This window comes from Qipengyuania aestuarii, assembly GCF_019711535.1.
Classification (GTDB): domain Bacteria; phylum Pseudomonadota; class Alphaproteobacteria; order Sphingomonadales; family Sphingomonadaceae; genus Qipengyuania; species Qipengyuania aestuarii.
On the sequence record NZ_JAIGNP010000001.1, the window covers coordinates 905220 to 1020562 of the forward strand.

86 protein-coding genes and 1 riboswitch (2 of these 87 cut by a window edge) are annotated in these 115343 nt (G+C 61.7%); of the genes, 57 read left to right on the plus strand and 29 right to left on the minus strand.

All coding sequences use genetic code 11. From position 1 onward, the window contains the following. The 10 genes from leuC to K3175_RS04655 form a co-directional block, all read left to right on the plus strand. Positions 1–295 carry the 3' end of a 3-isopropylmalate dehydratase large subunit gene (gene leuC, locus K3175_RS04610; protein ID WP_221542156.1) on the plus strand. 1142 nt of this gene lie to the left of the window's left edge, so the window shows 295 of its 1437 coding nt (coding positions 1143–1437); the start codon falls outside the window, past its left edge; the stop codon is at positions 293–295. Positions 296–334: 39 nt separating this feature from the next. Next, on the plus strand, positions 335–493 hold the full coding sequence (locus K3175_RS04615; protein WP_221542157.1) for an isopropylmalate isomerase: 159 nt from the start codon (positions 335–337) through the stop codon (positions 491–493). After that, complete coding sequence (gene leuD / locus K3175_RS04620; protein WP_221542158.1) at positions 493–1104, plus strand: 3-isopropylmalate dehydratase small subunit; 612 nt, start codon at positions 493–495, stop codon at positions 1102–1104. The genes K3175_RS04615 and leuD overlap by 1 nt, the downstream gene beginning before the upstream one ends. Further along, complete coding sequence (locus K3175_RS04625; RefSeq protein WP_221542159.1) at positions 1101–2099, plus strand: NADPH:quinone oxidoreductase family protein; 999 nt, start codon at positions 1101–1103, stop codon at positions 2097–2099. Before leuD ends, K3175_RS04625 begins: the two co-directional genes overlap by 4 nt. A gap of 70 nt (positions 2100–2169) precedes the next feature. Beyond that, positions 2170–2496 (plus strand): DUF1476 domain-containing protein, encoded by a 327-nt coding sequence (locus tag K3175_RS04630; RefSeq protein ID WP_221542160.1) that lies wholly within the window; start codon positions 2170–2172, stop codon positions 2494–2496. A gap of 4 nt (positions 2497–2500) precedes the next feature. After that, complete coding sequence (locus K3175_RS04635) at positions 2501–2734, plus strand: BolA/IbaG family iron-sulfur metabolism protein (protein ID WP_221542161.1); 234 nt, start codon at positions 2501–2503, stop codon at positions 2732–2734. Positions 2735–2773: 39 nt separating this feature from the next. Beyond that, a complete protein-coding gene (gene grxD, locus K3175_RS04640; RefSeq protein ID WP_221542162.1) occupies positions 2774–3106 on the plus strand; it encodes a Grx4 family monothiol glutaredoxin in 333 nt (110 codons plus the stop codon). 275 nt (positions 3107–3381) lie between these two features. Then, positions 3382–4164 carry an NUDIX hydrolase gene (locus tag K3175_RS04645; protein ID WP_221542163.1) on the plus strand — a complete coding sequence of 261 codons (783 nt, stop codon included), beginning with the start codon at positions 3382–3384 and terminating at the stop codon, positions 4162–4164. A 198-nt stretch (positions 4165–4362) separates the two neighbouring features. Continuing rightward, complete coding sequence (locus K3175_RS04650; RefSeq protein WP_221542164.1) at positions 4363–6894, plus strand: glycoside hydrolase family 3 protein; 2532 nt, start codon at positions 4363–4365, stop codon at positions 6892–6894. Positions 6895–6994: 100 nt separating this feature from the next. Continuing rightward, the gene (locus K3175_RS04655) at positions 6995–8062 is read left to right on the plus strand and encodes a glycoside hydrolase family 5 protein (RefSeq protein WP_221542165.1); all 1068 of its coding nucleotides are present in this window, start codon (positions 6995–6997) and stop codon (positions 8060–8062) included. Positions 8063–8146: 84 nt separating this feature from the next. Here the strand turns inward: K3175_RS04655 and K3175_RS04660 are convergent, their stop codons facing one another. Further along, positions 8147–9829, minus strand: a complete 1683-nt coding sequence (locus K3175_RS04660) for a glycoside hydrolase family 43 protein (RefSeq protein WP_221542166.1) — start codon at positions 9827–9829, stop codon at positions 8147–8149. Positions 9830–9920: 91 nt separating this feature from the next. On the opposite strand from K3175_RS04660, the gene K3175_RS04665 reads away from it, so the two are divergent. From K3175_RS04665 to K3175_RS04685, 5 genes are read left to right on the plus strand one after another with little or no spacing between them, the layout of a single operon-like run. Next, positions 9921–11045, plus strand: coding sequence for a fumarylacetoacetate hydrolase family protein (locus tag K3175_RS04665; RefSeq protein ID WP_221542167.1), 1125 nt, complete (start codon positions 9921–9923; stop codon positions 11043–11045). A gap of 57 nt (positions 11046–11102) precedes the next feature. Further along, positions 11103–11888, plus strand: a complete 786-nt coding sequence (gene xylB / locus K3175_RS04670) for a D-xylose 1-dehydrogenase (RefSeq protein WP_221542168.1) — start codon at positions 11103–11105, stop codon at positions 11886–11888. Next, positions 11888–12763, plus strand: a complete 876-nt coding sequence (locus K3175_RS04675) for an SMP-30/gluconolactonase/LRE family protein (RefSeq protein ID WP_247710648.1) — start codon at positions 11888–11890, stop codon at positions 12761–12763. The genes xylB and K3175_RS04675 overlap by 1 nt, the downstream gene beginning before the upstream one ends. After that, on the plus strand, positions 12760–14667 hold the full coding sequence (locus K3175_RS04680) for a sialate O-acetylesterase (protein ID WP_221542170.1): 1908 nt from the start codon (positions 12760–12762) through the stop codon (positions 14665–14667). Before K3175_RS04675 ends, K3175_RS04680 begins: the two co-directional genes overlap by 4 nt. Before the next feature lie 42 nt (positions 14668–14709). Continuing rightward, positions 14710–15558 carry an aldose 1-epimerase gene (locus tag K3175_RS04685; RefSeq protein WP_221542171.1) on the plus strand — a complete coding sequence of 283 codons (849 nt, stop codon included), beginning with the start codon at positions 14710–14712 and terminating at the stop codon, positions 15556–15558. Positions 15559–15585: 27 nt separating this feature from the next. Here K3175_RS04685 and K3175_RS04690 read toward each other — a convergent pair whose 3' ends face one another. From K3175_RS04690 to K3175_RS04700, 3 genes are read right to left on the minus strand one after another with little or no spacing between them, the layout of a single operon-like run. Beyond that, a complete protein-coding gene (locus K3175_RS04690; RefSeq protein ID WP_221542172.1) occupies positions 15586–17367 on the minus strand; it encodes an IlvD/Edd family dehydratase in 1782 nt (593 codons plus the stop codon). Beyond that, complete coding sequence (locus tag K3175_RS04695; protein WP_221542173.1) at positions 17364–18476, minus strand: LacI family DNA-binding transcriptional regulator; 1113 nt, start codon at positions 18474–18476, stop codon at positions 17364–17366. The genes K3175_RS04690 and K3175_RS04695 overlap by 4 nt, the downstream gene beginning before the upstream one ends. Before the next feature lie 43 nt (positions 18477–18519). Then, complete coding sequence (locus K3175_RS04700; protein ID WP_221542174.1) at positions 18520–20580, minus strand: alpha-glucuronidase family glycosyl hydrolase; 2061 nt, start codon at positions 20578–20580, stop codon at positions 18520–18522. Positions 20581–20690: 110 nt separating this feature from the next. Here K3175_RS04700 and K3175_RS04705 point away from each other — a divergent pair, with 110 nt between their 5' ends. Genes K3175_RS04705 through K3175_RS04715 form a run of 3 tightly spaced genes read left to right on the plus strand, consistent with a single transcriptional unit; the run spans position 20691 to position 26679 of the window. After that, on the plus strand, positions 20691–23096 hold the full coding sequence (locus K3175_RS04705) for a glycoside hydrolase family 3 N-terminal domain-containing protein (RefSeq protein ID WP_425594824.1): 2406 nt from the start codon (positions 20691–20693) through the stop codon (positions 23094–23096). 20 nt (positions 23097–23116) lie between these two features. Continuing rightward, positions 23117–25480, plus strand: a complete 2364-nt coding sequence (locus K3175_RS04710; RefSeq protein ID WP_221542175.1) for a glycoside hydrolase family 3 N-terminal domain-containing protein — start codon at positions 23117–23119, stop codon at positions 25478–25480. 2 nt (positions 25481–25482) lie between these two features. Continuing rightward, positions 25483–26679, plus strand: coding sequence for an endo-1,4-beta-xylanase (locus tag K3175_RS04715; protein ID WP_221542176.1), 1197 nt, complete (start codon positions 25483–25485; stop codon positions 26677–26679). A 346-nt stretch (positions 26680–27025) separates the two neighbouring features. Here the strand turns inward: K3175_RS04715 and K3175_RS04720 are convergent, their stop codons facing one another. After that, complete coding sequence (locus K3175_RS04720; RefSeq protein ID WP_282098239.1) at positions 27026–28429, minus strand: sugar porter family MFS transporter; 1404 nt, start codon at positions 28427–28429, stop codon at positions 27026–27028. 126 nt (positions 28430–28555) lie between these two features. Here K3175_RS04720 and K3175_RS04725 point away from each other — a divergent pair, with 126 nt between their 5' ends. Beyond that, positions 28556–30127: an aldehyde dehydrogenase (NADP(+)) gene (locus K3175_RS04725; protein WP_221542359.1), complete on the plus strand. Its 1572-nt coding sequence runs from the start codon at positions 28556–28558 to the stop codon at positions 30125–30127. A gap of 175 nt (positions 30128–30302) precedes the next feature. Then, a complete protein-coding gene (gene cobU / locus K3175_RS04730; protein WP_221542178.1) occupies positions 30303–30818 on the plus strand; it encodes a bifunctional adenosylcobinamide kinase/adenosylcobinamide-phosphate guanylyltransferase in 516 nt (171 codons plus the stop codon). Here the strand turns inward: cobU and cobD are convergent. From cobD to cobT, 11 genes are all read right to left on the minus strand, one after another. Further along, the gene (gene cobD, locus K3175_RS04735) at positions 30793–31800 is read right to left on the minus strand and encodes a threonine-phosphate decarboxylase CobD (RefSeq protein WP_221542179.1); all 1008 of its coding nucleotides are present in this window, start codon (positions 31798–31800) and stop codon (positions 30793–30795) included. The two genes, cobU and cobD, sit on opposite strands and share 26 nt — an antisense overlap. Further along, complete coding sequence (gene cbiB / locus K3175_RS04740; protein ID WP_221542180.1) at positions 31797–32744, minus strand: adenosylcobinamide-phosphate synthase CbiB; 948 nt, start codon at positions 32742–32744, stop codon at positions 31797–31799. Before cbiB ends, cobD begins: the two co-directional genes overlap by 4 nt. Further along, positions 32741–34201, minus strand: coding sequence for a cobyric acid synthase (locus K3175_RS04745; RefSeq protein ID WP_221542181.1), 1461 nt, complete (start codon positions 34199–34201; stop codon positions 32741–32743). The genes cbiB and K3175_RS04745 overlap by 4 nt, the downstream gene beginning before the upstream one ends. A 6-nt stretch (positions 34202–34207) precedes the next feature. After that, on the minus strand, positions 34208–34981 hold the full coding sequence (locus K3175_RS04750) for an ABC transporter ATP-binding protein (RefSeq protein ID WP_221542182.1): 774 nt from the start codon (positions 34979–34981) through the stop codon (positions 34208–34210). Then, positions 34978–35955 (minus strand): FecCD family ABC transporter permease, encoded by a 978-nt coding sequence (locus K3175_RS04755; RefSeq protein ID WP_221542183.1) that lies wholly within the window; start codon positions 35953–35955, stop codon positions 34978–34980. Before K3175_RS04755 ends, K3175_RS04750 begins: the two co-directional genes overlap by 4 nt. Then, positions 35952–36785 (minus strand): ABC transporter substrate-binding protein, encoded by an 834-nt coding sequence (locus tag K3175_RS04760; protein WP_221542184.1) that lies wholly within the window; start codon positions 36783–36785, stop codon positions 35952–35954. Before K3175_RS04760 ends, K3175_RS04755 begins: the two co-directional genes overlap by 4 nt. Further along, positions 36785–38677: a TonB-dependent receptor plug domain-containing protein gene (locus K3175_RS04765; protein ID WP_221542185.1), complete on the minus strand. Its 1893-nt coding sequence runs from the start codon at positions 38675–38677 to the stop codon at positions 36785–36787. Before K3175_RS04765 ends, K3175_RS04760 begins: the two co-directional genes overlap by 1 nt. Before the next feature lie 159 nt (positions 38678–38836). Next, positions 38837–39055: riboswitch (cobalamin riboswitch) on the minus strand. 33 nt (positions 39056–39088) lie between these two features. Further along, a complete protein-coding gene (cobO, locus tag K3175_RS04770) occupies positions 39089–39694 on the minus strand; it encodes a cob(I)yrinic acid a,c-diamide adenosyltransferase (RefSeq protein WP_221542186.1) in 606 nt (201 codons plus the stop codon). Then, the gene (locus K3175_RS04775; protein ID WP_221542187.1) at positions 39691–40224 is read right to left on the minus strand and encodes a histidine phosphatase family protein; all 534 of its coding nucleotides are present in this window, start codon (positions 40222–40224) and stop codon (positions 39691–39693) included. Before K3175_RS04775 ends, cobO begins: the two co-directional genes overlap by 4 nt. After that, entirely contained in the window at positions 40215–40967 is a 753-nt protein-coding gene (locus tag K3175_RS04780) for an adenosylcobinamide-GDP ribazoletransferase (protein WP_221542188.1), read from the minus strand. Before K3175_RS04780 ends, K3175_RS04775 begins: the two co-directional genes overlap by 10 nt. Continuing rightward, positions 40964–41965, minus strand: a complete 1002-nt coding sequence (cobT, locus tag K3175_RS04785; RefSeq protein WP_221542189.1) for a nicotinate-nucleotide--dimethylbenzimidazole phosphoribosyltransferase — start codon at positions 41963–41965, stop codon at positions 40964–40966. Before cobT ends, K3175_RS04780 begins: the two co-directional genes overlap by 4 nt. A gap of 234 nt (positions 41966–42199) precedes the next feature. Here cobT and K3175_RS04790 point away from each other — a divergent pair, with 234 nt between their 5' ends. The 4 genes from K3175_RS04790 to K3175_RS04805 are packed head-to-tail and all read left to right on the plus strand — an operon-like array spanning position 42200 to position 47878. Continuing rightward, positions 42200–44362, plus strand: a complete 2163-nt coding sequence (locus K3175_RS04790) for a TonB-dependent siderophore receptor (RefSeq protein WP_221542190.1) — start codon at positions 42200–42202, stop codon at positions 44360–44362. A 2-nt stretch (positions 44363–44364) separates the two neighbouring features. Further along, positions 44365–45105, plus strand: a complete 741-nt coding sequence (locus tag K3175_RS04795; RefSeq protein WP_221542360.1) for an ABC transporter ATP-binding protein — start codon at positions 44365–44367, stop codon at positions 45103–45105. After that, entirely contained in the window at positions 45102–46520 is a 1419-nt protein-coding gene (locus K3175_RS04800; RefSeq protein WP_221542191.1) for an ABC transporter permease, read from the plus strand. Before K3175_RS04795 ends, K3175_RS04800 begins: the two co-directional genes overlap by 4 nt. Beyond that, entirely contained in the window at positions 46517–47878 is a 1362-nt protein-coding gene (locus K3175_RS04805; RefSeq protein WP_221542192.1) for an ABC transporter permease, read from the plus strand. Before K3175_RS04800 ends, K3175_RS04805 begins: the two co-directional genes overlap by 4 nt. A gap of 111 nt (positions 47879–47989) precedes the next feature. On the opposite strand, the gene K3175_RS04810 is transcribed toward K3175_RS04805, so the two are convergent. The 3 genes from K3175_RS04810 to K3175_RS04820 are packed head-to-tail and all read right to left on the minus strand — an operon-like array spanning position 47990 to position 51305. Then, complete coding sequence (locus K3175_RS04810; protein ID WP_221542193.1) at positions 47990–48823, minus strand: pirin family protein; 834 nt, start codon at positions 48821–48823, stop codon at positions 47990–47992. Next, the gene (locus K3175_RS04815) at positions 48820–49812 is read right to left on the minus strand and encodes a glutathione S-transferase family protein (protein WP_221542194.1); all 993 of its coding nucleotides are present in this window, start codon (positions 49810–49812) and stop codon (positions 48820–48822) included. Before K3175_RS04815 ends, K3175_RS04810 begins: the two co-directional genes overlap by 4 nt. Positions 49813–49823: 11 nt before the next feature. Beyond that, complete coding sequence (locus K3175_RS04820; protein WP_221542195.1) at positions 49824–51305, minus strand: aldehyde dehydrogenase family protein; 1482 nt, start codon at positions 51303–51305, stop codon at positions 49824–49826. A 138-nt stretch (positions 51306–51443) separates the two neighbouring features. On the opposite strand from K3175_RS04820, the gene K3175_RS04825 reads away from it, so the two are divergent. The 12 genes from K3175_RS04825 to K3175_RS04880 all read left to right on the plus strand — a co-directional run bounded on the left by K3175_RS04825 (position 51444) and on the right by K3175_RS04880 (position 73428). Further along, positions 51444–52610, plus strand: a complete 1167-nt coding sequence (locus tag K3175_RS04825) for a Gfo/Idh/MocA family protein (protein WP_221542196.1) — start codon at positions 51444–51446, stop codon at positions 52608–52610. Positions 52611–52776: 166 nt separating this feature from the next. Beyond that, entirely contained in the window at positions 52777–54240 is a 1464-nt protein-coding gene (locus K3175_RS04830) for an efflux transporter outer membrane subunit (RefSeq protein ID WP_247710650.1), read from the plus strand. Then, positions 54237–55538 carry an efflux RND transporter periplasmic adaptor subunit gene (locus tag K3175_RS04835; RefSeq protein ID WP_221542197.1) on the plus strand — a complete coding sequence of 434 codons (1302 nt, stop codon included), beginning with the start codon at positions 54237–54239 and terminating at the stop codon, positions 55536–55538. The genes K3175_RS04830 and K3175_RS04835 overlap by 4 nt, the downstream gene beginning before the upstream one ends. Before the next feature lie 7 nt (positions 55539–55545). After that, entirely contained in the window at positions 55546–56256 is a 711-nt protein-coding gene (locus tag K3175_RS04840; RefSeq protein ID WP_221542198.1) for an ABC transporter ATP-binding protein, read from the plus strand. An 8-nt stretch (positions 56257–56264) separates the two neighbouring features. Then, complete coding sequence (locus K3175_RS04845; RefSeq protein WP_221542362.1) at positions 56265–57461, plus strand: ABC transporter permease; 1197 nt, start codon at positions 56265–56267, stop codon at positions 57459–57461. A 203-nt stretch (positions 57462–57664) separates the two neighbouring features. Next, positions 57665–59341 (plus strand): BCCT family transporter, encoded by a 1677-nt coding sequence (locus tag K3175_RS04850; protein ID WP_221542199.1) that lies wholly within the window; start codon positions 57665–57667, stop codon positions 59339–59341. A 207-nt stretch (positions 59342–59548) separates the two neighbouring features. Continuing rightward, a complete protein-coding gene (locus tag K3175_RS04855) occupies positions 59549–62260 on the plus strand; it encodes a TonB-dependent receptor (protein ID WP_221542363.1) in 2712 nt (903 codons plus the stop codon). A gap of 83 nt (positions 62261–62343) precedes the next feature. After that, positions 62344–64305: a tetratricopeptide repeat-containing sulfotransferase family protein gene (locus tag K3175_RS04860; protein ID WP_345719309.1), complete on the plus strand. Its 1962-nt coding sequence runs from the start codon at positions 62344–62346 to the stop codon at positions 64303–64305. Positions 64306–64545: 240 nt separating this feature from the next. Then, positions 64546–68025, plus strand: a complete 3480-nt coding sequence (locus tag K3175_RS04865; RefSeq protein WP_221542201.1) for an autotransporter domain-containing protein — start codon at positions 64546–64548, stop codon at positions 68023–68025. A 138-nt stretch (positions 68026–68163) separates the two neighbouring features. Next, complete coding sequence (locus tag K3175_RS04870; protein ID WP_221542202.1) at positions 68164–68550, plus strand: hypothetical protein; 387 nt, start codon at positions 68164–68166, stop codon at positions 68548–68550. 167 nt (positions 68551–68717) lie between these two features. Beyond that, complete coding sequence (locus K3175_RS04875; protein WP_221542203.1) at positions 68718–71774, plus strand: ATP-binding protein; 3057 nt, start codon at positions 68718–68720, stop codon at positions 71772–71774. Further along, positions 71767–73428, plus strand: coding sequence for a response regulator (locus K3175_RS04880; protein ID WP_221542204.1), 1662 nt, complete (start codon positions 71767–71769; stop codon positions 73426–73428). Before K3175_RS04875 ends, K3175_RS04880 begins: the two co-directional genes overlap by 8 nt. Here K3175_RS04880 and K3175_RS04885 read toward each other — a convergent pair. After that, entirely contained in the window at positions 73422–74855 is a 1434-nt protein-coding gene (locus K3175_RS04885) for a WecB/TagA/CpsF family glycosyltransferase (RefSeq protein ID WP_221542205.1), read from the minus strand. The two genes, K3175_RS04880 and K3175_RS04885, sit on opposite strands and share 7 nt — an antisense overlap. Before the next feature lie 280 nt (positions 74856–75135). Between K3175_RS04885 and K3175_RS04890 the strand changes: the two genes are divergently transcribed. From K3175_RS04890 to K3175_RS04905, 4 genes are read left to right on the plus strand one after another with little or no spacing between them, the layout of a single operon-like run. Further along, positions 75136–76401, plus strand: a complete 1266-nt coding sequence (locus K3175_RS04890; RefSeq protein WP_221542206.1) for an oligosaccharide flippase family protein — start codon at positions 75136–75138, stop codon at positions 76399–76401. 5 nt (positions 76402–76406) lie between these two features. Further along, entirely contained in the window at positions 76407–77336 is a 930-nt protein-coding gene (locus tag K3175_RS04895) for a glycosyltransferase family 2 protein (protein WP_221542207.1), read from the plus strand. A 23-nt stretch (positions 77337–77359) separates the two neighbouring features. Further along, positions 77360–78346: a glycosyltransferase family 2 protein gene (locus K3175_RS04900; RefSeq protein WP_221542208.1), complete on the plus strand. Its 987-nt coding sequence runs from the start codon at positions 77360–77362 to the stop codon at positions 78344–78346. Then, positions 78343–79377 (plus strand): glycosyltransferase family 4 protein, encoded by a 1035-nt coding sequence (locus K3175_RS04905; protein ID WP_221542209.1) that lies wholly within the window; start codon positions 78343–78345, stop codon positions 79375–79377. The genes K3175_RS04900 and K3175_RS04905 overlap by 4 nt, the downstream gene beginning before the upstream one ends. Before the next feature lie 63 nt (positions 79378–79440). On the opposite strand, the gene K3175_RS04910 is transcribed toward K3175_RS04905, so the two are convergent. The 3 genes from K3175_RS04910 to K3175_RS04920 form a co-directional block, all read right to left on the minus strand. Beyond that, positions 79441–80733: an O-antigen ligase domain-containing protein gene (locus K3175_RS04910; protein ID WP_221542210.1), complete on the minus strand. Its 1293-nt coding sequence runs from the start codon at positions 80731–80733 to the stop codon at positions 79441–79443. Further along, positions 80688–82001, minus strand: a complete 1314-nt coding sequence (locus K3175_RS04915) for a GumC family protein (protein WP_345719310.1) — start codon at positions 81999–82001, stop codon at positions 80688–80690. Before K3175_RS04915 ends, K3175_RS04910 begins: the two co-directional genes overlap by 46 nt. A gap of 110 nt (positions 82002–82111) precedes the next feature. After that, positions 82112–83575, minus strand: a complete 1464-nt coding sequence (locus K3175_RS04920) for a polysaccharide biosynthesis/export family protein (RefSeq protein WP_345719311.1) — start codon at positions 83573–83575, stop codon at positions 82112–82114. Between K3175_RS04920 and K3175_RS04925 the strand changes: the two genes are divergently transcribed. The 5 genes from K3175_RS04925 (at position 83546) to K3175_RS04945 (ending at position 89944) form a co-directional block, all read left to right on the plus strand. Continuing rightward, entirely contained in the window at positions 83546–84139 is a 594-nt protein-coding gene (locus tag K3175_RS04925) for a heme NO-binding domain-containing protein (RefSeq protein ID WP_345719312.1), read from the plus strand. The genes K3175_RS04920 and K3175_RS04925 overlap by 30 nt on opposite strands. Before the next feature lie 3 nt (positions 84140–84142). Continuing rightward, the gene (locus K3175_RS04930) at positions 84143–85549 is read left to right on the plus strand and encodes a sigma-54-dependent transcriptional regulator (protein ID WP_221542212.1); all 1407 of its coding nucleotides are present in this window, start codon (positions 84143–84145) and stop codon (positions 85547–85549) included. Positions 85550–85679: 130 nt separating this feature from the next. After that, the gene (locus K3175_RS04935) at positions 85680–86180 is read left to right on the plus strand and encodes a hypothetical protein (protein ID WP_221542213.1); all 501 of its coding nucleotides are present in this window, start codon (positions 85680–85682) and stop codon (positions 86178–86180) included. 57 nt (positions 86181–86237) lie between these two features. After that, positions 86238–88532: a TonB-dependent receptor gene (locus K3175_RS04940; protein ID WP_221542214.1), complete on the plus strand. Its 2295-nt coding sequence runs from the start codon at positions 86238–86240 to the stop codon at positions 88530–88532. Continuing rightward, positions 88532–89944: a PepSY-associated TM helix domain-containing protein gene (locus K3175_RS04945; protein WP_221542215.1), complete on the plus strand. Its 1413-nt coding sequence runs from the start codon at positions 88532–88534 to the stop codon at positions 89942–89944. Before K3175_RS04940 ends, K3175_RS04945 begins: the two co-directional genes overlap by 1 nt. A gap of 37 nt (positions 89945–89981) precedes the next feature. Here K3175_RS04945 and K3175_RS04950 read toward each other — a convergent pair whose 3' ends face one another. Together K3175_RS04950 and K3175_RS04955 are read right to left on the minus strand one after the other, a co-directional pair. Further along, positions 89982–91277: an Nramp family divalent metal transporter gene (locus tag K3175_RS04950; RefSeq protein WP_247710651.1), complete on the minus strand. Its 1296-nt coding sequence runs from the start codon at positions 91275–91277 to the stop codon at positions 89982–89984. 170 nt (positions 91278–91447) lie between these two features. After that, positions 91448–93331 carry an ABC-F family ATP-binding cassette domain-containing protein gene (locus tag K3175_RS04955; RefSeq protein ID WP_221542216.1) on the minus strand — a complete coding sequence of 628 codons (1884 nt, stop codon included), beginning with the start codon at positions 93329–93331 and terminating at the stop codon, positions 91448–91450. Positions 93332–93929: 598 nt separating this feature from the next. On the opposite strand from K3175_RS04955, the gene K3175_RS04960 reads away from it, so the two are divergent. The 6 genes from K3175_RS04960 to K3175_RS04985 all read left to right on the plus strand — a co-directional run bounded on the left by K3175_RS04960 (position 93930) and on the right by K3175_RS04985 (position 104270). Beyond that, positions 93930–97067, plus strand: a complete 3138-nt coding sequence (locus K3175_RS04960) for a beta strand repeat-containing protein (protein WP_221542217.1) — start codon at positions 93930–93932, stop codon at positions 97065–97067. Between the two features lie 11 nt (positions 97068–97078). Continuing rightward, positions 97079–97492 (plus strand): curli assembly protein CsgF, encoded by a 414-nt coding sequence (locus K3175_RS04965; protein WP_221542218.1) that lies wholly within the window; start codon positions 97079–97081, stop codon positions 97490–97492. 35 nt (positions 97493–97527) lie between these two features. Continuing rightward, positions 97528–98595, plus strand: a complete 1068-nt coding sequence (locus K3175_RS04970; protein WP_221542219.1) for a CsgG/HfaB family protein — start codon at positions 97528–97530, stop codon at positions 98593–98595. A gap of 119 nt (positions 98596–98714) precedes the next feature. After that, complete coding sequence (locus K3175_RS04975) at positions 98715–99815, plus strand: efflux RND transporter periplasmic adaptor subunit (protein WP_345719313.1); 1101 nt, start codon at positions 98715–98717, stop codon at positions 99813–99815. Beyond that, on the plus strand, positions 99805–102930 hold the full coding sequence (locus K3175_RS04980) for an efflux RND transporter permease subunit (RefSeq protein ID WP_221542220.1): 3126 nt from the start codon (positions 99805–99807) through the stop codon (positions 102928–102930). Before K3175_RS04975 ends, K3175_RS04980 begins: the two co-directional genes overlap by 11 nt. Further along, on the plus strand, positions 102927–104270 hold the full coding sequence (locus K3175_RS04985; RefSeq protein WP_221542221.1) for an efflux transporter outer membrane subunit: 1344 nt from the start codon (positions 102927–102929) through the stop codon (positions 104268–104270). The genes K3175_RS04980 and K3175_RS04985 overlap by 4 nt, the downstream gene beginning before the upstream one ends. 177 nt (positions 104271–104447) lie before the next feature. Here K3175_RS04985 and K3175_RS04990 read toward each other — a convergent pair whose 3' ends face one another. The 3 genes from K3175_RS04990 to manD form a co-directional block, all read right to left on the minus strand. Continuing rightward, positions 104448–104672 carry a hypothetical protein gene (locus K3175_RS04990; RefSeq protein WP_221542222.1) on the minus strand — a complete coding sequence of 75 codons (225 nt, stop codon included), beginning with the start codon at positions 104670–104672 and terminating at the stop codon, positions 104448–104450. A 116-nt stretch (positions 104673–104788) separates the two neighbouring features. Continuing rightward, complete coding sequence (locus K3175_RS04995; protein ID WP_345719314.1) at positions 104789–105712, minus strand: sugar kinase; 924 nt, start codon at positions 105710–105712, stop codon at positions 104789–104791. Between the two features lies 1 nt (position 105713). After that, on the minus strand, positions 105714–106922 hold the full coding sequence (gene manD, locus K3175_RS05000; RefSeq protein ID WP_221542223.1) for a D-mannonate dehydratase ManD: 1209 nt from the start codon (positions 106920–106922) through the stop codon (positions 105714–105716). A 111-nt stretch (positions 106923–107033) separates the two neighbouring features. Here manD and K3175_RS05005 point away from each other — a divergent pair, with 111 nt between their 5' ends. From K3175_RS05005 to K3175_RS05030, 6 genes are read left to right on the plus strand one after another with little or no spacing between them, the layout of a single operon-like run. After that, positions 107034–107777 (plus strand): FadR/GntR family transcriptional regulator, encoded by a 744-nt coding sequence (locus K3175_RS05005; protein WP_221542224.1) that lies wholly within the window; start codon positions 107034–107036, stop codon positions 107775–107777. A 24-nt stretch (positions 107778–107801) separates the two neighbouring features. Beyond that, the gene (gene uxaC, locus K3175_RS05010) at positions 107802–109211 is read left to right on the plus strand and encodes a glucuronate isomerase (RefSeq protein ID WP_221542225.1); all 1410 of its coding nucleotides are present in this window, start codon (positions 107802–107804) and stop codon (positions 109209–109211) included. Further along, a complete protein-coding gene (locus K3175_RS05015; protein ID WP_221542226.1) occupies positions 109208–110581 on the plus strand; it encodes a mannitol dehydrogenase family protein in 1374 nt (457 codons plus the stop codon). Before uxaC ends, K3175_RS05015 begins: the two co-directional genes overlap by 4 nt. 4 nt (positions 110582–110585) lie before the next feature. Beyond that, positions 110586–111590 (plus strand): TRAP transporter substrate-binding protein, encoded by a 1005-nt coding sequence (locus tag K3175_RS05020; RefSeq protein ID WP_221542227.1) that lies wholly within the window; start codon positions 110586–110588, stop codon positions 111588–111590. After that, the gene (locus tag K3175_RS05025; RefSeq protein ID WP_221542228.1) at positions 111583–112068 is read left to right on the plus strand and encodes a TRAP transporter small permease; all 486 of its coding nucleotides are present in this window, start codon (positions 111583–111585) and stop codon (positions 112066–112068) included. The genes K3175_RS05020 and K3175_RS05025 overlap by 8 nt, the downstream gene beginning before the upstream one ends. After that, the gene (locus tag K3175_RS05030; RefSeq protein WP_221542229.1) at positions 112065–113348 is read left to right on the plus strand and encodes a TRAP transporter large permease; all 1284 of its coding nucleotides are present in this window, start codon (positions 112065–112067) and stop codon (positions 113346–113348) included. Before K3175_RS05025 ends, K3175_RS05030 begins: the two co-directional genes overlap by 4 nt. 240 nt (positions 113349–113588) lie before the next feature. Here K3175_RS05030 and bglX read toward each other — a convergent pair whose 3' ends face one another. Further along, a protein-coding gene (bglX, locus tag K3175_RS05035) for a beta-glucosidase BglX (protein ID WP_221542230.1) crosses the window boundary here: on the minus strand, positions 113589–115343 show its 3' portion. The gene runs 594 nt beyond the window's last position; the window shows 1755 of its 2349 coding nt (coding positions 595–2349); its start codon lies off the right edge, out of view — the gene reads right to left on this strand; the stop codon is at positions 113589–113591.

Here is a 115343-nt window from a genome sequence, read left to right on the forward strand (position 1 = left end):
CTGGGCGATTGCCGTGCCCGGATCAGGCTTGGTCAAGCGCCAGGCCGAAGAGGAAGGGCTCGATCGCATTTTCACGGACGCCGGTTTCGAATGGCGCGAGCCGGGTTGTTCGGCCTGCCTCGCGATGAATCCGGACAAGGTGCCCGCCGGCGAAAGATGCGCATCGACGTCGAACCGCAATTTTGTGGGGCGGCAGGGTCCCGGAGCGCGCACCCATCTGCTCAGTCCGGCGATGGCTGCGGCGGCGGCGGTGACAGGTCATTTGACCGATGTGCGCAAGCTGATGGGCACGTGACCCCTTGCCCTCATCCGCGCCAAATACCATGAGGGAAGCATGACGAAACTTCCCAACGGCAAGGCCGCAATCGCTGGGGCCATCGGCTCCGCCGCCATCGCTGCAGCGCTGCTTTACGCAAACAAGCGCCGCGAACGTAAGAACAAGCCCGATCAGGCGGGAAAAATTCCCTCGGGCGAGAATCCGGAGACCGATTGATGAAGCAGGTATCGACAATCCACGGCCGCGCCATTCCGCTTGGCCTCAAGAACGTCGATACCGATGTCATCATTCCCGCCCACTGGCTGAAAACGGTAAGCCGCGAAGGACTTGGCCGAGGCGCTTTCGAAACTATTCGGCAAGCGCCCGGCAACCCCTTCGATGTCGAAGACTTTGCCAACGCCCCCATTCTCATCGCGGGCGACAATTTCGGCTGCGGCTCCAGCCGGGAACATGCCGCCTGGGCCATGTTGGACATGGGGCTCACTGCGGTGATCGCGCCCAGCTTTTCCGACATTTTTTCCGGCAATGCGTTCAAGAACGGCATCCTTGCGGTCGAATTGCCGCAGGATCAGGTCGACCGCCTTCTCGAAGTGGCGAAGGATCACGCAATCACCATCGATCTGGAAAACCAGGTCGTGACCACCCCCTTTCAGGACCGCTTCGCTTTCGACATCGATCCCTTTCGCAAGCATTGCCTCACCAACGGGCTTGATGAAATCGGACTGACGTTGGAGCGTGATGCGGTCATCGAAGAACACGAAACAGAGCGTGCAGCCGGATTACCCTGGCTAGACGCGTCCCGAAAAAACCGGAGAGAACACGCATGAAATCAGTCCTGTCGAAAGAAACCGGCGGCCCCGAAACGCTCGTCGTCGAAGAGATCGAAATTCCTGCTCCCGGAAAGGGCGAAGTTCTGATCGATGTCGCCGCCTGCGCCATCAACTTCCCCGACACGCTGATTATCCGCGACATGTATCAGTTCAAGCCGCCCCGCCCCTTCGCGCCGGGCGGCGAGATATCCGGCACGATCGAACAACTGGGTGAGGGCGTCGAGGGGTTTGCCGTCGGCGACCGGGTCATATGCGGACTGGGCAATGGCGGCTTGCAGGAAAAGGTCGTCGCACCCGCGGCCAAGCTTTTCAAAGTTCCCGATGGCATCGACCTGGTGCAGGCCTCTGCACTCCTGATGACCTACGGGACGACGATCCACGGCCTAAAGGATCGCGGCAATATCAAGGAAGGCGAAACCGTGCTGATCCTTGGCGCTGCGGGCGGTGTGGGGCTCTCGGCAATCGAATTAGCGAAGGCCTATGGTTGCCGCGTGGTCGCCGCCGTGTCGACCGAAGAAAAGGCCGAGGTCGCACGCAATGCGGGCGCCGATGAAGTGGTGATCTATCCGCGCGCGCCGTTCGACAAGGATACGTCGAAAAAGCTGGCCAGCGATTTCAAGGAAGCGGTTGGGCCCAATGGCGCCGATATCGTGTACGACATCGTCGGCGGCGATTATTCAGAGCCCGCGCTCCGTTCGATCGCTTGGGAAGGCCGCTTCCTGGTTGTCGGTTTCCCGGCCGGTATCGCCAAGATGCCGCTAAACCTCACCCTCTTGAAAAGCTGCGACATTCGCGGCGTATTCTGGGGCGCATTCACAGCGCGCGAACCGGAGCGCAATAACGCCAACATCGCCGAATTGTTCGACCTTTGGAAGGCTGGCAAGATCAGTCCCTTGATCAGCGAAACCTATCCGATCGAACGCGCTCACGAAGCGATCACCAAGCTTGAGAACCGCGGCGCGATCGGAAAGCTCGTGGTCACGATGGAATAATCGCGCCTACATCCTTGCCGCTCGCGCGGAGCGTCCCTATTCGGATGGCAAATGCTTCAAGGGAAATGACATGACCGATTTCAAGGACCGCGAACGCGGCGAGGAAACCAAATTCGCCTTCGATCAGGAAAACGAATTCAAGATCGCCGCCCGCCGCAACCGGCTTCTCGGGGAATGGGCCGCCGAGAAGATGGGGCTCACTGCCGAGGAAACCGACGCTTACAAGAAAGCGGTCGTACAAGCCGATTTCGAAGAAGCGGGCGACGAAGATGTAGTGCGCAAACTGCTGGGCGATCTGACCGCTGCCGAATGCGATGTGAGCGAAGCCGATATCCGTGCCAAGCTGGATGACTGCACCATTGAGGCGCGTCGCCAGTTCATGAGCGATCAGAAGTAATCCCATGCCGATGCCAGCCGAAGACATCGTCGCGTTGATTGAGGCCGCGCTTCCGGGCGCGACAGTCGAGATGCGCGATCTAGCAGGCGATAATGATCATTGGGCAGCCAAGGTCATCGCCCCGCAATTCGCGGGAAAGACCAGGGTAGCGCAGCACAAGCTGGTTTACGAGGCGCTAGGTGAACGGATGGGCGGCGAACTCCACGCCTTGCAACTCACCACGCAAGCCCCCAACTGATCTTCAGACAAATTCAGCAATTCCAAAGGCAGGGCTCATATGTCCGACGTAAATTCGCGCATCTCTGACATCGTAAAGGAAAACGACGTCGTGCTCTTCATGAAGGGCACGCCGCTTTTTCCGCAATGCGGCTTCTCCAGCCGCGCGGTGGCAATTCTTGATCATTGCGGCGTCGCTTACGAGAGCGTCGATGTTCTGCAGGACATGGAAATCCGCCAGGGCATCAAGTCCTATTCCGACTGGCCGACCATTCCCCAGCTCTACGTCAAAGGTGAATTCCTCGGCGGCAGCGACATCATGATGGAAATGTTCGAAGCTGGCGAACTTAAGCAGCTTATGGATGAAAAGAACGTCGCCAAAGCCGAAAGCTGATGTCCCTTCACCGAGTAAAAACAAAACCCGCCCGGGGGACTACCGGGCGGGTTTTTTATTGGGGAGGCGAGCGCTGAAAGCTTGCTCGCCTCGAAGACTATCAGGGACGGATTTCACTATGCAGAGCCCGTGCCAGCTTGCGCTCATCCCCCGCCTGCCTGGCATCACGATGGTTAACATGGATGCCGGCACACGCTGACCTGTAAAATATACCGACAGGATGCGTCACTCTCCCCGCTTGGCAAGCGTCTCTGTTGGCGGCAGACTGGCAGACGATGACCAGTTCAAGAACCGATGATGCCGAAGGAATACCCGCCGCCACAGTGATCGTGTTTCGCGATGCGCCCAGCGCTGGGCCGCCGGAAATCCTGATGACGATCCGGTCCAGAGAGCTTGTCTTCGCCGGGGGGATGGCCGTTTTTCCGGGCGGGCGCGTCGATCCGAGCGATTATGAACTCGGCGCCATGATCGGCGGTCCGCTCGACCCGGAAGAGGCCGCTCATCAGATCGCCGTGGTCCGCGAAACGCTGGAGGAGACGGGCCTCGTCATCGGCCTGTCTGGCGAAATAGACTCCGACAAGGCCCGCCGCGCACGGTCCTACCTGCTCCAGACGGGAGATCTGGCAACCGTCCTGGATCATTTCGGCTGGGAACTCGACCTTGATCAGCTTACCCCCTTCGCGCGCTGGTTTCCGAAGAACGAGCGCCTGACGCGCCTGTTCGACACCCGTTTCTACATCGCCGATCTCGGGACGGGCGCAGTCGAGATCGAGGCGGATCTGGCGGAGAACACCCACCTTTTCTGGACCAGCGCCCAAGCCGCGCTGGACGCTGCGGAACGCGGCGACATCAAGGTCATCTTCCCTACCCGCCGCAATCTCGAACGCCTCGCCCAGTTCGACAGTTTCTCGGCTGCGAAAGATCAGGCGGAGCGGATTCCCGTACGCACCATCATGCCTTTCACCGAAGAACGTGAGGGGACGAAGTGGCTGCGGATCGACGAAGACCTTGGCTATCCGGTAACGGCAGAGGCGCTCGAAACGGTGATGAGGGGCTAGCGGAAGGAATCACTGGAAACTTTTGGTACCGCTATCATTATCGTCTGGCAGCGAGATCAGAGCAGCTTATCGTCTGCACGGTAGCTTTGCGAAATTAACCGCAATTGACAGCGCTGTTCTCGTTCAATAGCTAATGATAGCGCTCACATAATTCGCGCGGGGCCGAGCCAAAAGGCAGGCTGCTCTAGGGGAGGGAAAATGTCCGTGAAATCCGTCGGTATCGTCGCGCTTTTTGGCGCCAGCGCGTTCCTTGCAGGATGTTCGACCTACTCGGTCGGCAGCGCTCCGGTCGCTAGCCAGCCTGCAGATTCGGTCACGGCGCCTTCAGGTGCCGGCGTAGCTCATCCCGAAATCTGGCCTGCGTACGAATATCCGGTTGCCGTCCAGCCAGACGATGAAGAGCGCATTGCCTCGCTTCTGGCGCGCATGACGCTGGAAGAGAAGATCGGGCAGTTGGTTCAGGCTGACCTTTGTTGCGTCACCCCCGAAGACGTTCGCAAGTACAACCTCGGGTCAATCCTTGTCGGGGGCAATAGCGGCCCCGGCGGCAACGATCTGGCCCCGGCCCCCGAGTGGCTGGCGGCGGCTGACGATTTCTACCTTGCCTCTGTCGACAAGAGCGATGGCGGTGTGGGCATTCCCCTCATCTGGGGCACCGATGCCGTCCACGGGCACTCCAACATAATCGGCGCCACGATTTTTCCGCATAATATCGGCCTTGGCGCCATGCGCGACGTAGATCTGATCCAGAAGATCGGTGCCGCAACGGCCAAGGAAATCCGCGTCACGGGCCAGGAATGGACCTTTGCCCCCACCGTCGCAGTACCGCAGGATTTCCGTTGGGGCCGCGCTTATGAAGGCTATTCCTCCGATCCCGATCTCGTGGCGTCCTATGTTGGCGCGATGGTCCGCGGATTGCAGGGTCCGCCGTCCAGCGACGATCTGCTGGCAGGGCCCTATGTTATCGCTTCGACCAAGCATTTCCTCGCCGATGGCGGGACCGATGACGGTGTCGATCAGGGTGACAGTTCGATCAGTGAAGAAGAACTGCGCGATATCCACGGCAAACCTTACGGCCCCGCGATTGCTGAGGGTGTCTCTACGGTCATGGTCAGTTTCTCCAGCTGGCAAGGTAAGAAGATGACTGGCAACCGGTCGCTGGTGACAGGTGTACTGAAGGACCGGATGGATTTCGGCGGGTTCGTGGTGTCCGACTGGAATGCTCACGGGCAGGTCGAAGGCTGCAGCAATGAAAGCTGCCCTCAGGCCCTGATGGCCGGTATCGACATGTATATGGCACCCGACACGTGGAAGCCGATCTACGAGGATCTGCTGGCCCGCGCCAAGGCGGGCACCCTGCCGATGGACCGGATCGATGATGCAGTGGCGCGAATTCTCCGAGTTAAGGGTCGTGTCGGCCTGTTTGACGCAGGCAAGCCGTCCGATCGCCCCTATTCAGGCGATTACGAGGAGCTGGGCTCGCCGGAGCATCGCGCTATTGCCCGTGAAGCGGTGCGCAAGAGCCTGGTATTGCTGAAGAACCAGGGCGTTCTGCCGCTCGAACCGGGCGGGCGCCTGCTGGTGGCCGGTGACGGTGCCGACGATCTCGCCCGTCAGTCGGGTGGCTGGACGCTCAGCTGGCAGGGCACGGGAGTGAACAACAGCCATTTCCCGGGCGCCACCTCGATCTGGTCGGGGCTAGAACAGGCCGTGCAGGCAGCCGGGGGCAGCGCGGAACTGTCGCCCGACGGGACCTTCGAAACGCGGCCCGATGCGGCGGTGGTGGTGTTCGGCGAAACGCCCTATGCGGAGTTTCAGGGCGACCGCGAAGCACTGGCGCTCGATCCCGAATTGACTGCTCCCTTCGAAACCATGCGCAAGCTGAAAGCGCAGGGAATTCCGGTGGTTGCGCTGATGATCACCGGGCGCCCGCTTTATGTGAATCCCGCCCTCAACGATGCCGACGCTTTCGTTGTGGCGTGGCTTCCGGGTAGCGAGGGCGGCGGGATCGCGGATGTCCTGATGGCGCAGGAAGACGGCACGCCGCGCTTCGATTTCACCGGCAAATTGCCCGCAGCATGGCCGCGGACGACGCAGATCGCCGATGGCGCCCTGTTCGATTACGGATATGGTCTGAGCTATGCCAGCGAAGCTTCGGAATGGGCCGAATTGCCCGAGCTGGATACCACTCAGCTGGCGGGAGACAGCCGGTTGTGGTTCAGCGCAGGGGCTCCGGCGGCGCGCTGGTCGCTGCTGGTGAGCGGCGGCGAGGAGAGTGACCAGATCCGGATCACCAATGTTCCTGCGGAAATTCTCTCGGGAAAAGCGACGGTTACGGCTGAAAACTACCTGGTCCAGGAAGGCGCGCGGCGCTTTGCGATAACCTCCGGCATGGCTCGCACAGAGCTGCGCAATTTCGACGCGTTGGATATCGACCGCGAGACGAATGCGGACGTTATGTTGTTGGTAACATTGAAGGTTTGGGATTCTCCGGACAGTGCCCGCCTCGGTGCGATCGGGCCCGACAGCGAGGGCTTCGTCGATATCGACCTGCCCGTGACGAGCGACTATGTCCGCTACGGTATCCCCTTGAAATGCCTGCGGGAAAACGGCGCGGACGTGACCAATCTGACGCAGCCTTTCGTGCTGGAAACGCAAGGCCAGACCGATTACGCCATCGGCGAAGTGCGGCTTGGCAGCGATGCGGAGACCGTCCTGCGTTGCGGATAATGGCCCGAACACCCTCTTGATCGGTGCCAATATGCCCGAACAGGAGGGTTTTGCGTCCGAAATGACGGAAAGGGGCCAAGACAGAGTGGGAGAGAAAAACATGAAGCGATTTTTGCTGCGATCTTCGCTGATCCTGTGCGCCACCTCGCTGGCGACCCAGTCCGTGGCGCAGAGCGCCGCCAACGCCCCCGCCGCCAACGCCCCCGCCGCCAGCGAAGCGGCTGCCACCGATCCGCTGCCGGTGGGCACCTGCGTCAATCTCGGCAACACGCTGGAGCCGGAAACCGAGGGCGCCTGGGGCGGCGCGCCCGTGACCAAGGCAGATATGGAGCGGATCGCCGCGGCCGGGTTCGACACGGTCCGCATCCCGGTACGCTGGCACAACAAATCGCTGAGCGAGGCACCCTATACGGTCGACGAGGCCTGGATGGACCGGGTGCAGCAAGTGGTCGACTGGGCGCTGGAAGCCGATCTCAACGTGATCCTCAACAGTCACCATTTCGATCCGATCTACGAGCGCCCGCTGGAAGTGGCGCCATGGCACGGCGGCGTGTGGAAACAGATCGCCGAGCGGTTCGAAGGCTATCCCGAGGAGACGCTGTGGTTCGAACTGGAAAACGAACCGCACAACAAATTCGACCATTCGAACCTGCTGGCCACGCTGACCCCGGCGCTGGAAGAAGTGCGCGCGCTTCACCCCACGCGGGCGGTCATCATCGGCGGGGAAAACTGGAGCGGGATCAAATCGCTCGAGACGCTGCCGCTGCCCGAAGATCCCAACGTCCACCCGACCTTCCATTATTACGAACCCTTTGCCTACACCCATCAGGGCGCGGAATGGGCCGGGCCGGACGTGCCGCCGGTCGGCCGGAGCTTCCCCACCGCCGAGGACAAGGCGATGCTGAAACGCGATGCCGCCGCGATCGAGGCCTATAAGGCGCGCACCGGCAAGACGCCCTTCATGGGCGAAACCGGGGCCTTCGACCGGCATATCCCGCTGGAAGACCGGGTGACCTATCACCGCACCATCCACGATACCTTCGCCCCCACCGGGATCGGCATGTGCATGTGGGCCTATGCCAACACCTTCCCCTTCTACGATCATCAGGAAGGCCGCTGGCTGCCCGGCCTGCTGGAAGCGATCGGGCTGAAACCCGAAGAAGACTGATCCGCAAAAGAACGGGGCGCCCGGCCCAGCAGCCGGACGCCCCCGATCGGGCGCGCTTCGCAGCGCGCCCTTTTTTGTGTCCGCTCAGGGCTTCGAATAGGCATAGGGCCCGACGACCAGCCCGGTGAACAGCCCGGCATGGACCGAGGCGAGCGGTTCGACATTCACCCCCTCACCCACGGCCAGCCACTGCGAGGCGCCCTTCGCGCGCCAGAAGGCCTGCGCCGTGCCTTCGCGGATCGCGAGCTTCAGTTCGAGCGGCCCGTCCGTGCTCAAGTCCTGCGAGGCTGCCAGCGCCCCCTGCTCTTCCTGCCCGGCATCGGTCCGCAGCCGCACCACCAGCCGGTCTCCTTCCTGTCCGAAGGCGAGGAAATGGTTTTCATCCATGAAGGCAAGCAGCCCGGCAAAATCGCCTGACGAAGCGGGATCGAAATCCACGCTGGTGGTGAAATCGGCCGAAGGGTGCCGCATCCGGCGGCCCATGAAAGCGGGCTTGCCCAGGCTGCCCGCGGCATCATGGCCCGAAAGCACATGCAGCCGGCCATCGCCCACCAGCAGCGCCTGCTGGTCTTGGGGATTGCGGATGCCGATCCATTCATCGGACAGCGGCGCGGAAAAATCATCGCGCCAGTGCGACCAGTCGGTGCCCTTGCCCGGCGGCAGATTGGGCCGCTTGCCGACGAAAGGCACGGCTTCGCCCCGGTCGAGGAAGCGCGGCCAGCCATCTTTCCATTCCAGCGGCAGCAGGAACGTCTCGCGCCCGAGCAGGGTCGACTGGCCTTCGAAGGGACGCGTGGCGAGGAAGACGCCCCACCAGCTGCCATCGTCCAGCTGCACGATATCGGCATGACCCGTGGCCTCGACCCGGTCGGGCCGGTCCGCGGGCAGATCGCGCTGGGTCAGGATCGGATTGAAATCGCCGGGGGTGTAAGGCCCCTGCAATTCGCGCGAGCGGTAGATGGTCTGCGAATGCTGTTCCGCCGTGCCGCCTTCCGCAGTGAGCAGGTAGTACCAGCCATCGACATGATAGATGTGCGGCCCTTCGGCCCAGATCGGATTGGTGGAGGGATCGACCCCGCCATCGACCAGCAGCGTGCGTTCGGGCAGCACCTGCATAGTCTCCGCGTCGAATTGCTGCATCCAGATCGCGCGATGCCCTTCGTAGCGCGGCTCTGTCGGCGGGGCGTCGTTATAGACGATCCAGGCGGTGCCATCCTCCGCGAAATAGAGCGAAGGGTCGATCCCGCCGAAATCGAGCCAGGTCGGATCGCTCCACGGACCGGCCGGATCATCGGCGGTGATCAGGAAATTGTCCCCGCATTCGATGCAGGTGTTGACGATCCAGAACTTGCCATCGTGATGCGTGATCGCCGGGGCGAACAGGCCGCGATTGGTGCCCAGCCCGCTGAAATCCATCTGGCCGGGCCGGTCGATCGCATTGCCGATCAGGGTCCAGTTCACCAGATCGGTGCTGTGGAGAATCGGCAGGCCGGGAAACCAGCTGAAAGTGGATGTGACGGCATAGAAATCGTCCCCCACCCGCACGATGGAGGGATCGGGATGGAAGCCAGGGATCACCGGATTCCGATAGCTGCCCGCAGGGGCATCGGCGGCTTCATTCACCGCTTGGTATTCCATGTAATCGAAGCTGGCGGTGGAATTCGCCTGTCCCTGCCCCGGCCCTTGCTCTTGGGCCATCACCGGCATTCCAGCGGGCAGCAGGGCTGCTGCGCAGCCGAGCAAAGCGGTTTTGCTGATAATCGTCATATCTCTCCCTCCATTGACCGCGATGGGGCTTGTTACCGCGCGGTCTCCTGCTTATGGTAGCGCTATCACAAGGGAGGGCAAGAGCCAGAACATGGCCGACAATATTTCCGACAGCCTGCCAGCCGATTACGAGCGCGGGCGTTTCCTGGGCAGGGCCGATACGCCCGATGGACCCTGCGTCATCCTGATCGAACAGGGCAAGCTTTACGATCTCACCGCCCGGGTCGCCACCACTTCGGGCGCCATTGCCCGGCGTGCATTCGATGGCGGCATGCTGATCGGCCCGGTGAGCGATGGCCTGCCCGAAGGCTGGAGCCTGCTTTCTCCCGTCGACCTGCAATGCATCAAGGCCGCGGGCGTCACCTTCGCCCTGTCCGCCATCGAACGCGTGATCGAGGAACAGGCGCGCGGCGATGCGGCGGCGGCATCCGAAATCCGCGCCCAGCTGGAAGGCAAGGTCGGTTCGGGCATCCGCTCGGTCGTCCCCGGCAGCGAGGAGGCGATGCAGCTTAAAGCCGCGCTGATCGAAGAGGGCATGTGGTCCCAATATCTCGAAGTGGCGATCGGGCCGGATGCGGAAATCTTTTCCAAATCGCCTGTGCTGTCCACCGTGGGCCATGGCGCCGAAATCGGCGTGCGCTCCGATTCCAGCTGGAACAATCCCGAACCCGAGGTGGTGCTGGCCTGCGATGCGCTCGGCGAAGTGGTCGGCGCCGCGCTGGGCAATGACGTCAATCTGCGCGATTTCGAAGGCCGTTCGGCGCTGCTGCTGTCGAAGGCCAAGGACAATACGGCCAGCTGTTCGATCGGCCCCTTCATCCGCCTGTTCGACGAGAATTTCACTATCGACGATGTGCGTTCGGCCAATGTCGATCTGACCATCGAAGGGCCGGACGGCTACCGCCTCGAAGGCACCAATATCATGGCCCAGATCAGCCGCGATCCGCTCGATCTCGTCAGCCAGTGCCTGTCCGAACATCATTATCCCGATGGCTTTGTCCTGTTCTGCGGCACGCTGTTCGCGCCGACGCAGGACCGCGACGAGGAAGGCGCGGGCTTTACCCACAAGATCGGTGACAAGGTGACCATCCAGTCCGACCGGATCGGCACGCTGCAAAACACGGTCACCACTTCGCGCGATGCCGCGCCGTGGGAGATGGGCTTTGCCGCCTTCGCGCGGAATCTGGCCGGACGCGGATTGATCGACAAAATTTAAAGCGCCGCGTGCCGGAAAGAATTGCACGCCGCCGCTCGGGACGAGGATAGAATTACCATGAATGCAGAGCCCCGCAACACTGCGCAAAGCGCCGTATACCCGAGCCTTCGCGGGCGAAAAGTCATCGTCAGCGGCGGCGCTTCGGGCATTGGCGAAGGGATCGTGGAAGGTTTCGTGCGCCAGGGCGCGGCGGTCGCTTTCGTCGATATCATGGAAGAACCGGGCCGCGAGCTGGTGGAACGTCTTGCCCCCGATGCCGAGATCGCGCCCCATTTCGTGCAGTGCGACATTACCGATTGCGACGGGTATGCAGCCAAGATCGAGGATATCGTCGCCCATCTGGGCGGGTGCGATGTGCTGGTAAACAACGCCGCCAATGACGATCGCCATTCGGTGGAGGAAGTCAGCTCGGCCTATTGGGACCAGAGCATGGCAGTGAACCTCAAGCACCAGTTTTTCGCTGCCAAGGCAGTCGTGCCGCATCTGAGGAAGAACGGCGGCGGGTCGATCGTGAACATGGGGTCGATCAGCTGGCATCTGGGCCTGCCCGATCTCACCATCTACCAGACCGCCAAGGCGGCGATCGAAGGGCTGACGCGCAGCCTCGCGCGCGAGCTGGGCCGGGACAATATCCGGGTCAACACCGTGATCCCCGGCAATGTCCAGACGCCGCGCCAGATGAAATGGTATACGCCTGAAGGCGAGGCGGAAATCGTGGCGGCGCAATGCCTCGACGGGCGGCTGCAGCCGGTCGACATCGCGGCCATGATCCTGTTCCTGGCTTCGGACGACGCGCGTTATTGCACCGCGCATAATTACTGGGTTGATGGAGGATGGCGCTGATGGCCGATGTGAAGGCAGTACTTCCCGCAGAAACGAAGCTGGGCGAAGGGGTCCTGTGGGATGCCCAGCGCCAGGTGGTGTGGTTCGTCGACATCAAGCGGCACCGGCTGTGGCATTTCGATCCGGCAAACGGCAGCAATTCCTATGCCGAGGCGCCCGAACAGATCGGCTGGGCGATCCCTGCGGAAACCGGCAAATTGCTGTGCGGGTTGAAGGATGGCCTCTACCTGTTCGATCCCGAAACCGCCTCGTTCGAAAAACTGGGCAGTGTGCCCGGCGAACCGGCGACCAACCGCCTCAACGATGCCTGCACCGACCCGTGGGGCCGCGTGTGGTTCGGATCGATGGATGACGGGGAAGCCAATGCGTCGGGCCGGTTCTATATCTTCGACCGCGGCGATATCCGCGCGGCGGGGCCGCAGGGCATCACCATCACCAACGGCCCGGCGGTCAATGCGACCGGGGACCGGATCTATTTCACCAATACCAGCGAACAGAAAATCATGGTCGCCGACCTGTCGCCGCGCGGCGTGGGCGAAGCGCGGCCCTTCGCCGATACGGGCGCGCTGTTCCCCGCTGCCTATCCCGACGGCCCGGTGGTCGATGCGGAAGGCTATGTGTGGACCGGGCTCTATCTCGGCAGCAAGGTCGCCCGCTTCGATCTCGATGGCAAGCTCGATACCACTATCGACATCCCCGCGCGCGACGTGACCAAGATGGCCTTCGGCGGCGCCGATCTCAGCACCGCCTATGTCACCAGCGCGACGAAGAACATGGAGCCCGCCGATATGGAGAAATATCCCGCGGCGGGCAGCCTGTTCGCCTTCGCCGCGCCGGTCGCCGGGTTTGCGCAGACGCGGGCGAAGCTGGGATGAAGCGCCTACTGATCGGCAGCGCCCTCGCCGCCCTTTCCGCCGCGGCCAGCGCCGCGCCAGTCCTGGGCCCGGCCTATGGCGACGGCATGGTCCTCCAGCGGGGGGAACCCATCGCGATTGCCGGGACTGCCAGGCCGGGGGTGACAGTCACCGCCGTGCTCGGAGACATGAGCGCCAGCGCCCGCGCCGATGCCGACGGGGACTTCACCGTCACCCTGCCCGCCCGCGCGGCCAGCACCCGCCCGGTAACGCTCACGCTGACAGATGCGGACGGCACGGCGCAGGTCGGCAATATCCTGATCGGCGACGTGATATTGTGTTCGGGTCAGTCGAACATGGAACTGCCCGTCACCCGCGCGCTCGATGCGGGCAACCAGCTCGGCCGTGCCGCCGATGACGGCATCCGCCTCTTGAAAATTCCGCAGAGCACTGCCGCAGTGCCGCAGGACCGTTTCTCCACCCCCGTCGCCTGGCATGCCGCCGAACGCGAGACGGTCGCGGGCTTCTCCGCCGCCTGTTTCTACATGGGCAAGACCCTGCGCACCGAGCGTCCCGACATTCCCGTGGGTCTGATCCATTCCAACTGGGGCGGCAGCGCGGCCCGCGCCTGGCTGTCTCCCGCGGCGGTGGAAGACCTTTACGGCGAGGACACGCTTTCCCTGCTCCATGCCTATGCCGACGATCCCTATCGGGCCACGCAGAGCTTCGCGCCGCGCTGGATGGACTGGTGGCGCGAGCAGGACAATGGCCGCGAACCGTGGCGCGACAGCGCGCAGCTCGACTGGGCGCCGATCCCCGCCTTTTCCTTCTGGAACGAATGGACGGGTACCGGGCTCGACACCGAACCGCGCGCCAATGTTTGGCTGCGCCAGACGCTGACGCTGACCGAGGACCAGGCCGCCCGGGGCGGCCAGCTGTCCATTGGCGCGATCGACGATCTCGACCTCACCTTCGTCAATGGCCAGCCGGTCGGTTACACCTTCGGCTGGGGCGTCGAGCGCAGCTATCGCGTGCCCGGCGAAGTACTGAAAGCAGGCGAGAACGAGATCCTGATCGCCGCCAACAACGCGTGGGACATGGGCGGCTTCTTCGCCGGGCCGGAGCGGTTATTCTTCACCCCCGGCGATGGCGGCGAAGCCATCCCGCTAGGGGCGGACTGGGAGTATTCCGTCGCGCCGTTCCCGGACGTGCCACCGCGCGCGCCGTGGGATGCCAATGCCGGCGCCGGTGTGATGCACAACGCCATGATCGCCCCGCTCGGCCCGATGCGGCTGGCAGCGGTCGCCTGGTATCAGGGCGAATCCGATACCGGCCAGACAGATTACGATAAGCGGCTCGGCGGGCTGTTTTCGGGCTGGCGTACCCAGTTCGGCGACCAGGCGAGAATGCTGGTGGTCCAGCTTGCCAATTTCGGCCAGCGCCAGTCGCAGCCCGGCCCTTCGAGCTGGGCCGATTTGCGGCAGGAACAGCTCGATGCCGTCATGGCGGCCCGGGATGCCGCGCTGGTCACGGCAATCGACCTTGGCGAGCCGGGAGATATCCATCCCGCCAACAAGAACACGTTGGGCCGCCGACTGGCGCATGCCTTCATGGGCCAGCAGATGCCCATGCCCGCAGGCGCGAAACGCGAAGGCGGCAGTGTGACCGTGCGGTTCAGCGGTGTCGAGGGCGCGCTGGTGGCCTATGGCGGCGCGGCGGTGCTTGGCGTCGAGCTGTGCGGCGAGACGCAGGAAAGCTGCCGTTTCGTTCAGCCAGAGCTGATGGGTGATCGCATGGTGATCCCGGTTGAAGCTCAAACGCCTGCGACCAGAGTGCGCTATGCCTGGGCCGACGCGCCGGTGGTGAACCTTTATGACGGCAATGGCGATGCGATCCCCGGCTTCGAACTCGCCATCACCGATTAGGCCATTGGCTTTAGGGTGAGCTGCGAAAGGCAAGGATCGCCGATGGCTGAAATCACTCTGACGGCGGGATTGTGGAAGGCCGTGATCCGGCCGCAGACCGGCGGCTGCCTTGCCGGCCTGTCTCGCGGTAACCTGCCGATCTTGCGCGAAATGCCTGCGCAACCGGATGAGGTGCTGGGATCCGCCTGCTTCCCACTTGTGCCCTATTGCAATCGCATTGCCGATGGGAACTTCGCTTTCGGCGACCGACAGGTGCGGATCAGCCCGAACATGGCACCGCAGCGGCATCCCCTGCACGGGCTGGGGTGGAAGTCAGCCTGGCCGGTGACCCGCCAAGCCGCCGGCTCCGCCGTACTGGAGCATGCCTATGAGGGAGGCGGCGAATGGCCGTGGTCCTATCTTGCCCGGCAGCACATTGTGCTGGACGAGGAAGGCTGCACCATCGCGCTTCAGGTTGAAAACCGTGCCAGCGACGCCGCACCGTTGGGGCTTGGCCTGCACCCCTATTTCCGTCGCTCTGCAACCACACAGGTCCGCTTCGACGCCGACGAGATGCTTGGCATCGACGCGGAATTCCTGCCCGATGGCACGGCGCATCCGGCGGACGCATTCGCCGATTGGTCCAAGGGCAGCGCGCTGCCCGAAATGCTGATCGATCACTGCTTCACAGGTTGGAACGGCAAAGCCGCCATCGCCGACGATCAGGGCATCATTACCATTCAAGCATGGGGCGCGCCCTTCCTGCATGTCTTTTCGCCGCCCCGATCGGATGACCTCTGCCTCGAGCCGGTGAACCATCCGCCCGACGCGCTCAACCGCGCGAGCGCGTCCGTGCCCAGCGTCCCGGCAGGCTGCGCAATTTCGGTGGCGATGCGGATAGAGGCAGGCTGAGCGCAAGGCGCAGCCTGCCCGGCGCCATCAGTGATTGTGGCGCGGCAGTTTCCTCGACGTGCCGCGATATTTGAGCGCGAAGTCCATCACGCCGCCCTCGCCCAGCTGGCCGGTCTTTTCGCGGAAGAGCTCTTCCCACGGCGTGTTGTGCTCGGGCTTTTCCGGAATGCTTTCTTCGGCCAGCCGCCGTTCGATCTCCGCCTCCTCGACGTCGGCATTACAGGTGCCTTCGTTGAGATCGACGCGGATGATATCGCCGGTGCGCAGCCAGGCGAGCCCGCCGCCGACCGCGCTTTCGGGCGAAATGTTGAGGATCGAGGGGCTGTCGCTAGTGCCTGACTGGCGACCGTCGCCCAGCGTCGGCAGCCACTGCGTGCCCGCGCGGATCAGCGCGTCAGGCGGCTGCATGTTCACCACCTCGGCACTGCCCGGCCAGCCGATCACACCCGATCCGCGGATAACGAGAATGCAATCCTCGTCGATATTGAGATCGGGGTCGTTGATCCGGTGGTGATAATCGTCCGATCCGTCGAACACGATGGCGCGCGCTTCGAACACGCCTTCGTGGCCGGGGCGCGAGAGATAGCGGGCGCGGAATTCGTCCGAAATGACCGAAGTCTTGAGGATGCCGAAGTCGAACAGATTGCCCGACAGAACGAGAAAGCCGGCCTTCTCCATCAGCGGATCGGCGAAGGGGCGGATCATCTCGCGATCCTTCGTTTCGCGGCCCGCGAGGTTTTCCGCCATCGTGGCGCCGGTGCAGGTGCGCACGTCGCCTTTGAGCACGCCCGCTTCGAGCAATTCCCACAGCACGGCGGGAACGCCGCCTGCGCGGTGGAACCGCTCACCCAGATATTCACCCGCTGGCTGCATGTTGAGCAGCAGCGGCAGGTCATAACCGTGATCCTGCCACACGCTCGGCTCCAGCCGCACGCCCGCATGTGCCGCCATCGCCTGGATATGCGGCTGCGCATTGGACGATCCGCCGAGCACGCTGACTGCGGCGACCGCATTGAGGAAGGCATCGTGCGTCAGGATGTCGGACGGCTTCAGATCCTCGTGCACCATTTCCACGATCCGGCGCCCGGTCCGGTAGGCGACCTGTCCGCGCTCGCGATAGGGCGCAGGGATCGCGGCGCAGCCGGTGAGGCTGAGGCCGAGCGTTTCGGCCACCGCGTTCATCGTGCTGGCAGTGCCCATTGAATTGCAATGCCCCGCGCTCGGCGCGCTGGAGGTCGCGCGGTTGAGGAATTCCTCCTCGTCGATCTCTCCCGCCGCCAGCTTGCGGCGGCTGCGCCAGATTACCGTGCCACTGCCGACCAGCTCGCCCTCGTGCCAGCCGTCGAGCATCGGGCCGCCGCTGAGCACGATGGCGGGAATGTCGACCGTCGATGCCGCCATGATCTGGCTCGGCGTGGTCTTGTCGCAGCCGGTGGTCAGCACCACACCGTCGATCGGATAGCCGTTCAGCAGTTCGACCAGCCCGAGGTAGAGCAGATTGCGGTCGAGCGCGGCTGTGGGGCGGCGGCAGTTTTCAAAGATGGGATGGACGGGAAATTCGATCGGGATACCGCCCGCATCGCGGATGCCGTCGCGCGTGCGCTTGGCCAGTTCCAGATGGATGCGGTTGCAGGGCGAAAGATCGCTGCCGCTCTGCGCGATGCCGATGATCGGCTTGCCGCTACGCAGTTCTTCCGGAGTGACGCCGTAATTCATGAACCGCTCGAGATAGAGAGCGGTCATGTCCATGCGTTCATGGTTGTCGAACCAGTCACGCGATCTCAATTTGGCGCCACTGCGCTCTGTCATGGCTTCTCGCCCTTTGGATTGAAGGATGATGCAAGGCTTGGCCCGGCATCGGAATTACGGCGGATGAGTTCGTAAGGCAGCAGGATCTGTTCGCTCTTGCCGCGCGAGGGACGGCCCGATTTCTTGTGAGCCTGAGAAATCAGCACCACGGCCTGCGCGGTCATTTCGCGAATGGGCTGGCGGATCGTGGTGAGTTCCGGCCAGATCGACCGGGCAAGTTCGGTATCGTCGAAGCCGCAGACCGTGATGTCGTTCGGCACGTCGAGATGGCGGCGGTGCGCCATGGCCACGGTGGCGGCTGCCATATCGTCGTTGGAGGCGAAGATCGCGGTCGGCGGATTGCTGGCTCCAAGCAGCTTTTCGGCGGCCACCATGCCCGAGCGATAAGTAAACTGGCCTTGTGCGATCAGCCCTTCATCTACCGTGAGCCCGGCCTGCTCCATCGCCTCACGATAGCCCTGAAGGCGGCGGCCGCTGGCCACTTGTTCGGGGTTGCCGATAATGAAACCGATCCGTTCGTGCCCTAGGCCGATGATGTGGCGGGTCATATCGAAAGCCGCCTGGTATTCGTCGATCAGGACCGAGCCATAGGATCCGCGCGCCTTGCCCGGGCCGACCGCGACGGCAATCGCCCCGGCTTCCTCGATCAGGTCGAGCACGCGCTGATCATCGCACAGCGGGGGTGGCAGAATGAAACCGCTGATGCCGCCTTCGATCAGCTTGCGCACCAGTTCGCTACTCTGGACCACGGTTTCCTGGCTCTGAACGACCAGATAGATGTCGCGCCGACTGGCTTCTTCCAGCGCCCCCATCAGGAATTCGCTGAGATAGGATGCCGAGGGATTGTCGAACAGCAAGGCAATCCTGAGCTGCGACCCACCCGCAAGCGATCGTGCCGCACGATTAGGCACATAGTTGAGCTTCTTGATGGCGGCGAGAACGGTGTCGCGCGTGTGATCGCGGACGTTTTCCTCCCCGTTGATTACCCGGCTGACAGTCATCGGCGAACATTGCGCTTCGCGGGCCACATCGGCGATGGTGGGGGCGGTGTTGTTGCGCCGCGTGTTGCGCTTGCGTCCGCTGGCGGCTGTCCCTTGGGTTGCATTCATGGCACCAGCCTTAAAGCCATGCCCGCAAGATCGGCAAGGGGCATCACTGTCCGGGCGCTTCCGGAAAACTCCGGCTTTTATAGGCTTCGAGCGTTTCGGCAGGCGGGGACGCACCCTGCGGCATCTCCAGCCCGTTGAGCGATTGCCAATAAGCGACAGAGGCATCGCGCCACCAGCGCGCCTCTCGCTGCTGGATCGCGAGGCTTTCCGACACGGCACGGTGACGTTCGGCGTCGATCGCTCCGCGCAGTCCGGCCCATTGCCCGGCCATCGTATCGACCGCAGCGACGCCGCGATCATATTCGCGCACTAGTTCCTGCCACACGGTGCGCCCGCTCGGCAGCGTGTCGTCCCATGCCACGTGATGGAACCAGAGCAGATAATGCGGATCGATCGTAGCCGGGTCCGCCCATTGGGCAGCCACCTGCGGCGCGTATTGCGAAAGAGCGTCCGAACCGTTCGCAGTGCGATCAAAACCGATGCCCGACCGGTCCGCCTGATGGTAATAGCAGGGGTTCCATTCGGGCCGCGCCAGATCGCAGACCCATGGGCCCGGGCCGTAATGGTGGCCGGTGTCCATCTGATGCGCGAGGCCGAGCGGAGTCATATAGCTGACCACAGCCTCGCGGCTATCCAGCATCATCGATGTGATTGCCCCGACCGCAGCCGGATCGCGCGTGAAGGTCTGCGCCGCCCACTCGCCGGCGATTTCTTCGCTGGTCAGTGCCGGGTTCCACGCGAGCCGCCCGAATGCATACCAGTTGGCCTGATCGAAATGCGATCCGGTCCAATTGCGATCGGATCCCGTATTGGCAACCCCGGCGATGCCAACCGGGGCGACCACTTCGGCAACCGTTCCGCCGCGCCCGGTGTCGGCGTCCAGGACTTCCTTCCACAGCGGCGCCAGATAGGCGAGATGGCTCGCGAATCCGAGATACTCCTTGGTGATCTGCGCTTCGAGCATCAACCGGGTGTTCGGCATGGCGCCGAACATCGGATGGAAGGGTTCGCGGGGCTGGAAATCGACCGGACCGTTCTTGACCTGCACGATCACATTGTCGGCGAACTGTCCGTCCAGCGGCACGAATTCCTCATAGGCCTGCTTGGCCCGGTCGGCCTCGTCTTCCGCGGAATAGACGAATGCCCGCCAGATGACCGTCCCCCGATCGCCGATCGCCGCGGCGAGCATATTGGCCCCATCGGCATGGGTGCGGCCATAGTCCTGCGGCCCCGGCTGCCCTTCACTGTTCGCTTTCACGAGGAAACCGCCGAAGTCCGGGATTGCGGTGTAGATTTGGTCGGCCTTCGCATGCCACCAGGCCCGAACCGCCGGATCGAGCGGGTCGGCCGTGTCCAGCCCGCCGATATCGCGGGGCGCACTGAACCGGGCCGACAGATAGACGCGAATGCCGTAAGGCCGCCAGGCATGGGCAAGCCGTTCAAGCTTGGCAATATAGCGCGGCTCCAGCATGAAGGACTTCGCGTTGACGTTGTTGACCACCACGCCGTTGATCCCGAGCGAGGCATTGGCGCGGGCGTAATCGATCATCCGCTGGTCGAGCCGTTCGGGCAGATGCCACCAGTCGAAAATCGACCGCCCCGCATAGCCGCGCTCCACATGCCCGTCGGGATTGTCCCAGTGATTGAGCATGCGCAGAGGCATGGCGGGTGCCTGACCTATCGCAATATCGGAAAGCCGCTTGCCCGTGCTCAATTCGCGCAGGAGAGCAAAGCTGCCGTAGAGGCATCCAAGATGGTCTTCGGCGGCGATGAGAAACGCTCTTCGCGGGTCATCCGCAACGGGACTCAGCCGATACCCGCCCTCGCCCGTGCCGACCGTCTCACCGCAGTCCAGCTCGACCTTGACCGGCGAACCATTGGCAGCGCGCGCGCCTGAGCCCTGAAGTCCCGCAAAGCCGCGTGAAAGCTCTTCCAGCGCGATCTCTAAAGTGGGGCTGGACCTGCCACCGTCCGCAATATTCGCGAACGGAGAATCGGCCCGCAGATCGGACTGCGCCTCCCCCTCCAGCGGTGCATAACGCAGCCACAGATCATATCCATCTTCGGCATAAGCAGGCACCGCTACAACGCTGCACGCCACCATTGGCGCAGACAGGCGCCCAAGCCAGTTGACAAGCCTTCTCCCTCTCATCATGGTAGCGCTACCACAACGATGGCGGCAGTCAAGTCGCCCCACGGGAGAGAGACAAGATCATGCGTCGAATCAAGCGAAGCGCGCTCGCAATGGGGGTCTGCCTGGCAGCGCTCCAGCTTACATCCATCACTCCGGCCATGGCACAGGAAGTCGCAGTCGAACGATCGATGGCGGATGCTCCCTATTGGGATAGCAGCCTGCCGGTCGCTCAGCGGGTGGAGGACCTTCTCGCTCGGATGACACTGGACGAAAAAGTCGCGCAGATCATCACGATCTGGGACAGCAAGGGTGAAATCCAGGGTCAGGGTGATGATTTCGATCCCGCCAAGGCCGCCCGCCGCTTCCCCGATGGCATCGGCCAGATTGCGCGGCCGTCGGACCGTCTCGGCCCCTCCAGCCCGCGCCAGGTCCCGCGCAGGAATATCGAAGACAGTATTCAATATGTGGTCGATGCCCAGAAGTGGGCAATGGAAGAGACCCGCCTGGGTATCCCCATTCTGTTTCACGAAGAATCGCTCCACGGTTTCGCAGCCAAGGATGCCACAGCCTTTCCCCAGTCAATTGGCCTCGCCAGCACATGGAATCCCGATCTCATCCGTGAGATGAACGATCTCATTGCAGGCGAGGTTCGCGCGCGCGGCGTCCACCTAGTCCTCTCCCCAGTGGTCGACGTCGCGCGCGATGCGCGTTGGGGCCGGATCGAGGAAACCTTTGGCGAGGATCCCTATCTGGTCGGCGAAATGGGCGTAGCCTCGGTCGAAGGCCTGACCGGCGTGGGCACAGACCGCAAGCTGCGCGATGGCCAGGTCATGGCCACCCTCAAGCATATGACCGGCCACGGACAGCCCGAAAGCGGCACCAATGTCGGCCCTGCCCAGATCAGCGAAAGAACGCTGCGGGAAATGTTCTTCCCGCCCTTCGAACAGGTGGTCACCCGCACGGCGATCGATGCGGTGATGGCGAGCTACAATGAAATCGATGGCATCCCTTCACACTCCAACAGCTGGCTGCTCAACGATGTCTTGCGCGGCGAATGGGGATATCAGGGCGCTGTCGTCAGCGACTATTACGCTATCGAGGACATGGCCCGCCTCCACAAGATCGTGCCCGATTACAAGGCCGCCGGGGAACTGGCTCTGACAGCCGGTGTGGACGTCGATCTGCCCGAAGGTGACGGGTTCGAAAATCTCGCGGCCAGTGTGCGCGAAGGCAAGGTCTCTATGGAACAGCTGGACACCGCCGTCCGCCGCTTCCTGACGATGAAGTTCAACGCCGGACTGTTCGACAATCCTTGGCCGGACCTTGCCCTCGCCAAGCAATCGAACGGTGCCGAAGGCGTCGCTCTGGCGCGCAAGGCAGCGGCGCAGTCGCTGGTCCTGTTAAAGAATGACGGCGTGCTGCCCCTCGCCCTGCCGGACGCTGGTGGCACCAAGTCCACGATTGCCGTGATCGGCCCGAATGCAGACGTCGCACGGCTTGGCGGATATTACGGTGAACCGCGTGCCAGCGTGACACCGCTCGAAGGCATCCGTGCGCTGGTCGGCGACCGCGCGAATATCGTGCATTCGCTCGGTGTCGAAATCACCAAGGGCGATGACGACTGGTGGGATGACAAGGTTGAACTGGGCGATCCTGCGGAAAACCGGCGCCGCATCGCCGAAGCGGTGGAAGTCGCCAAGAATGCCGATACCATCCTGCTGTTCATCGGCGACACCGAGAAGACAAGCCGTGAAGGGTGGGCCCCCGGTCACCTCGGCGACCGTACCAGCCTCGATCTCGTTGGCGAGCAGAACGAACTCTTCCAGGCGATGAAGGCACTCGGCAAACCTGTCGTCGCGGTGCTCGTCAACGGGCGCCCGCCGAGCTATCCTGCAGTTGCCGAACAGGCCGATGCAATCCTCGAAACCTGGTATGCCGGCGAACAGCAGGGCACGGCGATTGCCGATGCGCTTTTCGGACGGGTCAATCCAGGCGGCAAGATGCCGGTCACCACGGCACGCAACGTCGGCCAGCTTCCCAATTTCTACAATTACAAGCCAAGCGCGCGGCGCGGCTACCTCTTCGACGAGGTCACGCCGCTCTATCCCTTCGGCTACGGCCTCTCCTACACCAGCTTTGAAATCGGTGCGCCGGTTCTGTCTGCCAAGAGCATCGCTGCGGGCGAAGGCGTGACCGTCCGCGTCCCGGTTACCAATACCGGCGATATGGCTGGCGACGAGGTGGTTCAGGTATACCTGCGTGACGAGATCAGTTCGGTCACCCGTCCGGTGAAGGAACTGGTCGGCTTCCAGCGCATCACGCTGCAGCCCGGCGAGACGCGGCAGATCGATATCGCAATCGAACCGCGCGCCTTCATGATGTGGAACCGCGATATGGAACGCGTGGTCGAACCGGGTGATTTCACCCTGATGGTCGGCCCTAATTCCGAAGACCTGACCGAAGTAACCCTCACGGTTCGCCCGTGATTACGCACCGCAGAGGTGCAATGAAGCTGCTTGCGGGCGGGAGCCTTTCGGCTCTCGCCTTCATGCAGACCCCGGCAGCCTTCGCGGAGGCTGGTGAGCAATACAAAAATCCATCTGCGCCGATCTCGGTTCGCGTCGCCGACCTGATGGCGCGCATGACGCTCGACGAAAAGGTGGCGCAGATCCGGACGGCTTGGGCCGCCAAGGGCGACATGATCGACGCCCTGGAATTCAACCCTGCCAAGGCCAGCGCGGCTTTTCCCAATGGGATCGGCCATGTCACCCGGCCAAGCGACAAACGGGGCGTCCCCGGCATTTCGGGTGCGGCAGGCGGCACTGCAGCCAAATGGAGGACGCCGCGCCAGACGGTGGAATTCATCAATGCCCTCCAACGCTGGGCGCTGGAAGACACGCGGCTCGGCATTCCCGTGCTCCTGCATGAGGAATCTCTCCACGGCTACATGGCCACCGAAGCCACCATGTTCCCGCAGGCGATCGGTCTTGCCGGATCATTCGATCTTGACCTGATGCGGCGGGTCCAGTCGGTCGTCGCGCGCGAGGTGCGCTCGCGCGGTGTCCCGCTCGTGCTGTCGCCGGTCGTCGATATCGTCCGCGATCCGCGCTGGGGCAGGATCGAGGAAACCTGGGGCGAAGACCCCTATCTGGTCGGCGAGATGGGCGTTGCAGCCGTGGAAGGTCTGCAAGGTCCGGGCAAATTCGAGAAGCTGCGTGACGGCAAGGTCTTTGCAACGCTCAAGCACATGACCGGTCACGGCCAGCCCGAAGCAGGCAACAACGTATCCCCCGCCCAGATTTCAGAGCGCGAGCTGCGCGAAGATTTCTTCCCGCCATTCAGACGGATTGTCAGTCGGACTTCGGTGGGCGCAGTCATGCCCAGCTATAATGAGATCGACGGTCTGCCCAGCCATGCCAATATCTGGCTGCTCGGCGACGTCCTTCGCGGCGAATGGGGCTTCGATGGCGTGATCGTGAGCGATTACGGCGGCGTCCATGAGCTGGAAACCTTGCACCACGTTGCAGACAGCCTGGAAGACGCGGCGCGGCAGGCGCTGGAAGCGGGTGTGGACAGCGAACTCCCCGAAGGCCTGGCCTATGCCACCCTGCCCGACGCGGTGCGCGCCGGACGTGTGCCCATGGAATTGATCGACGTCGCCTGCGCCCGCATGCTGGCACTCAAGTTCCGCGCTGGCCTGTTCGAAAACCCCTTCGGTGACTGGCAGCAGTCAGAGCAGATTACCGGCAATGCGGAAGCGCGCTCGCTTGCGCTTGAAGCTGCGCGCAAATCTCTGTGCCTGCTCACCAATCGCGACGCGGCACTGCCACTCGACAGCCAGCGCATGGGCCGGGTCGCAGTGATCGGGCCCAACCACGCAATTGCGCGGCTCGGCGGATATTCCAGCGTGCCGAAGCAAACCATCAGCCTCATCGAGGGGCTTCGCACCATCGCTCCGGAGACGGACTTCGTCACAGCGCAGGGTGTCTTCATAACCACCAGCGAAGACCGCTCGCAGGATCTCATCGAACTGGCCGATCGCAGAAAGAACCTCGATCTGATCAAGGAGGCGGTCGAGATTGCAAGCTCTGCCGATACGATCATTCTCGCTATTGGCGACACCGAACAGACCAGCCGCGAAGGCTTCGCGACCGATCACCTGGGCGACCGCACCGAAATCGACATCGTCGGCGAACAGAATGAACTGGTGGATGCCCTGTCTGCTCTGGGCAAGCCGCTGATCGTGACTGCCTATAACGGGCGGCCGCCTAGCTGGCCGAACGTGGTCGACAAGGCCGACGCCATTCTGGAATGCTGGTATCCGGGCCAGGAAGGCGGGATTGCTGTGGCCGAAGCTCTGCTCGGCAAGGTGAACCCCGGCGCCAAGCTCCCGGTGACGGTGGTGCGCAACGAAGGGCAGATACCCTATTTCTACAATCACAAGCCCAGCGCGCGGCGGGGGTATCTGTTCGACAACAACGACCCTCTGTTCCCGTTCGGTCACGGGCTGAGCTACACGCAATTCGAGATTTCAGCCCCGCGAACTGCCAAGAAAACCTATGGCCCGAATGAGGCGATAGAGGTAGCTGTCGACGTGCGGAACAGCGGCACCTATCCCGGCGACGAGGTGGTTCAGCTGTACATTACGCGCACCGACGTGTCAGTCACCCGGCCCGTGCTGGAATTGAAGGGCTTCGAACGTCTAACGCTGAAGCCCGGAGAGAACCGCACGGTGACCTTTATCATCCCACCGAGCCAGCTGGCTTTCTGGAACAGGGAAATGGAAGAAGTGAACGAACCGGGCCCGGTAAAGCTCTCTGCTGGTAACAGCTCCGCAAACCTCAACTCAGTCCTAGTGGAGATCGTCTGACAATGCCTCGGGACCTGCGCCTTACCCGCCGCGATGCGCTTACCGGTCTTGCGGCCATCCCCTTGGCCGGATGCGCTTCCAGCTATGCGGGGCGTTCGGTCCTCGAGCCGGGCGCCGGTTCGGCAAACGGGTCGCCATATCCGAAACCAAGCCTCGACCAGCTTGCGCGCAAGAACGGGCGCCGGTTCGGCAGCGCGGTCGCATCGACGCCCGGACGCACAGATCAGGGATCGATCCAGAACGCGCGCTACATGAAGCTTATCAAGGCCGAATGCGGGATTGTCGTGCCAGAGAATGAGATGAAGTGGCAGACTATCCGGCCCGGTCCCGACGCTTTCGATTTCTCCCGAATGGATTCCATCACTGCATGGGCGAAGCAGAACGATATGGCGCTTCGCGGCCATACCCTGCTGTGGCATCGGCCGCAGTGGTTTCCAGACTGGCTTAACACCTATGATTTCGGTGCCAATCCGGTGGCCGAGGCGGAAAAGTTGCTCACGGATCACATCCGCGCCGTCACCCGCCGCTATCGCGGGCAGATACAGAGCTACGATGTGGTCAACGAAGCGATCGATCACGATCGCAATGCCCCTATCGAGACCAGTCTCAGCCGCGCCATGGGAAGTCCCGAAGCAGTCATCGATCTGGCCTTCCACACCGCGCGTGAAGAACTGCCGGACGCTCAGCTGGTCTATAACGACTACATGAGCTGGGAACCTGACCATCGCAAACACTGCGACGATGTGCTGCGTCTCCTCGAAGGCATGGTGAAGCGCGGCACGCCGGTCGATGCTCTCGGCATCCAGTCGCATATTGAGATTTTCGCCATTGATCCCGCGACCGGTGTGGGCCCATATCTGGAACGCGAATGGCGGCGTTTCCTGGACGAGGTGACTGGAATGGGCCTGCGACTGCTCATCACCGAATTCGACGTCAAGGACCGCGCCCTGCCCGCCAATGTCCGGGAACGCGACCAGAAGGTGGCCGAATTCTCGCGGCGCTATTTCGATCTCATGCTGGAGTATGGCGACCATCTCGATGACATCCTCGCCTGGGGGATGACCGATACGTTCAACTGGCTACAGTATTTCGAGCCCGCAGAAAGACCCGATGGCCTGCAGGTACGCGGTACGCCCTATAGCTCGGATTATGAGGTGAAGCCGCTGCGAACCGCGATAGCCGAACAGCTCGACTTTTAGGGCCGCCTCCGAGCCTCAGATGAAGCTGCGCGCCGAAAACGGCGGGAGTCTCCCAACTACTTCACGGGAAACAATGGGCTAAACTACCTAACATTTGGCTTCATACATGTAGGAGTGAAAAAGCCGCGCCATTCTCTCGGATGACGCGGCTTTTTCCGCATTTCCCTCGCAGCTAGAAATTGCCGCGAATGATGAACGAGAACCGTCGATCGTTAATGAAATAGGAATATGGTGCCAGATCAGCTGGATCGCCCGTATTAGCTTGGGTAGTCTTTGTTACTTCATTCAGCAGGTTCACACCCTGTGCGCCGATCTTGATGATCCTTCTTGCCAGGATGCAAAGCAATTACCCTTCCATCTGCTCCAGTTCGAGACCTTTGGTTTCGCGAACCATCATCCAGACGAAAATGACCGAGAGGGCAGCGCTGATGGCATAGAAGCCATAAGCTCCGGTCAGTCCGACGCTCGCCAGCATGATCGGAAAGGTCATCGTGATGCCGAAATTGGCCACCCATTGGGCAAAGCCGCTCACTGCGAGTCCCGATCCACGGATCTGATTAGGGAACATCTCGCCCAGCATAACCCACATTACGGGGCCCCAGCTGAAGTTGAAGAATGCGACATAGATGTTCGCGGAGATGAGTGCCGCGAGACCTGCTCCGTCGGAAAGCTGCAGCTTTCCATCCACAAGTGACCCGCTCATGAAAGCGAGCGCCATGATCGCAAGAGTGACTGCCATGCCGATCGAACCGATCAGAAGCAGAGGCTTGCGGCCGAGGCGGTCGATCAGAGCGATGGCGAGCAGCACAGAGGCGATCGAAATCGCGCCACTTAGAATGTTGATCTTCAGCGCATCGGATTCGCTGAAGCCGACGGCCTGCCACAGGACAGCACCGTAATAGAAAACCACATTGATGCCGACCAGTTGCTGGAACACGGCGAGTCCGATCCCTACCCACACAATGCGGCGAATCTTTCCCGTATTCTTGTCGAGAAGATCCGAGAGACGAGGCGCATGGTCATTCGACACCGAGGTCTCGATTTCGCCCACCTTGCGGTTGGCCGTAGCGTCGCCGAACAGGCGATACAATACCGAGTGAGCCTTGTCGCGATCGCCCTTGGTCACCAGATAACGAGGGCTTTCAGGTATGAAGAACAGCGCCAGAAGGAAAATCGTCGCCGGAATAAGCTCCATCCAGAACATCCACCGCCAGGCTTCGAAACCGAGCCAGAACTGGTCGGTCGACGAGCCCGCAAATTCAGCCAGAAGATAGTTGGAAAGAAACGCGGCGGTCAGACCGACGATGATCATAACCTGTTGCAAGCTCGAAAGCCTACCACGCATGGCCGCCGGCGTCACTTCGCTGATATAGGCCGGTGCCAAGACGCTGGCCGCTCCCACTGCGAGGCCTCCGATTATACGGTAGACGACGAATTCGCCCGACGATCCAGCAATACCAGACCCATAGGCGCTGATGATAAAGAATGCCGCCGCGATCAACAGGGTGCGCTTGCGCCCGAGAATGTCCGAAAGTCTACCGGCGACGAAGGCACCAACCGCACAGCCAAGCAGCATCGACGCGACATTGAAGCCCGTACCCACGTCATCCGAATCGAATGCAATCCGCAAGCCATCGACAGTTCCATTGATGACCCCGCTGTCGAAGCCGAACAAAAACCCGCCCAAGGTAGCGACCGCCACAATTGCGGAAATCAGCGCCATATTGGCGCCTGTCTGCACTCTCTCCAAAATTCCCTCCCTTGCTGTGCTGTTGCACAATTGTGTGTATATGTTAGCGCTACCTTTGACGGAAAATAGCGGCTTTGCAAGTCGCCTTTTCATCCACTCAGATTTTGAATCCAGGAGAGAATGCCCATGCTAACAGGCAAAAATCACATCGCAGGCGAATGGCGGGGCGGTGACCGCAGTTTTACAGCAGTCGATGCCGCGAGCGGGGACAAGCTCGAACCACATTTTGCCGAAGCTTCGAAATCCGATGTTGCCGATGCTTGTGCCGCAGCCGCAGAAGCTCAGAAAGTGTTCGGGAGCCTCGCACTGGGCAAACGCGCCGCATTCCTGCGTCTCGCCGCGGACAAGATCGATGCGCTCGGAGACACACTCACCCAGCGCGCAATGGCCGAAAGCGGCCTTCCCGAAGCCCGTTTGAACGGTGAACGCGGCCGTACTGTCGGCCAGCTTCGCCTGTTCGCCGACGAAGTGGAAAACGGTGCGTGGCAAGGTTTGCGGATCGATCATGCCAACCCGGACCGCACGCCGCCCAAACCCGACTTGCGCATGCGCAAGATTCCGCTGGGACCGGTCGCCGTCTTCGGCGCGAGCAATTTCCCCCTCGCCTTCTCGGTTGCCGGAGGCGACACCGCCTCGGCATTCGCCGCCGGCTGCTGCGTCGTGGTCAAGGGCCATCCTGCGCATCCGGGCACCTCGGAACTCGTCGGTGGAGCGATCGCGGAAGCCGTGAAGGAAAGCGGCCTTCCCGAAGGCGTCTTCTCGCTGCTGTCGGGCACCGATTTCGAACTCGGAGAAGCGCTCGTCAAGGATGCGCGAATTGCGGCAGTCGGCTTTACCGGCTCGCGCTCGGGCGGTCTCGCGTTAATGGAACATTCGGCAAATCGCGAAGTGCCAATTCCGGTCTTTGCCGAGATGAGTAGCATCAATCCAGTCGTACTCATGCCGAACCGGCTTGCAGAAGCCCCCGAGGCTCTGGCGGAAGCCTATGTCGGGTCGCTGTCGATGGGTGCAGGTCAGTTCTGCACCAACCCCGGCATCGTGCTGACGGTTGAGGGAGAGGCGACCGACCGATTCATTGCCAAGGCACGCGAAGCGCTTCCTTCGGTTGCCGCGCAGACCATGCTGACCAAGGGCATCAGCGATGCTTACCGTAAAGGTATCTCTACCCTTGGCTCGCTCGACGGTGCCGAACCCGTTGGCGTAGGCCAGGAAGGGTCGAGTGCCTGCGGCCGAGCCGAGGTGTATACCGTGTCGGCTTCCGCTTTCCGCAAGGATAACGGGTTCGAGGAAGAAGTCTTCGGGCCAAGCTCGATCATTGTCCGCTGCAGAGATCTTTCCGAAGTCGCAGAAATTCTCGAAAGCCTCGAAGGGCAGCTCACGGCTACCCTGCACCTGAACGAGACCGATCATCAGGAAGCGGCAAAGCTGCTGCCAGTGCTGGAGCAGCGCGCAGGGCGTATCCTTGCGAACGCTTGGCCGACCGGTGTCGATGTTACCCATGCCATGGTCCATGGTGGGCCGTTCCCGGCGACTTCCGATGGACGCAGCACATCGGTGGGCACGCTGGCTATCGATCGTTTCCTGCGCCCCGTGTGTTACCAGGACCTTCCGGAAAGCTTGCTTCCGGAGGCATTGAAAGAGGGCTCACTAGGCTCGCTTACGCGCGTTGATGGGACCTACCAGCTCGCAGAAAAATAAGATCGACCACAGTTTGATCTAAAACGAAGGCGGGGCGTCGGACGCCTCGCCTTTTTGTTTGCCAGTACTTTAAGTGAAAGGTTGAAACCGGATCAGTGCCAGCTTGACGCGGATAACGGCTTGAGCTGTTGCCCTCTGACATCAAATCACCTGAACCGGGAAGAGACCACAAAACATGGGCCAGCTTACTCTGCTTCTCGGTGGCGCCCGGTCTGGAAAAAGTCGCAGAGCGCTGGCTCTCGCGGAAGAGATGCCTGGTCCCCACATCTTCGTTGCGACGGCGCAAGCCTATGACGCGGAGATGGAGGAACGCATCTCGCTGCATCAGGCTGAGAGGGATGCGCGTTGGACAACTATCGAAGCGCCGCTCAATTTGCCCGAGGCGTTCGCCAAGCAATCGCAGGGCACTCTAGTCATCGACTGCTGCACCATCTGGCTCTCGAACATCATGCTGGCAGACCGCGGCACGGACGCGGCAATGACGGCGTTGATAGACGCTCTAGGCCAAGCCGAAGCCAGGCTCATTCTGGTCAGCAATGAAGTCGGGTCAGGCGTCGTCCCCGAGCATGCGCTTGGCCGGCGATTCAGGGATGAACAGGGACGATTGAACCAGCGACTTGCTGAAATCTGTGACCGCGTAGAACTGGTCGTCGCAGGAATTCCGCTCACCCTGAAGCAGCCAAAGCCCTAGCCAGTCGGGACAATGCCTGCGCATCGGGCGGCAGGCCGATGCGTAGCGCCTTGCCCTGGTCCTCGAAACCACGAATGGCGATGCCTTGGTGGGCAAGTGTGCGCCAGACAGCTTGCGCATCTCCGGTTTTTACATATCGAAAAAGATCGGTGCCTCCGACATCTTGAAGCCCCGCATTTACCAGCACCACCCGTAAGCGGGTGGCCGCTTCTGCCAAACGGCTGCGGGTGGCTTCGTGCCAAGCTTTATCGGCATACGCTTTTGCACCAAGCGCCAAGGCAGGACCGGAAACATCCCAGACGCCAAATCGCTCAGCAAGCAATGCAAGGATATGAGGCGGGGCAAGCACAGCCCCAAGGCGCGTGCCTGCGAGCCCGAAAAACTTCCCGAACGACCGCAGGATGATCAGCCCCTCGCTTCCTGCGAAAGGCGCCATGCTGGCGGAAGGGTCGAGATCCGCGTACGCCTCATCAACAATCAGCCACCCGCCGCGCTGGGCAAGTCGCCCCCGGACCTCCTCGAGTTCTGCTATAGTCCACCGATATCCGTCGGGGTTGTTGGGGTTGACCACCACCACGGTATCAACCTCGTCGACCAGTTCCAGCGGCCGCTCGACTTCCCGTACTTCGGCACCTGCAGCATCCCATGTCGTCGCGTGGTCAGCATAACTCGGAGATCGCAGGGCTATGTGGCGTGAATGAAGAACGTTCGGTAATTGGCAGATCACCATATCTGTGCCTGCAAAAGCACGGCAAACGCCCGGCTTGCAGCCAAACGCATCCGCCATCGCAACTTCGCAATCCACGCGCGCCTGTTCACCCGGCAAGCGTGCCCAAGCTTCCGGCGCCAAGGCTGGCACGGGATATGGCCAAGGGTTGATCCCAGTCGAAAGATCAAGCCAAGGCTTTGGCGCATCTGGGAATGCTCGTGCCATGGCATCGATCTGTCCGCCGTGCCCGTTTATATAGTCGGATCGCGTCATCGGGAGGTAACCCACCCCAGCGCCAGCAAGCAAAGCACCGTCACCGCGATTGCATAGCGGTAGACGGCAAGGGCCTGAGCCAAGTCGGCCATAGACGGATCGCGCCCTTCTGCATTCAGCCAGGGCTCGTTTGCGATACTGTCGCCGTAGCGCCGCGGCCCGGAAAGCCGTGTCCCCAATGCCCCAGCCATCGCTGCTTCCGGCCAACCTGCATTGGGAGAGCGATGACGGGACGCATCGCGAAGCATCACCTCGATAGATCTGTGAGAGCAACTGACGAGACCGAACAGCAAACCGGTCAGCCGCGCAGGCACCAGGTTGGCCAGGTCGTCCAGTCGCGCCGCGACCTTTCCGTAGGCCTCAAATCGCGGACTGCGATGTCCGATCATGGAATCGAGCGTGTTGATCGCCTTATAAGCGAACAGCCCGGGCAGGCCGAAAAGTGCGCCCCAGAACACAGGCGCGATAATGCCATCGGAGGTGTTTTCCGCCAGGCTTTCGATCGCCGCTCTCGCGATGCCATGTTCGTCCAGCGATCGCGTTTCGCGGCCCACTATCATGCTCAGTGCCTCGCGAGCAGCGGGCAAGCCATTCTCAGAAAATGCAGACGCAACCGCCGCCACGTGGTCATGCAGAGATCGGGTCGCAATCAGGCTGGCGGCGATCACGGACTGCAACAGATATCCCGCCCATCCCTGGGGCAAAACAGCTTGGAAAGCGATTCCTGCGCAGGAGACAATCACAACGAGGACAACGGTCGTTATACCTCCAAGGAAGATGCGCGCCGTGCGGCCAAAGCTTTCGCGGTTCGAGAACCTTTCCGTGCGGCCAACCAGCCAGCCGAACCAGCGGACGGGATGTCCGATGCGTTTATCCAGAGCATCCGGCCAGCCGAAGATCGCTTCCAGAACCAACCCGCCGAGCATCAACCACAAGACATTCATCGCGCAAGCCCGAACAGCGCATCGACATCGAGCGCCGCCTCTACGCCGTCTGCCAATTGGTCCAGCGCGTTTTCAATGCCCTCTTCATAGTCGAGCACACTTTCCCGACCACTGCGTAGCCCTTCGAGCCAATACCCGCGGAATTCGTCGCTGCTGAAAAGTCCGTGCAGATAGGTGCCGATCAGGCGACCTCCGTTCTTCACAGCACCGTCATGCGTGCCATCTTCCAAACGACAGAACGGGGTTTCGAGAGCCGGACCGGTAGATTGGCCGGAATGTATCTCATAACCACTTACGGCGATCCCGCGAGCCAGCGCCGTCCCACCCGTGGGCCGCACGGTTTTGTCTCCAGTCATGCGGGTGCTCATGTCGAAAAGTCCGAGAGCGGCAGCCGCACCTGCAGGACCGTCGCGCCCCTCGGGGTCCTCGACCCGGCAGCCGAGCAGTTGGAAACCGCCGCACAGGCCGACCACATGCGCACCCCCGCGAAAGGCGGACAGGATGTCATGATCCCATCCCTCCGCACGCAGCATGGCAAGGTCGGCCAGCGTCGATTTGGTTCCTGCAAGAATGATCGCGTCGGCTTCGCGCGGGATCGGTTGCCCGGGCGGGATAAAACGCAGATCCACATCGGGTTCAGCAAGCAAGGGGTCCAGATCGTCGAAATTGCTGATCCGCGACAGCATCGGAACCGCAATGATATTGCCTCGGCCAGCAGGAATTGACCGATCAAGCACGACTGCGTCTTCTGCCGGGAGTCGCGCCGCGCAGGCCAGCCAGGGCACGACGCCGAAGGACCGCCATCCAGTACGCTCCTCGATAAAGTGCAAACCGTCGTCGAACAGCGATAGATCGCCGCGGAAGCGATTGATGGCGAACCCCGCCACCATCGCTGAATCCTCCGCATCCATCACTGCCTTGGTCCCGACGATGGATGCGATCACCCCGCCCCGGTCGATGTCGCCGACCAGAACCACCGGGACATCCGCCGCCCGTGCGAAGCCCATATTGGCAATATCGCCGCGGCGCAGATTGACTTCGGCAGGGCTGCCCGCACCTTCGACGATGATCAGATCATGAGCACCGCGCAGGCGGCCGAACGCGGACAGCACAGGAGCGAGCAGCCGTCCCCGCTCAGCCATATAATGTGCCGCCTCTGCGCTGCGCAGAGCTTTCCCATCGACCACTATTTGCGCGCGGCGATCGCCTTCAGGTTTGAGCAGGACCGGGTTCATGTCGGTCGTAGGCTCGAGCCCCGCTGCTCGGGCCTGCAAAGCCTGGGCCCGCCCGATCTCCCCTCCGCCCGCGCACGCAGCTGCATTGTTCGACATGTTCTGAGGCTTGAAGGGCGCGACTTTTATGCCTCGGCGATATGCGATGCGGCAAAGGGCGGCCACCAGCAGCGACTTGCCGACATCCGAGCCCGTGCCCTGCAGCATGATCGCCCGTGCCCCCATACCGGATCAGGCCGGTCCTTGGATGTCTAGGCGCAAAGCCCGACCTTCGCGCCTGACATGTGCGGCGATGCCGAACACCGAACGAAGCCGGTCCGGGGTGCAGGTTGCCTCCGGCGGACCATCCGCAACGATCCTGCCGTCATGCATCCACAGCAGCCGGTCCGCATAGCGAACCGCAAGATCGAGGTCGTGGATCACGGTCAGCACGCCGCGCCCATCGCGCGCCATGTCGGCAAACAGGCGCATGGTCTGATGCTGGTGCCTCGGATCGAGCGCTGCGACCGGCTCATCGGCAACCACCAGAGCGGTTTCCGCCGCGAGTGCCCGTGCCAGATGGACCCGCGCAAGCTCGCCCCCGGATAGCGTATCGGCAGCCCGATTTTCAAAACCCTCGAGCTGGCAGGCAGCGATGGCGCGTGTCACAGCGGCTTTGTCTTCGGGCGAAAGGCGGCCAAGCGCTGCGCCATAGGCAAATCGTCCCAGCGCAACGATGTCCTCAACCGGCTGCGGCCATACCAGGGGCCGGGTCTGCGGCAAATAGGCAACACGGCGGGCGCGCTCGATAGGCGACAATTCGCCACTGGGCATGCCGCCGATCCTCACCTCTCCGGTGTCGCCGGGAACAATGCCGAGAGCTAGGCGCAACAGCGACGTCTTGCCCGATCCGTTGGGACCGATCAGCGCCGTCAACGTGCCTGACCCGATCGTGAAGCCGGCATCGCTCACGAGAGCCTTACCTTCGATCGCGTGGTTCAGGTCGCGAGCTTCGAGCAGCATCATGCGAGCCTCCTGCGCGATGCGATCCAGATGAAGATCGGTGCGCCCAGCAGCGATGCGACTACTCCCAGTTTAAGCTCGCTATCGGTGGGTAATATGCGCACGCCGATATCGGCCAGCACGAGGATCAACCCGCCCAGCAGCGCCGAAGGCACCAATAGTTGCGCGGGATCGTAACGCAGGAACGGGCGCACCAAATGCGGCGCGACGATGCCCACAAAGCCGATCGCTCCGGCCAGAGACACCGCCGCGCCAGTTGCGAGCCCGGCGCCGATGATGACGGCCAGACGCTGGCGGCGCAGGTCGAGGCCAAGCCCCTCGGCCGCTTCATCGCCGAGTGAAAGAGCCGACAGGCCTCGCCGCGACATGAGCAGGATCAAGGCCCCGGCAATCATGAAAGGAGCGGCGAAACTGAGATCCGCAAAGCTGCGATTGTCAACCGTCCCCAGCATCCAGTTGACCATGTCGGCCAGGCTGAAGGGATTGGGCGCGAGGTTCATCAGCAAAGCCATGATAGCTGCGGAAAAGCTCGACAGACCTACCCCGATCAGGATCAAGGTCACCACCGAGCGTGTCCGGATCGCCGCCAGCGCTACCACCAGCGTCGCCAGCAATGCACCCGCCACAGCCGCCAGCGGCAGGACAAGCGGCCCCGCGGTTGCGAAGCCGAAATAGAGGACGAAGGTGGCGAACAGGGCGGCGGTGGCCGAAACGCCGAGAATGCCAGGCTCGGCAAGCGGGTTGCGAAGAAGGCCCTGCAGCGCTGCTCCGCTCATCCCCAGCGCGGCGCCGACCATTGCCGCTGCCAACGCGCGGGGCAAGCGGATCTGCCAGACCACCAGCTCATCCCCCTCGCTGCCTTGAAACGCCAGCGCCGCAAGCAAGCGGTCTATCGGAAGAGATACCGATCCCAGTGTCACCGAAAGCAAGAGGGCCAGCAAAAGTCCCACTGCGAGCGTTGCTAGCACCCGCGTCACGAGGCCTTCTCCGCCGCGTTGGCCAGTGCTTCAACCGCATCTAGGACAAACCACCCGCCACACGCTGTCCAAGCACCTTCGAGCGGCACGACAGGTAGCTCGCGTAATTGCGCGCGGGCAACCGGATGGCGCGCAGCGCTCCAATTGTCGACGTGGTTGGTCTCGCTTTCGAAGAAGGATGCGGCCACCATGTCCGGTCTTTCATAAGCAAGGCGTTCAAGCGGAAGCGGGTTCCAGCCCGGTTGCGTCTGGAAATTCTCTATTCCCGCGGCTTCGAAGAGTTCATGTACCAGCGTACCTTCACCCGTCGTCACTCCCGCCGGGGTCATGTACAGGACGGTCTTGCGCGGCATTCCGCGCCTAGCGAGCGTTTCAAGCCGTCTATCCATATCGGCGACCAGTTCCCGCGCCTTCTCAGGCTTTCCCAGCGCTATTCCCGCTCGCAGCACTTCTTCGCGCACCTCCGCAAGTGTTTGCGGAAAACCGATTTGCAGGACCGGAACACCCGGTTTTTCCATAAAATTGGCAATGTCGTGGCCCCCTCCGTATGTACGCACTACGAGATCGGGCTGAAGCACCAGCACATCCGCCGTTCGCGGACGGACGGTCGGGATGCCTGCGGCCTCGGCGCGCATATAGGAATACCGTTTCTCCGCATCGGGGGAGAGCGCAAGGATGTCCTCACGATCCGCGAACTTCAGCACATACTGGTCCGCACAGTAATCGAGGCTGACGATCCGCCGCGGCGCGTCGGCCTTTCGCTCCGCAGCCTGCACACAGGCCAGGAGCGAAAGGCTTGCTGCCGCCGCGAGGATCGCCCGAAAAACCATCAGAGGCGGTATCGCACGCCGCCAAATGCAGCACGGCCGGGTTGACCATACCGATAAACGGTCTCGTATTTGGCATTGAACAGGTTCTCGACGCGCCCGAATATCTCGAGATTGTCGGTTATACCGTAGCTTGTCCGAAGATCGGTCACGACATAGCCGTCAAGCTCGCGGCTATTGCCGGCATTGTCGAAACTGTCGCCAACAACCAGGATTGTGGCCCCCAGACCAATCCCGCTTTCGAGGCGATAGTCGACGACCAGGCTGGCCTTATCCTTCGCTCTGCGGGGCAGAAAATTACCGATGCTCTCGTCGATCGCATCAGTCGTCGTGTAATTAAGGGCGACGTTGAAACCGTCGACTGGGCGCAGGGCAACGCCGAATTCCCAACCATGCGCCGAAGCGACTTCGGTGTTGTCGTAATAACCGTATGGATCGGTATCGGTCGAAACGAAGCCGATGAGATTTTTAGTATCGCGCTCGAAATACGTCACTCCAGCCTGTGCGCGTCCATCCAGAAAGCGGTGTGTAATGCCGGCATCCCAGCTCTCGGACTCCTCGGGGCGAAGCCCGGCGGTGCCGTAAACGCTGTAAAGCTGATAGAGCGACGGAGCCTTGAACCCTTCACCGTAGCTTGCGCGCACTACCGTGGCCCCATTATTGGGCGAGTAAGCTCCGCTGGCCGAGAAAATTGTTTCATCGCCGTAGGTTTCGTGGTCGTCATAACGCACGCCGCCGGTCAGCGAGAGCCCGGCGAAAGGAGCCAGATTGAGCTGGCCATAAACGCTGTTGATCCAAACCTCTGCCTCGTCGGGCGTGGCGCCGTAGCTCGAACTGCGAAATTCGGATTCCTCACGCTCGGCGCCGAATACCAGTTCCGCGAATTCGGCAGCATCGAAACCGCCCTGATATTCGTATCGGCGGTTTTCCCCATGGGCATCAAAGGTCTCGCTATCGCTGCCGAAATCGAAGTTCCGGCGATCGATATTGGTATAGGCAAAACCGATCCGGTTACGCAGCCGCCCATCCAGGAAATCGGCGTTCAAACCAGCATAACCGACCAGATCGTCGCGGTAGGAAACTTCGGCAGTGTCGCCGAATCCGTTTGCGCCAAAGCCGTCGATGTCCGTCTCTCCGTCGGCATAGAATGCGCGCAGGTCGATCGAAATGTTGTCCGCAAGCGCGACATCCAACTTGCCGTTGACGCCGAGGCTTTCGAACCCGTCTCTCTCTTCTCCGCCGCGAGCCTCGCTGAAGGCAGAAATACCGTCGGTGCGAAAATAGGTTGCCCCTACGCTGGCGGCTACAGGTCCAAAGCTGCGGGAAAGATTACCGACCAGCTCTGCGCTGTCACGCTCGCCGTATTCCGCGCTCAAGAAAACGCCAAGATCCTCGCTCGGCTCGCGGGTGATGAGATTCACAACGCCACCGATCGCCTGGCTTCCATAAAGGACGCTCTGCGACCCGCGCACCACTTCGACACGAGCGATATTGCCGGTCAGAAGGGTTCCGAAATTAAACCCGCCGCCTGTAGACGAAGGATCGTTGAGCTTGACCCCGTCGATCAGGACCACGGTCTGGTCGCTATCGGCACCGCGAATGGACAGGTTCGCGTTGGTTCCGATGCCGCCATTGCGGGTGAAGGTGATGCCTGGCACGGTCCGCAGCAGGTCCAGCGCATCGGTCGCCTGCCGGCTTATGATTTCGTCTTCAGCGATAACCGTGACCGACTCGCCTACCTGGCTTATGGCCCGCTCGGTTCGATTGGCGGTGACGACGATCAACTCCGAAGTCATATCGCCATCTTCGGGAAGATCGGCCGACTGGGCCTGAGCCGCGGTCGGGCAGACTGCCAAAGCAGCCACCGCGGCAGTAGTATAGAATACAGTTTTCATTATAAATCCAAAGTCACGCCACGCGGTGGCTCCGGCGCCCGCATGGAAATCGACAGATGGCCCGCCGCACGCCCGCGCAGGGTTTGCGGCACCGGAAACCGGCCTGGCTGCCGTTACTTCGGAAAAAACTTTCCTGTCCCATTGGGCTGGACCCGGCCCCGGACGAACGACGCGACGGCAGGTCTCCTGGCTTACCGATCAAGGCCTTCGAACCGCCTTCCCGGCGAGACCTGTGAGGCATCGCCAGTGGCATAGTGGTCCGGGGCTCCCGGCTTACAGTTGCGGGCACAGCGCCGGATTTGTCCTGACAGACTCACCGACTTCCCTCTTAGCGACAGGCGTTTTCACACCTGAGGCACCGTCTGCCGGCGCCAATGGGCGCAGGGAAAGCCGGTGTCAATCCTGCCCGGATCAGAAGTCCAGCCCTTGCTGGGCCCTTATCCCGTTATGGAAGGCATGTTTAATTTCGCGCATCTCGCTGACCGTGTCGGCGTATTCGATCAGGTCGGGCTTCGCATCGCGCCCCGTAAGGATGACACGGGTCTTGCCGCGCTGCTCCAGCACGTTGATGACAGCGTTCGAGCCGAGATAGTCGTAGCGCAGCGCGATGTTGATCTCATCGAGTACGACCAGCGCATAATCCTGGCTGGCAATCACTTCACCTGCCTTGGCGAGAGCCTTTTCCGCAGCCTCGATGTCACGCTCACGATCCTGCGTGTCCCATGTAAATCCGTCGCCCATGACATGCCAGTCGACCAGATCGGGAAAGCGCCCGAAGAATTGCTTTTCACCGGTCTTCCACTTGCCTTTGATAAACTGGACGACAGCCACTTTCTGCCCCCACCCCAAGGCGCGGGCAATGACGCCGAATGCCGAGCTCGACTTGCCCTTGCCGTCGCCCGTGTGAACCAGCACCAGCCCGCGTTCGGGGTCCTTCAATTCGCGCCGTCGCTGCGCCTGTTCGGCCTGCAGCTTTTTCATCTGCGCCTTGTGGTCGTCCTGCTCGGTTGCGGTCATACAATGTGGTCCGTTTCGAAGGTAAGAAAATCGCCGAAGCCAAGCTTCAGCTCGAAAGGGTCGGGATATCCAAGGATGGCTGAAATCACACGCGCCACTCCGAGGCGGCTGACTGCCAGAACGTCGCCCGGCTCGCCGGCTACGTCAGTCAGATAGGAACACGCGCGCACCATCAGTTGGGCGACACTTTCCCCGCCATGCGGCCGCGCATTCTCGACATCGCTGGCCCATAGATCGATCTCGTCGCGGGGAATGTCGTTCCATGGCTGCATTTCCCAATTCCCGAAGTGGATTTCGGATAGCCGCGGGTCGGTCTGGACTTGCAAATCCAGCAATTGGGCGAGGTTCTGGGAAAGGTTCATGCAGCGGCGCAGGGGGCTGCTGTGCAATCTGCTGACCGGCCGATCGATGCGGGAAAGGACATCCAACAGTTCTGCATGATCGGGGAGACGGGCGTCGATATCCGACTGGCCATAGCACACGCCGGACGCAATCTTCGGCTCGCCATGCCGCAAAAGGATCAGAGCCATGCGAGCAGGCCGAGGTAAAACCCGATTTCGGAAAGCTGCTGGACCGCGCCGAGACAGTCGCCGGTGTAGCCACCTAACTTGCGTTCGAACAGCAACCGCGTCGCAAGGTGGCCCATGCATAGGCCAGCGAGCGCGCAAACCGTGCCGCCCATGCCTGTGAAGATTCCGAAGGCTGCCAATGCCGCTACGCCGGAAAGCGCCGCGACGATCAAGGCGCTGCGGGCCACGCCTGCGGCCACCGGCTTGGCTATGCCTTCAGGTCGGGCATAAGTACTGGTGGCTATCACTACGACAGCCGACAGGCGCGAGAGCCCGTGGGCGACGGGGAGCGCGGCTAGCGCGAGCACAGGCGGCATGGCGGCAAGCGCTGCGACCTTCAGGCCGAGCGCCACGAACAGGGCCGCCGCGCCGAAAGTGCCGAGTCGGCTGTCGCGCATGATCTCCATCATCCGCTCCGGCGTGGACGCGCCCAGTCCGTCGAAAAGGTCGGCCAGCCCGTCCTCGTGAAAAGCGCCCGTGGCGAGCAAGGTTGCGGCGCAGGCGAAAATGGCAGCGATAAAACCGCCGCCGATCATCCACCCTGGCAGAAATGCGAGGGCGCCGATCATGCCGAGAAGCATGCCGACAAGCGGATAGAATGCCGGTGCGGCTTCGAAATCCGCGTCCGACAGCGCCTTGGTTCCTACCGGGATGCGGGTCAGGAACATCCAGGCCGCCAGAAAGGCAGCCAGCGGATTTGTCATGACGCTGCACCCCCGGCACCGGAAACCCCGGCCTGCGAAAAGCTTGCCATCGAGAAAAGCGAAAGAGCCGCGCGGATCATGGGAACTGCCAGCAGCGCCCCCGTGCCTTCACCCAACCGCATGTCGAAATCGAGTAGCGGATCGGCATCCAACCATTCGAGCAGGACACGGTGGCCCTGTTCTGCCGAGCGGTGCGCATAGACGAAAGCATCGGCGCTGGCCGGTTCGATAGCCCGCGCGAGAGCCGCAGCGGAGGTGGCGATGAAGCCATCGACAACCACCAGCATGCCCGCTTCCGACACGCCAATCATGGCGCCGGCCATCGTACCGATCTCGAAGCCGCCGACTTGCGCCAACACTTCCATCGGCGCCAGCTTACCCGTCCGTGCGGCCGCTCGCTCAAGCACTTTGCGCTTATGCGATAGGGCCTCGTCGCCAAGCCCGGTTCCGCGGCCGACGAGTTCGCCGATTTCCATCCCGCTGAGCTTGTGAACGACCAGTGTCGCCGCCGAGGTGTTGGCTATGCCCATCTCACCGAAACAGGCCATCTTGCCCGAAAGACCCGCGGCGAACCGGCGGCCCTGTTCGATCGCGCGTTCCGCCGTTTGGGCTGTCATGGCAGGACCGGCAGCGCTGTCCGCCGTGCCTGAACCCAGCCGTAGGTCGACCAGGGCAGGATGTGGTGCGGGAACCGCCGCGATACCGCAATCGACCACCGTGACCGGAACATTCAACGTGGCGGCAATCACATTCGCAGCCGCTCCGCCGGCAAGGAAATTCGCGACCATCTGCCCCGTTACTTCTTGCGGAAAAGCAGACACACTATTCGTGGCAATACCGTGATCGCCCGCAAAAATAGTCAGCGTCGCACCCATGTCAGGCGAATTCCGATGGCCAAGTACCGAGGCCGCCTGCACCGCCAGTTTTTCCAGACGGCCCAAAGAACCGATCGGCTTGGTCTTGTCGTCGAGGAGGCTCTGCAAGTCTTCTTTCTTCATGCGCGGCACCTTTAGCGCAAGCCATTCGGGAAACAACCGAGCCAAGACGGGCGGTGAACAAGACGAGCATCCCCCGCGACCATATCGCCTTTATTCACAAGTGTGTCCGACAGGTGACGCTTCCACATTGAAGGTATAACATAACATTGACCTGAGCGCAGCGGCAGCTATGGGCGCCAGCCGATGAGATAAAATCTCATGAGCAAATCTCTTTATCCATTGCGAGTCCTCCCCATGATTGCCCGTCTCTCCGTCTCGACAGCCCTCGCCACCGCCAGCCTCGTCCTTCTGCCTGCCCAGGCGCTGGCCCAGTCGGGCGACGATCTCGATCAGGCGTCCGACGCCGCCAGCGCCCGTGGAACCATCATCGTCTCCGGTGTGCGCCAGGCCTATCGCGGCAATTTCGCGATTTCCGAGATCCCTCAATCGATCGACGTGATCGATGCAGAAACCTTGGAAGACAACAATCTGATCCGGCTGAACGACGCGCTCGACCTCAACGCGTCCGTCGCGCGCCAGAACACGCTGGGCGGCCTGTGGGATGCCTTCGCCATTCGCGGTTTCGCCGGCGACGAGAACCTGCCGACCGGCTATCTCGTGAACGGCTTCAACGGCGGTCGCGGCTTCGGCGGTGAGCGTGATACTGCCGGTATCGAGCGGATCGAAGTCCTCAAGGGACCGGCCGCAGCCTTGCTCGGTCGCGGAGAACCCGGCGGCACGGTGAATATCGTCACGAAGCAGGCGCAGATCGGTCAGACCTTCGGCACATTCGGATCGCAGATCGGCAGCTTCGACAAGGCAAGATCGGAAGCCGATATCAACCTTGCGGTGACCGATGGCCTCAGCGCGCGCCTGGTCGGATATATCGAAGGGGGCGACACGTTCCGCGATACGGTGGACGAATTCCGCTGGGGCTTCCTGCCTTCGATTGGCCTGGCCCTGGGCGCCAACACGCGGATTACCTACGATCTTGAAAAAACGCGGGTGGAGACGCCATTCGATCGCGGGATCGTGGTGCTCGACGGGAACTTCAAGACCGTACCCCGCTCGCGTTATCTCGGGGCACCGGGTGACGGCGATCACATTGCCCGCGCCGAAGGCCATTCGCTGCGCATCCAGCACGATCTCGACGATCGCTGGAGCGTACTGCTGGGCGCAAGCATTCGCGACACCCTGCTGACCGGGCTATCATCGGATGCTGACCTGAGCGGATCGCGCCAGTCTCTCTTCCGGGATGGCCGCTCCCTCGCCCGCGAGCGCCGGTCGCGCCTCTATGATTCCGAGCAGACGGTCGTCCGCGGGGAACTGACTGGCGAGTTCATGACCGGGGGCCTGCGCCACCGCGTGCTGCTGGGCGCCGATCACGACAGCTTCGACAATTATCAGCAATTCGGCCGCACCCGCCCACCGGCTCTGTCGACGAACCCGAGCGAAGAGGCAGCCTATGTGATCGATATTCTCGATCCTGTTTACGGGCGCTTCGATCCACCCATCCCGCGTCCCAACAACGATCGCCTGGATCGCCAGACCTCCAGCGGCATCTTCGTCCAGGACCAGATCGAACTGACCGATCGCCTTCAGGTGAGGCTGGGTGCCCGGTACGACGATTTCACCTTGCGGACCGAGAATTACATCACCGACGTCAACAGCGAACGCAAGGATGACCGGATCAGCCCGCAATTCGGGATTGTGTATGAAGTAGCCGCAGCGCTCACGCTCTACGCTGCCTATAGCGAAGGCTTCCGCGCCAATATCGGGACCGACGTCAACGGCGTGATTTTCGAGCCGGAGATCAGCAAATCCATGGAGACTGGTGCGAAAGTGAGCCTTCTTCAGGGCGCACTGACCGGCACCTTCACGGTGTATCAGCTGGAAAAGGACAATGTCCTTGCCAGTGATATCAACAATCCCGGCTTTTCGGTCGCGATCGGCAAGGCGCGCAGTCGCGGCGTCGAAGTCGACATGAATGGCAAACTGCCCGGGAAAGTCGATCTCCTGCTCAGCTATGCCTATGTCGATGCGGAATCGCGCAGCAGCGTGCTGGATCCCAATTTCTCCTTCGAGATCAAGCCGGGCGATCCGCTGATCAATATTCCGGATCACACTTTCAACGCGCAGCTATCGAAGACCTTCTCGGTGGCCGGGCGCCAAGCCAAGCTGGGCGGCGGCGTGCAATATGTCGGCGAGCGTCTGGGAGCGACGGGAACGGAATTCTATCTGCCCGACCACACTCTTGTCAGGGCCTTCGGCGAAATCGAAGTGGTCGACAATGTGTCGCTCTTCGGCACCGTATCGAACCTGTTCGACGCGGCCTGGTACGCCAACAGCTATTCCCAGCTTTGGGTCCAGCCAGGCGCACCGCGCACCGCGACCATCGGCTTCCGGGCGGGGTTCTGATGATGACCGAGCCACACATCCAGCCGGCCGTCGAAATCGCGCAACTGCATCACCGCTACGGCGCGGACCCCGTCTTGCGAGGCCTCGATCTGATTTTGCAGCCGGGCGAAATCTACGCCCTGATGGGCGGCAATGGTGCCGGAAAATCGACCACTCTCGCCGCCTTGCTCGGCTTCATTTCCCCCGAGAGCGGAACGGTGCAGGTTTGCGGCATCGATCCGGTCGCCGACCCGCGCGCCGCACGCGCGCAGATGGCCTATGTCCCGGAGAACGTCTCGCTTTACGAGCACCTGACGGCGCGGGAAAACATCAGCTATTTTCTAGCCCTCTCGGATAGCAGGCGGGGCAGCGACGCCATTGAAGCTGCCCTCACCGACGTGGGCCTGGCGTCCTCCGCCTGGGACAAACGCCTTTCCGGCTTTTCCAAAGGCATGCGGCAAAAGGTCGCGATTGCGTTGGCTCTGGCGCGCGATGTCCCCGTGCTCCTGCTCGACGAACCGACCTCGGGCCTCGACCCTCGGGCCGTGCTGGAATTCAATCGCCTGCTCGACAGCGCGCGCAAGCGGCGCGTGGCGGTTCTCATGGTAACGCACGATCTCGTCAGCGCAGTCGACATAGCCGACCGCATCGGCTTCCTCATCGCCGGGCGCATCGAGGAAGAGAGGGAAGCGCAAGCCAGCGGCTCGAGGTTCGATCTCAATGCGCTGCACGATCGCTATACGCATGCGGAACGCGCGGCATGAGTGCGGCAACATTGATCGCGCGCGAGGAATGGCGTCTGTTGGCGCGCAACCGCGCAGGCCTTCTTGCCACTGCACTGCTGGTTCTGCTCGTCCTCGTGGCGAGCTTCACCAGCCTCGAACGGCGCAGCGCCATTGAAGCGGATCGGGAACGCTATCAGGCCAGCACAGATCATGATTTCGATGCACAGCCCGATCGCCACCCGCATCGGATGGTCCATTACGGCCAGTTCGTCTTCCGCCCGGTGGCGCCGCTGGCCTTCTTCGATGCCGGGGTGGACAGCTTCACCGGCAACACGATCTTCCTGGAAGGGCACCGGCAGAACAGCGCGAATTTCGCAGAGGCCAGGCAATCCTCGCTGCTTCTGCGCTTCGGCCAGCTGACACCAGCCTTCGTCCTGCAGACGCTGGCGCCCTTACTGCTCATCTTCCTGGGCTTCGCCAGCGTCGCGAGAGAGAAGGAAAGGTCGACCCTACGTCTGATGCTAGCCCAGGGGATCAGCGGAAAAAGCCTCCTGTTCGGCAAATTTCTGGGTCAGGGCGTTCTGGCGCTCCTGATCGGTCTGCCCGCCTTCACAGTGCTGGTGGTTTTCGCAGCCACCGGTTCGACAGGTTGGGGAACGGTCGCCCTGATGATCGCGGCCTATAGTGCTTGGCTGCTGCTGTGGGCTTTTCTGAGCGTCCTCGTCTCCGCTCTGGCACAAAAGCCGCGCGATGCGCTGGCCGTGCTGATAGGGCTCTGGATGGTGATTGTCATCCTCCTGCCGCGCGCACTGCCCCAGGCCGCTTCGGCGCAGACCGAACTGGCAACCAAGATCGAAAGCGAGATCGCGCTTCACCGCGACCTGCTCGAGATCGGCGACAGCCACGACCCTGAAGACCCGTATTTCAACGACTTCCGCGACAAGGTGCTGGCGCAATATGGCGTCGATACGGTGGAAGATTTGCCAGTGGATTACACTGGCCTCGTCAGTATCGAGGGCGAGAAATTGACCACAGCAATCCATGCCGATTCCGCCCAGCGGCAGGCGGCGCTGGAGACGGAGCAGAACGCCTTTGTGCATCGCTTCTCGGTGCTCAGCCCGCTTATCGCCATTCGCCAGCTGTCGATGGCGCTGGCCGGCAGCGATCCGACGGCCCATCTCGATTTCCTCGACCAGGCCGAAGCCTTCCGGTATGATTTCGTCCAGCAATTGAACCGCATGCAGGCCGATCTCCTTCCGGAGGTCGAGGGCGATGATCCGCGTATTTCGGCGGAAAACTGGAAAGAAATCCCGCGGTTCAGCTATCAATCCAGTGACCGGCTTGATCGATCGGACCGGCTTGTCTGGCCCTTCGCCGTGCTCTTGGGATGGCTTGCCGTCATTGCTGTGGCTGCCCCGTTTGCCGCGCGCCGTATCGGGAGGATGGGACAATGAACGCTCTTCGTGCCGAGGCTCGCCTGCTGCTGCGGTCGGGCCGCAACCTTCTTGCCCTCGTTCTGCTGCTGGTACTGTCCTGCGCGGCGGTCTGGGTGGGTATTGCCAAGATCGAGAACCAGCGCGCTACCATAGAGCGGGTCGAACGCGAGCAGGCTCGCGACCTTGCATCGGTGGAAGATGCGAACGCGGGGCCCGAAGGCGATGCGGGCTATAATGCCTATTATGCCTTCATGCTGACGCAGGACCCTCCGCCCGCGCTGGCCTTTGCGGCGATCGGGCAGCGCGATCTGCAGCCCTTCGTCCTGCGGGTGCGGGCGCTGGGATTGCAGGGGCAACTCTATGATTCCGAAACATATAATCCCGAACTGGCGCTGCCTGGCGTGTTCGATTGGGCCTTCGTCCTGATCTATCTCCTCCCGCTGGTGGTGATTGCGCTTGGCCATGACCTGGTGACCGGAGAGCGCGAGACAGGGCGGCTTCGCCTGCTGCTCTCGCTGGCGGGTGAAGGGCTGTGGCTGCGGCGGATCGCGCTGCGCTACGGCGCCGTCATGGCCGCCGTCGGCCTGCCGCTGGTCGTGGGCGGGATCATCATGGCCGCGCCGGCTGCCGGAGTGGCGGTCATGCTCGCCGGAGCGGCGCTTTACTGCGCTTTCTGGTTCGGCCTCGCCATGCTGGTGGGCGGGACGATGCGGTCGTCGACCACGGCGGCGGCGGGCATGATCGGCTGCTGGATCGTGCTGACGCTGGTGCTTCCCGCCCTCGCCAATGCGGCGATTGCGCGGCAGGTGCCGGTGGCCAAGGGCATCGACCTGACGCTGGCGCAGCGCGAGAATGTGCACCGCGGATGGGATATTCCCAAGGAAGAGACCTTCGAGCGCTTTTTTGCTGACCACCCGGAATGGCAAGGAAAACAAGAATTTGAGGGCCGCTTCCACTGGAAATGGTATTATGCGATGCACCAGGCCGGGGATGCTTCGGTGGCCGGGGATGTGGCGGAATATCGCGCGAGCCTGGCGCGGCGCGAGGAATTGACGCGGGTGCTGGGCTTTGTTCTGCCGGGTGTGGGGACGATGAATCTGGTCCACCGGATGGCCGATACCGACATTGCCGGACAGCTCGCCTACCAGGACAGCATCGCCGATTACCACACGGATCTGCGGACGTTCTACTACCCCTATCTCTTTGAAGATAAATACTTTACCCGCGCCGACTTCGCCGCGATCCCGCGCTATTCACCGCGCGCCGGGACGGGGTCGGTGGCGCTGGGACCGCTGTTGGCGCTGGCTTTGGCGGCGCTGCTGGTAGTGGCTGCGGGGGCCCTGCGGATGCGCCGGATTTCGGGGCATTCACGGTAGAGGAAAGGGCGCGGCGAGGCTTTTGCCAATGCCGCGCCCTGTTCCGGAATAGGGCCCGAACACCCTCTTGATCGGCCACCGCAGGCCCGGACACCGGCTACGGACGACCGATCAGGCGAATTCGCCCCGGCGATAGGCTTCGAAAGCGTCGCGGATTTCCTGCTCGGTGTTCATCACGAAGGGACCATGCGCCACCATGGGTTCGCCGATGGGGTCGGCATGGCCGAAGAGCAGCACCGCGCCATCGGGGGCGAAGACCTCGATGCTGTCGCCATCTTCCAGCTGGGCGAGATGATGTTCGGGCACTTCGCGGTCCCCGATCCGGAGCGAGCCGCGCACGGTGTAGAACAGCACGCTGCGACCGGCGGGGGCCGGCAGAGTGGCGCTGGTGCCCGGCTGGAAATAGACCGTGGCGAGCGCCACCCCGGTGAGCGAGGTGACCGGCGCATCGGCAAAGCCCGATACGGGCCGCAGCGTGACCCCTTCGGCCAGTTCGACCTCGGGGATCTTGGCCGCCGGAACCTCGATATAATCGGGGTCGGTGAATTTGAGCCGCGCGGGCAGGTTGACCCATAGCTGGAGGATTTCCAGCGGCCCGCCATCGCGCTTGAAACTGTCGGGCGAAAGCTCGGAATGGACGATGCCCGATCCCGCCGTCATCCACTGCACCCCGCCATCGGCGACCACGCTCTGCGCGCCGCTGCTGTCCTGATGGGCCAGACTGCCCTCGATCATGAAAGTCACCGTTTCGAACCCGCGATGCGGATGCGGGCCGAAGGGCAGGCCGTTATTGTTCGGCGGATAATACTGCGGCCCGTGGTGATTGAGGAACAGGAAAGGATCGACCTGCGCCAGCCCGCCCGTGGGCAGCGGCCTGCGGGTGGTGAGATCGGCAATGTCGTCGCGGTTGGCGCGGTGGACCGTCTTGAGCGCGCGTGAAGTCATGCCGCCACTCCCTTTGCTGTCCTGGCCGTTTCATTGCCCGGCACTTCGGGGCGCGGCCCCGGCGGCACGATACCGTTCGGATTGATATGCTCGTGGCTCTCGTAATAGTGATGCCGGATGTGCTTGAAATTCACGGTCTCGGCCACGCCGTCCAGCTCGTAAAGCCGCCGCGTGAGCGCTGCCAGATTGGGATAGTCCGCGATCTGGCGGCGGTTGCATTTGAAATGCGTGTGATAGACGTGATCGAAGCGGATGAGCGTGGTCCACAGGCGGATATCGGCTTCGGTCAGCTGCCCGCCAACCAGCCAGTCCTGCCCTTCGAGGCGGTCTTCCAGCTCGTCCAGCTTGTCGAACAAGGGGCCGATCGCCTCGTCATAGGCGGATTGCGATGTGGCGAAGCCAGCCTTGTACACGCCGTTATTGACCGCGTGATAGACCTCTTCATTCAGCGCATCGATCTCGTCGCGATGCGCTGCGGGATAGAGGTCCAGTTCCTTCGCGCCGACCTGGTCGAACGCAGTGCCGAGCATGCGCAAGATGTCCGCGCTTTCATTGTTCACGATGGTGCCCTGCTTCGTGTCCCACAGCACCGGCACGGTAACATGGCCGCTGAAATCGGGTTTCGCGGCGGTATAGACCTCGTGCAGATTATCGGCATCCAGCAGCGGATCGGGGGTGACGCATTCGCCGTCGCGGAAAGACCAGCCGCCTTCCTTCATCAGCCAGTGAACCACGACCAGTTCGATCATGCCCTCCAGCCCCTTGAGCCGCCGCGCCACGGTGGCGCGGTGCGCCCACGGGCAGGCAAGGCTGACGTATAGACGATAGCGCCCCGGTTCGGCGGCGAACCCGCCCTCGCCCGTTGGCCCGGCGGACCCGTCGGGCGTTATCCAGCTGCGGAACGGACTGGGCGTGCGTTCGAACTTGCCGCTGTCCTCGTCATTATAATCCCACTCGTCATACCACTTGCCGTCTTTGAGAAATCCCATGTCCTGACCCCTTATACATCGTCCGCGCTGAACGGATATTGGCGGCGCTCGTGCTGGATGGAAATCCAGTGCGTGCTGGTGAAAGCGTCGATCGCCCATTCGCCGTTGAACCGGCCGATGCCAGAATTCTTGGCGCCGCCAAAGGGGGCGAAGGGGCTGTCGTTCACCGTCTGATCGTTGATATGCGTCATGCCTGCCTGCACCTGCTTGGCGAAGGCCAGCGCGCGGCCTTCGTCGCGGCTGAACACCGCGCTCGACAGGCCCATCTCGGTGGCGTTGGCCAGTTCCAGCGCATGGTCTTCATCCCGCGCGCGCTGGATTGGCGCGACGGGGCCGAAGATTTCATTGGTGACCAGGCAGCTGTCCTCGCCCACATCGGTGAAGACATGCGGCGGGATCACCAGCCCGTCGGGCTCGCCGCCCAGCGCGCAGGTGGCGCCTTCTTCCTTCGCCTTGGCGATCATTTCGCTGATGCCGTCGAACTGGTCGCGGTTGACGATGGGGCCGATGAAGCATTCGGGATTTTCGCGCTCGCCGACGGGCAATTGCTTCACCCGCTCGACGAATTTCTCCACGAAGTCATCGTAGATCGCGTCTTCTACAATGATGCGGTTGGCGATCATGCAGATCTGGCCCTGGTGCATGAACTTGCCCCAGACGCTGGCTTCCACCGCGCGGTCGAGATCGGCATCGTCCAGCACCACGATCGGACTGTTGCCGCCCAGTTCCAGTTCGACCGGCTTGATCCGGTCGCCATCCAGCGCGGCCTTGCCCACGCCCCGGCCCACGGGGGTAGAGCCGGTGAAGCTGACGACTGAGGGGATCGGGTGGCGGATCAGCGCATCGCCGATGGTGGAGCCGGAACCCGGCAACACCGAGACCAGCCCTTCGGGCAGGCCCGCTTCCTCGCAGATCGCGGCGAAGATGGTGCCGCCGGTCACGATGGTATCGCTGGCGGGCTTGATAACTACCGCATTGCCCAGCGCCAGCGCGGGGAACAGCGTGCGCGCGGTCAATTGCAGCGGGAAATTCCACGGGCTGATCAGCGCGATCACCCCGGCGGGCTGGCGATAGGCGCGCGATTCCTTGCCGGGAATATCTTCCGGCACGATCGCGCCCTTGACCATATAGGGCAATGTCGCGGCTTCGGAGCGGGCGACCTGCGTCACCAGCATCAGTTCGAGCGCGGCCTTCAGCTTGGTGCCGCCGGCCTCGCGCACGATCCAGCCGGCGATTTCGTCTTTCCGGGCTTCCAGAATATCGGCGATGGCGTGCATCTTCGCGGCGCGTGCGGCGGGCGGCATGGCGCCCCATTCGCGCTGCGCCTTTTGCGCCGCCTTGCAGGCCTCATCGACATCGCCTTCGGTGGTGGAGGCCACCTCGAAGATGGTGGATTCGTCCCACGGGCAGATGTTGGCGATCGCATCGCCGGTGGCCTTGCGCCAGCTTCCGCCGACGAAGGATTGATCGAGCTTTTGGTATGTATCGGACATAGTGCCGAAGCGATTGCTTGCAGATTAGGTTCCGTTTGTCCCCGCTGATAGCGCTATCATTTCGCGCAGATTTCGATATTCTCACCGCAGGAAAAGGGCGGCCCGCAGATGGCCGCCGGGGATCGAGGGAGACGAAAGATGGCAATCAACCGCCGGGACTTACTGATCGCAAGCGGGGGCGCGCTGACCGCCGCCATGGCCGGGCGCGCGCTGGCGCAGGAGGCGCAGGGCCAGCCGCTGATGGGCAATCCCACCCTCCCCCTGCCGCCGCAGCAGCGCATGGGCTGGGCCGTGGTGGGGCTGGGCAGTTTTGCCGTGGGGCAATTGATGCCCGCCTTCGGCGATGCCAACCGGTCGCGCCTGACCGCGCTGGTATCGGGCAATCCGGAAAAGCTGGCGCGGCTGGCCGATACCTACGGCGTCGAGCATACCTACAGCTATGACGATTACGACAGCATCGTCGACAATCCCGATATCGACTGCGTGCAGATCGCGTTGCCCGTGGGGCTGCATGCGGAATACACCATTCGCGCGCTGGAGGCGGGCAAGCACGTGCTATGCGAAAAGCCGATGGCATCGACCAGCGCCGAATGCGAAGCGATGATCGCCGCCGCGCGCAAGGCTGGCAAGGTGCTGGGCGTGGGTTACCGCGTCCATTTCGAACCCACCAATCAGGCCGCGCTGGCGATGATCCGGGGCGAGGACATCGGCCCCTTGCGCCATATCCGGGCCGAACACGGTTTTCAGGCGGACCCCGAAAACTGGCCCCCGCATCGCTGGCGGCTGGAAAAGCAGCTGGCGGGCGGCGGTTCGATGTATGACATCGGGATCTACGGCATCAACACATCGCTGATGATGCTGGAAGGCGATGCGCCGATGAGCATATCGGCCGTCTATGCCTATCCGCGCGATGACGCGCGCTTCCGCGAGGTGGAAGGCGGGGTGGACTGGCGCATCACCATGCGCAGCGGCGCGGTGGTGTCGGGCTCCAGCTCCTATTGCTATGCGCCCTACCATTCCAAGCAAACCTATATCGGCGCCAAATCCTCGCTGCGGATGGACCCGGCGACGACCTATTACGAAAATGCGCTGTGGCACGAACACGGCGGGCGCGAGACGCAAATACCGGCCGGCGCGCCCTATACGCAGTTCGCGGGCCAGGTGGATGCCTTCAGCGAAGCCGCGCGCGCGGGCAGGCCGCATGCCACGCCGGGCGAGATGGGTTACCGCGACATTCGGCTGATCGAGATGGCCTATCGCAGCGCGGATCAGGGCGGCGCGCCGGTTTCGCTGGAGGGGATCTGAAATCCTGTCGCCCCGGAATGAACCGGCATGAAAATGGCCGGGGCGTACTTTGCTTTTCTAAGTAAAAGCCTGCTAATATTGGAATAAGTACTTACCACCTGCATTTGCCCTTGCAATTATTGTGCGGGACGGCAAGGTCCTTGGCGACGGATCAGGTGGGGGAAACTTGTTCAATTCGACGGGACGATTGCGCGCGGTCACTCGCGCTGCGCTGCCGATGGCGGCGGCGGTGGGCCTTGGCGCCTGCGCCACGCCGCTGGTCACTGCGCCGCAGCCGGAGGTGGCGGTTCCGCCCGCATGGGCGACGGTGGAAACCGGCACCGCCCCCGCGCCCGAGCTGGCGCAATACTGGACATTGCTGGACGATCCGCTGCTGACCGATCTGGTCGAACAGGCGATTGCCGAAAACCGCGATCTGGCGATCGGCATCGCCCGGCTGGACCAGGCGCGCGCGGGCCTGCGCGGCGCACGGGCGGGCTATCTGCCGACCGTGAACGGATCGGCCGGGGCGCGGCGCGATGTCGGTGATCTGGCCGATGACGATGTGCGTTTCAGCCTCGGCGCGGATGCGGCGTGGGAAGTGGACCTGTTCGGGCGCATCTCGAACAATGTCGCGGCCAGCCGGGCGGATCTGGCCGCGGCGGGCTATTCGCTGGCCGATATCCAGCGGCTGATCGTGGGGCAGGTCGCCAGCCAGGCGATCACCGCGCGCGCCCTGTCGCAGCAGCTGGCCATCGCGCGCTCCTCGCTCGCCTTCCAGGACGACAATCTGCAGCTGGCGCGCTGGCGCAACCAGGCGGGGCTCGTCTCCAGCCTCGATGTCGAACAGGCGCGCACCCAGCGCGCGCAGACCGCGGCGACCATTCCGCTGCTCGAAAGCAATCTGGCGGCCACCGCCAATGCGATCTCGACCCTGATCGGCGAACCGCCGGGCCGCGTGCTGGCCGCCTTCGAGGCGAGCGAGCCGGTGCCCGTGCCTCGCCCGCCGATCCTCACCGCTTTCGCCGCGCCGGCCGAAGTGCTTGCCCGCCGTCCCGATGTGCGCGCGGCAGAGGCCGATGTCGTGGCCAGCGCGGCGCGCATCGGCGTGGCCCGGGCGGACCTGCTCCCGGCGCTGCGCCTCACGGGCAGCATCGGTGCGGGCGCCTCGCCGCTCGCCGACATCTTCGACCTCGTCACCGGCAATCTGTTTGCCGGGCTGACGCAGCTGATCTTCGACGGCGGCCGCACCGCCGCGCGGGTGGACAGCGCCGCCGCCGCCGCCCGCGCCAGCCTTGCCAGCTATGAACAGGCGATCCTGCGCGCGCTGGAGGAAGTCGAAAGCTCCGCCACCGATCAGCGCTCGGCCGACGAACGCGTGGCGATCACCGAAGAAGCGGTGGATGCGGCGCAGAATTCCGCCTTCCTCGCGCGCAACCAGTATGAAGCGGGCCTCACCGACTTCCAGACGCTGCTGGTGATCGAAAGCCAGCTGCTGTCCGCGCGCAACCAGCTGGTCGGCGCCGAGGCCGACCGCGCGACCGCCTTCGTCCGCCTGACGCAGGCGCTGGGCGGCGGCTGGAGCGACCTCGATTACACCCTCCCCATTCCCGGCCCCGCCGCCGGGCAGGACGACAGGACAGCGCAATGAGCGAGACCGAAACCCCCGGCACCGGCGAGGATATCGAGAGCTATCTCGAAACCGGCAAGCCGAAGAAATGGTACAAGCGCAAGCGGGTCTGGGCCGGCGCGATCGTCGCGCTGCTGCTGCTCTTCGCCATCTCGCGCTGCGCGGGCGATGATCCCAAGCCCAATTACATTACCACCGACGTGGTCAACCGCTCGCTCGATCTCGCGGTCACCGCGACGGGCAATCTGCGCCCGACCAACCAGGTGGAAGTCGGCTCCGAAGTGTCGGGCCGGATCGACCGCGTGCTGGTGGACGTGAACGACCAGGTGGCCCGCGGCCAGGTGCTGGCCGTCATCAACACCGATGTGATCGAGGACCAGATCGTCCAGAGCCGCGCCAATCTCAACGCCGCCCGCGCGCAGGTGGCGCAGGCGCAGGCGACGCTGGATGCCGACCGCGCCCAGCTCGAGCGCCTGCGCGAGGTGGAGCGTCTGTCGGGCGGGCGCGTGCCCTCCGATGCCGAGATGGAGCAGGCCGTGGCTGCCGTGCGCCGCGGACAGGCCGCCGTCGCCTCCTCGCGCGCCAATGTCGCGTCCGTGCAGGCGCAGCTGTCCACCGCGCAGACCCAGTCCAACCGCGCCGTGATCCGCGCGCCCGTGTCGGGCGTGGTGCTCGCCCGGCAGGTCGAGCCGGGGCAGACGGTCGCCGCCAGCTTCAACACGCCGACGCTGTTCGTGCTGGCGGAAAACCTCGCCACCATGCAGCTGCGCGTCAATCTCGACGAGGCCGACGTGGGCCAGGTCGACGTGGGCCAGACCGCGCGCTTCACCGTCGATGCCTATCCCGGCCGCCGCTTCCCCGCGCGGGTCGAGCGGGTGGATCTGGCATCCAACAACATCGCTCAGCCCGCCCAGCAGGCCGCCCAGCAGCCGCAGCAGGTGGTGAGCTACGAGGCGCGGCTGATCGTCGACAATCCCGAAGGGCTGCTGCGCCCGGGCATGACCGCCACGGCTACCATCGCCACCGCCAGCACCGGCAAGCGGCTGCTGGTGCCCAACGGCGCGCTGCGCTTCGATCCGGAAGAAGAGGAAGAAGGCGGCGGCATCTTCGGCAATCCCGAACTCGGCCTCGACCAGACGAGCGAAGCCAGCATCGGCGTGGGCAGCCGCCAGACGGTCTACACCGTCACCGACACCGGCGACCTGGAAAAGATCGACGTCGTGACCGGGCAGAGCGATGGCCGCTACACCGTGGTATCTTCCGACAGGCTCAAAGCGGGCATGAAGGTCGTGACCGGCATCGGCGCGGGCGCCGACTGAGGCCGGTGTGAGCGAGGCACCGCTTATCCAGCTGGAAGGCATTACCAAGACCTTCGGCACCGGCCCGGCGGCGTTCCAGGCGCTGAAAGGCGTCGATCTGTCGATCGAGCGCGGCGATTTCGTGGCGATCATGGGCCCGTCGGGTTCGGGCAAATCGACCACCATGAATATCCTCGGCTGTCTCGACACGCCGACCAGCGGCATCTTCCGTTTCCGCAATGTCGAGGTCCAGTCGCTGAGCCGCGACCAGCGCAGCCTGCTGCGGCGCCGCTATCTCGGCTTCGTGTTCCAGGGCTTCAACCTGCTGGCGCGGACCACGGCGCTGGAGAATGTCGAGCTGCCTCTGCTCTATCGCGGGGAAAGCAAGAAGGCGCGGCGCGAGGCTGCCGAACGGTCGCTGGACAAGGTCGGCCTGCTGCCCTGGGCCGGGCACACACCGGCCGAACTGTCGGGCGGCCAGCAGCAGCGCGTGGCCATCGCCCGCGCGCTGGTATCCGATCCCGACGTGCTGCTGGCCGACGAGCCGACCGGCAATCTCGACACCGAACGCTCCATTGAAATCATGGAATTGTTGCGCGACCTGAGCCGGAGCGGCATCACCGTCTTGATGGTCACGCATGAAGAAGAGATGGCCGAATTCGCCCGAACCATCGTCCATTTCCGGGACGGTCTGGTGCAGCGGGTGGTGGAAGGCAAACGGCGCGAGGTGGCGGAATGAGACTGCGCATGCTCGGCGCCACCTTCCTGCTCGCGCTGCGTGAAATCCGGCGGCACCTGCTGCGCAGCTTCCTGACGACGCTGGGCATCATCATCGGTGTCGCCGCCGTCATCACCATGGTCACGCTGGGCCGCGGGCTGACTGCCAATGTGCAGGAAGATATCGCGGGGCTCGGCTCCAACGTCTTCATCGTCTTTCCCGAAAGCGTCGAGGAACGCCAGCCCGCCCCGTTCGACGATATGGACGTGGCGGCAGTGGAGCGGCAAATCCCCGGCGTGGTCAATGCCGCCGGGTCCTCGCAGACGCCCGCCGTCGCGTTCCACAACGGGCAGGACTGGTCCACCACCGTGCAGGGCGCGGACGCGGCCTTCTTCGCCGCCCAGTCGATCGAGGTAGTGGAAGGGCGCGGGTTTTCGCAGCGCGAAAGCGAGCGCGGCGAAAGCGTCTGCATTCTCGGCCCGAAGATCGTCGACGAGATATTCGTCGAGGACGCGGTGCTGGGCGAGACCATGCGCGTGGGCAATGTGTCGTGCCTGGTGGTCGGGGTGATCGACGAACGCTCGAATGCGGTGGGCGGCGGCCAGGATGCCGACGATGTCGTCCTGATGCCGCTGAAAACCGTGCAGCGCCGCTTCACCGGCGGAACCAATATCCAGTTCTTCGTGGTGAAATATGACGATTCCTACACCAGCGCCTCGATCCAGCAGCAGCTGATCGACCTACTGCGCGAACGGCGCGTGATCCAGGAAGGCGAAGCGAACGATTTCAACATCGTCGACACGGCCGACATCAATGACACGGTGAACAATGTCACCGGCACCATGACCGCCGTGGTCACGGTGATCGCCGCGATCAGCCTGCTGGTCGGCGGCATCGGCATCATGAACATCATGCTGGTCAGCGTGACCGAGCGCACGCGCGAAATCGGCATCCGCCTCGCCATTGGCGCGCTGGCCAAGGAAGTGCGGCTGCAATTCCTGACCGAGGCGGTGGTACTGTGCTGTTTCGGCGGCCTGATCGGCATATTGCTGGCATTCGGCCTGTCCATCACGCTCGCCAGCGCGATCGACCTGCCCTTCCTGTTCGATCCCACGGTGAACATCATCAGCTTCCTGTTCAGCGCGGCCATGGGGATGATCTTCGGCTATTATCCGGCGCATCAGGCAAGCAAGCTCGACCCGATCGACGCGCTGCGCCACGAATAGCCGGGGCCGCTGCCAGCATCCCTGCCCGCCCCTCCCCGCGTGGGCAGGCCCGCATTTGGGCAGCCGGAATCCTTCACGGATCAGGGTTTTCGGGAGCCTTCCTTGCCCTGCGCGATTTGATCTTGTGGCCAAGACCCGTATGATGGCCGGGTTCCCACCCGCTGGTCGTCGAACCTGCGGATCTCCACAATAGAGAGAAAACAATGTCTTCCGAGAGCAAGAAGGGCATCGCACCGCCCCTGATCGATCTGCCCATCCATACGGCCAGCCGGGGTTTCTACGATGGCTTCAGCCGGCAGGTGACCATTCCGGCCAAGATTATCGTCACGCTGATCATCCTGTGGGCGATCTTCTTCCCGGTTCAGGCGAACGAAACGCTCACCGCCGCCAATTCCACGATCATCGCATCCTTTACCGGATGGTATGTCTATCTGGTTGCGGCGCTGATGGCGTCCTGTGCGGTGCTGGCGATCATCCCGCAGGTGGGCCGCATGCGCATCGGCGCGGCCGATGAAGGCCCGGAATTTGGCCGCCTGTCGTGGTTCTCCATGCTGTTCGGTGCGGGCATCGGGATCGGCATGCTCACCTATTCGACCGGCGAACCGCTGGCGCATTTCTCGAACAATCCCGAAATCATCACCGGCGAGGTCGGCGCGCGTTCGGCAGAAGCGGTGCATTCGGCCTATCTCTATACTTTCCTGCACTGGGGCTTTGCCGCCTGGGGCACTTACGCGCTGGTGGGGCTGGCGATCGGCTATGTCGCCTATCGCCGCGGCCTGCCGCTCACGGTACGCTCGGCGCTCGCTCCGCTGTTCGGACGGACCATGTCCGGACCGCTCGGCCATGTCTTCGATGTCGTGGCCGTGGTGGCGACCATTCTGGGCGTCGCCGTCACCATGGGCCTGGGGGTCGAACAGTTCGTGGTCGGGCTGTCGCGTATCGGGCTCGGTGACTGGCTGCTCGATGCGGACGGATCATCCTCGCTCGCGGCCATCGTGGTGGCGCTTACCGTGCTGGTCGGCGCCTCCACGCTCAGCGCGCTGTCGGGTGTCGGCAAGGGCATCAAATGGCTGTCGAACATCAATCTGGGCCTCTCCTTCCTGCTGCTGCTGCTGTTCGCCGTCGTCGGGTCGGGTCTCTATGCGCTCGAACTTCTGGGCAGCGGGCTGGTCGATTACCTCGCGCACATTGTCCCGCTGTCGCTGACGATCTTCAATGATAGCGGTCCTGTCGGAGAGGAACTGGTTACCTGGCAGCGCGACTGGTCGGTGTTCTACTGGGCGTGGTGGATCGCCTTTGCGCCTTTCGTGGGCATGTTCATCGCGCGCATTTCGCGCGGGCGCACGATCCGCGAATATGTGCTCGGCGTGGTGCTGGTGCCTTCGCTGGTGTGTTTCGTGTGGATGACGCTGCTGGGCGGCACGGCGATCGCTCTGGAACTCGATGGCAGCGCGGCTGGCACGATCGTCAACGCGCCCATGGCGGACCAGCTTTATGCGACGCTCGCAGTGCTGCTCGATCCCGGCGTCGCCATGGTGGTATCGGGCCTCATCGTGCTGCTGCTTATGACCTATCTCGTCACTTCGGCGGACAGCGCGATCCTGATCATCAACACCATCAATGGGGCCGGGGAAACCGAAGGCGAAAGGCGCCGTCACATCCTGTTCTGGGGTGCGGCGCTGGCGTTGATCGTGGGCAGCATGCTGGTGCTAGGCGGGATCGAGGCGATCCGCATCACAATGATCATCGGCGCACTGCCTTTCTCCTTCGTGGTGGCGCTGATGTGCATCTCGATCATCAAGGCAATCTGGTTCGACCTGATCCGAAAAAGCCAGGGCGTGCCAACTACTGCCGCTGCAATCGAGAGCAGCGCGGACTAGAGCCGTTATTTTCCGGACGGGCGCGAAATCTGCTATGTTGCAAAAATGCTACAGCAGATTTCGCTTCCTTGAAAAAACGGGACTGTGGGGTGGTCCGGCGCGTCTAGTCTGAGTAGGCCGCGCTCACTTCACATTCTCACCGCCGCTCACTGGCCGACATCGTCGAGCCGGTTGTGCGGCCTCATGTCCGATTGATGGGGGCTAACCATTCTTAGCAAACTTGTAAGCAGTACGTCCGCTGGCGCACTGGCTATCGCTCTTCTCGCACCTTCGCCCGTTCAGGCCCAGACCACTGGCACGGCCCAGACCGCTGGCACGGCACAAACCACCGGCACGGCCCAGCCTGCCCAACCCGCCGCCAAGAAGCCGCGCACGGGCGGCGTTAAAACGATCGTCGTGACGGCGCAGCGCCGCAGCGAAGATCTGCAGGACGTGCCGGTTTCGGTGCAGGCGCTCGGCGAAGAGCAGCTGAACCAGCTGAACATCTCGACCTTCGACGATTATCTGCAGGAACTGCCGACCGTGACTGCCGGTGGCGGCAGCCCGGGCCAGAGCACGATCTACATTCGCGGCCTCGCCTCGACCACGCCGAACCTGACCACCGCAGGCGTCGCCGGTCTGGCACCGAACGTGTCGCTCTATCTCGACGAACAGCCGCTGGCACAGCCGGGCCGTAACCTCGACGTCTATGCCGCCGATCTGGAGCGGATCGAAGTCCTCTCCGGTCCGCAGGGCACGCTCTTCGGAGCCAGCTCGCAGGCGGGCGTCGTGCGCCTGATCACGAACAAGCCGGACCTGTCGGGCTTCGATGCCAAGATGACCGTCGGCACCTCCTTCACCAAGGGCGGCGAAGCCAGCTACAAGGCGGAAGCCATGCTGAACGTGCCCGTCACCGACAGCCTGGCGCTGCGCGGCGTGGTCTATCTCGACGATCAGGGCGGCTATATCGACAATGTCGCCGGCACCCGCACGGCCCGCGAAAGCGCACGCTTCCGCCCCGCCGGCACGGTCCGCGACAATGGCGTGCCCGTCGCCCCCAACCGCGCCGGTTTCCAGGCGGATGACGATCTTTCGGGCGTCGAGTTCATCGAAGCCAACAATGCGGGGCTGGTCGAGGAAGATTTCAACGACACCCAGTATTCGGGCTTCCGCGCTACCGCGCTCTACGAAGTCTCGCCCGACTGGCAGGTCACGCTGGCGCACAGCCGCCAGAGCCTGGAAAGCGACGGCGTGTTCTTCGCCGATCCGGAACTCGATCTCGACGATCTCGAGATCCAGCGTTTCGAAGACGACCGCCTGGAAGACGATTTCTCCAACACCGCATGGACCGTCGAAGGCCGCCTCGGCATGCTCGACGTGATCTACAACGGTGCCTACACCGAGCGTGAGACCGAACAGCGCATCGACTATTCGGACTATCTCTTCGCCGGCCAGTACCTGCCCTATTACATCTGCGACGGGTCGGTCAGCTATCCCGGCGATGCAGCGCCGAGCGGTACCTGCCAGGCCCCGAACCTCTATGTTGGGTCGAACAGCGAACTGTCGGTCTTCACGCAGGAACTGCGCTTCAGCACGCCTGAGGAAAACCGCTTCCGCGTCACCGCCGGCGGCTTCTACTCCGATCTGGAGCTGAAGGAACGCAACGACTACACCTATCCTGGCAGCGAGCTGGCCGAACCCTTCGGCGGTTTCGCCCCGAACTTCCCCTTCCCCGGCGCCTATCAGTCGGAAGCGGGACCGTTCCCCTACGGCGTGATCTTCCGCAACGACGTGAAGCGCACCGACGAACAGTTCGGGATTTTCGGGGAAGCCACCTTCGACATCGTGCCCGATGTGCTGTCGATCACCGGCGGCGCGCGCTATTACGATGTCGCGGTCGACTTCGAAGGCACGGCGAACAGCTCGTTCTGTAACGCGGGCGCGGCGGAAGATGCCAATGCCTTCGGCACCAATCTGTCGGACCTCTACGACGGCGACGGGCAGTACACCTTCATCGGTTCGTGCGATGCCGACCTGCGCCAGACGTTCGATGTGAACGACACGCTGGAAGACATCCAGGCCGCCGGCCTCAGCGCTGCGCAGGCCCAGCAGGTGTTCAACGCCGTGCGGGCGCCCGACAAGGCGAAGACCGACGGCTTCATCTTCAAGGGCACCGTGAACTATACGCCCACCGAAGATCTGCTGTTCTACGCGACCTATTCGGAAGGCTTCCGTCCCGGCCTGCTCAACCGCCCCGGCGGCGCGCAGGGCCCCGGCGGCTTCACGGTCCCGTTCGAACTGCAATCGGATGAAGTGCAGAACTACGAAGTCGGCGCGAAGACCGAACTGCTCGACCGCCAGCTGCGGATCAACGGCAGCCTGTTCTATGTCGATATCAGCAATCTGCAGACCACGATCTTCGATCCCAGCATCACCAACCTGTTCTTCTCGGACAATGCGGCGAATGCAGAGATCAAGGGCTTCGAAGCCGACTTCACGCTGGCGCCCTATGATCTGGCCGGCCTGACCGTTTCGGGTGCAGTGTCGTTCCTGGACACCGAAATCACCGAAGTGCTGACGCCGACCGACGATGTGCAGGCAGGTTCGGACCTCGCCTATGCTCCATCGTTCCAGGGCAATTTGCGGGTTCGCTACGAATGGGATCTGAGCGACAGTCTCGGCGCATTCGTCCAGCCTTCGGTGTCGCATTCGGCGTCGAAGTTCACGGATATCGTCTCGATCAACCGTCTCGAACTCGACAGCTACACGATCGTCGATCTTTCGGCCGGCGTGTCCTACGACCGCTGGACATTCGAAGTCTACGGCGCGAACCTGTTCGACGAACGGGCACAGATCGCCGGCGATTTCTATTACGATCGCGCACGCATCGTCACCAACCGTCCGCTGACCGTGGGCGCAAAGGCAACTTTCAGCTACTGATACAGTAGCATGTTGACCAGCGGCGGGGGCGGAGCTTCATGCTCCCCTCCGCCGTTTGCATATGTACCAACGAAGGGGACGCAGTGGTTTCGCGCGAAGAAGGTCTCAAACAGGCGCAAGCTGCCCTGCAGGCGCAGCAGTTCGAACGCGGGCTCGATCTCGCGACCGGCCTTCTTGCAAGCGACCCCGAGGACGCCGAGGCCCTCTATATCGCAGCCGTGGCGAACAGATATCTCCAGCGGCCCGAAGACGCGGCGCGCCACCTCGACCGCCTGCATGCCGCCATTCCCGAATATGGGCGTGCCTGGCAGGAAGCGGGCCACCTCGCCCGGGCCCAAGGTGATACGGGCAAGGCGCTCGAGGCCTATGGCCGCGCGGTACGGTTCAATCCGGCACTTGTCGCAAGCTGGCGGGCGCAGGCCGAATTGCTCCAGGCCGCGGGACGTCCATCCGAAGCACAGGCGTCACGCCTGCAGGAACAGCGCATCGGCAGCCTGCCCCGCGAACTGATCGCGGTGACGCATCACCTGCACGAAGGCCGTCCGCTTCGCGCAGAAGAAATCTGCCGCCATTTTCTCCGCCGCCATCCGGAGCATGTCGAAGGCATGCGATTGCTGGCACAGATCGGGCTGAGGCTCGGCATTCTCGACGATGCCGAATTCCTGCTGGAAAGCGCCGCGGCGTTCGAGCCTGACAATATTCAGGTGCGGCTCGATTATATCGACGTTCTGCGCAAACGGCAGAAATTCACGCGTGCACGGGATGAGGCCGAAGCGCTCTATCAGCGCGATCCGGGCAATCCCCTGTTCCAGTCGCACCTCGCCATCGAAAGCATGCAGACCGGCGATTACGAGCGGGCCTTCGAGCTTTTCGAACAGGTCCTGAAGCGCCTGCCCCGCGACCCGGCCACGCTCACCTCGCGCGGACATGCCCTGAAGACCGTCGGCCAGCAGGACGAAGCGGTCGCCTCCTATCACGCGGCAATTGCCGCCCGGCCCGGCCATGGCGATGCCTATTACGCGCTCGCCAATCTCAAGACCTATCGGTTCACCGACGCAGAAGTCGCTGCCATGCGCGCCCAGGCGGACCGGCCCGACATTGCTTTCATGGACCGGGTTCATCTCGCCTTCGCGCTCGGCAAGGCGTATGAAGATCGCAAGGAATATGAAGATTCCTTCGGCTTCTACGAATTGGGCAACACGCTCAAACGGCGGCAGACCGGCTATAGCGCCGACCGGATGACCGCCGAGCTGTTAGCCCAGCAAGCGGCCTGCACGCCCGCCCTGTTCCAGGACAAGGCTGGGGCCGGCAATGCCGCGCGCGATCCGATTTTCATCGTGGGCCTGCCACGCGCAGGCTCGACGCTGCTCGAACAGATCCTGGCCAGCCATTCGCAGATCGACGGCACGCTGGAACTGCCGAATATCCTTGCGCTGGCGCACCGGTTACGCGGCCGGAAGGCCGGACAGAGCCGCTATCCCGATATTCTACGCGATCTTTCGGCCCAGCAATTGAGCCAGTTCGGGTCGGCTTTTCTGGAAGATACGCGCATCCACCGCCAGGGCGCGCCGTTCTTCATCGACAAGATGCCGAACAATTTCCGCCATATCGGCCTGATCCATCTCATCCTCCCCAATGCGACCATCATCGACGCGCGGCGCGATCCGATGGATTGCTGCTTCTCCGGCTTCAAGCAGCTCTTCGCCGAGGGGCAGGACTTTACCTACGGCCTGACCGAGATCGGTCGCTACTATCGCGACTACACGCGCCTCATGGAGCATTGGGACGAAGTGCTGCCGGGCAAGGTGCTGAGAGTGGATCACGAAGACGTGCTCGACGATCTGGAAGGCCAGACCCGCCGCATGCTGGATCACATCGGCTTGCCCTTCGAAGACTCCTGCCTCGATTTCCACCGGACCGACCGGGCCGTGCGCACTGCAAGTTCTGAACAGGTGCGACGTCCGATCAACCGGTCCGGTCAGGACGCCTGGAAACCCTATGCTGCGTGGCTCGGCGACTTGCGGGAAGCGTTGCACGGAGGGTGATCGGCATCGTCTCCCTCCATGCGGTCCGAATTTTTGTATCAAATTCGCCACACTTTATATTCAATTAAGAATAAATGACTGCCTCTACTCTGAAATATTGATTCCACCCTGAACATGTGTTCATCTTCCGGCTTCACAAAAAGAAACCGCGAAGGATTACGAATGCCATCAGGTCACATCGCTCGACGCTCTTCCTTTCATCGCCTTGCCCTCTATACCACTACCGCAACCGCATCCCTGATGGCCTCTGCAGCGGTTCATGCAGAAAACACCGACACCCTGGACCTTTCGGCTGTTGCGATCAGCGAAACCAATCCCCTGCATCGGGCGGATATGTCTATCGGCCCTGTTAACGGCCAAGTGCTGACGTCGTCGCAGCAAGATTCTGCATCGGCGAATTCGGGTATGGTGACCACGCCATCAATTCCGACAATGTTGCGGCAGCCCGATTTCGTCGAAGATACGCCCCATGTCGTAGTGGAAGGTCCCGGCGAAGGGCACACCCTCAATCCCGGGGAGCCTGGCTCGATCTTCGATGACGCCGTCGATGTGACGGGAGTGGGCCAATTCTACCGCGCCGATGGTTTCGTCTGCACCGGTACATTGATCAATCCGCGCACCGTTCTCTTCGCCGCGCACTGCGTCAACGACGCCGGAGAAGACGGGTTCGGCGCGCAGGTCGGAAACATTCCTGCCGCCTTCGCTTTTCAGGCAGACGCGCTCGAAGGCCTCAGATCCTGGATCAGATCCGGCTATTCCTCGGTGCCGGAAGACTATGTCTACAACATCGAGCAGATCGTTTTCGATCCGGACTCGCTCGCGCGACCTGAAGCGCGCGGCTTCCTCGAAAGCGATGTCGCCCTCGCGGCACTCGACACCCCGGCAAGCAATGTGCCGACCTGGGCCATGCTGTTTTCACCACTTGCCGTGCCTGACTCGATCGATAGCGTATCGGGCACCGGATACGATGTCCGCGTCGTCGGCTATGGCCGCAGCGGTTATGGCGAAAGCGGATCATTCCAGGGCACCGATTTCCGTCGCCGTGCAGCCGAAAACGTTCTTGGTGCGCTTGCGTCCCTGAACGACCGTAACGAATGGTTGTTCGGCCCGGGCGACTACGGCCTGCCTCAAAACCTTTACCAGACCGATTTCGACGATCCCAACCGCACAAACCCCTTCGATTTCAATCTGTTCCGCGATGGCGCCCGCGACAAGGAAGGGAGCACTGCGGGAGGGGATTCGGGCGGTCCTCTCATCCTCCAGTCATCCGTGGGCGAACTGGTCATCGGGGTTCTTTCCGGTGGATCGCGCTTCTTTGCCGCCCAGCCGGACTCATCCTACGGCACCAACAGCCTGTATCAGCCGCTCTATCTTCACTGGGACTGGATCGTCGCCAATAATCCCTATCGCTATGCCCAGACCGTAGCGGGCGACGGCAATTGGAGCGATGCCGATCACTGGCAGCTGGCGCTCGACCCGAATTACCGGATCATCGACCAGAATGGTGAAATCGTAAACGGCGTGCCAGACAGTCCGGGTGCCGGAAATGAAGGAACCGAGCCGAAGTTCGGGCAGGTCTGCGACGGGAATTTCTGCCTCGATCTAGCGACAGGCGATATCGTGGATTACGACGGTAATATCCTCGTTCCCGGCGGCTCCGACACCGATCCAGAACTTATTTCGAACTCCATCGGAACCGTAATCCCGGAGCGACTGCTCGATCTTGCCCGCTCGACGGCCGAGAAGAACGCCGCCATTTCTGCAGCCGATGATATTGCCGCTTTGCCGGAAGCCACATTTGCCAACGGCCTTCCGGGCGGCAGCGGCTTCATACCGGACAATGTGGCTTACTCGCCCGAGACCGCCGACAGCGAGCGGGTGAATGCCCGTTACTTCGACGTCACTCTCGCAAATGCCGGAACCACCACACTCGACACCGACGTCACGATCGACAAGTTCATGATCGCAGGTGCCGAAGCCGCGCTGGACATTACCGCCGACGGAATGCTGACCAGCCTGGTGGACATCACGCAGATGGCCGGGATGATGAATGTCGACGGTACGCTGGCAAGCAATGGCGACTATCTGCTGTTCACGGGCGCGCTGACCGGCAACGGGACCGTCCAGACGCCCTATTTCACCAATATGATGGGTATCGTCGCTCCCGGCACGATGGGGACCATCGGTACGTTGACCTTTGAAGGCAATGTTATCCTGACCTCCGGCAGCGTCTACAGCGTCGATTTCGACGGCATGGGGCAGTCGGATCTCATCTCGGTGACCGCCACCGAGTTCGACGACGAAGGTAACCCTCTCAACGGTGTTGCCAGCATCGGCGGTACGGTTCTGCTGAACCCCGTGGACGGATCCATCCCGCGTGACGGCGACACCTTTACGATCTTCACTGCGGAAGGTGGGTATGAAGGGACCTTCCTCACTCCGGAAATCAGCGCCATTCTGCGGCCCGAATTTACATACGGCCCGCAATCGGTAACGCTTTCCATCGAGGCACAGTCCTATGCATCGGTCATCGATCCTGCATCGCCGGTGCAGTCGGCCTTTGCCGCGCTGCTCGACCGGAACCGGTCGCAATACGATCGCTATGCCGATCTGTATGGGCCACTGGATCTGCAGAACACAGCCTCCATCCGCGATGCTCTGGAAAGCTTCGCACCGCGCGAACAGGCGCTCCGCGGCGCAATGGGCCTCGCCGCTGTCAACGTGGGCAACCGCCTGATCCGCGACCGGCTGGTGCAACTCGGCGCCAGCAACGACATGGGCGGCGGTCTCGCGGTTCTCGGGCAGCCGCATCAGGTCGCCCGCTCGACCTCGCTGGACGGTGCGAACGTTCCGGCGGCGGAACGGGCTTACCTAGGCGAAGAGCAGACCGGTCTCGCCGAGGATTATAGCGGTTTCCTCGCCGGCGGATATCTTGACGGCGAAGCTTCCGGCATGCCTACCGCAACACCGCAGGGCGACAGCCAGTTCGATGGCTTCTACATTGCCGGAGGCCTGGAAAAGGCGATCGAGAACGGGGCCATCGGCATCGCGCTCACCTACATCGACATGGACGGGAATACGGTGCTGCCAACGCACACCGCCGATGGCGACCTCTATCAAGGCTCGCTTTACGGTGTGACGACGATCGGTGGGCTCCGGCTCGATGCCCAGATCAATGCCGGTGTCTACTCGACGGAAACGCGGCGCAGCGTGTCCGCGGGAACGAGCCAGTTCGACATCGTCGGCAATGACAATGCCTTCGTTTTTTCGTCGGAGGCAGGTCTCGGCAAGGTACTCACCGCCGGAGCGTTCGACATCACGCCTCGTGTCGCCTTCCGGGCCGCGCGGATCGATTTTTCTCGGGTAGCAGAGGAAGGCGAAGGTCCCGCTCTGACTTACGAACTGCCGAGCTATGACAGCTATCAGGCAAGGGCAGGAGTCAATCTGGCGGGCAGAGGTGGCTTCAGGCCGTTCCTGAACGCCAATTACGTCCACGACTTCGCGGACCGCCCTGCCCTGTTCGGGGCGAACTTCGTCGGCGGAGTGGGACCCAATGTCGGCTTCGCATTGCCTTCCAGCGATAATGACTGGGCCGAAATAAGCGGCGGGATCGGCTATCAGGCCGGTAATGTCGGCCTTTCGGTAGCTGCCGAAACCACACTCTGGCGCGACGATGTGTCCTATCAGAGCTATTATGGTTCTGTTACCTTCCGCTTTTAGGCAGATGAGCAGAGGGCCGGCCTGGGATTCAGGCCGGCCCTCTGCCACGCTTTCGAACTGGAATTGGAATATGTCGTGAAGCCTGGCGCCTTTGGCCTGATTGTTTGTGCAGTTCTCGCGTCATATGGCTCTCCAGTGATGGCGCAGGACGCAGATCCAGGGGTATCGCGGGCCAAAGAAATGGAGGAGTTTGTCGCTCAATCATTCCGACAGCAGATTACCCTCTGGTTGAGGGAGACCGATCTTTGGATTGCGGATTACCGGCAGGCAGAAAAATTAATGGGCCGGAACCTCTTGCGCAATGGCGATGCAAATAGTCTTCTCATGCATCGTGCAGCAATCGCTCGACTGGAGTGTAGCGCCCAGACAAACGATCAGGTCAATTTCGCGAAGGTCGAGGCGCTGCGTGTAGAGCACGAGCAATTCCGCCAGGCGCATCGCAATTTGCTGGCCGCGATCAGCAAGATCGCCCGGAAACCGGGGGACCTCAAGAAACCCGAGCGAGCAATAGACGAGCCGTATTAAGTGTAATTATATTTCGGGAGGGCCGAGATAAGGAGGTTCTGTCGGGCCACCCTGGAAGAGCATCTCCCTTTCTCCGCTCAGGATTTTCTCTCCCGGCCGACAGCCACGCGTGCCTCGCCGGTCAATGGTCAGTTGTGTAAAACAGCGTTTTGAGGGAGACAGTACCAATGTCGCTCTCTTTCAGAGGTCTACTGATCGCTTTCCCGATCGTCATGCTCATCGTGGGCGGGATGGCGTTTTTTACTTACCGATCCGCCATTGCAGACTTTCAGAGCGACGCCGTAGCCGAATTGCGCGTTTCCAATGATGCAGTGGTCGAAAACCTGCGCGAAAAGCTCCGGCTTGTCGAAGAAACGGAAGAACGCGCCCTGTCGATCATGGAGCGCAGCCTTGAATCCGGGACGTCGACGGAGCTTGAGGAGGTTTTCGTGCGGTCGGAGGATGGCGCGTTTCATTCCCGTTCGGATCTCTGGAGCGGGACAGACCTTGCAGGGCCGATAAGATTGCGAGGTTTTGGGGGCTTCATCGGCCCGCCAGAACCCACTGGCGATCGGCGGGCTGCAACCAAGGCCGCGTTCGATACCATCAAGGCCATGGCGAACGGGTTGCCGGAAGAAATCGAAAGTCTCTATTTTTTCTCTTCGGCCAACGATCTTCTGATCTATGCCCCCACGCGGCAGGACGAGTTGTCCTTCTATCGCAGCGCTCCGGCAGATTTCGATTTTCAGGATGCAGAATTCATCTCGATTATCAAACCGGCGAATAATCCCCAGGGCGATCTGCGCTGCACCAGTCTGCAAACTCCGATTTACGACGATTCCGGCGAAAATTGGACGACCGGTTGCATGTTGCCGGCCCGGATAAACGGGAAGCAGCTGGGCGGATGGGGCATCAGCATACCCCTCCACGACCTGACCGACAGCCTGCCGGAACCGCTAAATGGTGCCACGACAGTCATTGCCAGTCGTGACGGCAAATTGATCCACCACTCCGGCCTGACCTCTGCGAATGGTGATCTGCTTGCCGCGAATATCGACATGGAAGCATCCAAGGACCCTCTACTACTGGGATTGCTCCATTATATTGAAAACGGCGCCGAGAGAGAGGTCGAGTATTCGGAAGAACTGGATGCCTATATCTCGGGTGACCGATTGGAGGCGCCGGACTGGGTGGTACTTACCGTATTGCCCGACGAGGCTCTGAGCGATCGAGCGTGGGCCATTGCGAAGCGGGTCATCGGTGTCGCGATCCCGGGCGCCTTGCTGCTCGGCCTTATCCTCAGCGCAGTCTTTCACAGAACAATTGCACGGCGCATTTCGAAACTTGCCGACCGTACGAACGCGATCGCCATGGCCGGGGGGACGGGTCAGCACGAGTTAGACGGTGACGAGATCGTTCAGCTGGAACACGCTTTCGACAATATGGAGGAGCGCCTGGACCAGGCACGGGTTCGGGAAACACGGTCCTTCGACGCGCTCGTCGATGCCGCCGACAGCTACGCAATGGTCCTTTACGACGAGCACGGTTCGCTGGTCAGAGCGAACGATGGCGCCGTCCGCCTGTTCGGTGCCGAGGAGTTGGAGCGGCGGGGGAAGGAGCTAGGAAAGGCTTCGCAAGAGCCCGATACCGGGCCGTCAAGCGGGCAGCCGGGTCCCGAGCCTGAAATATTCGAGCGCAAATTGGCCGACGGTAACCGGGCATGGCTGGAAGAAACGCTGATACCCCTTTCTGACGCAGACGGTATAATCTTCGGATGGGCCTTCATCGCCCACGACTTGACGTCGTTCAGGAACGCACAGCGCGAGATCGAGAAAAACCTCCTCTATCTTGAGCTGGCCCAATCCAGTGCGCAGGCAGGGCATTTCGCGCTCGATCCACAAACTATGGAAATCAGCCTCTCGCCGTGGCTCATGGCCAGGCTCGGGCTGACGGATCCGATTTTGCTTCTGTCGGATGTCCCGGCCCTCATCGACGAAAGCCAGCGCGAGAAAACGATGCAGGACATTGCTGCGGCGATCGAACGGAAATCCGAGTTTTCCTTCGAGACGCTTGCAATCGGGGCGGAAGGCGGCCGTTTTCCTGCGCTTCTGCGCGGAACGACCATTTTCGACGATGCGAAAGAGGAAAGTACTGCCGAGGTCATCGGCTACTATGGCATCCTGCAGGACATCTCCGATCAGAAAGCGGCGGCGCAAGCGCTGCTTCACGCACTCGACGAAGCCAAAGCCGAAGCACGCGCGAGAAGCGATATTCTCGCCGTGATTTCACACGAGATACGCACGCCGATATCCGGCATTCTCGGTCTCATCGATCAGGTCCGCCGCGAACGCTCCGAAACGGAGAGAAGCAGAGCCCTGACCCTGATCGAAAACTCGTCGGAGGCATTGTTGGAGACTCTTGATGCGACCTTGAACAGGGCGAGAGGAGAGCGCGAGAGGCAGGATCAGAAGAAAGAGATATTCGCACCGCTCGACCTGCTCGAACGAGTGGCCGAACTCTTCCTTCCCCTCGCCCGCCGAAAGGGCTTGGCGATCGACATTGAAAAAGGGGATGATCGCAAGGTTCTCGGCAATCCCGGCCGCATCCAGCAGATTCTCGCCAACTTCGTATCCAATGCGATCAAATTCACTTCGACCGGCGGCGTGACGCTGAGCTGCGATCCACCGATCGATGAGGACGGTCACTGGACATTTGCGGTGGCAGACACTGGGGGAGGCATCGCTCCCGAGCGGATGAAGACTATTTTCGAACCGTTTTCTGGCAGCTCGCCCGACACGCTGGGCCGCCAGTCGGGCAGCGGCCTCGGCCTGTCGATCACGCGTCAGCTGGCAACCGAGCTCGGTGGCAGTGTAGAACCCGAGGCGCGACCGCGGGGCGGTACTCGCATGGTCTTACGTATCCCGCTGGAAGCAGTGGCCGAAGTTGCGGAAAGTCAGGAACCTCAGGGCCTGATAGGTATCAGTCTTGCTCAAGCGTCGCTTGCCATCAAGGCGGAGGTAATCGCGGAAAACAGCGGCTTCGCCGTCGCAAGCGGTAGCGGGACCCGCGCAATCGACGTCTTTCTCTGCGACGATCGGGAGGTAGTCAAAGCAAGCGATGCGCCATGCCGCATTTTCGTTACCGACGAACCCAATGACGGCGACGATCAGCACGTGATCTTCGTCCAGACTGCCGAGCTGGTTTCGCGTTTGCCGGTGTTGTTGAGGGCTTTTGGCGATGACTAAACTCGAGGATCTCCCCGCCGAGCAGCGAGCAGAGGTACTTTCCCTTCGCCTCCAGAGGACGGAGCGGGCTCTTCATACCGCTGAACATGCGCTGGAGGAGCGTATGCGGCAGCTGTCGCGGGCAAATCAGGACTTGAGCCTGAGAGAGCAGGACCTGGCGCGGAAGCTCGAAATCGAAAGTTCGCTTTTGCTAGGTGCGCTGTCCACTGCCCAGATGGCGACCGCCTACGGAGAGCGCGATCGCGGCTTCACCGTTTCGGAAAGTTCCGCATCGATCCTGGGCCTTCCGGACGGCGAAGAAGCCACCCTCGCGAAGCTCGTCGCCGCACTGCATCCGCTCGACCGGACCAAGATCATGCTTCAAGGCATGGAGTTTTTCCGCGAGATGCCAGCAGGGGTCACTCGGAAATACGAGCATCGGATCATCCGCCAGGACAATGGCGAAATCCGGTGGCTGAGCTGGGCGATAAAGCGCGAAGCCAGTACGCCGGATCGCCCCAGCCACGTGGTCGCGACAGTTCGCGATATAACCGAGGAGCGACATAATGCGCGGCGCGTAAAAGCACTGCAGCTTCGGGCCGAACGCCGTCTCGCAGAAATGACCAGGCTTCAGAGCCAGCTGGCCGAAGCGAAAGAGCGCGTCGATAAATCGCTTGCCGCACGCGACCGGTTCATCTCGGAAATGGCGCACGCCATCAGAACGCCGCTGGCCGCACTTTCCGGAGCGCTCGAACTCGTTCGCCACAATGTGCCGGACCAAGCGCGCGACGATCTGGCAGTGGCCCGCGACGCATCGGACCAACTGGCCGAAGTGGCATCGAAGCTGATCGAGGAAGCTGCGCTGGACGAGGAGATCCAGTTCAGGACGATCAGGAAAACGGTGCCTGCTCCTTCGGCAGGGCTGGATGCCTCCCTCCCGGAAAACCCTCGGGTGCTCGTTGCAGAAGACACCGAAAGCAACCGCTACGTAATCGAACGTATGCTCGTTGAACTCGGATGCGAGGTGGAAACCGTCGACAATGGGGCTGCCGCGGTGGAAGCGGTGCGGCGGGAGGATTTCGATCTAGTTCTGATGGACGTCATGATGCCGATCATGAATGGCGAACAGGCGACACAGGCCATCCGCGCTCTGGGTGGACCGGCGGCGCGCACGCCCATCATCGGAGTAACGGCGCACAGCCTGCAGTCCGAACGCGAGAGATTGCTGTCCTCCGGTATGACTGCCTGTCTGGCAAAACCGGTGCGCAGGGAAACTTTGGAAACAGCGATAAGGACGGCGCTTATTTCCGGCCGGGACGTGGGACGCGATGCGGCGCGGTTTGATCATGACCTGTTTCGCCGCGCTTTCATGGATTTGCCCAAAGCCTATCGCGGGCGAATGCGGGAGGCAGCGAAAAAGGACATTACCAGATATTCCGCCGATGTCCTGGCCGCGGTCGAAGCAGACAGCGACGAGGCCCTGTCGAAAGCGGCGCATTCGCTGACCGGCGTCTCGCTCAATATCGGTGCGGTCGGAATAGTGGAAGAATTGGCCGAATATCGCGAGAAGAGGCCTGCCCCGGATGCATCGATCGAAAGCTTCAGGCAGGCGGTCGCCGCCTGCCTGCTGGCAGTCGACGACCTCTACGATGCCCTTGTCGAAGGCGATCAATAGGCGCCCCGGCCTCCGATTACCGCCGGCACGGTCATTGCGATCAACTTAAGATCGGTCGCAAAAGACTGGCGGCGCAGATAGGCGCGATCCATGATCGCCTGGCGGTAAAAGGGTATCTCGGCCCTTCCCTTGACCTGCCAGCTGCAAGTTATTCCCGGCTTGCCCGAAAGCCGCTCCCATTGACGACCGTGATATTGCGCGACCTCGCCGGGAAGCGCAGGGCGCGGTCCGACGATCGACATCGCCCCGGCCAGAACGTTGAATATCTGGGGCAACTCGTCGATCGACAGGCGGCGAATGATCTTTCCGGTGCGCGTGATGCGCGGATCATCCTGCATCTTGAAGCAGGTCCCGGCTCGGTCTGATTGAGCTAGAAGAGCTGCGCGCCTTTCCTCGGCATCGGTATACATCGAACGAAACTTGATCATCGAGAAAGTTCGTCCTCCCGCGCCGATCCTCGTCTGCCGGAAGAAGACCGGTCCATTGTCCTCCATCCTGATCGCCAAAGCCGTGGCTAGGAAGATAGGAAACAGGCCGATCAACGCGAGTGTGGCGGCTACGATGTCGAAGGCGCGCTTAGCGATGCGCCCGGCAAGTGCGGGTGCGCCTCGCTGCGCTGCCGCTTCTTTCGCGGCATGCGCAAGGAACACTGCATTGCCGAGCAGATAGCGGCCCGCCATGCGGCGCGGCTCCATCGCCAGCCGCCAGGCCCATTCGCACCGCGCGGTGCGCACGGCTTGCGGTGCTCGGGGAATACGCCCGGAATAGTAATCGAACAGGCCGCCGACACCCAGTACTACCGGCACATCCAGCCGGTCACGATTGCGAGCGATCCATTCTTCCTGAAGCGGCACGCCGAGGCCAACGAACAGGATCGCCGCTCCCGAACGGTTGATGCGCTCGATGAGGGCGTCCTCATCATCGCGATCAAAGAAGCCGTGTTCAGTCCCGCGAATGCGGAGGCTGGGCCACTCGCCGCAGGCCCATGCAGCGGCTCTGTCGGCCACGCCGGGATTTCCGCCCAGAAAGAAAAGGCCTGCGCCTTCGACGGCAGCGCGTTCGCAGATCAAGGGGAAGAGATCGGTCCCATTCAGGTTATCGAGCTTGTCGCAGCCTGACATTCTCGCCGCGAGTTCAAGTCCAATACCGTCCGGCAGCAGAAGGTCGGAATGCGAAAGCGCTTCTCTGTAAGCTTTGCTTTTGCGGGCGACGTTGATGCAGTGCGCGTTGATGAAACTCACCGTGGTTTTGGCACCGTGGGCGGCCTTCCTTACGATGTGCGATGCGGCTGCCTCGGGCGACGCGCTTGAAAGCGAAAGCCCGAACAAATCGATCGTGCGAAACTGTTCGCCATGGCATCCGGCGAAAGCGCCGAACGCGACGGGGTAGGCGGCAGTACGAATAGCTGAAGCAGGAATGTTTCTCATGGCGATGATCCTTTGAATAAGTCACCACCGGAAGGGCAAAGCCCGTGCCAATATGTATATGCCTATGATATAAAAGAATATTATTACCTTCGCCAAAATACTTGTCGTTCGAATTCGGGTTCATTTCGCAAATTGCGACGGCCATTTGATGCATTCTGCAACAGCTGCGACTGCAAGATGCGAATAGTGGTTTTCCGACCTGCTCAGATCCGCACAAACCCTCGGGATCGGAGTTTGGCACGCTCTTTGAAAGGTCGTTCTCGCATCACTCGAGGACACCATGACCACCCTTCGCTCAACGATATCTGCAGTCTCGGCCGCGCCACTGGTTCGCGGGTTCGTAGCTTTCGGCTCGGCCGAAGCGGCGACGCGCGTTGTCCGGCTCGCGGCACTGCTGATCGTCGCCCGCAGGGTTTCTCCGGAAATTTTAGGGACAGCAGCGCTTGCCCTGAGCTTGTTCGAGCTGGTTCGTGTCCTGGCCAATGTCGGTATCGGGCAACGCCTCATAATGGCGCGGCGAGACGAGCTCCCTGCTCTTTGTGCGGCCGCGCACCGGTTGTTCTGGATAATCTGCGTGACCGTCGCGGCAATCCAGATTGTCGTGGCCGCCTTTATCTCCCTTTTATTCGACCTGCACGAGGCGGCGGCTTTGCTCGCAATCCTCTCGCTTGTGTATTTCGCGATGCCTCCCGGCCTCGTTCAGATTTTCCTGACCATGCGCGAAAACCGTATGGCCTCTGTTGCCCGCATCGCCGCGACCCAAAATATGGCCGACAGCATGATGACGGTCGCGCTCGTGATATTCTGGCCCAGTGCCTGGGCGCTGGTCATCCCAAAACTGCTGGCGGCTCCACTCTGGACCATCCTCGCCCGCCGCAGCTCCTCCTGGCGGCATGACGCCGAGCAGCGCAAAGCACCACTGAGCGAGTTCGCCCTTTTCGGCCCCTCCATCCTTGGAACGGAAATCCTTGGTGCAGCCCGACTGCATGCAGACAAACTCATTGTCGGGGCGATGCTGGGCACGGAAGCTCTCGGCATTTACTACTTCGCCTTCAACGCCGGGCTAGGCATCACACAAAGCTTCGTCTCCGCCTGCAACACGGTCGTCTTCCCCCACTTGGCCAAGGTACGCGCTGCGCGGGCCCTGACCGAATTTCGCAAAGCGTTCCTGACCGGCCTCGCCATGCTCGGCCCCGTCGTTGCAGCACAAGCGCTGCTGGCGCCGATCTACGTACCTATCCTTTTCGGCGAGAAGTGGGTGCCGGCCATCACCTTCATCGTCCTGCTCTCCTGCGCTGCATTGCCGCTTTATGCAGGATCGCTGGTCGGCGCCGCGTACCGCGTTGCCAGCCGCCCTCAGACCGAAACCCTCATCACCGCCCTTGCTACAGCAGCTGCTCTCTCCGGCCTAGTGGCCGGAGCGCAGATCAGCCTTGCATGGGCCTGCTTTGGATATGGCGCCGGGCTGGCCTGCGTCTTCCTTCCCGCTGCCGGCATCACTCTCAGCCGTCCCTGCACTACCCCCATCCTCAACCCGAAAGGATAAAGACCATGACCCAGCCTACTTTCTCCGTCGTCATCGCCGCCTACAACGCTGAGCGCACGATCGGGACCACGATCGACTCGGTTCTCTCGCAAAGCGATGCGGACTTCGAACTCATCATCGTGGACGATGGATCAGAGGATCTGACGCTGCCTTTCATTCTCGAGAGGGCGAACGCGGACATGCGGATCAAGATCGCTACACAATCCAATCAGGGTGTGTCTGCGGCACGCAATCTCGGCGTCGCGAAAGCGCGCGGGACCTACCTCGCATTCCTCGATGCCGACGACATCTGGCATGCCGATAAGCTGACCAAGCATCGCGAGATGCATGAAAACGACCCTGCGCTTGAAGCAAGCTATGCGCGCATCGCCTTCTGCCCGGACAGGGGCGGCGAGTTGAAGGCCGGTCGGACACGGTCCACGGTTCTTGAAGACTATTGCGCCCTCGAAGATGTGCTGATCGAGAACGTCGTGTGCACGATGAGCAATCTGGTCATCGAGCGCGAAACCTTCCTCGAGATCGGCGGATTCCGGCGCGACATGCGTCATGTCGAAGACCAGGACCTGCTCGCGAGACTGGTTGGCGCGGGTCACTTGCTGCGGGGAATTCCTGAAACGCTCGTGGGTTACCGCATGAGCGCAGATGGCCTGAGCTGCGATTTCGCAGCCATGCTGGATGGGTGGAAGGCGCTGGCTTCGCGGTGGTCCCACCGCATCGACATGAAGCGCGGCGAAGCCCTGTATTGTCGCTACCTCGCCCGCCGCGCGCTTCGTTCGGGAACGACCATGGCGCTCGCCCGCGATTTCGTCCGCCGCGGCATCGTCAGCGACAGCAAGGCATTCCTATCGGGCGGCCCGCGCGGCGTCATGACAGCTGGTGCCGCCCTTGCCGGCGGCGCGCTTCCAGCGCGAGCACGCGCAGCAATCTTCGCCTGATTTTCGATACAAGGAGTGATTCGATGACATCCCCCCGCATTTCGGTCGTAATGCCCGTTTATCATGTCGAAGCCTACATCGAGGAAGCCATCAAATCGGTTCTCGATCAGACCTTCGAAGATTTCGAATTGATCATCGTCGACGATGGCGGGACCGACAGTTCCATTGCCTTGGCTCGCGCCTTCGACGATCCGCGTATCCGCATCATCTCACAGCCCAATCGCGGGCTGGCGGGAGCGCGGAATACCGGCATTGCGCATGCCCGAGGGGCTTTCATCGCACTGCTGGACTCCGACGACCGGTGGCACAAGGACAAACTGCTGCTGCATTATGTTCATCTGCAGGCGAACCCGGAAATCGGCGTGAGCTATTCAGGCTCGAGAATGATCGACGAACACGGCCAGGCCCTGAAGGTCGCGATGCGTCCCAAGCTCAAGGGCGTGACCGAGGCCGACATCTTCTGCCGCAATCCGGTCGGCAATGGCAGTGCTCCTGTTTTCCGGCGCGAAGCGCTCGACCGGGCCGCCTTCCGGAATGCAAGTGAGCCAACCAGGGTCTGCTGGTTTGACGAGAATTTCCGCCAGTCGGAGGATATCGAATTATGGGTGCGGCTGGCGTCCGTTCACAGCGTAAAATTCGAAGGTATCGAAGGCCTTTTGACCGACTATCGGATCATCGGTGGTGCCTTGTCGGCCAATGTGGTCAAACAGTACATCAGTTGGACCCAGATGCTTGCAGTCGCGAGCCAGAATGCACCTGACTTAGTAGAGAAGCACGGCGCCCGTGCCAGGGCATACCAACTGCGCTATCTCGCGCGCCGGTCGATCCAGATGGGCAACGCGGTACTTGCGAAGGATTTCATCACCCGAGCGCTCAAGACAAGACCTGGCATTCTCATCGAAGAGCCGAAGAAATCCATCATGACCTTCTGTGCTATCCAGCTGGCGTGGATCGTTGGTCCTGACTGGTTCCAGAAAATCGCGCGTCCCTTTTTGAAGGCCGCAGCATGATACAGATCGCTCATCTCCTCGACGATTTCGCCATGGGAGGCGTGACTCGTGCGCTGTCGCTTTTTGACGAACCGCGGCTCAGAGAGGCCTCTCGTTCCGTCATCCTGCCAATGCAGCGCAAAATGACCGAGGCACCTGCCCTCGAAGCAGACGTGATAGTAATCCACGTCCCGCCATGTTTCAGCAGGCTGCCCTATCTTGCTGCCCTGCGCTATCGCAATCCGAGCGCGCACATTGTCCAGGTCGAGCACAGCTACACGCGTTCGTTCGAACAGCAGCATGTCTCTTCGCGGGTGCGGTTCCGGATATTGCTCAGGACCGCGGCCAGCCTGGTGGACGAAGTCGTCGCAGTATCGAAAGCGCAAGCGGCATGGCTGGCAGAGGTCGGAATAGACGAACACAAGATTTCGACAATCAACCCGTGGAGCGGGCGGTTCGAACTCCTTGATGTGCCGGAATGGCGCCCCGCCGCCGGACCGCTCAAGCTTTTATCCTACGGTCGTTTTTCCGAAGAAAAGAATTTCACCGCGCTGGTGGAAGCTATGGGCTCCTTCGATGTTAGTGAGGTGGAGCTTACGTTGTTCGGGTCAGGTCCCGAAGAGGCGGCACTCATGGAACTTGCTGCGGATATGCCCAATGTCCGGATCGAGCCTGCCTGCGATAATCCTGCGCAGTGGCTAGAGAAGGCCGATGCAGTCATTCTGCCCTCGCGGCGCGAGGCGTTTGGCCTGGTGGCGACGGAAGCGCGGATGGCCGGACGAGCTATTCTCGTCAGCGATGTGGATGGATTACCCGAGCAGGCCGATGCCGGAGGCGGCCGGGTCGCCCCGATGAGCACAGCTCAAGAGATTTCCCAGGCCATCCGCTCTCTTTCGCAACAGGATCTGGGCGAAATGGGCCGGGCTTCCCGAGCGGGCGTTTATCGCCAGCACGACGAGATTATTCACGGCTGGGAAAACATACTTGAACGCTCAAGTTCGTGCCCACCCTGTTCGGACCTCGAACAGCTTCGGAAACTTGCCAGCGTCTAATCCCTCCTGGACGCTACAAGTACCGCCCGCCTCGGGAGCCCATTAGCCGAGGCGGGCGGCTTTTTATGTGGCTGGATCCTTATCCTCGGAGCTTGGGTTTCGGCGAGTTGGATGTAAGTCCGCCAGCGCTTTCCCGACAAGTACCAGCGCAGGCCAGAACAAATAGGCAAGGATTTCGAGATTCTCCCCAAAGGAATACAACACGAGCACCAACGTCAACGCAAATGACAAGCGCTGGAGCGCGCCATGCCGGGCGTGCCACAGGAGAAGAATGAACGTGACGCTTAGAGGTGCCGCAAGCGCCAGTGCCCCCAGCAGACCTTTTACAAACAGCAAGCCATACCAGCTATGGTGACTTCCGATCGGCATATATTCCACCAGGTGGGGACCATTTTCGACCACGCCGTGGCCGAACCAGAACGCCTCGTTCTCCCAGCGCTCCAAGGCGATGCGGCCCAGCGCTGCCCTGACCCGGCTGGAATCCGCCCTTGCAGCGGAAAAATCGTTCGATAGTTGCTCGATGAGAGCGATCAGTTCTGTACCGAACAGGCCGATCATAAAAACTGCCGGTGCCATCAACCACCACAGCCAGCCGCGATCTACCCGTGCGATAGCCAAGGTGACAGGTGCCACGAGCGCAATCGCTAGGAGGGCCAGCCGCGACTGGGACAGGACGGCAATCGCCAGGAAGCCGGTAATACCGACAATTCGCCAGACTAGCTCTTTTTCCTGTGCGGCGATGAAAATGTAGATGACCGCGACCATCCCGGCTGCCGGCGACCACGGTGCAAAGAACTGCCACCGCGGTGTGCCTGCGCCAGGTTCAATCGTGTAGAGGATGGTGGCGAAATACTCCGGTCCCGGTCCGCCTACCGCTTTCATTGGCGAAACCCACAGCATTTCCGGCAACCCGGCGAAGGGCGCGATCAGGAAGAACGGGAGGATGATCAGCGTCCACATGCCGAGCCGGCAGACGGCCCGTGTTATCACCGACAGACGTATGTCGAGCACTGCCCCGGCGAGCGGAAACAGGGCGATCAACGCCCAGCCCTTCGCCCATCCAATCGAGCTCTTCACGGTTTGCGCTGTACCAAGGGAAAAATTGGCGTGGCCGGCCCAGAGGATCACCAGCATTGCCGCCATTGACCCGAGCCATAGCCACACGCTCGAAGGAATAATGGCCAGACTTTTCCGGCCGAGATAGATCTCTGCAAAAACCATCCCGGCCAGAAGCCAGCCGATCACCGGGCCGGCGATATAAAGCGCACCAACGAGCCATAGCAGCCACGTGGCAGCTATGGCCCGCCCGATCAGGCGTTCGGAAGGAGTTTGCGGATGATCGGCTGACGCAGCCATAAAAGCAGAAATCCAAGCAGGGTGAACAGGCTGGCGGCAAGCGCTCCCATTATCGCAAAGACCGGAGACGGCGCAGAGCGCGTGCGAGGCAGCGAAGGGGATTCCAACGTCTGGACCAAGGGATAGGATGCGAATGGGTCGGATTTGTTCGTATCCAGCCGGGCGAGCGCGGAGCTGAAAACCGCTTCTGCGACGCGCAAATCGCGCATGAGGTCTGCTAGCCGCGAGGCCTGGGCGACCAGATCGTCGGCATCGCGATTTTGTTCACCAATTTGGCGGCGCAGTTCGGAAAGTGCGGCCTGATGCCCGCCTCCCCCAGCGTCCCGTTCCGTAAGGGTTGCGAACAGCCGTTCGCGCGTATCTGAAACAGCAAGGTCGGTGAAGGACAGCACCCGTCCTTCGCTCATCCCCGAAACACTGCGGCCACGTTCGCCAAGCGCTCCGCGAAGCGCAGCTCGTTCGGCGGCCAGTTCTTCCATCGACGCATGCGCATCGCCCAGTGTGGCTCCAGTCTGCGAATGCTGGGCCTCGACGGCCGCATAGCGCGTCAACAGCTCACGGAATTGGGGGTCAGCTTTCAATTTCATCGCGATGCGCGCCTGCCCGAGCGAGATATCGAGAGTGGATGCCAGACGTCCAGCACCGCCACGACTTTCAGCCAACTGCACACGGCGATCGCGTTCAGATGCCTTGAGTTGATCCAGCGCAGAAACGCGTCCCGCAAACTGGTCCAGCGAGACCAGTCCCGTTTCACCCTGAAAATCGAGCAGGGCCTTCTGCGCCTCATCTACCTTTGCCTCAAGTTCGGCGATGCGTTCTGAGTCAGCATCTTCGCGAGCGACTGCTTCATCGGCCCGAAGCTTTTCGAGAGCAGCGAGAAAAGCCTCCTGCAAAGCAATCATTCGATTTTGCGCAGTATCCGGATCACCGGCCGGCATTTCGACCTCGATGAGATTTGTCTGGTCGATTAGTTTGATACCAGGAACTGGAAAGCTGCCCTCATCTTCTTGTGCTCGCCGTGCTGCATCCCGTAATACAATGTCGGATGCAAGTAGGCGCTTGTAATTTTCGGTCGGGCTGAGCGACGGACTGGAGAAAGCCGACGACGTATTCGTCGTTGCCTGGCCGATCGATTCTAGGTTCAGGGACCCGCCCACACCCGTGCCAGGCAGGATCAGTGTCATTTTGCTATCAAAGCGGTCTGGGGCGAACATAAGATAAGCCAGTGTTACCCCCCAGATCACAAGCAAAGGGCCGGCGAGCGCCACGAAGTATCTCCGATAGCGTCCGACTGATGGCAGACCATCTCGAACCACAACCCAGGCACGCAGCAGAAAGCGCGGAGGAGCCGGAGCTTTGGAATTGAAGGGCGCATGCATCATAGCGCGTTGTCCAGAAGAAGTGCGGGAGTGATGGTGCTGACACCCTGCGATACGACGCCGATCGCTTCGGTGAGATTGGTCCACCGGCTGTCGTAGCATGCGATTGCATCGCCCGGCATGAGAAACGGATCGTAATTATCGCGATCGGCTTCGCGGACCAGCTTTTCGATGTCCCGTTCGACTACAACACTTCTGCCATTGATCGGATTACGCGAAATCAACACTGCTCGGCGGTCCGATTGCATGTAGCTCCCGCCGACGCAGTTGGCCGCGACCAGCGCTTGCAGCAAACGCGTTCCATAGGGAAGCGAGGTGGTCTCCTGTCCGATCGCAGCGCCGGCATTGTTGTTCGCACTACGCGTCAGGTTCGACATGTAGACGCGAATGCCGGGAGGCGTGAGCGGGGTGGGTCGCATGAGCTTCTCGTCGAAACAGCGCCGGCTGGGCACGATGATACGATCTCCGGACGTCACCGAAATATCCTGCGCGCCCCAGCCGTGGACCAAGCCCGACAAATCGAGCTCAACATAAGCACCATCCCTGACGAGGTAGATCCGCTGAACATCTGCATCCGGGCGCACGCCTCCGGCAGCACGGATAGCTGCCGATACCGAGCGGGAGACATTGGCATCCCCGCTCACATCACCTTCCTTTAAGCCGATGCGGCTTTCTGGGGTGCGCTCACCTGCCCGAACAGCTTTCGCATCGAATACTGCGCCCGCTACGGCCACGGAGACACCGGCAGATTCCACGAGTGAGATGGTCACGGCATTGCGCAGCGGCTTTATAACACCAGCTTTCAGGAGACGTGCCCGCAGAGCTGTTTCAAGATCCAGCAAAGAACCGCCGCCTGCGCGGGTAGGGGGTACCCCACGCAGGCGGACGGAGCCGTCGCTATCGACGACATAGGTACCGGTCAGACCATCCCTGTCTCCAAGCACGCGGATCGAAAGGCGGTCGCCGGGGGCAAGCGGCGGTGTCTGCGAAGCGAATTCTCCGACATTCGCACGCTGGTAAGTTTCAAGTTCACGGGGGACCGCCCACTCACAGGTTGGAGCTCCGCGACCTGTGGGTGTCGATGCAATCCACGCTCCCTCGGGATGGCCAGTGCGCGATCCCGCCGTTTGATGAGGTGCGTAAAGGCTAGCCCGGTGGTTAGAGGGTGCCGGGCCTGACACGCAGGCTGAAGCCAGTGAAGCAAGAGCCAGAACGATGGGTGGATATGGCTTGGACGAGAAAGGCACGTTAGATCTCCGCATGGTACGACCGGAGCCCTTCAAAGGTCGTGCCAAACGCAAAATCCTGCGGCCTGGAACGAAAACTGCCGCATTCTGCAAAGAATAAGCTTGCAAATTGCGCGAGGTTTTGTTGCATTTTGCGAATTCTAGTCGCATATTGCGAGAAAATGCTGTTGCGAAGCCAGTTTTTGCGTGGATCGCCAGCGGGCACGCTTCTTGCATAAAACCAGTGGTTATGAGCAGGAGCGAAACGTGAAGGGTATCATTTTTTCTGAATTAATCGGCTTTCTCGAACTGGCTGGTGGCCCGCTATTTGCGGAGAAGGTTTTGGCCGAGGCAGAATTGGAACACGGAGGCGCCTATGCGCGGATCGGCCAGTACCCCTGGCAAGAAGCAGTGCGCGTCGTGAAAGCTGCGTCACGCGAAAGCGGCGACGACTTCGCCGATCTTTGCAATCAGTTCGGCATGTATCTCTTCGAGCGGTTTACGGTTCTCTATAAGGAAATCGTCGGGCGCTATGCGACTGCCGAAGCGTTATTGGCCCACGTGGGTGAGCATATCCACGAAGAAGTCAGGATCCTCTATCCCGATTCCAGCCCCCCGCAAGTCCTTACCCACAACGAAGGCGGGATCCTGCGTATCGAATATGCTTCTCACCGCCCCTTCGCTCATATTGCGCACGGCCTTGTCGCAGGAGCAATGAAGCATTTCGGCGACGAGCGAAAACTGGAATGGATCAACATGAGTGATGACGCAACGAAGGCCGAATTCGCTTTGACAGGATAAGTAATGGCGAAATCCAATATTCTCATCATCGAAGACAGCCCGTCTCTTGCGCTAGGATATGCCGCCCAGCTGGAGGAAGTCGGCTATGGTGTAACGCTTGCGTCGACTCTGGCCGAGGCTCGCGAGGCGTTGCAGGGGAGCCGGTTCGCAGCCGCACTCCTTGATTTGCAATTACCTGATGGCGATGGCCTTTCCTTGCTTGAAGAGCGGGACGAGCAATCACCAGCGTTTATCGTCATAACATCGGACGGCTCGCTCTCGCGTGCGATTGCCGCCATGCGTGTCGGAGCCTTCGACTTTCTCGTGAAACCGGTTGCAGGCACGAGGCTGCTTGCAACGGCGCGCTCGGCGGTCGAACAACGCAAGGACGCGAACAAGACCAACGCTTCACATAGAACCGAGGATGGTCCAAGATTTCACGGCTTCATCGGTCAGTCACCAGTGATGAAAGAAGTCTTCCGAACTATTGAACAAGTCGCCGACTCCCGAGCATGCGTATTCGTGACAGGGGAAAGCGGGACAGGCAAAGAAGTCACGGCGGAGGCCCTGCACTCCGCTTCGCGCCGAAGCGACAAGGCCTTTGTGGCAATCAACTGCGGGGCCATCCCCGAGAACCTGCTCGAAAGCGAACTGTTTGGTCACGTAAAGGGCGCATTTACCGGTGCGGTGGAGAACCGCATCGGTGCCGCGAAGGCAGCCGATGGAGGCACGCTCTTTCTCGATGAAATTTGCGAGATGGAACTCAAACTTCAGGTCAAACTGTTGCGGTTTCTGCAAACCGGCATGATCCAGAGGGTCGGGTCCTCAAGGGCTGAACCAGTGGATGTTCGGATTGTCTGTGCCACCAATCGCGATCCGATGCGCGAAGTGGCCGAGGGACGCTTCCGTGAAGACCTTTTCTACCGACTGAATGTAATTCCCATTCACCTTCCGGCTTTGCGCGATCGTGGCGACGACATCCTCATGCTGGCAGAAAGGCTGACGGCCACGATTGCAGAAGAGGAGCGCCGTCAAGGGGTGCGATTGAGCGCCAATGCCCGTTCTGAAATTCTCAGTTATCCCTGGCCGGGCAATGTCCGCGAACTGCAGAATTCGCTGCGCCGTGCAATCGTCACTTCAGGGCAAGATGAGGTCGAGATTGATATCTCCACCCCCAGCAGTTTCGCGGCTACTCGGCCGATCACTTACGAACCCGCGCAGGCGCCGCCGCCTCAGCTGAAGGAGGAAAGCCCCCAGCAACTTACACAGGATACTCGCTGGGAAGGCATGACCCTCGCCGAGGTTGAGAGAGTGGTAATCGAAGCCGCCATCAACCGAAACAAGGGAAACATCACCCGAGCGGCACGGGAGCTGGAGGTGAACCCTTCGACGATTTACCGGAAACTCGAGAAATGGGCGGGCTCATCTTAGTGTAAAAACTTATTGAGGCATTACCCCGGCCGAAATTTCCAGCCCCACGGCGGGCCCCGAAGGACTAAGGGTTAGTTGGTTTGTCGAGGGTGCCTTTCCTTCGCGGCACCTCCCCGCTAGAGCGCGCGCCGTGCAATCTCGCGCATCTTTGTCCCGGCTGCTGATGCCACTGGCCGCACTGGCTTTCCTCGTGCAGCTGGCGGTTCCCTATGGCTGGATGATCGGTCCGTCCGGGAATGGGCTCGTCGCCCTTACTCCCTGTCCTTCGGCGTCACCGCGGCTTGCGCAGCTGGCGACGCCCTCTGCCGGTCACACTGCCCTTACTACGCACGGGACGCATGGTGACCATGGGGCTCGAGCGGAGCACCATCCAAATCAAGCACACAGCAATCCACCCGTGCACCGTTCGGCTGGTAAGCAAGGCGGCCATGACAAGCACACAGCGCTCGAAAGCGTGGTGTGCGATTTTGCCTCGCTAAGCTTTCCGGCAACGCTTCCCGATCCGCCAACGGTCGAGCCTGTCGCCCCTGCATCGCCCGAAATCGTTCCGGGAATCGCTCTTTCCATGGCGCCCGGCCGCGGCCTTGCAGCGCCCCCGCCCCCGTCGACCGGACCACCGCACCTAGCCTGACACACAACGCTTCATTCGCCGCGCTTTTGCGGCCCAATGCATTTGTCAGGACTATTCATGATTTCCCATTTCAAAGGCCGCGCGCATCTGGGCGCGTCGGCAATCGTTTTGCTGTCTTCGCCCGCTATTTCCGACACAGGCGAAAGCGCCGCAGATCGCAATGACAACGACACCACCATCGTTGACACCACCATCGTTGTAACCGGCACGCTCGAAAGCCGCGAAATGCGCACTCTCGACACCCCCGCACTGGGCGTGGCGATCGATGCGGACCAGATCGGCGCGATAAATACGATCAACGCCGAGGACGCGATCCGCTATGCGCCCAATCTGATTGTGAGGAAGCGCTATATCGGCGATGCGAATGCGACGCTGTCGTTCCGCAACATGCATACCACCCAGACCCCGCGAGCGCTGGTAACCGTCGACGGGTTCCTGATCTCCGATTTCTTGGGGGTCAGCTATACCACCGCACCCAAATGGGCAGTCCTTGCGCCGACCGACATCGCGCGTGCGGAAATCATCTACGGCCCGACCTCAGCCCGCTATGCCGGCAATTCGCTGGGCGGAACGCTCCGGCTCGAGACCGCACCGATCACGCAGGATGCGATCCTGATCGGCACACAGAGCTTTTACCAGCACTATGATTATTACGGCACCGAAGAGGGTCTGTTCGGGTTCGCCGTCAATGCGCAAGGAGACGTGGCGATCGGATCGCGCGGCGGCCTGTCGCTTGCCTATCGCCATTTCGAGAATGAGGGGCAGCCGCAGCAATGGCGCACTGTGACACCCGGAACACCTTATGCGGATCAGGCGATCGTGGACAATGCACTGGGCTTTCCGCTGCGGATCGCGGCGCAGGATAGCACGGTCGACAGCGTGGAAGACCAAATCCGGCTACGCGCCAATTACGATCTCGGCAATGGATGGGAGCTGCGCGGCCTTGCGGCCCTGCTGATCGACGACGAGAGGACCGACAATCCGAAAAGCTTTCTGCGCGGCAGCGACGGCCGTCCCAGTTTTGTCGGCATTTCCGGCGTCACCCGGGGCCAGGCGCAGAGTACAGAATTGCTGGCCGGGCTCGGCCTTGCCGGCAATTTGGCAGACTGGGACATCGGTCTCACAGTCAGCCGCTTCGAACTGCTCGACGAGCGCGCACGCCAGTCCGACGGGGTCGATGTGGTGTCCGGCATCATCCCAGACGGCGGGATCGTGACCGACGAGGACGCGCACTGGACCAGCGTTGAAGCTTCGGCAGAGCGCGAGCTGGCTGCGCACCGCATCGCGCTGGGAGCGTCCTACGCGGGCTATTTTGGCTTGAGCGAAACCGGGAGGGTCAGCGATTGGCGTAGCGGCGAGCCCTCAGCGATCCGCAGCGCATCGGGTGGCGAGACTCAGCTGATCGGCCTTTTTGTCGAAGACCGGATCACGCTTGCTCCGATGATCGAGGCCACGCTCGGCCTGCGTTACGAGAACTGGCGCGCGGACGGCGGCTTCCTCCAGGCCGCGGGCAGCCGCGTCGATTACCGCACGCGCACGGACCATGCATGGTCGCCCAAGCTGGCGGTGACGATGCGTCCCGACGCCGAAACGGAGATCGTCGCATCGACCGCATGGGCCACCCGCTTCCCCACTATCGGCGAACTCTATCAGGCCAGCCTCATCAGCTATGGCCCGAATGTGGGCGAGGTGGACCTCGACGGCTTCGATCCGGACCTTGCCCCCGAACGCGGGTTCGACCTCCAGCTCACCGCCTCGCGCCGGTTTGACAATGTAAAACTTACGCTCAGCGGTTTCCGACAAGTCGTGGACGACACGCTGTTCGGTCAGACGATCCTCATGCCGAGCGCCGATGATCCCGATGTCCTGGTCAGCCAGTCGCTGATCACCAATATCGGCGAGGTCGAAACCTGGGGCATCGATGCGATCGTGGCCGTCGAGGACATGTTCATGGACGGCTTGTCTCTCGATGCGAACGTGGCATGGCTGGACGCGGTCATCACCGAAAATGCGCTGAACCCGAAGCGGGAAGGCAACCGCTTCCCGCGCGTGCCACATTGGCGGGCAAATGCATCGCTTCGTTATGCAGTGTCTACCGCGTTCGATCTGGCGGCCAACTGGCGCTACCAGAATACGCCGGACCGCAATTTGGATAACAACGCCAGCTCGCGCTGCGACAGCTATTACTGCGTCTCACCTTTCTCCTTCGTCGATCTGAAATCGAGCGTCCATTTCGATAAGTTCGATCTGGATCTGGGGATCGACAATTTACTCGATGAAAAAGCCTTCGTGTTTCACCCCTATCCGGGGCGCACTTTTGTGATCGGCCTTAGCTGGAACGGAGGTTTGTGATGACGCTTGGCATCGCCAAAAGCGGCGCAGCTGACGCGCGGCAGGAGAAATGGTATCGCACGGTCTGGCGATGGCATTTCTATGCCGGGCTCTTCACCATGCCCTTCATCCTCTGGCTGTCGTGTACCGGGGCGCTCTATCTGTTCAAACCGCAGATCGAGCGCTGGATCGACAGCCCTTACAACAATCTCACGATCACCGGTGCGCCGCTGGCGCCCTCGGTGCTGGTCGAGCGGGCGCAGGCGGTGGTGCCGGGATCGGTTCTCCATCGCTTCATCCTGCCCGAAGAAGCCGACGACGCGCAACAGATCGTGGTCGGCGTGGGACCGGACGAAACGCGCGTCTATCTCCATCCGCATACCGGTGAAGTGCTGAAAAACGTGGGCGAGCAAGACCGCTTCATGCGCGTGGTTCTTCACCTGCACGGTGAGCTAATGATGGGCCGCTGGGGATCCGTACTGGTCGAACTGGCGGCCAGCTGGACGATCGTGATGCTGATCACCGGCCTGTTTCTGTGGTGGCCGCGAGACAGCAAGGGCCTGGCCGGCGTGCTGTATCCACGGCTAAGCCGGAGCGGGCGCAACTGGTGGAAGGATATCCACGCGGTCACCGGAATTTGGGTCACGCTGTTTGCCGCCCTGCTGATCTTTACCGGGCTGCCCTGGGCGCAAAGCTGGGGCAATTATCTCGCGACCATGCGTGAAATGACCGGCCAGGTCGAAGGCCCCGTCGACTGGTCGCGCGGTTCGGATGCCGAGCGGGAGGAACGTGCCGCGCTCGACCGCCACGCCCGCGTTTCAATGGGCGCCCATGCCGCGCATCATGGCATGGGAACGATGGGCGGCATGCAAGCCGCACCGTCCATGGCGGCGCAACTCGATCGCGTCATGCCGACCGCGACTAGGCTCAACCTTCCGGCCCCGGTCGAGATTACGCCGCCTGTGACTGCCAGCGGACCTTGGAGAGCGGTGTCGAACACCGCCAACCGCCCGCAGCGCAGTACGGCGGAGATCAATGGCGAAACGGGCGCCCTCATCGGCCGGGTCGATTTTGCCGAGCGACACTGGATCGATCGCGTGGTCGGCTATGGAGTTGCCTGGCATGAGGGCGCGCTATTCGGCCTTGCCAACCAGCTCCTCGCGCTCGCAATCCTTGTTGGCCTGATCACGCTATCGCTTTCCGGCGCAGTGATGTGGTGGCGCCGCCGCCCCGATGGCCGCCTTGGGGCGCCTGCACCCAAGGGGATCATCCGGCACAGCTGGCTGCTGGTCGGTCTCACCGTCGTACTGGCTTTCGTGGTGCCACTGTTCGGATTTAGCCTAGCCTTGGTCATCTTGATCGAGCGCTGCGGGCGGAGAAGCTCGACAGTGCAGAGTTTCCTCGGCCTTCGAAGCCCTTCGGTGAACTCCTGAGCCGACTGGACGAGGTGCAACAGGCTGGCGGAGCGCATTACCCCGCCAGCTTCGCCACCTGCTGGACTGCCAGGACGATGAACAGGATCGCCGAACCGGCCAGCGTGATATTGGCGATCACGCCATTTCGAGCCTCGGCCGGGAGGCGTTCCGAATTGTTGAGCATCAGCAATGTGATCGCAAGGAATGGCATGAACAGCGCCCCGAAGGCACCATAGATGATGACAAGCAGGAACGGACGATCGGCGAATAGCAGCACCATCGGAGGAAAGGTCAGCCAGGCAAGATAGAAGCGATAGGCCCCGCTTCCCTCGTGACCGCCCTCCCCGCGCCCTTTCAATTGATACCACCAGTCGGAAAAGAACAGGCTCATGCCCTGCCAGACACCCAGCAGGGAAGAGATGGACGTAGCGGCAAAGCCCACGAGAAACAGCGTGGCAATCGTTTTGCCGAAGCGTTCTTCCAGCACATCGGAGAGTCCAAGCAACCCTTGGTCGCTGTCTTGCAGCGCGATGCCGGCAGAATACAGGAGTTCGGCGCCCACGATCAGCATGGCCACCACGAAGATGCCGGTAATCACATAGGCGGCCGAATTGTCGACCCGCATCATCGGCATCCACGGTAAGCCGCGCCAGCCCTTGGCCTGCGTCCAGTAGCCATAAGCAGCCGTGGTGATCGTGCCGCCAACGCCGCCGATCAGGCCTAGCGTGTAGAACAAGGAACTTTCAGGCAGGGCAAAGGCCATGCCGCCCGCGAGATCGGGAAGGCTCGGGCTCACGAGGATTGCCAGGCCGACCATGATGACGAACATCAATCCGACCAGGAGTTTCATCACGGTTTCGAAGGTTTCGTAGCGATTGAACCATACGAAGAGGAAACCGAAGACACCGGCAATCATCGCCCAATCGCGTAGTGGCAAGACAGGGAAGAGTGCGGCAAGCGGCAGGGCAGTCGCGCTCATGGCTGTAGCGCCGTAGATGAAACCCCAAATGATGACATAGATACCGAAATACCAGCTGGTCCAGCGGCCAAGCGAGCGCCACCCGGCAAGGATGGTCGATCCTGTGGCAAGGTGATACCGCGCCGAGCCTTCGGATAGCGCAATCTTCACGATGCAGCCGACGACGGCAGCCCATAACAGCGCGTAACCGAAGCGGGAGCCAGCGATCAGCGTCGCGACTAGGTCGCCCGCACCCACGCCAGTTGCCGCTACGACGATACCTGGCCCCATATGGCGCCACATCCGGCGCCGGGACGGCGGAACAGGCTCCCGGTCGGCTCGCTCCATACTACCCGCGTTCTGCGCTGCCGCGGCCTTGCCGGTCATCGTCATGGAACCCTGCCTCCCTCACCCGTTGCTGCTCGGCAGCTTTATGTCTCGCGCACGCCCAGAAGCTGCAAGGCTACGGGGAGATAGATGGCTTGGCGACAATTTTCCTGTATCGCCGGTGCCTCGCATGGCCGCTTCAGAGCGGTCTTCGTTTTCCGCAGTGTAGCAGGGTGTCAGCCGTTCTCGATCGCTTCCAGCGCGGCTCCGGCCTCAAGCCACGCTTCCTCAGCCTCAGCGAGACGGTCTGCCACTTCAGCCCGCGTTCTCAGGCAATCCTGCATCTTTTCACCGTCCTGGCGGAAGCCCGTCGCGCTATGTTCAAGAACCAGTCCGTCGAGCTTCTCCAACTCGGCAGTCAGACGCGTCACCGCCTTTTCTGCCTTGTCCAATTCCGATTTCGCAAAGCGGATCTGGCCACTTGTGTTTGTCTTGCCCGCATTGCCGGAGGGATCCTTGCCGCCGTTTCTCTTTGGCCCCCTCTCTTTTTTCGGCTGATTTCGGCCCAGGATGAAATCGATGTAATCCTGTACGCTGCCGGCATACTCGCGCGCCGTCCCGCCATCCACCAGGATAAGCCGGTCCGCCGTCAGTTCGACCATGTGGCGATCGTGGCTGATGAGGATAACCGCTCCCGAATAGTCGTTCAGCGCCTGAATCAGGGCCTCACGCGCATCGACGTCTAGATGGTTCGTCGGCTCGTCCAGAATAAGGAGGTGGGGCGCGTCGCGTGTGATCAACGCCAGGGCGAGCCTCGCTCGCTCGCCCCCTGAAAGCTTGTCCACGCGCGTCTGCGCACGCGGGCCGGAAAAGCCGAACCGACCCAGTTGCGCGCGCACCGCGGCCTGCGCAGCCCCATCCATGGCGCGGTTCATTAGGTCGAGCGGAGTGTCTTCGCCGGCAAGCTCTTCCACTTGATACTGCGTGAAATAGCCCACCTTCAGCCGACCGGGTGCATTCACCTCTCCTTCTGCGGCCGTGAGCTGAGATGCCAAAAGCCGCGCCAGAGTCGTCTTCCCGTTACCGTTGCGGCCAAGCAGCGCAATCCGGTCGTCAGCCTCGATGCGGAAGTTCAGCCGCCGCAATATCGGCGGGGTTTCACCATAGCCCACCGCCGCCTGCTCGATAGTAATCATGGGCGAGCGAAGCTCTTCCGGGTTCGGAAAGTCGAAACTGAGACTGGGATCTTCAATCAATGCGGCGATAGGCTGCATGCGGGCGAGCATCTTGGCGCGGGATTGGGCCTGCTTGGCAGTCGATGCCCTTGCGCTGTTCCGCGCCACATATTCCTGCAGCTTGGCCCGCTGCGCATCTTGTGATGCCTTGGCCGCCGCCAGTTGCGCGGCACGTTCCGCACGTTGCTTTTCGAAAGCATCATATCCGCCCGCATACAGGGTCAACTGGCCGCCCTGGAGGTGCAAAATGTGATCGACGACTTTGTTCAGAAGGTCGCGTTCGTGGCTGATCACCACCAGCGTCGCTGGGTAGGACTTCAGGAAGTTTTCAAGCCAGAGCGTCGCTTCGAGATCGAGATGGTTCGAAGGTTCGTCCAGCAACAGAATGTCGGGCTCGGAGAAGAGAAGCGCCCCCAGCGCGATGCGCATTTTCCAGCCGCCGGAAAAGCTGTCGACCGGACGTTGCTGCATTTCTTCGTCGAAGCCCAGACCATTCAGGATCTTCGCTGCTCTGGCGGGAGCGCTATATGCATCGATCGCCAGAAGGCGATCATGCACATCGCCCATCCGATCCATGTCGGTACATGTCTCGAGTTCGGCCAGAAGCTGCGCCCGTTCCGTCGCAGAGGCCAGAACCACCTCTTCGGGAGTCATCGAACCGTTCGGCGCTTCCTGCGCAATGTAGCCGATCCGCGCGCGCGACGGCTTGGAAATCTCTCCGTCGTCGGGCTCGATCTCACCGATCAGCGCCTTCATGAGCGTAGATTTGCCCGCCCCGTTCCGACCGATCAGGCCCACGCGAGCGCCCACTGGCACAGTCGCGCTGGCGCGTTCGAGGATGGCCCGGCCGCCAAGCCGCACTGTGACACCGTCAATGGTAAGCATGGAAGGCCCCCTAACAGCGTAATCCCCTCGCCCAAAGAAAATACGCATCAGGCTTGGCGCGAACTCCGAAAGACACGCCTGCTGCCTATAAAGCCCCTTCAGAGCAGATAGCCTTGCGAGATCACGTCGCGACAATTCCTATAGATCGGCATGGGATAGTTTTGCCCAGCTTATCGACCCAAAGACCTTCGGCGGAAGTGGCGTCTCGCCAGTCGAAAGAAGACGGAAGATTTACGAAATACTCAGCCTCAGGTCGCGAAGCCACTTTATTGGTGACGCATCTATCACCCGACAAACACTATCCTTGCGGGCCTTTTTGAGAGCTCGTTCCGATTTACGTGATGACGCGCGGTAACAGTGGATTTTGGAATGCACCTTATCTCAGATCTCACACGACCTATCGATAGCCTCAGAGAATTCGTAGACTCTACTACTTAATAAACATAGGCTTATCGCAGCAATTTCGCACGATTATTCAATAATAAAACGCAACCACTAAGTTAACTTTCTAGAAACTCATTGCAAAATGTCCTGATAGCTCTTGATCGTCTTATTCGCATCTCGGATAAGCTCGATTCTATTTCAGCGGAGAAAGATAATGCGTGCCAACCTGTCTGTTTCTTACATAGCCATGGCCTTCGCTATACTTTCAAGCAGCGTATCGACGCGCGCTCAGCAGCCAGGAAATAGCCAGACGATCGTTCAGGCAGATGAGGAAACCCGCAGGACATCGACCGCTACGATTGAGCAAGACGGCAGGGGCAACACTGCCGACGGCACGTTCAGGGGCCGTGAAACGGTCACTCTCTTCAATGGCGAAGAGATCGATTTGGCCCCCAATGGGGCAGGTATTTACCAGGATGGCTCGGGTTCGACTGCAACGATCGACCAGTTCGGAAACGGAAATGCTGCAGCCATCGATCAGGCGGACAATGTCGAAGGCGGTGCTGACAGCTCGACTGCGGTGATCAAGCAAGGTGAGAGCGGCAACGTGGCTCGGGATTCCTTGGCATACATCGAGCAAACAGGGGATGCGAGCGAGGCGACGATCGAACAGAATGGTCGGCGGAATTCATCCTTGGGTATCCAGCGAGGTAATCTCAGCGGAAGTCAGACCGGCAACAAGCAGACCCACACAATCGATGGCAACGACAATCGCAGCGAGATATTCCAGGATGGGATCGCCAACGAGGCAGACGTCACCCTGACAGGGCAACGCAACACAGGACTGGTCTCTCAGACAGCAAGCCTCGACCGTGCATCTATCAGTGCCAAGACCGGCAAGGACAACCGGATCGAAATCAGCCAGTCGGGAAGCAGCGAAGGCAATAATGCCGATGTCGATGTCGATGGCGGGGACAATGACGTCACGATTGCTCAGACCGGCAAGGGTGGGCAACATGAAGCCACGGTTACTCAGGCGGGCAAGAGGCTGAGCGCCGACGTTTCGCAGATCGACACGACCGAGGCGGGTGAAGGCAATCTCGCGGCGATCAACCAGAATGGCAGGGATTCAAGCGCAACGTCTCGTCAGAGCGGCTCGGGCGGAGGCAACAATGCACAGATTGCGCAGGAAGGCGCGGGTTCCAGGCGTCTCGATGCTCTTATCGCGCAGGATGGCGACGGCGGTTCGAACAAGGCCGATATCGACCAGACCGGCTACGATCAGTTGGCCGAAATAACGCAGAAGGGGCGTGGTGGGGGAAGCGTCGCCGCAGTGGACCAATCGACCGACAACACGCGTCTGAATGCCGCCCGGATAATGCAGACTGTCGATGCGGCTAACGGTACCGACGAGGTGGACGTCGACCAGGGCGGCAACCGGAATACCGCCAATATCGCTCAATCGCGTGCAAGTGGAGGCACCGGGAATACCGCAACAGTTGCGCAGCCTGGTGAAGGCGGTACTGCGGATATCGATCAGTCGGGCCAGGGGCAGCTCGCCAATGTTGCTCAGAATGGCAGGTTCGCTGCGGCGACGGTGGAGCAGAGCGGCTTTGGTCAGAACACCGCCGACGTCGACCAGGCAGGCAGCCAGAACGCAGGCACGATCCGCCAGAGCGGTGCCGGCGGCGGAAGCATTGCGGGAATTGATCAGTCGACGAGCGGAATTTCAGAAAACACGGCAACTATCGTTCAGGCTGTCGATGCTCAGGCAGGTACCGATAATGCCGAGATCGACCAAGGCGGCAATCGGAACTCGGCAATTATTGCGCAGATGCGTGCTGATGGTGGTACCGGCAATACCGCGACTGTCGTTCAGCCGGGTGATGGCGGCACTGCGGATATCGACCAGTCGGGCCAAAGTCAGCTCGCCAATGTCGCGCAGAACGGCAAGTTCGCCGTGGCGACGGTGGAGCAGAGCGGCTTCGGTCAGAACTCCGCCGACGTCGACCAGGCAGGCAAAAACAACGAAGGCACCATCCGCCAAGGCGGCACAGGCGGTGGAAGCATTGCTTCCATCGATCAGTCGACCAGCGGAGTTTCCGAAAATACCGCGGCCATCGTTCAGATGATCGATGCTCAGACCGGCACCGATGACGCCGACATCGATCAGGGGGGCAACCGTAACACGGCTCAGGTGGCCCAGACGCGTGCGAGCGGCGGAACCGGCAACACCGCAACCGTTGTTCAGCCAGGCAACGACGGTACGGCGGATATCGACCAATCGGGTGAAAGCCAGCTCGCCAATGTCGCGCAGAACGGCAAGTTCGCCGTGGCGACGGTGGAGCAGAGCGGTTTTGGGCAGAACACGGCCGATGTCGATCAGGCAGGCAGGCAGAACGAAGGCACAATCCGCCAGAGCGGTGCAGGAGGCGGCAGCATCGGCGCAATCGACCAGTCGGCCAGCGGAGCGTCCGAAAACACTGCGACCATCGTTCAGATGGTCGATGCTCAGGCCGGCACCGATGATGCCGATATCGACCAGGGCGGTGACGAGAACCGCGCGAAGATCACTCAGACGCGCATGGCTGGCGGAACCGGAAGCACTGCCTCCATCACCCAGCCAGGCCGCAAGAATGCAGGCACCGTCGACCAGGACGGAAGCAATCTTCTGGGCCAGATCAGCCAGAACGGCGCGATGAACGAGGCAATCATCGAGCAAACAGGTGAAGGTACTGCGGCCACGGCGTCGATTGCCACCAGTACCGGGGCCGACAGCAACTTCGCCCGCATCATCCAGGATAGCGGCGGGACCATCGCGTCAATCGACCAGACCTCCAGCCGTAACGCTGCACGGATCACGCAGGTCAATGCGCAGCCGATGAACGGCACCGTGGAAGCCGACATTGATCAAGGATCGGGTGACCGGAACGATGCCGAGATCGATCAGGCTGGAGAGGGTACGGCACGGGTCGCTACCATTGCTCAGGCAGGTTCCGAGAACCGCGCTTTTGTCGAGCAGGGGGGGAATGGAAACACAATTACCGCGACGCTCCAGCAGTCCGGCAACCGGAACTACATCAATGCGGTGCAGATGGCTGACGGGGGCAATAACCTAGCTCTAAACCTGCAGCAGCAAGGCAACAACAATCGTATCGAATACGAACAGCGCGGATTCGAACTCGGCGGAGAAGTTTCGCAGGACGGCAATAACAACTTCGTCGATGTGACTCAGACTGGCAGCGGCTATGACGTGGCGATAACCCAGGAAGGCAACGGGTTGAGCTTCTCCATGACCTATGACGGCCCGTCGCCGACAGGCGGTGGCTATACCGTGACGCAAACCGACTGAGGGGCTGACAGATGAGGAACGAACTTCTGCGTAACGCCGTCGCCGGTCTCCTGGCGCTTACGCTGTCTGCGGGTGCGGCACAGGCGGGGGACGTCAAATACCGTCCGATCAATCCGAATTTCGGCGGCAATCCCTTCAATGGCGATTACCTGCTGAATCAGGCGCGTTTGCAGAACCAGCATGAGGAAGATGCCGAGGATCCGCTCGAGCGCTTCGACCGCGACCTGACCCGGCGGCTCCTCAATCGCGCGGCATCCGAAATCGAAGATCGTCTGTTCGGCGAGAATCCCGAGGATTCAGGAACCATTCCGCTCGGCGATCTGAAAATCGAATTCGAACGCATCGGCGCCACCATCTTTCTCAAGGTGGTCGATCTTGTGACGGGCGGCGTGACCGAAATCGAAATTCCGGCCCCCGGTTCCTGACGATGCGCTTTTCATTGATGCTACAAGGCGGCGCCATGGCTTTCGCGGCCCTCGCGCTGGGCGGCTGTGCGTCTCTTCCGACCCCGTCGGGAATTGAGCCGAAGCTGGCTGACTACACCCAGACCGAACGCCGCCTGCAAGAGCTGCCGCCACCTGCAGAACCGGTCATCGTCGCGGTCTATCAAATGCCCGACAAGACCGGCCAGCATAAGCCGAACGACGATTTTTCCGAATATTCGCGTGCAGTTACGCAGGCTGGCACGGAAATTCTGATCGAGGCGCTGCAGGAAGCCGGGCGCGGACAGTGGTTCGTCATTCTGGACCGCACCGGCCTCGATAGCATCTTGCGAGAGCGCCAGCTCATTCGCTCCACGCGCGAACAATATCTGGGCCCGGACGGCAAGCCCCTCGGCCCCCCGCCGCCGCTCCTCTACGCGCCCGTCCTGATCGAGGGGGCGATCGTCGCCTACGAAACCAACACCTATACTGGCGGAGCCGGAGCGCGCTTACTCGGCATCGGCGGCAGCACCGTTTACGAGCACGACCGCGTCACCGTTAGCCTGCGCGCTTCGAGCACCCAAAATGGCCGCCTGTTGCGAAGCGTGTCGGCAACCAAGGAGATCTATTCGCAGGGGCTGCAGGCAGGCGTCTTCAGCTTTGTCGACTTCGACGAGCTTCTCGAGGGGGAACTGGGCTATTCGGTCAATGAGCCGCCGCAACTGGCGGTACGACGGGCCATCGAGAAAGCCGTCTACGCGCTGGTCATCGAAGGCGCACTCAGCGGGGCATGGACCTTTGCTGATGCCAATGCAGCGCATCCGCTGGTTCAAGAGTATCTCGAGGAACGCGATGGTGGTGTGTCGGTGAGCCTGCCTGCGCCGCCCTCTCCGGGCAAGCTGGCGCCGGCGGATGACCGGTCTCTGGTAAACGAACCATCACCCTCGACGGACTTTTCCAGCGAGCTGGCGAAACGTCTGCAGGAAGCAACGGAGGCCGGAGAAGCAGCAGGCGATAGGAAGCGCGAACCAAATCCAGATAATTTCCAACCCACGCCCCAAGGCCGGCGCAATGACCCACCGCCGCAAAATCGACCGGAATCTTGAAGAGGCCGCTAACGCATGTGGCGCTCGCAGTAACTCCAAAGAACACCAATCAGCGAACTAATCGGCCGGCTGCTTTGTCGCTGCTTCCCCCTGACGATATTATTCGTTAGGCCATCCCAGTGGCCAGATCGATTTTCCGATTTTCTTTAGTTGCTCTATCCCTCCTCATCACAGCTTGTGGGGAAGCCGAACCTGAACCTGAACGTGAAGCCGTTCCGGTTGTAGCCGAGGAAATTCGCGTTCTTCCCGAAGAGGTGGAGGTCGAGGCGATCGGTTCGGCTCGCGCTGCGACTTCTGCAGAAATCTATGCCGAAACAGATGGTCGCGTTACAAACGTGCTGTTCAATGCGGGCGATTTCGTCAGGAAGGGGCAACCACTCATTCGTCTCGATGCCCGACAGGAGCGGCTCGCGGTGGAAGCGGCACAGGTCGACGTGCGCGAGGCCGACCAGCTACTCGGCCGCTACCGACGGATCGAGGATACAGGCGCAATTTCCGAAAGCCAGATCGAGGCAGGCGAAACCGCGCTCGCCTCGGCGCGCGTTGCCTTGGAACAGGCGCGAACCGCATTGTCCGACCGGGTGGTACGCGCGCCCTTCAGCGGCCATGTGGGCCTTACTGAGATCGACGCCGGCGACCGGGTGAACGATACGACGCCGATCACACAGATCGATCAGCGCGTCACCCTCTACGTCGACTTTCCAGCTCCCGAGGCGGTCTTCAATTCGCTCCGGCCTGGGCAGGTGGTTCAGGTGACCCCCTTTTCAGATCCCTCTCGTACCATCGATGCTCGGGTGGTGACGACCGATAGCCGCGTATCGCAGGACAGCCGCGATTTCATCGTGCGCACTGCGATCCAGAACGAGGATGACCGCCTGCGGCCGGGCATGAGCTTCCGGGTGCTCTTCAGCAGTGCCGGGGAGGCGCGCCCCGTCGTGCCCGAGCAGGCGATCGTCTGGGGCGGAGAAGGCTCCCACCTATTCGTGATCCGCGAAGGGAAAGCGGTCCGCATTCCTGTCACCATTACCTCCCGCCGCGACGGCAGCGTGTTCGTCGACGGAGCGCTTCGCCGCACCGACCGCGTGATCGTCGAAGGCGTACAGAAGGTCCGCGACGGGCAGGACATCCGTATCGTGCGCGGTGGCAGCGCGAGCGAACAGCAGGTTCGCATTCGCGAGCAGCAAGGGGCGGCCTCTCCACCCGCAGCCGATGAAGAATAAGTTCGACCTGCCCATGCTGGCGGTCAAGCGGCCGCTGCTGATCGGCGTGCTCAATCTGCTGATAGTCATTGCGGGGATCGCGGCCCTTCTTGGCGCTGAAGTACGCGAACTTCCCAATGTTGACCGTCCGATCGTGTCGGTCACTGCGAGCCTGCCCGGCGCCGCTCCCAAAACCATGGATTCCGAAGTGACCAGTCTGCTGGAAGACGCGGTAGCGCGCGTTTCCGGGGTGCGCCAGATCAGCTCGTCCAGCGAGGAGAACAATTCGCGCATCCGGGTCGAGTTCAACCCCGGCATCGATCTCGACACGGCGGCGTCCGATGTGCGCGAGGCGGTCAGCCGAGTGAACCGCGATCTTCCCGAGCGGGTAGAGCAGGTGACGGTGGTCAAGGCCGATCAGGATGCGCAGCCGATCATGACGCTGGCGGTCCAATCGACAAAATACGATCAGGCAGAGCTCACGCGCATCGTCGAGAACGATATTGTGCCCGAATTGCTGGCCGCCGAAGGGGTGGCTAGCATCGAACAGTTCGGCACCCGTGCCCGCCAGATGCGCGTGTCAGTCGACCCGGCGCGGCTCAACCGCTTCGGCCTGACGCTGACCGATGTCGCCGATGCGCTGCAGAACGCGCCTTACGACGTCCCGGTCGGCTCGTTCCGTTCGGACGCACAGGAACTGGTGGTGCGCGCCGAAGCGAGCGCTACGAGCCCCGCCCTGATCGAAAACGTGGTCATTTCCGGCACTACGCGCGTGGGTGACGTGGCGCAGGCGGATTTCGCGCCTGCCAACGCCACCAATTTCGTGCGCCTCGATGGGCGGCCTATCGTGGGGCTTGGCGTTGTGCGGCAAGCAAGTTCCAACACGATCGAGATCTCGGATAGTATCCGGCAAGGCGTGGACCGACTGAACCAGCGGTTCTCCGACCTTTCCATCGACGTCGTGTCCGACGACGCCGAGTTCATCCGCATCTCCGTTCGCGAGGTGCTCATCACGCTCGGCTTCACCATACTTGTCGTGATCGGCACCATGCTGATGTTTTTCCGCGCCTGGCGGCCGACCGTGGTGCCGAGCGCCACCATCCCGGTCGCCTTGGTGGGCGTGGTCGCCGGCATCTGGATGATGGGCTTTTCGATCAACTTGCTGACGCTGCTCGCCCTTGTGCTGGCGACAGGCCTCATCGTCGACGATGCCATCGTCGTGCTCGAAAACGCGCAGCGCTTGCAGAACAAGGGGCTCGGGCGACGCGCGGCAGCCGTACTGGGCACCCGGCAGGTGTTCTTTGCTGTCGTCGCCACTACGGCGGTGCTGGTGTCGGTGTTTGTGCCGATCAGCTTCCTTCCGTCGGAAGCAGGACGGTTGTTTCGCGAATTCGGGTTCGTGCTTGCGGTCGCCGTCATCATCTCGAGCTTCGTGGCGCTGTCGCTCGTACCCGCTCTCGCCGCCCGCTTCGACCTGACAAGCGCGAAGGAGGATGAGGACGAGGCAAAACGCGGGCGCCTGTCGCGCTGGGGCCATAAGGCGAACACATGGTACGAAAGCGCTCTGCGGCGCTGCCTCGACCGGCCCAAACTGGTCGGTATCGCGTCCGTCGTCGTCGCGGTGGCGGCGGGCCTGCTATATTCGCAGCTCGATAACGAGCTGGTGCCCGACGAGGATCGCGGCGTCATCACTGTCGATGCGACCGGGCCTGACGGGGTCGGCATCGATTTCATGGATGGTGAGCTCGACGAGGTGGAGCGGGTGCTTCAGCCCTATCTCGACAGTGGCGAGATCGAGAGTACATTCTCGATCGTCGGCCGCTATGATCCCAACCGCGTGCGCGTGACCGCACAGCTGGCCGACTGGGATAACCGCGACCGGAGCCAGACCGAGATCGTGGACGAACTGAACGAGCCGCTTCAGGAAATACCAGGCTCGCGCACCAATGCACGCGGGCGCGGGACGTTGAGCTTCGGCGGTGGCGGAAACGGTATCGAAGTCGCACTGACCGGAGCGGAGTACGATACGATCTACGATTCCGCGCAAGCGCTCGCGACTGCGATCGATACCCGGTCCGATATTCTGTCGAATGCCGAGATCTCCTACCAGCCGACACAGCCGCAATTGTCCGTGCAGATTGATCGGCAACGCGCTGCCGATCTCGGCGTCGACCTGGACGATCTTTCGCAGACTTTACGGGCGATGGTCGGCGGAGACGATCTCGTGGACCTCAACGTCGGCGATCAGGCGGTGCCGATCTTCCTGACTGCGCAGGCGGTGACTGTCACCAACCCCCCGGACCTGCGCAATCTTTACGTGCGCGGCACTGTAGGCGGCGAGGACACGCTGGTCCCCCTCTCCAGCGTCGCGCAGATCGAAGAGCAGGGCATCGCTGCGGAACTCGACCGGACCGAACAGCGGCGCGCGATCGAGGTCAGCGCCAATATCGAAGCGGGTACTCCGTTGCGCGATGCGGTGGACGAGATCGAACGCCTTTCACAGGAAGCGGTAGGTCCAGGCATCGATATGCTGCTCCAGGGCGAGGCCGAAAGTCTTGAAGAGACGTCGAATGACTTGCTCCTGACCTATGCCTTTGCCCTGGTGATCGTCTTTCTCGTCCTAGTCGCGCAGTTCGAAAGTTTGACGAGCGCGCTCGTCGTATTGCTGACCGTGCCTTTTGCCCTCGCTGCGGCGATATTCTCGCTGTACCTGTCTGGCGTGTCGCTCAACATCTATTCTCAGATCGGCCTTGTCATGCTGATCGGTCTGATGGGGAAGAACGGGATCCTGATTGTCGAATTCGCTGACCAGCTACGGCAGCAGGGGCGCAGCGTGCGCGAAGCGGTCGAAGAAGCGGCTGCCATTCGCCTGCGCCCGATCGCGATGACGCTGATCTCCACCGTGCTGGGCGCGTTGCCGCTTATCCTGGCAAGCGGGGCAGGTTCAGAAGCGCGCCAGTCGATCGGCTGGGTCATTTTCGGCGGTCTTGGCCTTGCCGGCCTTTTCACCCTGTTCCTTACCCCGGTCATCTATCTCGGCATCGCGCGCTTCGGCGAACCGCGCAATGTCGATCTGGAGCGTTTGCATCGCGAGATCGAGGACGTGGACGAAGACATGACGATGGCTCCGGCATGAGGCACCAATTGGTAGTCACCGGCGCGGCGATTTTGCTAGCGGGATGCGCTGGCACTGAACCCGAAGTAATGATTCCGCTTGTCGAGACACCGCCAGTCTATGCGACGGACCTTCCGCCATCCGGCATCGAGCGGGACTGGTGGCTAGGCTACGAGGACCCGGTACTAGATACGCTTATCCGGCAAGGGCTCGCTGCCAATCTCGATATTGACGCGGCCTCTGATCGGCTCGGTTCGGCAGCCGCGCTCCTGCGGGCCGAGCGGTCCGATTTGGTCCCGTCGGCAGACGGCGCCACAGAAGCCGGGGTGTCGCTGGCGAGCGACAGCGAGGTTACCGCAACGGCAGGCCTCTTTGGACTGTTCAATCCCGACATCAACGGGCGGCTGGCAGCTGAAGTGCGCGCAGCGGCGGCGGATTATGCCGAAGCGGAATATTTGCTCGCGGATCAGAGGCGCATCGTGGCCGCGGCAATCGCCAGCCAATATATCGAATATCGCCGCACCGGTGCCCAGCTCGAATTGCTGGAGCAATCGACCGATTTGCAGGAACAGACGCTCCGGATCGTGAAGCTGCGTTTCGAAGCGGGTCTTGCCGCCAATCTTGACGTAAGGCGCGCGGCGGCGGACCTTGCGCAGACCCGGGCGCGGCGCGGCCTCATCGAAATTGCTCGTAACGAGGCGCAAAATGCTCTCGCAGTCCTGTTGGCTGAGCCGCCCGGCGCTTTTTCCGTTCCCGGTGCCGGTGAAGCGGACATACCCGATTACCGACTGGGGCCACCCGCGGGTGTCCCGGCAGACCTATTACGGCGGCGAACCGACATTCTCGCAGCGGAGGCGCGGCTGGCACAAGCGGCGGCCACTATCGGGATCGAACGGGCGGACCTGCGACCTTCGCTAACCATCCCAGGTACACTCGGCATCGGCGACGGGACACTTGGAGGGCTGTTTGGCGATTTCCTGATCGGTATCGGCGCAGCGCTCGATTTGCCGCTGTTCGACGGAGGCCGGCGCAGGGCGGAAGTATCTGCCGCCGAATTCGAAGCAGAAGCTACACTCGCGGAATACAACGCTGTCTTCCTGAACGCGCTGGGCGAAGTCGAAAACGCGTTGGTCGCGATAGAAGCGTACCGCCAGCGCAGCGACGCCCTGTCGGAGGCAATTGAAGAAAGCGAAACCGCGCTTTCACAGTCAAACGCTCTCTATCGGGAGGGGCTAGCGTCGCTTTTTGATGTATTGGACGCACAGCGCCAATTGATTGCCAGCCGGCAGTCACTCATCGACAGCGAAGCTGCACTGGCCGAAGCCTACACAGCTTTTCACGTCGGGGTCGGTTCCCACTGATCTTCGTCGCAGACACCGGTAACCAGCCTTGATTTTGGCCAATGCAAACCGTCGGTGTTCGGCGAAAGCAATTGAATGAGAAGATTTTGCTCACAAAGCCAGTAATAGACCTGTGCGGCACGGCCTCGAAAATTGCTCACTAAGCTTTTTCATGACGAGGTGCATTCAACATCGTGATTAGATCATGGTGAGGTTGTCCCCACAGATCATCGAACGGAAAGTGGCGCACCCGGCATGAAAGTGATGGGCACTGTAATAATTGGGAAATTCTGTTTTCCACTGCCCTCGTAATGGCAGCTTTGCACCCCAATGGCGGTCATCCGAAAGATTGACGCTGAGACCCGAAAGCTGCCGTTCGATCAAGGTCGAAGGCTTGCAGTTATGCGCCCTAATACTGGTCATTCGCCCATATCGGCGTTATCCCGAGCGGGTACAGTCCGCATCGTCGAGCAGCAGCAGCAGTAACAAAGGCAGATTAAGTACAGCTGGTTTCACCACTGCTCGCAAATGTCAGGGAATTAGCCGGCGAATTGAAAGTACGGTGCATCCTGGGTGCGCTCCGGGATTGCGCCCTTATGCGTTATCACCCAGCCCGCGAGAGCATTCGCCTTTCGTGCGGCCTCTTGGACCTCCTCTCCGGCCAAACGAGCTGCCAGGTAACCTGCGTCAAAGGCGTCACCTGCTCCGCTAGTGTCGACTGGAAGGAGTAGGTTTGACGGCGCAACCCTTTCACCATCGGGCAATCGGCAACCAAGAGGACCCAATTTCACTACGGTTTCACCACAACCGAGGGTGCTCCACCGCTCTGCCACTTGGTCCGCCGTCGCCTGTCCGCTCAGCGCAATTTCGTCGTCGAGGGTCGGAAGGCCGATGGTCGACGCAGCGATTGCGCGGTCGCGCCAGTAACCCGCAGCAGCAGCATCCTCCCAGAGGGCGGGCCGGTAGTTGCCGTCGAAGGCCACCATTCCCCCGGAATTGCGAACCGCGCCGGCAAGGGAGATGAGGGCATCCCTCCCATCATTGGGCAAGATCGCCAGGGAGATCAGCGAAAACGCCACAGCAGGTGACGAACGGACCACGTCCCCAATTACGGCGCTTCCGGATAGCGAGAACATCCGGCGCGCCGCGCTATCGCTTCGCCAGTAGGTAAAGCTTCGCTCGCCCGCTTCGTCCAGAGTGATTGCATAGAGTCCCACCCTGCGCGCCGGATCCAGCAAGATGGCGCTACAATCCAGTCCTTCGCGTGCCCACTCGCCGAGCAATCTCCGGCTAAACGTGTCGATGCCCAGCGCCGTGGCGTAGGTCACGTCGCAGCCCAGCCGGGCCAAATGAATAGCCGTGTTCAGCGTGTCGCCGCCGTAGCCCAGATGGCAGCCACCATCGGCTTCCGTGCGCAGCTCGACCATGCCTTCCCCCACGCAGACTATGCGGCGAGCGGACACCTTACCAGTTCCACATTGCGCCGTCCGACAGGCGCGCCACTGGGAGAGACGCTGGCTTGTAAGGGTGTTTCATGGCCAGTTCTTCGTCGATATCGACCCCGTGGCCGGGTGCTTCGCCGCAAAGCAGATACCCGTCGGCAAATGAATAATCGTGCGGGAAGACTTCGTCCGTCGCCTCGCTGTGACGCATGTATTCCTGAATGCCGAAATTGGGCACCCAGCTGTCGAAATGCAGCGCGCAGCCCATGGTGACGGGCGAAAGATCGGTCGCACCGTGGCAACCGGTGCGGACCTGATACAAAGCGGCGAGGTCGGCGATGCGGCGCAAATGGGTTAGACCACCCGCCCCGACGATCGTGCAACGGATATAGTCGATGAGCTGGTTTTGAATCAGGTCCTTGCAGTCCCAGATCGTGTTGAAAACCTCGCCGACGGCAAGCGGCGTGACGCTGTGCTGGCGTACCAGCCTGAAGGCCTCCTGATTTTCTGCCGGGGTGCAATCTTCGAGCCAGAACAGCTGGTAGGGCTCAAGCATCTTTGCCAGATTGGCTGCTTCCTGCGGCGTGTAACGATGGTGACCATCGTGCAGCAAGTGGTAGTCGAATCCATAGGTATCGCGCAGCTTCTCGAACAGCTGGGGCACGTAATTCAGCGCCTTTCGCGTATCCCAGCCGGTGACCGACGGAAGCGCTGCATCGGCGGGCTCGTAGCGCAGTTTGCCACGCCCCACTCCGTAGGCATCCTTGATTCCCGGTATGCCGGTCTGTGCGCGGATCGCCTTGTAGCCTAGATCGATATATTCGCCGACTGCATCGACCGTCTCTGAGATATCGCTTCCGTTGGCATGGCCATAAACCATGACTTTGTCCCGGCTCCGACCGCCGAGCAGTTGGTAGAGCGGCATTCCTGCCATCTTGGCCTTAATGTCCCACAGCGCGACATCGACTGCTGCGATGGCCCGCATCGTCACCGGCCCGCGCCGCCAGTAGGCACCGCGGTAGAGATACTGCCAGATGTCCTCGATGCGCCTCGGATCCTTGCCGATAAGGCAGGGAATGACGTGGTCTTCCAGATAAGACACCACGGAAAGCTCACGCCCGTTCAGCGTGGCATCGCCAATCCCGTAGACACCTTCGTCGGTCATGATCTTTAGCGTGACGAAATTACGCCCCGGGCAGGTGACGATGACCTTGGCAGCCTGGATTTGCATGCAAATACCCAAAATTCTATTTCTGACGATGACGCTCCTTGACGCCATCATTTTGGTCTGTCAAGTTTGACGCAATCGGTAAGTCCAAAAGAAAAAGGGCAAGGGATTTTCATGCCACCGACACCGCGATTGTACAAAGACATTGCCGCCCGGCTGATGACCTCTATCAGAGACGGGACCTTTCCCGTGGGTGCCAGATTGCCGGCCGAGCGTGACCTTGCCGTCCGGTTTGAGGTCAGCCGTCCGGTCATCCGTGAAGCGATTATCGCCCTGGAGGTCGCGGGGCTCGTGGAGGTGCGCGTCGGGTCCGGAGTTTATGTCCTGTCCGCCTCCGAAGCGAAGGCGGGCGGCGAAGAGGACGTCTCGGCCATCGAACTTACCGAAGCCCGCCTTCTGGTCGAGAGTGAAGTCGCCGCGCTCGCCGCCGCGCAAATCACCGACGAGGAATTGCGCGAACTCGAAAGTCTGGTCGACCAAATCGATGCCGAAAACAAGACGCCCGACGGCAAGGAGGAGGCCGATGCGGCCTTCCACCTCGCGATCGCGACGGCGGCGCGGAACAGCGCGCTGTTCGATACGGTCGACCGATTTTGGGCCTTGCGCCGGACGTCGCGCGAAGCGGCCCTGCTTCATGAAAAGGCGCGCCACGCCAACATCAAGCCGGTGGTCGACGAACACACGGCCATCCTCAAGGCACTGAAAGCGAGAGACCCGAAGGCGGCGCGTGAAGCGATGCGGGGGCATCTGTCGCAAGTTCTCGAAAGCCTGTTGTTCGCAACCGAACAGCGCGCAGTGGACGAGGCGCGCCGCAGCGTCGAGGCGCGCCGCGAACGCTTCTCACGCGTGACGGCATAAGTGGTCTGCGCAGCAGCCAACGCAATGCACAAACTCTCGCTTCATCCCGACCGGCTGTTTCCAGCAGAACCGGAAGTCCGGAAGATCGCGCGCGATCTCTATCGCTCAGTGCGCGACCTGCCGATCGTCAGCCCGCACGGCCACACCGATCCCGCGTGGTTCGCCCACAACCAAGCTTTCGAGAACGCGACCGAGTTGCTGCTGGCACCCGACCATTACATTCTGCGCATGCTCTACTCGCAGGGCCTATTGCTGGAAGACTTGGGAGTGGCTGGTCGCGATGGCGGCAAGAAAGCCGATCCGAAGGAGGCCTGGCGCCTGTTTGCCGCTAACTACCACCTTTTTCGCGGGACACCCTCGCGCATCTGGCTGGACTGGGTTTTTAGCGAAGTATTCGCTCTTGAGGATATGCTGAGCGCCGAAACGGCGGATATGTACTACCACCGCATTACAGACAGTTTGCAAGCGGAGGCCTTCCGCCCGCGCGCGCTGTTCGACCGGTTCAACATCGAGGTCATCGCAACCACCGAGAGCCCGCTCGAAACTTTGGATAGCCACAAGCTGATAAGAGATAGCGATTGGGCTGGACGCGTCATAACGGCATACCGCCCCGATCCGGTCATCGATCCGGAGTTCGAGGGCTTCCGCACCAATTTGCGCAAACTTGGCGCACTGACCGGCGAAGACTGCTTTTCGTGGCATGGTTATCTCGCCGCGCACCGCCAGCGCCGCGATTTTTTCCGTTCGATGGGCGCCACCTCGACCGATCACGGTCATCCGACAGCTATGACGGCAGACCTGTCGGCGGTCGAATGCGAAGCCTTGTTTGCTCGTGTGCAGGCCGACGAGGTCAGCGCCGCAGACGCCGAGCTGTTCCGCGCACAGATGCTGACCGAAATGGCCGGCATGAGTCTCGACGACGGGCTGGTGATGCAGATCCATCCCGGCTCTTTTCGCAATCACAATCCGCAGCTATTTGAACGGTTCGGCCGCGACAAGGGCGCCGACATTCCGGTTCGCACCGAATATGTTCGCGCGTTACAACCGCTGCTTGCGAAACACGGCAACGACACCCGCCTCACCGTGATTGTCTTTACGCTCGACGAATCCACCTACGCTCGCGAACTAGCCCCGTTGGCCGGACATTATCCTGCGCTCAAGCTGGGGCCGGCGTGGTGGTTCCATGACAGCCCGGAGGGTATGCGGCGCTATCGCCGGATGGTGACCGAAACCGCAGGTTTCTACAATACGGTCGGCTTCAACGATGACACGCGGGCCTTCCTTTCCATTCCCGCCCGCCACGATTTGGCGCGACGCATCGATTGCGGTTTCCTGGCGCAGCTGGTTGCCGAATATCGTCTGCAGGACTGGGAAGCCGCAGAGCTTGCCGGGGACTTGGCGTATCGCCTGGCCAAGGAAGCCTATCGGCTATGAGGTTGTCACAGGATACCCTTGGGGCCGTGTCGGGCGAAGTCGACGCGTTCGACTACGATCGGTCGGCTTCACTGGAAATCGTCCACTTCGGGATCGGTGCATTCCATCGCGCCCACCAGGCGCAGTTTACTGATGGCTGCAACCGGTCTGGCGCGCGCCCGTGGACAATCACCGGCGTCTCGTTGCGCTCGGCAACGGTCGCGAAGCAACTGAATCCGCAGGACGGCCTCTACACGCTCACGATCAGGTCGCGCGATGGAAACGATACGCAAGTAATCGGGTCCGTAACGCAGGTGCTTGTCGCCGGGCACGATCAGGCTGCCATCGTTGGACGGATCGCGTCTCCGAATTGCCACCTGGTCAGCTTTACCGTCACCGAAAAAGGGTATTGCCGGGCGCCGGACGGGACGCTCGATCATGCGCTGGCGGCCGACGGTTTCTATCCGATCCTGTGCGCCGCTTTGGCGCAGCGCAAAAAGGCAGGGATGCCGGGCCTGTCGCTGCTGAGTTGTGACAATTTGTCCGGCAACGGGCAGCAGCTCGGCAGACTGATGCGCGAATGGATCGACGCGAAGGCACCTGACCTACGTGAATGGTTCGACCAGAATTGCACCACGCCCGACAGTATGGTTGACCGTATAGTCCCCGCCCCTTCGCCCGCCGATCTCGACGAGCTGGAAAAACGCACCGGGCTTCGTGATGAAGGTGCGATCTTCACCGAAGCGTTCAGCCAATGGGTGATCGAAGACGACTTCGCCGGCCCGCGCCCTGCATGGCATGAGCATGGTGCACAAGTGGTAGCCGACGTCGCGCCTTTTGAAACCGCGAAATTGAGAATGCTGAACGGCGCGCATTCCCTCCTTGCCTACACTGGTCTCGATCGCGGGCATACTTACGTGCATGAAGCGATTGCAGACGGGCAGCTTCGTGCTCTGGTAAAGCGTCTGATGTTGAAAGAAGCCGCGCCCACGATCAATAGCGGCGAAGGACAGGACCTGACTGCCTACGCCGACCAACTCGTCACCCGGTTTGAGAACCCCGCACTTTATCATCGTCTCGATCAGATCGCGATGGATGGGAGCCAGAAGATCGGCCAGCGCTGGCTTGAAGTGCTCGCCGCGCACCGGATCTCGGGCACGTGCTGCGAAGCGATCCTGACAGGTATCTCCCATTGGCTGCACCATGTCAGCGGCAGGGTTCGGCCGGTCGAGGATCCGCTGGCAGAGCAATTGCGGGCCATATGCGAGGGTGCGGGCGCGGCGGAAGCGGTCGCGGGCATATTCGACCCGTCGGGGCCCGTTCCTTCGGCCTGGTCTCCGTCGACGGCAGAGAGGGAATTCATCGTCGAAAAATGGCGCGCTCTTCAGTGAAACTATGCTGCGCCTGAGCCGCCGATCTGCCCTATTGACTGCGGGTGCCTTCGGCGCCGCCGCAGTGGTGGGCGGCTGTGGCACGTTCCCGCGCCCATTAATGGCTGCGGACAGCCAGCCGGAAAACTACCCCACCGTTCAGGCGCTTCGCTTTTTCGGGACAGAATTGGCCCGACTTACCGACGGACGTGTGAGGGTTGACGTCTACCCTTCGGAACAGCTCGGCGGGCAAAGCGACACTCTGGAGTTGGCGCAGTTGGGCGGGGTCGATTTCATCCGCATCAATTCTGCGCCGCTCAACGTGCTTGTACCCGAAACACTCGTGCCTTCGCTGCCCTTCCTGTTTCGCTCCATCGGCCACATGCGCGCCGCAATGGATGGTGCAGCAGGCCGAAGGATCCTCGGCGGGCTCTCACGTCACGGCCTGATCGGCCTTGCTTTTTACGATAGCGGCGCGCGATCGATTTACACCGTCGATCGGCCGGTGCGCGAACCTGCAGACATGGCGGGTCTGAAGATCCGAGTGCAAACCTCCGACCTCTTCGTCAGCATGATCGAGGCGATGGGGGGCAACGCAACGCCGATGGCCTATGGCGAAGTCTATCAGGGCATGGTGCAGGGCGTGATCGATGGGGCGGAAAACAACTTCCCTTCTTACGAAAGCTCCCGCCATTTCGAGGTCGCGCCGGTCTACAGCCTGACCCGCCATGTCATGGCGCCCGAAATTCTCGCGATGTCGAAGCGCAGCTGGGACAAGCTCTCTACCTCCGACAGGGACGCGGTAAGGGCGGCAGCCGACGCGTCCGTCCCGTTCATGCGCGAAATCTGGGATCGACAGGTGATCGAAGCGCGCGATCTTGTGGGTAAAGCCGGGGTCCAGATCGTCGATAACGTGGATCGGGCCGCCTTCAGCCGACTGATGCAGCCGATCTGGCGGCAATATGCTGCAACGCCAGACCTTCAGCAGCTGGTCGAAGATATCCGCAATATGGAGAGCGACAATGACTGAACGTTTGCTCAAGGGCGTCAGTCATACGCTGCTATACGGTTCGGCGCTGGCTCTGGCACTAATGATGTCGATCCTGACATGGCAAGTCTTTGCACGCTATGTCCTCGGCAGCAGCCCTGCGTGGGCGGAACAGTCTGCCCTGATCCTGCTGATCTGGATGACGTTCCTCGGCACGGCGTCCGGCATCGCGGAAGGGTTTCACATCCGCATCGTCGAAGGCGTGGCCAGCCTAAACCAGCCTTGGCGCAGCCGCGCCGTTCAGACCGCGAACGCGCTGATCATCCTGGCTGGCATCCTCATCCTGGGCTTGGGTAGCCTACTGGTTGCGACGACGTGGACCAATGCCGTTCCGACACTGCCTGTGACGCGCGGCATGGTCTACCTCGTCATCCCTGCATCGGGCGGTTTGATGGCGATCTTCGCGGCGCGAAAACTGTGCCTGGGTGAAGAGATCGAAGGAAGCGCGGCAAGCGCATGACGTTCATCTTCATCCTGCTCGTCCTGCTCGCCATCATGCTATATCTCGGCGTGCCGGTGGCGATCTCTCTGTTTCTGTCGGCCACCGCGCTTCTGCTGATGCTCGATATCCCGCTTGTCGTGGCTGTCCAGCGCATGTCGGCAGGCGTCAACGTCTTCACTCTCATGGCTATTCCGCTGTTCATCCTCGCAGGAGAATTGATGACCCAAGCGGGGATCGCCAGAAGGTTGGTGAATCTGTCGGATTCGACGCTTGGCGCTGCGCCTGGCGGCCTCGGGCAGGTGACGATACTTTCTTCTATGCTGTTCGGAGCGGTGTCGGGTTCCGCGCTTGCCAGCGCATCCGCCATGGGATCGGCAATCGGTCCGGAAATGCGCAAGCGGGGATTCGATGCCGATTACACAGTCAATGTGTCGACCACCGCCTCCATCACCGGCTTGCTGATCCCGCCCTCGCACAACATGATCATCTTCGCCACCGCCGCCGGGACGGGAATTTCTATTGGCGACCTCTTTCTGGGTGGCGTGGTGCCGGGCATACTGACCGGCCTCACTTTGATGGTGGTGGCTGCCGTAGTCGCAACGCGGCGCGGCTATCCGCGCGGCGAATTCCCTGGTTTCCGCGAACTGCTCCGCACGGCGGCTTCTGCGGTTCCCGGTATTCTGACGGCAATCATTATTCTGGTTGGGATCCTCGCCGGCATTTTTACGCCGACCGAGAGTGCCGCCATTGCTTGCGCGTACACATTGGTCATCGGTGTCTTCCTCTACCGCGAACTCGATCGGACGCGGCTACGCTCTGCCTTCGTGAACAGTGCCCGCACCACGATCATGGTCATGTTCATTATCGCCACGGCATCGCTGTTCGGCTGGGTTCTGGCTGTGCTGCAGGCACCCGCGCAGCTCGCCCAGATGCTCGCGCCGGCAATGACGAGCCCGCTCCTGACCTTGCTGCTCATTGCCTTGATGCTGTTGTTGCTCGGGACGTTCATGGACATGGCGCCGCTGATCCTGATCACGACGCCAATTTTCCTGCCCATCGCCACGCAAGTGGGGATGGACCCGGTCCAGTTCGGCGTCATGCTGATGCTTGCGCTCGGGATCGGCCTGCTGACACCGCCTGTCGGTTCGGTCCTATTCGTCGGATGCGCGGCTCAGGGGCTTCGGGTGGGCCAAGCCCTCAGGACGATCTGGCCCTTCTATTTCGCTCTGCTCTTCTCGCTGCTCCTGGTGATTATGATGCCTTCGCTCTCGCTCTGGCTGCCAGGACAGTTTGGCTGACGGAGATTGCAGGTCCACCGGCGCTGGCGCGGGTGGCAGGCTCCGAAGTCGCGACAAGCGAAGATGACGATGTGAGCTTTCCTCGCTGCGCATGGGGCCGTGGCTATGCGCGCCCGTTGCGGCAGTCCTGGCAGCAGCGAGGGGCGCATGGCCTCGGTAACGTGGCCGGCTTCGCCTCAGCGCTTCACGATGCGCCGGATCTGGATGGCTGTTCGGCTCGAGGGTAGTGGCACTACTTCTCTACCATCCTTCGACTTCGCGCGGCTCTCCGCCGACTTCGAAGGTCGTGTGGTTCGATGCGTTAGAGCTCGCTCCGACCCAAAGATCGAAAGTTCCGGGGTCCACGACCCAAGTCTTCTCAGCGTCGTTCCAATAACGCACGTGGGTTTCATCGAGCCGGAATGTCACCGTCTTCGTTTCGCCCGGCTGCAACCCTATCCGCTGGAAACCCTTGAGTTCGCGCACGGGACGCGATGCACGACCGGCGCGTTGATGGATGTAGAGCTGGACGACCTCGTCTCCGGCGCGCTCGCCCGTATTGGTGACGTCGACAGACACGTCGATACTGCCACCTGGCGCCAGGGTTTTCCTGCCAAGCGTGGGATTGCCGATCGTGAAATCGGTGTAGCTTAGCCCGTAGCCGAATTCGAACTGGGGCGTCGACGGCAGATCCCAATATCGCTTGCCCTGATCGTTGGGGGCATGGGTGGCATTGTGGGAGTAATAGATCGGAACTTGGCCGACCGAGCGTGGCCATGTGACCGGAAGCTTGCCGCCGGGATTGACGTCTCCAAACAGGGCACGCGCGATTGCGGTGCCTCCGCGCGTGCCACCATACCATGCGTGCAAAATTGCAGGCGCGCGCTCAAGTACAGAGCCCAGTTCGAGAGGTCGTCCGCTCATCGTGACGATGACGACCGGCTTACCGGTGGCAAGCACCGCATCGAAAAGTCTGAGCTGATCGCCGGGCAACGTCAGTTCAGCGCGCGATGCGCCCTCGCCGCTCATGTTTTCCGCCTCACCGATCGCCATGATGACAAGATCGGCACCTTCGGCCATTGAAACGGCGCGCGCGAATTCCTCACTCGACCGCTCATCACTCCATTTGGGTTCCGGCTTTGGCCTGCCGGGAATATCGAGGACGTCGAACATCGAGGGATAATGGCGCTTGAGCTGGACGCCCGGTGCGGTTTCCACCAACGCCTTGCCAGCCAGTCGATCGCGGACGCCTTCGAAGACGGTGACGGTTTCGGGCAAGTCGTACTGGAAGGCCCAAGGACCGAGCATGTCCAGTTTCGAGTCTGCCAGCGCACCGATGACGGCGACACGTGCATGTTCGCCTGCGCTGAGTGGCAAGGCATTGCCCTTGTTCTGGAGCAGGACGAGCGAGCGTTCTGCTGCGATCCGTGACACCTCCCGGTGTGCGGGATCAGCCAGTACTTTCGCCGCCGTGGCTTCATCGACGAACGGATTTTCGAACAAGCCCATCTTGAACTTGGCCGTCAGGATGCGTCGCACTGCCCGGTCGAGCCTTTCGACGTCCAGTTTGCCCTGTCGAACGGATTCGGCGAGGGTTCGGGCCGAGGCTGCGGGGCCGAACGACATCTCCATGTCGTTGCCAGCAGCGATGCTTCGAACTGCGGCTTCGGCTTCGTCCTTGGCAAAATTCTGGACGACCTGGTTCTTGGTTCCGTTGGCGTCCGAAACCACCCAACCGGTGAAGCCCATCTGGTCGCGCAGAATGTCTGTGAGCAGCCACTCGTTGCCCACGGCGGGGATGTCGTTCAGATCCGTGTACGCGCTCATGACATTGCCCGCGCCCGCATCGATGGCTGCGGCGAAGGGCGGCATGAAGACATTGTAGAGTTCGGAATCGGCTATGTAGACGCTGTCGTAATCGCGACCGCCGTCGGCTGCGCCGTAGCCGACAAAGTGCTTCGGCCCGGCTATCAGGCGGCCGGGCGTGCCGATTTGTGGCCCCTGAAATCCGCGGAC

Bases quoted from the DNA above. Each gene is read 5' to 3' on its own strand.
- K3175_RS04615 (WP_221542157.1), top strand. From the start codon at position 335: ATGACGAAACTTCCCAACGGCAAGGCCGCAATCGCTGGGGCCATCGGC.
- leuD (WP_221542158.1), top strand. From the start codon at position 493: ATGAAGCAGGTATCGACAATCCACGGCCGCGCCATTCCGCTTGGCCTC.
- K3175_RS04625 (WP_221542159.1), top strand. From the start codon at position 1,101: ATGAAATCAGTCCTGTCGAAAGAAACCGGCGGCCCCGAAACGCTCGTC.
- K3175_RS04630 (WP_221542160.1), top strand. From the start codon at position 2,170: ATGACCGATTTCAAGGACCGCGAACGCGGCGAGGAAACCAAATTCGCC.
- K3175_RS04635 (WP_221542161.1), top strand. From the start codon at position 2,501: ATGCCGATGCCAGCCGAAGACATCGTCGCGTTGATTGAGGCCGCGCTT.
- grxD (WP_221542162.1), top strand. From the start codon at position 2,774: ATGTCCGACGTAAATTCGCGCATCTCTGACATCGTAAAGGAAAACGAC.
- K3175_RS04645 (WP_221542163.1), top strand. From the start codon at position 3,382: ATGACCAGTTCAAGAACCGATGATGCCGAAGGAATACCCGCCGCCACA.
- K3175_RS04650 (WP_221542164.1), top strand. From the start codon at position 4,363: ATGTCCGTGAAATCCGTCGGTATCGTCGCGCTTTTTGGCGCCAGCGCG.
- K3175_RS04655 (WP_221542165.1), top strand. From the start codon at position 6,995: ATGAAGCGATTTTTGCTGCGATCTTCGCTGATCCTGTGCGCCACCTCG.
- K3175_RS04660 (WP_221542166.1), bottom strand. From the start codon at position 9,829: ATGACGATTATCAGCAAAACCGCTTTGCTCGGCTGCGCAGCAGCCCTG.
- K3175_RS04665 (WP_221542167.1), top strand. From the start codon at position 9,921: ATGGCCGACAATATTTCCGACAGCCTGCCAGCCGATTACGAGCGCGGG.
- xylB (WP_221542168.1), top strand. From the start codon at position 11,103: ATGAATGCAGAGCCCCGCAACACTGCGCAAAGCGCCGTATACCCGAGC.
- K3175_RS04675 (WP_247710648.1), top strand. From the start codon at position 11,888: ATGGCCGATGTGAAGGCAGTACTTCCCGCAGAAACGAAGCTGGGCGAA.
- K3175_RS04680 (WP_221542170.1), top strand. From the start codon at position 12,760: ATGAAGCGCCTACTGATCGGCAGCGCCCTCGCCGCCCTTTCCGCCGCG.
- K3175_RS04685 (WP_221542171.1), top strand. From the start codon at position 14,710: ATGGCTGAAATCACTCTGACGGCGGGATTGTGGAAGGCCGTGATCCGG.
- K3175_RS04690 (WP_221542172.1), bottom strand. From the start codon at position 17,367: ATGACAGAGCGCAGTGGCGCCAAATTGAGATCGCGTGACTGGTTCGAC.
- K3175_RS04695 (WP_221542173.1), bottom strand. From the start codon at position 18,476: ATGAATGCAACCCAAGGGACAGCCGCCAGCGGACGCAAGCGCAACACG.
- K3175_RS04700 (WP_221542174.1), bottom strand. From the start codon at position 20,580: ATGGTGGCGTGCAGCGTTGTAGCGGTGCCTGCTTATGCCGAAGATGGA.
- K3175_RS04705 (WP_425594824.1), top strand. From the start codon at position 20,691: ATGCGTCGAATCAAGCGAAGCGCGCTCGCAATGGGGGTCTGCCTGGCA.
- K3175_RS04710 (WP_221542175.1), top strand. From the start codon at position 23,117: ATGAAGCTGCTTGCGGGCGGGAGCCTTTCGGCTCTCGCCTTCATGCAG.
- K3175_RS04715 (WP_221542176.1), top strand. From the start codon at position 25,483: ATGCCTCGGGACCTGCGCCTTACCCGCCGCGATGCGCTTACCGGTCTT.
- K3175_RS04725 (WP_221542359.1), top strand. From the start codon at position 28,556: ATGCTAACAGGCAAAAATCACATCGCAGGCGAATGGCGGGGCGGTGAC.
- cobU (WP_221542178.1), top strand. From the start codon at position 30,303: ATGGGCCAGCTTACTCTGCTTCTCGGTGGCGCCCGGTCTGGAAAAAGT.
- cobD (WP_221542179.1), bottom strand. From the start codon at position 31,800: ATGACGCGATCCGACTATATAAACGGGCACGGCGGACAGATCGATGCC.
- cbiB (WP_221542180.1), bottom strand. From the start codon at position 32,744: ATGAATGTCTTGTGGTTGATGCTCGGCGGGTTGGTTCTGGAAGCGATC.
- K3175_RS04745 (WP_221542181.1), bottom strand. From the start codon at position 34,201: ATGGGGGCACGGGCGATCATGCTGCAGGGCACGGGCTCGGATGTCGGC.
- K3175_RS04750 (WP_221542182.1), bottom strand. From the start codon at position 34,981: ATGATGCTGCTCGAAGCTCGCGACCTGAACCACGCGATCGAAGGTAAG.
- K3175_RS04760 (WP_221542184.1), bottom strand. From the start codon at position 36,785: ATGGTTTTTCGGGCGATCCTCGCGGCGGCAGCAAGCCTTTCGCTCCTG.
- K3175_RS04765 (WP_221542185.1), bottom strand. From the start codon at position 38,677: ATGAAAACTGTATTCTATACTACTGCCGCGGTGGCTGCTTTGGCAGTC.
- cobO (WP_221542186.1), bottom strand. From the start codon at position 39,694: ATGACCGCAACCGAGCAGGACGACCACAAGGCGCAGATGAAAAAGCTG.
- K3175_RS04775 (WP_221542187.1), bottom strand. From the start codon at position 40,224: ATGGCTCTGATCCTTTTGCGGCATGGCGAGCCGAAGATTGCGTCCGGC.
- K3175_RS04780 (WP_221542188.1), bottom strand. From the start codon at position 40,967: ATGACAAATCCGCTGGCTGCCTTTCTGGCGGCCTGGATGTTCCTGACC.
- cobT (WP_221542189.1), bottom strand. From the start codon at position 41,965: ATGAAGAAAGAAGACTTGCAGAGCCTCCTCGACGACAAGACCAAGCCG.
- K3175_RS04790 (WP_221542190.1), top strand. From the start codon at position 42,200: ATGATTGCCCGTCTCTCCGTCTCGACAGCCCTCGCCACCGCCAGCCTC.
- K3175_RS04795 (WP_221542360.1), top strand. From the start codon at position 44,365: ATGACCGAGCCACACATCCAGCCGGCCGTCGAAATCGCGCAACTGCAT.
- K3175_RS04800 (WP_221542191.1), top strand. From the start codon at position 45,102: ATGAGTGCGGCAACATTGATCGCGCGCGAGGAATGGCGTCTGTTGGCG.
- K3175_RS04805 (WP_221542192.1), top strand. From the start codon at position 46,517: ATGAACGCTCTTCGTGCCGAGGCTCGCCTGCTGCTGCGGTCGGGCCGC.
- K3175_RS04810 (WP_221542193.1), bottom strand. From the start codon at position 48,823: ATGACTTCACGCGCGCTCAAGACGGTCCACCGCGCCAACCGCGACGAC.
- K3175_RS04815 (WP_221542194.1), bottom strand. From the start codon at position 49,812: ATGGGATTTCTCAAAGACGGCAAGTGGTATGACGAGTGGGATTATAAT.
- K3175_RS04820 (WP_221542195.1), bottom strand. From the start codon at position 51,305: ATGTCCGATACATACCAAAAGCTCGATCAATCCTTCGTCGGCGGAAGC.
- K3175_RS04825 (WP_221542196.1), top strand. From the start codon at position 51,444: ATGGCAATCAACCGCCGGGACTTACTGATCGCAAGCGGGGGCGCGCTG.
- K3175_RS04835 (WP_221542197.1), top strand. From the start codon at position 54,237: ATGAGCGAGACCGAAACCCCCGGCACCGGCGAGGATATCGAGAGCTAT.
- K3175_RS04845 (WP_221542362.1), top strand. From the start codon at position 56,265: ATGCTCGGCGCCACCTTCCTGCTCGCGCTGCGTGAAATCCGGCGGCAC.
- K3175_RS04850 (WP_221542199.1), top strand. From the start codon at position 57,665: ATGTCTTCCGAGAGCAAGAAGGGCATCGCACCGCCCCTGATCGATCTG.
- K3175_RS04865 (WP_221542201.1), top strand. From the start codon at position 64,546: ATGGCCTCTGCAGCGGTTCATGCAGAAAACACCGACACCCTGGACCTT.
- K3175_RS04870 (WP_221542202.1), top strand. From the start codon at position 68,164: ATGGCGCAGGACGCAGATCCAGGGGTATCGCGGGCCAAAGAAATGGAG.
- K3175_RS04875 (WP_221542203.1), top strand. From the start codon at position 68,718: ATGTCGCTCTCTTTCAGAGGTCTACTGATCGCTTTCCCGATCGTCATG.
- K3175_RS04880 (WP_221542204.1), top strand. From the start codon at position 71,767: ATGACTAAACTCGAGGATCTCCCCGCCGAGCAGCGAGCAGAGGTACTT.
- K3175_RS04885 (WP_221542205.1), bottom strand. From the start codon at position 74,855: ATGAGAAACATTCCTGCTTCAGCTATTCGTACTGCCGCCTACCCCGTC.
- K3175_RS04890 (WP_221542206.1), top strand. From the start codon at position 75,136: ATGACCACCCTTCGCTCAACGATATCTGCAGTCTCGGCCGCGCCACTG.
- K3175_RS04895 (WP_221542207.1), top strand. From the start codon at position 76,407: ATGACCCAGCCTACTTTCTCCGTCGTCATCGCCGCCTACAACGCTGAG.
- K3175_RS04900 (WP_221542208.1), top strand. From the start codon at position 77,360: ATGACATCCCCCCGCATTTCGGTCGTAATGCCCGTTTATCATGTCGAA.
- K3175_RS04905 (WP_221542209.1), top strand. From the start codon at position 78,343: ATGATACAGATCGCTCATCTCCTCGACGATTTCGCCATGGGAGGCGTG.
- K3175_RS04910 (WP_221542210.1), bottom strand. From the start codon at position 80,733: ATGGCTGCGTCAGCCGATCATCCGCAAACTCCTTCCGAACGCCTGATC.
- K3175_RS04920 (WP_345719311.1), bottom strand. From the start codon at position 83,575: ATGCAAGAAGCGTGCCCGCTGGCGATCCACGCAAAAACTGGCTTCGCA.
- K3175_RS04930 (WP_221542212.1), top strand. From the start codon at position 84,143: ATGGCGAAATCCAATATTCTCATCATCGAAGACAGCCCGTCTCTTGCG.
- K3175_RS04940 (WP_221542214.1), top strand. From the start codon at position 86,238: ATGATTTCCCATTTCAAAGGCCGCGCGCATCTGGGCGCGTCGGCAATC.
- K3175_RS04945 (WP_221542215.1), top strand. From the start codon at position 88,532: ATGACGCTTGGCATCGCCAAAAGCGGCGCAGCTGACGCGCGGCAGGAG.
- K3175_RS04950 (WP_247710651.1), bottom strand. From the start codon at position 91,277: ATGACGATGACCGGCAAGGCCGCGGCAGCGCAGAACGCGGGTAGTATG.
- K3175_RS04955 (WP_221542216.1), bottom strand. From the start codon at position 93,331: ATGCTTACCATTGACGGTGTCACAGTGCGGCTTGGCGGCCGGGCCATC.
- K3175_RS04960 (WP_221542217.1), top strand. From the start codon at position 93,930: ATGCGTGCCAACCTGTCTGTTTCTTACATAGCCATGGCCTTCGCTATA.
- K3175_RS04965 (WP_221542218.1), top strand. From the start codon at position 97,079: ATGAGGAACGAACTTCTGCGTAACGCCGTCGCCGGTCTCCTGGCGCTT.
- K3175_RS04970 (WP_221542219.1), top strand. From the start codon at position 97,528: ATGGCTTTCGCGGCCCTCGCGCTGGGCGGCTGTGCGTCTCTTCCGACC.
- K3175_RS04980 (WP_221542220.1), top strand. From the start codon at position 99,805: ATGAAGAATAAGTTCGACCTGCCCATGCTGGCGGTCAAGCGGCCGCTG.
- K3175_RS04985 (WP_221542221.1), top strand. From the start codon at position 102,927: ATGAGGCACCAATTGGTAGTCACCGGCGCGGCGATTTTGCTAGCGGGA.
- K3175_RS04990 (WP_221542222.1), bottom strand. From the start codon at position 104,672: ATGACCAGTATTAGGGCGCATAACTGCAAGCCTTCGACCTTGATCGAA.
- manD (WP_221542223.1), bottom strand. From the start codon at position 106,922: ATGCAAATCCAGGCTGCCAAGGTCATCGTCACCTGCCCGGGGCGTAAT.
- K3175_RS05005 (WP_221542224.1), top strand. From the start codon at position 107,034: ATGCCACCGACACCGCGATTGTACAAAGACATTGCCGCCCGGCTGATG.
- uxaC (WP_221542225.1), top strand. From the start codon at position 107,802: ATGCACAAACTCTCGCTTCATCCCGACCGGCTGTTTCCAGCAGAACCG.
- K3175_RS05015 (WP_221542226.1), top strand. From the start codon at position 109,208: ATGAGGTTGTCACAGGATACCCTTGGGGCCGTGTCGGGCGAAGTCGAC.
- K3175_RS05020 (WP_221542227.1), top strand. From the start codon at position 110,586: ATGCTGCGCCTGAGCCGCCGATCTGCCCTATTGACTGCGGGTGCCTTC.
- K3175_RS05025 (WP_221542228.1), top strand. From the start codon at position 111,583: ATGACTGAACGTTTGCTCAAGGGCGTCAGTCATACGCTGCTATACGGT.
- K3175_RS05030 (WP_221542229.1), top strand. From the start codon at position 112,065: ATGACGTTCATCTTCATCCTGCTCGTCCTGCTCGCCATCATGCTATAT.